This window comes from bacterium (assembly GCA_019695305.1).
Classification (GTDB): Bacteria; UBA10199; UBA10199; order UBA10199; family JAIBAG01; genus JAIBAG01.
In genome coordinates this window covers 1-115,343 of record JAIBAG010000007.1, presented here as the reverse complement: position 1 = coordinate 115,343, position 115,343 = coordinate 1, and the positions used below count along the sequence as shown (strand labels likewise).

The 115,343-nt window shown below is 40.7% G+C and carries 106 protein-coding genes and 1 tRNA gene (1 of these 107 running past the window's edge); 29 read left to right on the top strand and 78 right to left on the bottom strand.

Annotation, left to right across the window (positions count from 1 at the left end):
- The 9 genes from K1X76_05415 to K1X76_05375 all read left to right on the top strand — a co-directional run.
- Window positions 1-2,075, top strand: partial view of a bacteriohemerythrin gene (locus K1X76_05415; protein MBX7148504.1) — the 3' portion only. 97 nt of this gene lie to the left of the window's left edge; the window shows 2,075 of its 2,172 coding nt (coding positions 98-2,172); the start codon falls outside the window, past its left edge; its stop codon occupies window positions 2,073-2,075.
- Between the two features lie 26 nt (window positions 2,076-2,101).
- Window positions 2,102-3,865, top strand: coding sequence for a HAMP domain-containing protein (locus K1X76_05410; protein ID MBX7148503.1), 1,764 nt, complete (start codon window positions 2,102-2,104; stop codon window positions 3,863-3,865).
- Window positions 3,866-3,897: 32 nt separating this feature from the next.
- Window positions 3,898-4,290 carry a response regulator gene (locus K1X76_05405; GenBank protein MBX7148502.1) on the top strand — a complete coding sequence of 131 codons (393 nt, stop codon included), beginning with the start codon at window positions 3,898-3,900 and terminating at the stop codon, window positions 4,288-4,290.
- A gap of 14 nt (window positions 4,291-4,304) precedes the next feature.
- Window positions 4,305-5,441: a chemotaxis response regulator protein-glutamate methylesterase gene (locus K1X76_05400; GenBank protein ID MBX7148501.1), complete on the top strand. Its 1,137-nt coding sequence runs from the start codon at window positions 4,305-4,307 to the stop codon at window positions 5,439-5,441.
- A complete protein-coding gene (locus K1X76_05395; GenBank protein ID MBX7148500.1) occupies window positions 5,422-6,243 on the top strand; it encodes a protein-glutamate O-methyltransferase CheR in 822 nt (273 codons plus the stop codon). Before K1X76_05400 ends, K1X76_05395 begins: the two co-directional genes overlap by 20 nt.
- A gap of 97 nt (window positions 6,244-6,340) precedes the next feature.
- Window positions 6,341-6,703, top strand: a complete 363-nt coding sequence (locus K1X76_05390) for a response regulator (GenBank protein MBX7148499.1) — start codon at window positions 6,341-6,343, stop codon at window positions 6,701-6,703.
- Complete coding sequence (locus K1X76_05385) at window positions 6,700-7,170, top strand: chemotaxis protein CheX (protein ID MBX7148498.1); 471 nt, start codon at window positions 6,700-6,702, stop codon at window positions 7,168-7,170. Before K1X76_05390 ends, K1X76_05385 begins: the two co-directional genes overlap by 4 nt.
- A 10-nt stretch (window positions 7,171-7,180) precedes the next feature.
- A complete protein-coding gene (locus tag K1X76_05380; protein MBX7148497.1) occupies window positions 7,181-7,675 on the top strand; it encodes a hypothetical protein in 495 nt (164 codons plus the stop codon).
- A 48-nt stretch (window positions 7,676-7,723) separates the two neighbouring features.
- Entirely contained in the window at window positions 7,724-8,320 is a 597-nt protein-coding gene (locus K1X76_05375; protein MBX7148496.1) for a NifU family protein, read from the top strand.
- Here K1X76_05375 and K1X76_05370 read toward each other — a convergent pair.
- Entirely contained in the window at window positions 8,298-8,669 is a 372-nt protein-coding gene (locus K1X76_05370; protein ID MBX7148495.1) for a DUF309 domain-containing protein, read from the bottom strand. The genes K1X76_05375 and K1X76_05370 overlap by 23 nt on opposite strands.
- Before the next feature lie 13 nt (window positions 8,670-8,682).
- On the opposite strand from K1X76_05370, the gene queF reads away from it, so the two are divergent.
- Genes queF through K1X76_05350 form a run of 4 tightly spaced genes read left to right on the top strand, consistent with a single transcriptional unit; the run spans window position 8,683 to window position 10,535 of the window.
- Window positions 8,683-9,042, top strand: coding sequence for a preQ(1) synthase (gene queF, locus K1X76_05365; protein MBX7148494.1), 360 nt, complete (start codon window positions 8,683-8,685; stop codon window positions 9,040-9,042).
- Window positions 9,026-9,529 (top strand): hypothetical protein, encoded by a 504-nt coding sequence (locus K1X76_05360; protein MBX7148493.1) that lies wholly within the window; start codon window positions 9,026-9,028, stop codon window positions 9,527-9,529. The genes queF and K1X76_05360 overlap by 17 nt, the downstream gene beginning before the upstream one ends.
- On the top strand, window positions 9,519-9,689 hold the full coding sequence (locus K1X76_05355; protein MBX7148492.1) for a hypothetical protein: 171 nt from the start codon (window positions 9,519-9,521) through the stop codon (window positions 9,687-9,689). The genes K1X76_05360 and K1X76_05355 overlap by 11 nt, the downstream gene beginning before the upstream one ends.
- A gap of 6 nt (window positions 9,690-9,695) precedes the next feature.
- Window positions 9,696-10,535 carry a 2-oxo acid dehydrogenase subunit E2 gene (locus K1X76_05350; GenBank protein MBX7148491.1) on the top strand — a complete coding sequence of 280 codons (840 nt, stop codon included), beginning with the start codon at window positions 9,696-9,698 and terminating at the stop codon, window positions 10,533-10,535.
- 67 nt (window positions 10,536-10,602) lie between these two features.
- Here the strand turns inward: K1X76_05350 and cobA are convergent, their stop codons facing one another.
- The 4 genes from cobA to K1X76_05330 all read right to left on the bottom strand — a co-directional run bounded on the left by cobA (window position 10,603) and on the right by K1X76_05330 (window position 14,823).
- On the bottom strand, window positions 10,603-12,048 hold the full coding sequence (gene cobA, locus K1X76_05345) for a uroporphyrinogen-III C-methyltransferase (GenBank protein MBX7148490.1): 1,446 nt from the start codon (window positions 12,046-12,048) through the stop codon (window positions 10,603-10,605).
- Entirely contained in the window at window positions 12,045-13,124 is a 1,080-nt protein-coding gene (gene dprA / locus K1X76_05340) for a DNA-processing protein DprA (protein MBX7148489.1), read from the bottom strand. The genes cobA and dprA overlap by 4 nt, the downstream gene beginning before the upstream one ends.
- Before the next feature lie 17 nt (window positions 13,125-13,141).
- The gene (locus K1X76_05335; protein MBX7148488.1) at window positions 13,142-13,444 is read right to left on the bottom strand and encodes an integration host factor subunit beta; all 303 of its coding nucleotides are present in this window, start codon (window positions 13,442-13,444) and stop codon (window positions 13,142-13,144) included.
- A gap of 116 nt (window positions 13,445-13,560) precedes the next feature.
- Window positions 13,561-14,823 (bottom strand): patatin-like phospholipase family protein, encoded by a 1,263-nt coding sequence (locus K1X76_05330; GenBank protein ID MBX7148487.1) that lies wholly within the window; start codon window positions 14,821-14,823, stop codon window positions 13,561-13,563.
- Between the two features lie 125 nt (window positions 14,824-14,948).
- Here K1X76_05330 and K1X76_05325 point away from each other — a divergent pair, with 125 nt between their 5' ends.
- Both K1X76_05325 and K1X76_05320 read left to right on the top strand, forming a co-directional pair.
- Window positions 14,949-15,362, top strand: a complete 414-nt coding sequence (locus tag K1X76_05325) for a hypothetical protein (protein MBX7148486.1) — start codon at window positions 14,949-14,951, stop codon at window positions 15,360-15,362.
- Entirely contained in the window at window positions 15,359-16,207 is an 849-nt protein-coding gene (locus K1X76_05320; protein ID MBX7148485.1) for an HDOD domain-containing protein, read from the top strand. Before K1X76_05325 ends, K1X76_05320 begins: the two co-directional genes overlap by 4 nt.
- On the opposite strand, the gene K1X76_05315 is transcribed toward K1X76_05320, so the two are convergent.
- From K1X76_05315 to pseF, 36 genes are all read right to left on the bottom strand, one after another.
- Window positions 16,167-17,330 carry a hybrid sensor histidine kinase/response regulator gene (locus K1X76_05315; protein ID MBX7148484.1) on the bottom strand — a complete coding sequence of 388 codons (1,164 nt, stop codon included), beginning with the start codon at window positions 17,328-17,330 and terminating at the stop codon, window positions 16,167-16,169. The genes K1X76_05320 and K1X76_05315 overlap by 41 nt on opposite strands.
- Window positions 17,327-17,755 carry a response regulator gene (locus tag K1X76_05310; GenBank protein MBX7148483.1) on the bottom strand — a complete coding sequence of 143 codons (429 nt, stop codon included), beginning with the start codon at window positions 17,753-17,755 and terminating at the stop codon, window positions 17,327-17,329. The genes K1X76_05315 and K1X76_05310 overlap by 4 nt, the downstream gene beginning before the upstream one ends.
- Window positions 17,756-19,360, bottom strand: a complete 1,605-nt coding sequence (locus K1X76_05305; protein MBX7148482.1) for a PAS domain S-box protein — start codon at window positions 19,358-19,360, stop codon at window positions 17,756-17,758.
- 93 nt (window positions 19,361-19,453) lie between these two features.
- Window positions 19,454-20,332 carry an HDOD domain-containing protein gene (locus K1X76_05300; protein ID MBX7148481.1) on the bottom strand — a complete coding sequence of 293 codons (879 nt, stop codon included), beginning with the start codon at window positions 20,330-20,332 and terminating at the stop codon, window positions 19,454-19,456.
- A 32-nt stretch (window positions 20,333-20,364) separates the two neighbouring features.
- On the bottom strand, window positions 20,365-20,541 hold the full coding sequence (locus K1X76_05295; protein MBX7148480.1) for a hypothetical protein: 177 nt from the start codon (window positions 20,539-20,541) through the stop codon (window positions 20,365-20,367).
- Window positions 20,538-21,893, bottom strand: coding sequence for a glycosyltransferase family 4 protein (locus K1X76_05290; GenBank protein MBX7148479.1), 1,356 nt, complete (start codon window positions 21,891-21,893; stop codon window positions 20,538-20,540). The genes K1X76_05295 and K1X76_05290 overlap by 4 nt, the downstream gene beginning before the upstream one ends.
- Entirely contained in the window at window positions 21,890-23,824 is a 1,935-nt protein-coding gene (locus K1X76_05285) for a DUF115 domain-containing protein (protein MBX7148478.1), read from the bottom strand. Before K1X76_05285 ends, K1X76_05290 begins: the two co-directional genes overlap by 4 nt.
- A gap of 17 nt (window positions 23,825-23,841) precedes the next feature.
- Complete coding sequence (locus K1X76_05280; GenBank protein ID MBX7148477.1) at window positions 23,842-24,684, bottom strand: hypothetical protein; 843 nt, start codon at window positions 24,682-24,684, stop codon at window positions 23,842-23,844.
- 14 nt (window positions 24,685-24,698) lie between these two features.
- Window positions 24,699-26,147: a tetratricopeptide repeat protein gene (locus K1X76_05275; protein ID MBX7148476.1), complete on the bottom strand. Its 1,449-nt coding sequence runs from the start codon at window positions 26,145-26,147 to the stop codon at window positions 24,699-24,701.
- Window positions 26,140-27,570: a glycosyltransferase gene (locus tag K1X76_05270; GenBank protein MBX7148475.1), complete on the bottom strand. Its 1,431-nt coding sequence runs from the start codon at window positions 27,568-27,570 to the stop codon at window positions 26,140-26,142. Before K1X76_05270 ends, K1X76_05275 begins: the two co-directional genes overlap by 8 nt.
- 1 nt (window position 27,571) lies before the next feature.
- Window positions 27,572-28,465, bottom strand: coding sequence for a FliA/WhiG family RNA polymerase sigma factor (locus K1X76_05265; protein MBX7148474.1), 894 nt, complete (start codon window positions 28,463-28,465; stop codon window positions 27,572-27,574).
- Between the two features lie 7 nt (window positions 28,466-28,472).
- Window positions 28,473-29,375 carry a P-loop NTPase gene (locus K1X76_05260; protein MBX7148473.1) on the bottom strand — a complete coding sequence of 301 codons (903 nt, stop codon included), beginning with the start codon at window positions 29,373-29,375 and terminating at the stop codon, window positions 28,473-28,475.
- Window positions 29,372-30,676 (bottom strand): flagellar biosynthesis protein FlhF, encoded by a 1,305-nt coding sequence (gene flhF, locus K1X76_05255; GenBank protein ID MBX7148472.1) that lies wholly within the window; start codon window positions 30,674-30,676, stop codon window positions 29,372-29,374. The genes K1X76_05260 and flhF overlap by 4 nt, the downstream gene beginning before the upstream one ends.
- A 2-nt stretch (window positions 30,677-30,678) precedes the next feature.
- Window positions 30,679-32,784, bottom strand: a complete 2,106-nt coding sequence (gene flhA / locus K1X76_05250) for a flagellar biosynthesis protein FlhA (protein MBX7148471.1) — start codon at window positions 32,782-32,784, stop codon at window positions 30,679-30,681.
- Window positions 32,785-32,790: 6 nt separating this feature from the next.
- The gene (gene flhB / locus K1X76_05245) at window positions 32,791-33,873 is read right to left on the bottom strand and encodes a flagellar biosynthesis protein FlhB (protein ID MBX7148470.1); all 1,083 of its coding nucleotides are present in this window, start codon (window positions 33,871-33,873) and stop codon (window positions 32,791-32,793) included.
- Between the two features lie 11 nt (window positions 33,874-33,884).
- Complete coding sequence (locus tag K1X76_05240) at window positions 33,885-34,649, bottom strand: flagellar biosynthetic protein FliR (protein ID MBX7148469.1); 765 nt, start codon at window positions 34,647-34,649, stop codon at window positions 33,885-33,887.
- A gap of 1 nt (window position 34,650) precedes the next feature.
- On the bottom strand, window positions 34,651-34,923 hold the full coding sequence (gene fliQ, locus K1X76_05235; protein MBX7148468.1) for a flagellar biosynthesis protein FliQ: 273 nt from the start codon (window positions 34,921-34,923) through the stop codon (window positions 34,651-34,653).
- Window positions 34,920-35,690: a flagellar type III secretion system pore protein FliP gene (fliP, locus tag K1X76_05230; GenBank protein ID MBX7148467.1), complete on the bottom strand. Its 771-nt coding sequence runs from the start codon at window positions 35,688-35,690 to the stop codon at window positions 34,920-34,922. The genes fliQ and fliP overlap by 4 nt, the downstream gene beginning before the upstream one ends.
- A gap of 1 nt (window position 35,691) precedes the next feature.
- The gene (locus K1X76_05225) at window positions 35,692-36,546 is read right to left on the bottom strand and encodes a flagellar biosynthetic protein FliO (protein MBX7148466.1); all 855 of its coding nucleotides are present in this window, start codon (window positions 36,544-36,546) and stop codon (window positions 35,692-35,694) included.
- 16 nt (window positions 36,547-36,562) lie between these two features.
- Window positions 36,563-36,850 carry a FliM/FliN family flagellar motor switch protein gene (locus tag K1X76_05220; GenBank protein MBX7148465.1) on the bottom strand — a complete coding sequence of 96 codons (288 nt, stop codon included), beginning with the start codon at window positions 36,848-36,850 and terminating at the stop codon, window positions 36,563-36,565.
- Window positions 36,843-37,769 carry a FliM/FliN family flagellar motor switch protein gene (locus K1X76_05215; protein ID MBX7148464.1) on the bottom strand — a complete coding sequence of 309 codons (927 nt, stop codon included), beginning with the start codon at window positions 37,767-37,769 and terminating at the stop codon, window positions 36,843-36,845. The genes K1X76_05220 and K1X76_05215 overlap by 8 nt, the downstream gene beginning before the upstream one ends.
- Before the next feature lie 149 nt (window positions 37,770-37,918).
- Entirely contained in the window at window positions 37,919-38,605 is a 687-nt protein-coding gene (locus K1X76_05210; GenBank protein MBX7148463.1) for a flagellar basal body-associated FliL family protein, read from the bottom strand.
- Window positions 38,606-38,784: 179 nt separating this feature from the next.
- On the bottom strand, window positions 38,785-40,050 hold the full coding sequence (locus K1X76_05205) for a flagellar hook protein FlgE (protein ID MBX7148462.1): 1,266 nt from the start codon (window positions 40,048-40,050) through the stop codon (window positions 38,785-38,787).
- A gap of 13 nt (window positions 40,051-40,063) precedes the next feature.
- Window positions 40,064-40,735 carry a hypothetical protein gene (locus tag K1X76_05200; GenBank protein ID MBX7148461.1) on the bottom strand — a complete coding sequence of 224 codons (672 nt, stop codon included), beginning with the start codon at window positions 40,733-40,735 and terminating at the stop codon, window positions 40,064-40,066.
- Window positions 40,736-40,747: 12 nt separating this feature from the next.
- Window positions 40,748-42,271 carry a flagellar hook-length control protein FliK gene (locus K1X76_05195; protein MBX7148460.1) on the bottom strand — a complete coding sequence of 508 codons (1,524 nt, stop codon included), beginning with the start codon at window positions 42,269-42,271 and terminating at the stop codon, window positions 40,748-40,750.
- The gene (locus K1X76_05190; GenBank protein ID MBX7148459.1) at window positions 42,268-42,897 is read right to left on the bottom strand and encodes a hypothetical protein; all 630 of its coding nucleotides are present in this window, start codon (window positions 42,895-42,897) and stop codon (window positions 42,268-42,270) included. Before K1X76_05190 ends, K1X76_05195 begins: the two co-directional genes overlap by 4 nt.
- Window positions 42,878-43,351, bottom strand: coding sequence for a flagellar export protein FliJ (gene fliJ, locus K1X76_05185; GenBank protein ID MBX7148458.1), 474 nt, complete (start codon window positions 43,349-43,351; stop codon window positions 42,878-42,880). The genes K1X76_05190 and fliJ overlap by 20 nt, the downstream gene beginning before the upstream one ends.
- Entirely contained in the window at window positions 43,348-44,676 is a 1,329-nt protein-coding gene (locus tag K1X76_05180) for a FliI/YscN family ATPase (protein MBX7148457.1), read from the bottom strand. Before K1X76_05180 ends, fliJ begins: the two co-directional genes overlap by 4 nt.
- A 1-nt stretch (window position 44,677) precedes the next feature.
- The gene (locus K1X76_05175; GenBank protein ID MBX7148456.1) at window positions 44,678-45,313 is read right to left on the bottom strand and encodes a flagellar assembly protein FliH; all 636 of its coding nucleotides are present in this window, start codon (window positions 45,311-45,313) and stop codon (window positions 44,678-44,680) included.
- Window positions 45,314-45,319: 6 nt separating this feature from the next.
- Window positions 45,320-46,396, bottom strand: a complete 1,077-nt coding sequence (locus K1X76_05170; GenBank protein ID MBX7148455.1) for a hypothetical protein — start codon at window positions 46,394-46,396, stop codon at window positions 45,320-45,322.
- Window positions 46,397-46,402: 6 nt separating this feature from the next.
- Window positions 46,403-47,920, bottom strand: coding sequence for a flagellar M-ring protein FliF (gene fliF / locus K1X76_05165; GenBank protein MBX7148454.1), 1,518 nt, complete (start codon window positions 47,918-47,920; stop codon window positions 46,403-46,405).
- Between the two features lie 11 nt (window positions 47,921-47,931).
- A complete protein-coding gene (gene fliE / locus K1X76_05160) occupies window positions 47,932-48,234 on the bottom strand; it encodes a flagellar hook-basal body complex protein FliE (protein MBX7148453.1) in 303 nt (100 codons plus the stop codon).
- Between the two features lie 4 nt (window positions 48,235-48,238).
- The gene (gene flgC, locus K1X76_05155; GenBank protein MBX7148452.1) at window positions 48,239-48,673 is read right to left on the bottom strand and encodes a flagellar basal body rod protein FlgC; all 435 of its coding nucleotides are present in this window, start codon (window positions 48,671-48,673) and stop codon (window positions 48,239-48,241) included.
- A 15-nt stretch (window positions 48,674-48,688) separates the two neighbouring features.
- On the bottom strand, window positions 48,689-49,036 hold the full coding sequence (locus tag K1X76_05150) for a flagellar basal body protein (protein MBX7148451.1): 348 nt from the start codon (window positions 49,034-49,036) through the stop codon (window positions 48,689-48,691).
- Between the two features lie 160 nt (window positions 49,037-49,196).
- Window positions 49,197-49,409, bottom strand: a complete 213-nt coding sequence (locus K1X76_05145; GenBank protein MBX7148450.1) for a hypothetical protein — start codon at window positions 49,407-49,409, stop codon at window positions 49,197-49,199.
- A gap of 85 nt (window positions 49,410-49,494) precedes the next feature.
- A complete protein-coding gene (gene pseF, locus K1X76_05140) occupies window positions 49,495-50,193 on the bottom strand; it encodes a pseudaminic acid cytidylyltransferase (GenBank protein MBX7148449.1) in 699 nt (232 codons plus the stop codon).
- 109 nt (window positions 50,194-50,302) lie between these two features.
- Between pseF and pseB the strand changes: the two genes are divergently transcribed.
- From pseB to K1X76_05095, 9 genes are read left to right on the top strand one after another with little or no spacing between them, the layout of a single operon-like run.
- On the top strand, window positions 50,303-51,331 hold the full coding sequence (gene pseB / locus K1X76_05135; protein MBX7148448.1) for a UDP-N-acetylglucosamine 4,6-dehydratase (inverting): 1,029 nt from the start codon (window positions 50,303-50,305) through the stop codon (window positions 51,329-51,331).
- Window positions 51,318-52,496 (top strand): UDP-4-amino-4,6-dideoxy-N-acetyl-beta-L-altrosamine transaminase, encoded by a 1,179-nt coding sequence (gene pseC / locus K1X76_05130; GenBank protein MBX7148447.1) that lies wholly within the window; start codon window positions 51,318-51,320, stop codon window positions 52,494-52,496. Before pseB ends, pseC begins: the two co-directional genes overlap by 14 nt.
- Window positions 52,489-53,178: a hypothetical protein gene (locus tag K1X76_05125; protein ID MBX7148446.1), complete on the top strand. Its 690-nt coding sequence runs from the start codon at window positions 52,489-52,491 to the stop codon at window positions 53,176-53,178. Before pseC ends, K1X76_05125 begins: the two co-directional genes overlap by 8 nt.
- The gene (gene pseG / locus K1X76_05120) at window positions 53,175-54,167 is read left to right on the top strand and encodes a UDP-2,4-diacetamido-2,4,6-trideoxy-beta-L-altropyranose hydrolase (GenBank protein ID MBX7148445.1); all 993 of its coding nucleotides are present in this window, start codon (window positions 53,175-53,177) and stop codon (window positions 54,165-54,167) included. Before K1X76_05125 ends, pseG begins: the two co-directional genes overlap by 4 nt.
- Before the next feature lie 43 nt (window positions 54,168-54,210).
- Complete coding sequence (locus K1X76_05115; GenBank protein ID MBX7148444.1) at window positions 54,211-55,266, top strand: N-acetylneuraminate synthase family protein; 1,056 nt, start codon at window positions 54,211-54,213, stop codon at window positions 55,264-55,266.
- Window positions 55,263-56,273 (top strand): DegT/DnrJ/EryC1/StrS family aminotransferase, encoded by a 1,011-nt coding sequence (locus tag K1X76_05110; GenBank protein ID MBX7148443.1) that lies wholly within the window; start codon window positions 55,263-55,265, stop codon window positions 56,271-56,273. The genes K1X76_05115 and K1X76_05110 overlap by 4 nt, the downstream gene beginning before the upstream one ends.
- On the top strand, window positions 56,270-56,989 hold the full coding sequence (locus K1X76_05105; GenBank protein ID MBX7148442.1) for a WbqC family protein: 720 nt from the start codon (window positions 56,270-56,272) through the stop codon (window positions 56,987-56,989). Before K1X76_05110 ends, K1X76_05105 begins: the two co-directional genes overlap by 4 nt.
- 40 nt (window positions 56,990-57,029) lie before the next feature.
- A complete protein-coding gene (locus K1X76_05100; GenBank protein MBX7148441.1) occupies window positions 57,030-57,782 on the top strand; it encodes a TylF/MycF family methyltransferase in 753 nt (250 codons plus the stop codon).
- 14 nt (window positions 57,783-57,796) lie between these two features.
- Window positions 57,797-58,459, top strand: a complete 663-nt coding sequence (locus K1X76_05095; GenBank protein MBX7148440.1) for a class I SAM-dependent methyltransferase — start codon at window positions 57,797-57,799, stop codon at window positions 58,457-58,459.
- On the opposite strand, the gene K1X76_05090 is transcribed toward K1X76_05095, so the two are convergent.
- The 4 genes from K1X76_05090 to polA all read right to left on the bottom strand — a co-directional run bounded on the left by K1X76_05090 (window position 58,456) and on the right by polA (window position 64,810).
- Window positions 58,456-59,208 (bottom strand): phytanoyl-CoA dioxygenase family protein, encoded by a 753-nt coding sequence (locus K1X76_05090; protein ID MBX7148439.1) that lies wholly within the window; start codon window positions 59,206-59,208, stop codon window positions 58,456-58,458. The genes K1X76_05095 and K1X76_05090 overlap by 4 nt on opposite strands.
- A 3-nt stretch (window positions 59,209-59,211) precedes the next feature.
- Window positions 59,212-59,994, bottom strand: coding sequence for a TylF/MycF family methyltransferase (locus K1X76_05085; GenBank protein MBX7148438.1), 783 nt, complete (start codon window positions 59,992-59,994; stop codon window positions 59,212-59,214).
- Between the two features lie 17 nt (window positions 59,995-60,011).
- A complete protein-coding gene (locus K1X76_05080) occupies window positions 60,012-61,823 on the bottom strand; it encodes a B12-binding domain-containing radical SAM protein (protein MBX7148437.1) in 1,812 nt (603 codons plus the stop codon).
- Window positions 61,824-62,131: 308 nt separating this feature from the next.
- Window positions 62,132-64,810, bottom strand: coding sequence for a DNA polymerase I (gene polA / locus K1X76_05075; GenBank protein ID MBX7148436.1), 2,679 nt, complete (start codon window positions 64,808-64,810; stop codon window positions 62,132-62,134).
- A gap of 58 nt (window positions 64,811-64,868) precedes the next feature.
- Here polA and K1X76_05070 point away from each other — a divergent pair, with 58 nt between their 5' ends.
- A complete protein-coding gene (locus tag K1X76_05070) occupies window positions 64,869-65,465 on the top strand; it encodes a CDP-alcohol phosphatidyltransferase family protein (GenBank protein MBX7148435.1) in 597 nt (198 codons plus the stop codon).
- Here the strand turns inward: K1X76_05070 and era are convergent.
- The 23 genes from era to K1X76_04955 form a co-directional block, all read right to left on the bottom strand.
- Window positions 65,441-66,337: a GTPase Era gene (era, locus tag K1X76_05065; GenBank protein ID MBX7148434.1), complete on the bottom strand. Its 897-nt coding sequence runs from the start codon at window positions 66,335-66,337 to the stop codon at window positions 65,441-65,443. The genes K1X76_05070 and era overlap by 25 nt on opposite strands.
- The gene (gene rnc / locus K1X76_05060) at window positions 66,334-67,095 is read right to left on the bottom strand and encodes a ribonuclease III (protein ID MBX7148433.1); all 762 of its coding nucleotides are present in this window, start codon (window positions 67,093-67,095) and stop codon (window positions 66,334-66,336) included. The genes era and rnc overlap by 4 nt, the downstream gene beginning before the upstream one ends.
- Before the next feature lie 199 nt (window positions 67,096-67,294).
- Window positions 67,295-68,605, bottom strand: coding sequence for a tRNA (N(6)-L-threonylcarbamoyladenosine(37)-C(2))-methylthiotransferase MtaB (gene mtaB / locus K1X76_05055; protein ID MBX7148432.1), 1,311 nt, complete (start codon window positions 68,603-68,605; stop codon window positions 67,295-67,297).
- Window positions 68,602-69,696, bottom strand: a complete 1,095-nt coding sequence (gene mnmA / locus K1X76_05050) for a tRNA 2-thiouridine(34) synthase MnmA (GenBank protein ID MBX7148431.1) — start codon at window positions 69,694-69,696, stop codon at window positions 68,602-68,604. Before mnmA ends, mtaB begins: the two co-directional genes overlap by 4 nt.
- A gap of 109 nt (window positions 69,697-69,805) precedes the next feature.
- On the bottom strand, window positions 69,806-70,927 hold the full coding sequence (locus K1X76_05045; protein ID MBX7148430.1) for a cysteine desulfurase: 1,122 nt from the start codon (window positions 70,925-70,927) through the stop codon (window positions 69,806-69,808).
- A gap of 101 nt (window positions 70,928-71,028) precedes the next feature.
- The gene (locus K1X76_05040) at window positions 71,029-72,417 is read right to left on the bottom strand and encodes an OmpA family protein (protein MBX7148429.1); all 1,389 of its coding nucleotides are present in this window, start codon (window positions 72,415-72,417) and stop codon (window positions 71,029-71,031) included.
- A 119-nt stretch (window positions 72,418-72,536) separates the two neighbouring features.
- A complete protein-coding gene (gene cimA / locus K1X76_05035; GenBank protein MBX7148428.1) occupies window positions 72,537-74,117 on the bottom strand; it encodes a citramalate synthase in 1,581 nt (526 codons plus the stop codon).
- Between the two features lie 60 nt (window positions 74,118-74,177).
- Window positions 74,178-75,389 (bottom strand): aspartate kinase, encoded by a 1,212-nt coding sequence (locus K1X76_05030; GenBank protein MBX7148427.1) that lies wholly within the window; start codon window positions 75,387-75,389, stop codon window positions 74,178-74,180.
- 103 nt (window positions 75,390-75,492) lie between these two features.
- A complete protein-coding gene (gene rlmB / locus K1X76_05025; protein ID MBX7148426.1) occupies window positions 75,493-76,251 on the bottom strand; it encodes a 23S rRNA (guanosine(2251)-2'-O)-methyltransferase RlmB in 759 nt (252 codons plus the stop codon).
- A gap of 43 nt (window positions 76,252-76,294) precedes the next feature.
- Window positions 76,295-81,205: a S8/S53 family peptidase gene (locus K1X76_05020; protein ID MBX7148425.1), complete on the bottom strand. Its 4,911-nt coding sequence runs from the start codon at window positions 81,203-81,205 to the stop codon at window positions 76,295-76,297.
- A gap of 225 nt (window positions 81,206-81,430) precedes the next feature.
- Window positions 81,431-81,814, bottom strand: coding sequence for a hypothetical protein (locus K1X76_05015; protein MBX7148424.1), 384 nt, complete (start codon window positions 81,812-81,814; stop codon window positions 81,431-81,433).
- A gap of 42 nt (window positions 81,815-81,856) precedes the next feature.
- Window positions 81,857-82,345 (bottom strand): hypothetical protein, encoded by a 489-nt coding sequence (locus tag K1X76_05010; GenBank protein ID MBX7148423.1) that lies wholly within the window; start codon window positions 82,343-82,345, stop codon window positions 81,857-81,859.
- Window positions 82,346-82,556: 211 nt separating this feature from the next.
- Window positions 82,557-84,554: a biosynthetic arginine decarboxylase gene (gene speA, locus K1X76_05005; GenBank protein ID MBX7148422.1), complete on the bottom strand. Its 1,998-nt coding sequence runs from the start codon at window positions 84,552-84,554 to the stop codon at window positions 82,557-82,559.
- Window positions 84,555-84,610: 56 nt separating this feature from the next.
- Window positions 84,611-84,684: transfer RNA gene (locus K1X76_05000), tRNA-Arg, on the bottom strand.
- A 56-nt stretch (window positions 84,685-84,740) separates the two neighbouring features.
- On the bottom strand, window positions 84,741-85,754 hold the full coding sequence (locus K1X76_04995) for a transporter (protein MBX7148421.1): 1,014 nt from the start codon (window positions 85,752-85,754) through the stop codon (window positions 84,741-84,743).
- A 116-nt stretch (window positions 85,755-85,870) separates the two neighbouring features.
- Window positions 85,871-86,386, bottom strand: coding sequence for an adenine phosphoribosyltransferase (locus K1X76_04990; GenBank protein ID MBX7148420.1), 516 nt, complete (start codon window positions 86,384-86,386; stop codon window positions 85,871-85,873).
- A 94-nt stretch (window positions 86,387-86,480) separates the two neighbouring features.
- Window positions 86,481-87,206: a LysM peptidoglycan-binding domain-containing M23 family metallopeptidase gene (locus K1X76_04985; protein MBX7148419.1), complete on the bottom strand. Its 726-nt coding sequence runs from the start codon at window positions 87,204-87,206 to the stop codon at window positions 86,481-86,483.
- A complete protein-coding gene (locus tag K1X76_04980; protein ID MBX7148418.1) occupies window positions 87,203-87,919 on the bottom strand; it encodes a protein-L-isoaspartate(D-aspartate) O-methyltransferase in 717 nt (238 codons plus the stop codon). The genes K1X76_04985 and K1X76_04980 overlap by 4 nt, the downstream gene beginning before the upstream one ends.
- Complete coding sequence (gene surE / locus K1X76_04975) at window positions 87,907-88,653, bottom strand: 5'/3'-nucleotidase SurE (protein MBX7148417.1); 747 nt, start codon at window positions 88,651-88,653, stop codon at window positions 87,907-87,909. Before surE ends, K1X76_04980 begins: the two co-directional genes overlap by 13 nt.
- A gap of 200 nt (window positions 88,654-88,853) precedes the next feature.
- The gene (locus K1X76_04970) at window positions 88,854-90,029 is read right to left on the bottom strand and encodes an endonuclease/exonuclease/phosphatase family protein (protein ID MBX7148416.1); all 1,176 of its coding nucleotides are present in this window, start codon (window positions 90,027-90,029) and stop codon (window positions 88,854-88,856) included.
- A gap of 2 nt (window positions 90,030-90,031) precedes the next feature.
- Window positions 90,032-90,502 (bottom strand): hypothetical protein, encoded by a 471-nt coding sequence (locus tag K1X76_04965; protein ID MBX7148415.1) that lies wholly within the window; start codon window positions 90,500-90,502, stop codon window positions 90,032-90,034.
- Between the two features lie 66 nt (window positions 90,503-90,568).
- Window positions 90,569-90,916: a hypothetical protein gene (locus K1X76_04960; GenBank protein MBX7148414.1), complete on the bottom strand. Its 348-nt coding sequence runs from the start codon at window positions 90,914-90,916 to the stop codon at window positions 90,569-90,571.
- Between the two features lie 42 nt (window positions 90,917-90,958).
- Window positions 90,959-91,702, bottom strand: coding sequence for a uracil-DNA glycosylase (locus tag K1X76_04955; GenBank protein ID MBX7148413.1), 744 nt, complete (start codon window positions 91,700-91,702; stop codon window positions 90,959-90,961).
- 110 nt (window positions 91,703-91,812) lie between these two features.
- Between K1X76_04955 and K1X76_04950 the strand changes: the two genes are divergently transcribed.
- From K1X76_04950 to K1X76_04935, 4 genes are all read left to right on the top strand, one after another.
- Window positions 91,813-92,727 (top strand): zinc dependent phospholipase C family protein, encoded by a 915-nt coding sequence (locus K1X76_04950; protein MBX7148412.1) that lies wholly within the window; start codon window positions 91,813-91,815, stop codon window positions 92,725-92,727.
- Window positions 92,728-92,778: 51 nt separating this feature from the next.
- The gene (locus tag K1X76_04945) at window positions 92,779-94,737 is read left to right on the top strand and encodes a transglycosylase domain-containing protein (protein ID MBX7148411.1); all 1,959 of its coding nucleotides are present in this window, start codon (window positions 92,779-92,781) and stop codon (window positions 94,735-94,737) included.
- 12 nt (window positions 94,738-94,749) lie between these two features.
- Complete coding sequence (locus K1X76_04940) at window positions 94,750-100,797, top strand: Ig-like domain-containing protein (protein ID MBX7148410.1); 6,048 nt, start codon at window positions 94,750-94,752, stop codon at window positions 100,795-100,797.
- 86 nt (window positions 100,798-100,883) lie between these two features.
- Entirely contained in the window at window positions 100,884-101,657 is a 774-nt protein-coding gene (locus K1X76_04935) for a hypothetical protein (GenBank protein MBX7148409.1), read from the top strand.
- A gap of 2 nt (window positions 101,658-101,659) precedes the next feature.
- Here the strand turns inward: K1X76_04935 and K1X76_04930 are convergent, their stop codons facing one another.
- The 10 genes from K1X76_04930 to K1X76_04885 all read right to left on the bottom strand — a co-directional run.
- The gene (locus K1X76_04930; GenBank protein MBX7148408.1) at window positions 101,660-102,931 is read right to left on the bottom strand and encodes a hypothetical protein; all 1,272 of its coding nucleotides are present in this window, start codon (window positions 102,929-102,931) and stop codon (window positions 101,660-101,662) included.
- A gap of 17 nt (window positions 102,932-102,948) precedes the next feature.
- Window positions 102,949-104,607, bottom strand: a complete 1,659-nt coding sequence (locus tag K1X76_04925; GenBank protein ID MBX7148407.1) for a hypothetical protein — start codon at window positions 104,605-104,607, stop codon at window positions 102,949-102,951.
- Between the two features lie 95 nt (window positions 104,608-104,702).
- Window positions 104,703-107,432, bottom strand: coding sequence for a hypothetical protein (locus K1X76_04920; protein MBX7148406.1), 2,730 nt, complete (start codon window positions 107,430-107,432; stop codon window positions 104,703-104,705).
- 239 nt (window positions 107,433-107,671) lie between these two features.
- Entirely contained in the window at window positions 107,672-109,279 is a 1,608-nt protein-coding gene (locus K1X76_04915) for a peptide chain release factor 3 (protein ID MBX7148405.1), read from the bottom strand.
- Between the two features lie 5 nt (window positions 109,280-109,284).
- Window positions 109,285-109,785, bottom strand: coding sequence for a hypothetical protein (locus tag K1X76_04910; GenBank protein ID MBX7148404.1), 501 nt, complete (start codon window positions 109,783-109,785; stop codon window positions 109,285-109,287).
- Between the two features lie 3 nt (window positions 109,786-109,788).
- Window positions 109,789-110,163, bottom strand: a complete 375-nt coding sequence (locus K1X76_04905) for a biotin/lipoyl-binding protein (protein MBX7148403.1) — start codon at window positions 110,161-110,163, stop codon at window positions 109,789-109,791.
- A gap of 145 nt (window positions 110,164-110,308) precedes the next feature.
- Window positions 110,309-111,829 carry an acetyl-CoA carboxylase biotin carboxylase subunit gene (locus tag K1X76_04900; protein ID MBX7148402.1) on the bottom strand — a complete coding sequence of 507 codons (1,521 nt, stop codon included), beginning with the start codon at window positions 111,827-111,829 and terminating at the stop codon, window positions 110,309-110,311.
- Between the two features lie 86 nt (window positions 111,830-111,915).
- On the bottom strand, window positions 111,916-113,460 hold the full coding sequence (locus K1X76_04895) for an acyl-CoA carboxylase subunit beta (GenBank protein ID MBX7148401.1): 1,545 nt from the start codon (window positions 113,458-113,460) through the stop codon (window positions 111,916-111,918).
- Between the two features lie 171 nt (window positions 113,461-113,631).
- Window positions 113,632-114,819 carry a VWA domain-containing protein gene (locus tag K1X76_04890; GenBank protein ID MBX7148400.1) on the bottom strand — a complete coding sequence of 396 codons (1,188 nt, stop codon included), beginning with the start codon at window positions 114,817-114,819 and terminating at the stop codon, window positions 113,632-113,634.
- 54 nt (window positions 114,820-114,873) lie between these two features.
- Window positions 114,874-115,343: hypothetical protein (locus K1X76_04885; GenBank protein ID MBX7148399.1), on the bottom strand; the 470-nt coding region annotated here is incomplete at its 5' end.

Genomic DNA, 115,343 nt, shown 5'->3' with positions numbered 1-115,343 from the left:
ATTATTCAACAGCCACTGTTGAAAAAAGCCTGGAAAATGTTGCCGAAGTGCAAATGAAGGCACTTCAAAACATGACATTGGCCGACATGATGCATGATGGTTTAAGAGCCGTTGTTTACAGAACGATGGTGGCAGCCGATACCCATGATGCCGAAGGGCAAAAGGAAGCAGTACAGGAAAACAAGGAATTTGCTGAAAACTTTCAAAAATATTTGAATGAAACGGATGCTCTTCCACTTGCTCAAAACATTAAAGACGCTATTAATAATGTACGTCCCGACTTGGAAAATTATATTAAATCGGCAGAGCACATTGTTAATACTGCTGTTAATAGCGGCTACGAAGCAGCACAACCAGAATTACCGGCATTTAATAAATCCTTTTCTGCGCTTGAAGAAAGTATGGGTGCATTGGGTGAACTTATAGAAACACAAGCCTTAAAATCGGTTGATGAAGCTAAAAGCGAAGGGAAAAGCCTCGATTGGCTTGTTGGTGGTCTCGTATTAATTTGCTCTCTTTTAGGCTTTGGAATCGCATCGAAAATTGCCTCCTCCATTACAAAACCCGTAAAAGAAAGCTTACTTGTTATGGAAAAGCTGGCCGAAGGCGATTTTAACCAAAAAGTAATGGTTCACTCCTCCGATGAAATTGGTCTCATGGGCAACGCTATCAACAAAACAATCGAAGCTCTTCATACAAAAGTAGAAGCTATTCGTAACGTTGTGAAAATAGCTGCTAATGGTGATTTAACCGATAATGTAGCTATTACCGGTGAAGATCCCATGGGTCAAATTGCCGACTCTGTAAATGCCCTACTCCAGAATTTTAGAATAAGTTTAAGCAATGTGGGACAAAACGTAGCCACATTAGGTATCACGTCACAGGGCTTACTATCTGAAAATGACAGAATGACAAACTCGTTTAGTGAAGCTTCTGTTCAATCGAACTCGGTGGCTACCGCTGCCGAACAAATTGACGGCAATATCCAGGTAATTGCCTCTTCTATGGAAGAAATGGGCGCTACTGTAAAAGAGATTGCCAAAAACACATCCGAAGCCGCCAAATTAACAGGTTCGGCTGTGACCACCTTACAAAATGCCGACACCACTATTACACAACTGGGTCAGGCCAGCAGTGAAATTGGAGAAGTGGTAAAAGTAATTACCTCCATTGCCGAACAAACCAATCTCCTAGCTTTAAATGCCACCATCGAAGCCGCCCGTGCGGGTGAAGCCGGAAAGGGTTTTGCCGTGGTTGCTAACGAAGTAAAAGAACTAGCCAAGCAAACAGCTAATGCTACCGAAGAAATTGGTCAAAAAATATCGATGATCAAATCTTCGAGTGAAGCCGCCGTTAGTTCGGTTCAAGAAATTAGAGCTGTTATTGGTAAAGTAAATGACATTACCAGCATCATTGCCAGTGCCGTAGAAGAGCAAACCGTAACCACAAACGAAATTAGCCGTAACATGAGTGGTGCAGCTAGTGGCAGTACCGAAATTGTAAAAAACATCAAGGGTATTGCCGAAACAAACAATATGGCTACTACCGGTGCTGTTAATGGGAAAAGAACAGCCGGCGAATTGAATGAGATTTCTCAGTATCTGAAAGGTTTACTTGCAAAATTCAGAGTAGATAAAGACACCAGCAATACAAATCGTATTGTATGGACAAGAGGGTTAGCCACTAACGATGCTGAAATTGATCGTCAGCACAAAGAACTCTTTGATCGTATTGATGGTTTGTATCAAGCGTTAAATAATGGCGCAAGTACACAAGAAACAGAAAAAGCCTTTGATCATGTTGAAAGTTACTGTGTGGAACATTTGGGCTACGAACAACGCCAGATGGAATCTGAAGGTTATCCAGATTATCCTGCCCACAAAGCACAGCATGATATTTTTATGAAAAAATGGGCAGAATTGCGCCAGGAGTTTAAAGCTCAGGGAGCAAACTTAACTTTTACTATCCGTGTACGCCGTCATGTGGTGGATTGGTTTATCAATCACATTAAAACAGTGGATGTAAAACTAGGCACATGGCTTGCCGAAAGAGGAATTAAAGAACACCATGCTTAATTGGCATAATAAATAGGAGAAACTCTATGAACACGTTAATCAATAACATGAAAATTAAAGCCAAGCTTTTCAGCCTGGCTGGAATCTTCGTTGCCGCACTGATTGGGTATGGAGTTTTTGCCTACTCAACCATGCAAACCGTTCAGGTAAACGGACCTTTGTACAAACAAATTGTACAGGGCAAAGATCTCATTGCCGATATTTTACCTCCTCCGGAATATATTATTGAGTCGTACATGACGGCTCTTGAAATGACTTATGCCACAAGCAATGAAGAAAAAACGGCCCTCATCGACAAAATGGCTACTCTCAAAAAGGATTTCGATACGCGTCACGAGTATTGGAAAGGCGATTTGGATGAAGGGAAAATGAAAGATACTCTTCTTAACGATTCATTTACACCGGCTATTGCATTCTTTGATTTAGTCGACGCTGAACTCATCCCTGCTGTTAAGGCCGGCGATAATGCCAAAGCATCATCTATTGTACTTGAAAAAATGAAACCTTTGTACCTTCAGCACCGTGAAGCCATCAATAATGTTGTAACCATGAGCACCGAGCGTAATACTCAGGTTGAGACTCATGCCAACAGCCTTATTGCCTCACGCACTGTTATTATGATTGGTGCCGTGTTTTGTATTTTGGGTTTAATCGCTTTTGCTTCTTCTCTTATTACCAAACAAATTGGACATGGCATTAGCCTTATGCTGGGTGCCTTAGATAAACTTTCTAAAGGTGATTTTAATCAGAAAATTGACCTTCATACCCAAGACGAAATGGGCCAAATGGCTACTGCTTTTAACACTACTCTTAAAGGTTTAAATGAAAAAGTAACCTTAATCCGCAACGCGGTTAAAAAAGCCGAACAAGGAAATTTGTGTGTTAAAATTAATTTAGAAGGTGAAGACCCCATGGCTCAAATTGCTCAGTCGATCAATAATTTACTGGGTAGCATGAAAGCAAGCCTGGGTTATGTAGGGCAAAATATTGCTACTTTAGGTAATACTTCACACGAATTATTATCGGGCAGCGACACAATGAAAAATACGTTTAACGAAGCCTCTATCCAATCCAACTCGGTGGCCGGTGCTGCCGAACAGATTGATGGTAATATTCAGGTGATTGCTTCTTCCATGGAAGAAATGGGTGCCACTGTTAAAGAAATTGCCAAAAACACAAGTGAAGCGGCTAAACTTACCAGTTCGGCTGTAAACACTTTAAGTGGTGCCGATACAACCATTGGTCAGTTAGGACAAGCCAGCCTTGAAATTGGTGAAGTGGTAAAAGTAATTACCTCTATTGCCGAACAAACTAATTTGTTAGCCTTAAATGCTACCATCGAAGCGGCCCGTGCCGGTGAAGCCGGTAAGGGTTTTGCCGTAGTTGCTAACGAGGTAAAGGAATTGGCTAAACAAACAGCCAGTGCAACCGAAGAAATTGGACAAAAAATTTCCCTTATTAAGTCTACCAGTGAAGCGGCCGTAAGCGCTGTACAGGAAATTAAGGATGTAATTTCCAAAGTAAACGACATCACAAGCGTGATTGCCAGTGCTGTTGAAGAACAAACGGTGACAACTAATGAGATTAGCCGTAACATGAGTGGAGCAGCAAGCGGCAGTACCGAGATTGTTAAAAACATCAAAGGCATTGCCGAAACAAATATTCATGCCACCAAAGGTGCCGAACACAACGAACAAATGGCCAATCGTTTAAATGGCCTGTCCTCGGAACTTAAAGCTCTCATAGGTAAATTTACCTTTGAAGATCGTGGTGACGCAACATTGCAGTAAATTTGGGCTATCAAAAAGCCTAAGGGGGATTTATGCGAGCAATTGTTATTGACGATTCACGCACCATGCGTGTGATGCTTTCCAGGATTTTAAAAGAATTTAATTTTGAAATTTTGGAAGCTGGTCATGGTCAGGAAGCCCTAGACTGCTTGGCTAAAAATGGTCCGGTAGATTTAGCTCTTGTAGACTGGAACATGCCAGTAATGAATGGGCTTGAGTTCATTAAATCTGTTCGCCAAATTCCAGAACACGAAAAAATGTGGATTATGATGGTAACCACCGAAACTGAAATGGACAACATGGTAAAAGCCATGGTGGCCGGTGCTAACGAGTACGTGATGAAACCATTTACACGCGATATTATTGTAGGCAAACTGGAGTTGATGGGTTTAATACCTCCCCCACCTGCTCCTGCTCAGGCTTAAATAATAAAAAATACATGCAAGCCACAACCGATAAAATACGCGTGCTCATAGTTGATGATTCGGCCATCGTCCGAAAACTCTTATCCGAAATTTTAGGCGCCGATCCCAAAATTGAAATTGTGGGACTTGCTGCAAACGGCAAAATTGGTGTTCAGATGTTTGAAAATTTAAAGCCCGATTTAGTAACCATGGACATTGAAATGCCCGAAATGACAGGCCTTGAAGCTTTATCTAAAATTCGTGAAACAGATAAAAGAACACCTGTTCTCATGTTTAGCTCGCTCACACAGCGCGGTGCTGCCGATACTTTAGATGCCCTGGGTCGTGGCGCTACCGATTATGTTACTAAACCCACCAACGAAGCCGGTGGTTTAAATGCCGCCAAAGAATGGATTAGAGATCAAGTGTTAGCTAAAATTCACGCTTTGGGTGCACGCACAAAACTTTTTAATATGGCTTCCAAGGCCCCTACTACACCGAGCGTCACAACTTTAGCTTCTTCAGCCTCAAAGCCTAATGCTTTATTTAAAGTAACTAATCGTGTTGAAATTGTAACTATTGGTATTTCAACGGGTGGACCAAATGCTTTAATGGAACTTATTCCCAAAATTCCAGCCGGCTTTCCCGTTCCCATTGTGATTGTACAACATATGCCTGCCTCGTTTACAAAATTTTTAGCAGATCGCTTAAACACTACATCTCCTCTTAATGTTCGCGAAGCTGGAAATGACAAACCTGTTTTAAAAGCTGGTGATGTTTGGATTGCACCAGGTGGATTTCATATGGTTTTAGAAAAGGATGGTGCACTTGTACGACTTGCCCTCAATGATGAAGCTCCAGAAAATTCATGCCGCCCTGCTGTGGATGTTTTATTTCGTTCGGTATCACAAATCTACGGTAAAGGAACTTTGGGCTTAGTCATGACAGGAATGGGCTACGACGGGCTTAAAGGAAGTGAAGTGATTGTTAAAAATGGCGGCCAGGTATTTACGCAAGATGAAGCCAGTAGCGTAGTATGGGGAATGCCTGGAGCTGTAACCAATGCCGGACTATCAAGCCGGGTATTACCATTAAAAGATATTGCAAAAGCAATTATTGAGACCGTTGGCGAACAACGCATCGGTTTTACCTATGAACAGCGACAGCTTTGAGTATATTAAAAAATTTGTGGGTGAAACGGCCGCCATTATGGTGGAACCCGGCAAGGAGTATTTTGTTGAAAACCGTCTCATGCCAGTAGTACGTGCCGAAGGGATGCAAACCATTGAGCAGCTGGTTAATCTCATGCAAAACCGCCCATTTGGAACGATACACCATAAAGTGGTAGATGCCATGACTACAAACGAAACCCTCTTTTTTAGAGACATCTACCCGTTTGAGTCACTCAAAAAAATTATTATTCCAGAGCTCATTCAAAAAAGAGCCAATGAAAAAGCACTTAACATCTGGTGTGGAGCATCATCCAGCGGACAAGAACCCTACTCACTGGCTCTTCTCCTACGTGAAACATTTCCTCAATTAAAAGACTGGCGCATCACATTTATTGCGAGCGACATTTCGGACAGCATGCTTGAACGTTGCAAAGCCGGCGTCTACACACAACTTGAAGTTAACCGCGGCTTGCCTGCCATATATTTGGCAAAGTATTTTGAAAAAAGTGGCCCCGACTGGAAATTAAAGGACGATATAAAAAAGATGGTGGATTTTAAAAAAATCAACCTGGTGGGCAACTGGCCACTTATGCCCAAAATGGATATTGTCTTAGTAAGAAATGTTCTCATTTATTTTGATGTGGATGTTAAAAAGGCCATACTAAAAAAAGTACGTGAGCTCATGAAACCGGATGGCTATTTCTTTTTGGGTGGTGGAGAAACCACGCTTATGTTAGATGATAACTTTGATCGTTTAAATTTAGACAGGGTTAGTTGTTATACTATCAAGTCGTCCGTTTAACTGACACACTTGACTTGTTAGTACTACAGGACCGCAGGCTAGCCCTGGTGGGCTATCTGTTAAATAACGGTCCTGTTAGTAAAATAAAGGGGGCAGTATGAACATACTTGTTGTAGATGATAGTAAAGCCATGCGCATGATAGTGTTGCGCAACTTAAAACAAGCCGGCTTTGAAAATCATAATTTTATAGAAGCCGAAAATGGCAAAGATGCATTAGCCAAAATTAACGCCTCCCCTCCCGACCTCATCTTATCGGACTGGAACATGCCTGAGATGAAAGGCATTGAACTGTTGCAAGAGCTTAAAAAAGCCGGCAAAGCCATTAAATTTGGTTTTGTTACCTCAGAATCTACCGACGAAATTAAAAATTTGGCCAAAGAAAATGGGGCATTATTTGTGATTACAAAACCTTTTACGGCCGAAACTTTTAAAATGACCTTAGAAGGGATTGTAAAATGAGTACACAAATTGTAACCGCCGATTGGCTTAAAGCGTTAATGGAAGGTACTAACGAACTGGCTACCAGTACCATGGGGCTTGAAGCTTATAACGATCCTAAACTCCATAACACAGTTCCTGATGGTGTATCCGGTTCATGCTTATCGTTAGCTGTTGATACCACCTCGGTAATGCTGGCTGTAATGGCCACTAAAGATGGATGCACCCAGATGGCAAAAGCTCTTTTAGGCATGGGTCCGGATGATGCGTTAAGCGATTCTGAAGTGGCCGATGCCGTGGGTGAAGTTATCAATATTGTGGCTGGTGGTGTTAAACGCATCATGAGCAGCAGTGCTCAATCCATTCAGCTGGGATTACCCATTTTTATGAGCGGTAAAATTGAATGCGGCGAAAATCAGGAAGCCGCCGTTGCCGATTTTAAAATTGGAACTATTCCCATTAAATTATTAATTATTGCTCGTAAATAGGGAGAAATTTATGCCAGGAAATTATCATTTACCAACCGATAAAGAAGTATCCGCCATGTTAGCCGATTTAATTGGTAAAGACGCCCCAACCAAAACTTCGGCCGCCTGGACACCTCCTGCTGGTGGCCCTTTAACGGTAGCTACTTATACCAATAATGCTGGCGAATTGGGCGCTGTTTGCATTTGTGACTTATCAGTTGGTGGCAGCATTGGGGCCATTTTAACACGCATTCCGGCTTCTCTTGTTAACGAAGGCATTAAAGCAGGTAAACTGGCCGATAATTTAATGGAAAACTTAAAAGAAGTTCTTAATATTTTTTCGAGTATCATTAATAAATCGCCTCATCCGCATTTAGCACTTAAAGAAGTATTATCGGTACCTCCTGCTCTTCCCGATGCGGTTAATGCAATTGTATCAAAACCGGTTACCCGTCTCGATTTAGAAGTATCGGTTCCTGGCTACAATAAAGGCCTTATTTCCTTCTTTGCTGGTTCCTACAAATAGCTTCCAAAACACTTGTCAATTCTCCAGTCTGTTGATAGGTGGAGAGCCATGAGTGATCAAGACATTAAAATAATGGCCGAACCCCAGATGGACCCCGAAAAATGTTTATTCAATCTGGAAAAACCCCTTTATCCTAACGGAGGTTCTTTTACCTTCTCCAGTAAAGAAGAAGCCAAAGGCTCAGCCCTGGCTGAAGCTATTTTGAATGTGGAACAAGTGGTTTCGGTATTCATCTCCCCTACTTCTCTCATGGTGCAAAAGCAAGGTTACGATAACTGGCGCACGGTTGGGCCACAAATTGGTAAAGCCATCCGCGAAACCGTTAAAAGTGGAAAAGATATTATTTCTCCCGAAAAATTTAAAAGCCTGCCCGATGTAGAAACCTTAAAAGTTCAGGTTATTAAAGTGATTGAAGAACGTGTGAACCCCGCTGTTGCCTCGCATGGCGGCTTTATTGAGCTGGTGGATGTAAAAGCCAACGACATTTATATTAAAATGGGTGGTGGTTGCCAGGGTTGTGCATCTTCTACCGCTACTTTAAAGCAAGGTGTTGAACGTACGCTCCGCACCGAGATTCCGTCTTTGGGCCAGATTATTGATGCTACCGATCATGCTTCGGGAGCTAATCCTTATTTTCAGCATTAATTATTTGAGGAAAAGACGGCATTTCTCTCACCTTTTTTAAATAAGTCATCCATTCTTGGGCATTTTTACGAATCAGAGTAAGATCAATTCCAAAATAAGGCGTAGGGTATCTCTTAAGTTTTAGGACAACTTTTTGAAAAGCTTTAGCCGCCGGAGCATGCCGTTTCTTTTGAATATGACAAAAAGCACCGGCAAAAATAATGAGCGCTTGTAAAAAGAGTTTAGAGTCTGTTTTATTTTTAAGCCAAATATGTTCAATTTCTTCGTGGGCTTCGTAGTATTTTCCCCGGTTAAAAAGAGAAATCCCCTCTAAAAAATGGCGCTTGTCATCGGGCGATAAATCCATCATATTTGTTCATCATATGACAACTAAACCTCAGAAAACACTAGAAACTTTTGATAATCCCAATAGCAAAAGACCGTATCAAATCGACTTTACCTGCCCAGAATTTACCTGCGTGTGCCCTAAAACCGGCCAGCCCGATTTTGCGACGATTAAGATCAGCTATATCCCCAATAAAAAATGCATCGAGCTTAAATCGCTAAAGCTGTATTTATGGAGTTACCGAAATGAAGGCGCTTTTCACGAGGCCGTCACTAATAAAATTTTGGATGATTTAGTAGGAGCCTGCAAACCCCGTTTTATGGAAGTGGTAGGCGATTTTTATGTACGTGGCGGTATTCATACCGTGGTGACGGTAAGATATGGAAAAAACACTTAAAGTCATCAATCAACTACAGCAAAAGGGTATCATTGATCAATACGCTCTTGGAGGAGCCATGGCTTTGCTTTTTTATGCCGAGCCTACCCTTACCTTCGATTTAGATATTTTTATTTTTTTACCAGACCAAAAAAATAAAGCCCTTCTTGATATGAGCAGCCTCTATGCGGAACTCAAACAAAAAGGCTATCCCCCTAAAAATGAACATGTTTACATCGAAGGAATACCTGTTCAATTTATACCCGCATACAACCCGCTTGTTGAAGAAGCCTTAAAAAACGCAGATACCAAAAAGTACAAGTTGGTTAAAACAAAGGTTTTGAAAATAGAATATCTTTTGGCTATTATGATAGATACAAACCGCCCGAAAGATAGAGAGCGCATAAAAACACTTTTGGAAACAGTTAAATTTGACAATAAACTTTTAAAAAAAATACTCGATAAGTTTAATTTAAAAACTAGATGGAATAAAGAAATTGAAAAATAAAATAAAAATAGCTCAGGTATTTAAGGCTAAAAGAAAAAGAAGAAAAAACTTGGCCCGCCTATCCATTGAAGAGAAACTAAAAATTTTAGTTCAACTTCAAAAAATGGCTTTCCCATTACTTTCTGCCCGTGGCCTTAAATTAAAGCCTTGGGTTTTTTAAAAAATAATGTTTTCAAAAAAATTTAAAAAACTAAAAAATCCTTCCAGCTGGCGCCGTCTTTCTATTGCCAATTGGGATGCTGCAAACGACCCCACGGTGTACGGCGTATTAGAATATGATTTTACCAAAGGTTTAGAGTTCATTAAAAAAGTAAACGAAACCCAAAATATTAAAATTTCCCCTACACATTTTGTGGCTAAAGCCATGGCGTTAACGCTAGCGCGCTATCCCGATATCAATGGCATTATCCGCTTTGGCCAAATTTATCTGCGCGATACGGTAGATATGTTTTTACAAGTGGCTGTTCCAGGCCAAGATTCTACCGAAAAACCCGATTTATCCGGGGCGTTAATTCGCGAATGCGATAAAAAATCATTCAAACAAATCAGTGAAGAATTAAAAACAAAAAGCGAGCTTATCCGTAGTAAAAACGATCCTGAATTTAAAGACACAATTAAGCTCATGGATTTAGTGCCCCCCATTTTTCTAAAACCCTTGCTCAAACTGCTTACTTTTATTTTGTATGATATAGGGATGCCCATCCCCGCCATCGGCTTAAAAGAAGACCCGTTTGGTTCGGCCATGGTCACCAGTGTGGGCATGTGGAATGTACCACCGGGTTTTCCACCCATTGTTCCTATCTCACGCGTACCTCTGCTTGCTTGTGTAGGCGCTGTGGCTAAAAAACCCTGGGTGGTAGATGATAAAATCGAAATCCGCCCTATTCTGCAGATTAATGTAACGTTCGATCACCGCTTTATTGATGGTTTTACGGGATCACGCATGATTCATTTTATTAATGAAATTTTTGAAAAACCGGAGGAGTATTTAGAGTCTGACAAATAAATTAATACATGTTTTGTATTAATTTATTTGATCAGAATCTTATCCCGCTAGCGGGGCTCGGGAAATTCTAGAAAAGCGCTTTTATCAACGAATCCGTCACACTATCTTTCGCCACCACATCCACTTTAAGACCATAAGACCGCGCCGTTTTGGCGGTAACGGGGCCTAAACAAGCGATAGGTCCATTATAACAAGAAACCATTTTATAAAAAGCATGTACACTGGAAGAGCTTAAAAATAGTGTCCAATCGGGATTTTTATTCAAAGCCTCGAGAAGAGCCTCTTTATTTTTTGTTTCCGGGAGAGTCTTGTATAAGGTAACAGTATCGACTTTATTTTTAAGTGCCTTTAAGCCTTCTACCAACTCTTCACGTCCATCTTGAGCGCGTGGAATAAGAATTTTCTTGCGATTAATCCTTTTCTTTTTAAAAGCATCAATCAACCCTTCAGCTACAAATTTTTTAGGCATGAGGTCAGCTTTTAAGCCATAAGTTTTGAGTGTTTCTGCAGTAGCACTACCAATCACGGCAATCTTGACGTGAGCCAAGTCACGTGCATCGTGAACATGCTTAAAAAAGTGTTCTACCGCATTGGCACTGGTTAAAACCAGCCAATCATAGCGATCAATATTTTTAATCTTACTTTTTTGAGGAACCACTTTAATAAGAGGCACGTCTAAAACTTGAGCACCTAATGCGGATAATTTATATGCAAGCTGAGAGTTTTGATGCCCAGCACGGGTAATCAAAACTTTTTTACCAAAAAGAGGCTTTTCTTCAAACCATTTAAGCTTGTCTCGTAAACTTACAACCTCGCCTACCACCACCACGGCAGGAGGTTTTATCTGTGCGGCATCACGAGCTAAATGTTGAAGTGTAGACACTACCGTTTTTTGATGCGGGTATGAACCCCATGAAATGAGCGCGGCCGGTGTTGCGGGAGATTTGCCAGCATTCATAAGATGAGAAAGATTCTCATTCAGATGCGCCGTGGCCATCAAAATAACAACCGTATCAAACGAGGCTACATGGGGCCACGGGATTTGCTTTTGATTATTATCGGCACAATGCCCGGTCAGCACACAAAAGTTAGAGGCAAAATCACGATGCGTAAGCGGAATACCCGCATAGGCCGGAACAGAACTGATAGACGAAACTCCCGGAATAATTTCAAAAGGAATTTTATTTTGCTTTAAAAACTCTGCTTCTTCCCCACCACGGCCAAAAATAAACGAGTCACCACCTTTTAAACGTACAACCGTTTTATATTTTTTAGCACAGGCTAATAGCTCATCCTGAATACTTTCTTGCAAGCCGGGATTCTTGTCGCTTCCTTTTTTACCCACATATATTTTTTTACATTTTTCCGAGGTAAAATTAAGAAGTGCGGGATTAGCCAAATAATCATACAACACCACATCTGCCTTTTTTAAAAGCTCACAACCTCTTAGAGTAAGCAAACTTGTATCACCAGGCCCAGCGCCTACCAAATACACTGTTCCGGTTTTTTTCATGATACCGCATGAAAGCGCCGGCCGGGCATGGCCCTTATCCGTCCTTCCATTTCCATTTTTGTGAGTAAACGCGATACCGTGTGCGCCGGCATGGTAGTTTTTACAATAATATCGTCCATATCTAAAATATGCTCGCCCAACAGCTTAAAAATAACTTCTTCTTCCGGGTTTTCAAAATGATGCCGCGGCGCCAGGGTACGTACTTCGTACTTCCATTCATCTAAAATATCTTGAGCTTTTGTTACAAGTTTGGCCCCTTTTTGAATAAGCTGATTACATCCGGCAGAACGCGCCGAAAAAATGGGACCGGGAACGGCAAACACATCACGCCCTTCTTCTAAAGCATAATCGGCCGTAATAAGAGAACCACTTTTGGCATTGGCTTCTACCACCAATACTCCGCGCGATAATCCGCTAATAATCCGATTCCGTCGCGGAAAAAAGCCGGGATGAATTTCACTACCAATGGGAAATTCGCTAAGCAACGCGCCTCCATTATCTAAAAGAGGCCCCACGTATTTTTTGTGATCGGAAGGAAACATAACATCAAGCCCATGTCCCAGTACCCCCACCGTTTTTCCTTTTTGGTACAAACAGGTAAGATGCGCTTCTATATCAACACCGGCAGCAAAACCAGATGCAATGCGCACACCTTGCAGCACTAAATCGCGCACCAGTTCGCGACATACCTTAACCCCATAATCGGTAATTTCACGCGAGCCCACCACACCCAACCAATCGCCCTCGTTTAAAAATGTGAGGTCCCCTTTAAAATACAACACTGGGGGAGCTTGCGCGATATGCTGCAGAGCCTTTGGATATTGTTCATCGTTAAACGTAACAATGTGAATACCCAAAGTCCGAGTTTGTTCAATAAGGCGTTTTATAGGATCAAAAGCAAAGTTTTTAATGGACGTTAAAAGTTCGGCAGGAAGAGTTTTATCGAGAAGCTCATCGCGCTTTTCAAACACGGCTTTTGGCGAACCATAAAGCTCGATAAGCCTAAAAAAACGCGCTGGCCCTACACCCTTTACCTGGGTGAGGGCCAGCCAATACATAAGATCTAAATCATTCACGGAAAGCTTTTATCACATTAAGCTTCAGGAGTGGAACCATCTTCTTCAATATCCACACGATCACGCAGTTCTTTGCCCACTTTAAAGAAAGGCAAACGCTTAGGGCGCACTTCTATAGATTCACCGGTACGAGGATTACGGCCTGTATAGGCCCCATATTCGCGGGGAACAAAACTACCAAAACCACGGATTTCTATACGTCCACCACCCGCTAAAGTATCAGTCATTTGATCAAAAATGAGGTTCACCACGTCTTCGGCCTTCTTACGCGGTTGCTTTGTTTTTTCCGAAATAATATCAACTAGTTGCGACTTATTCATCCTAGCCTCCCTCTTCCCATTGTTTGAAAAAACTTGAACTTAATTAGTTTAAGCCCTTAGAATTATTCATAAATTAAACACTTTTTTAACGGTCTCGTCAACCCCCAAATAGCGCGTTAATCGGCCAAAAATTCAATCAATTCCTCCTTGTGAACTTTGGCATCCTGATAACCAAGTTCAAGTAGTAGTTTAATATATCCCGGTACAAACGCTAAATAACTAAGGATATCTACGCCTGCTATGGGATCAATATCCAAAGCCCGAAGAAGAATTTTTTCAAAAAAGGTGAAGCTTTTATCCTGTTCAGAACGGTGCTGAAACCATTCGGAGAAAATTTCACTGATATCGTGGGACGGTGAAAGTTCAAACACTTTTAATTTCTTAAGGCCTCGGTTTGCCACATCACCCTTAATACCCTCCCGCAACAACATACTGTTGATTTTGTCGATATAGTTTTTGCCATAAACTTTTTCACTCCATTCTACAATACGGTTAATACGGGTAAGCTGTTCAATATCGTACTGAATACGATCAACAAACAAAGCATTCATCACCTGCCCTACCAATTGCCCCAAAGACGGATATTGATTAGGTGGAACTAGGGTAGGAATGGTTTCACCTGCCTGATACCGGTGATGCAAACCCACTATTAAAATTTTATTGGCCCCCAGCTGAATAGCCGGCGACATAGGAGTATTAAGCTTCAATCCTCCATCGGTATAATAAGTGCCCCTTACCTGCACCGGTGGAAAAATGATGGGAATAGCCGCTGAAGCCAAGGCATGCTCTGCAGCAAGCTCGGTAAGTTGGTGTGGGTATTCACCCGTATAACGCAAGTTACTTCTTTTTTGGATAAAAAGCTCCATACGCCCGGTAGAAACATTGGTGGCCGTTAAACTAATAGCCGATAGATGGCCATTTTTAATGTTTTTACCAATACTCCTAAAATCAACCAATTTATTGATATAGGGCTTTAGGGGTGATGTGTCTAAAATACCTTTAAAATGACTTAAACTCCCCAGTTTATGCTCTAACTTATTTTGAGTTACCCCCAACAAATTGTGTGTGATGTTTTTTACCGTTTTGCCCACCAGTGTACCCATAGCCTTTAAATTGCGGCAGTACACATTTTCCTGCTTTAAATCCTTCCATAACTGGTGCAGCATCTTACCTTGAAAAGCCGGGTTTTCAGCTGTTGCGGCCATATATATTGAATTGATAGCGCCTACAGATGAACCACAAAGAACATCAAAATTGACAGGTTTAGGCAGCTGTTTATCGAGCTGCGTGCGGATGTAATACAAAACCCCGGCCTCATAGGCGCCCCGAGCTCCTCCGCCCGAAAGCACAAGACCCAGCGATGATGACGGTTTAGGCATTTCACTATTGTAACCAAGCATCAGACATTTAAAAAGCTAAAAATACACCCTAAGCTTCTGTAACAATTAAAAATTAAGACGATATTCGGGTTTTACAGATTTTGAATTTCTGCTAAATTAGACAGATGGCAACTAAAACCGCAGCCTCTAAAACTACCGAAATAGGACTCGATACGGGAACGTATAAAGTTATTACCGAAAAAAGTTTACCCATAGTGGCCCATACAGGTATTGGCGTTGTCTTAGTTGCCCTATCGTCAAAAGGTACAAGCGGTATTTTAAGCTGTTTTAAACCCTCTCTCATCTTCTTAACAGGACCTTTCTTAGCCGAGCTTACCAAAGAAGGTCTTTCTCCAGAAGAATTTCAATTTTATGTTTTTGGTGGCACAGGAGAAAGCAACTGGATAAAAGAAATGCTAAGCCCTTTAAAACTGTCTATTCGCTATGAAGATTGTGGCGGTTTTTTTTCACGCCGCATCACCCTTCATAAAAACGCAATTGAATTTAATAAAAACCATATCACCACAACACTCCCATGATCACACTGGCCCAAATTGTTTCCGATGTTAAAACACTCCCCACATTGCCCGAATCGGTAGCGCGCATTTCAAAAGCCATACGCAATGCAAGTTCTGAAATAAAAGATTTTGAAAAAATTATCATGCCCGACCCTTCACTTACCACCAACTTGCTTAGATTATGCAATTCGGCTTATTTTGGCTTTACGCGAGAAATTACCTCGGTAAAACAGGCTATTTCTCTAATGGGCATTAACCGTGTTTATGAACTGGCTTTAAGTGGCGCTTTTTCGGCAGTTATTCCCCCTTATTTATTAGGTTATAATATTCCTTCTCATATTTTTTGGGAACATTCTGTTGCGGTAGCTATTATTGCCGAAGTATTAGGCAAAAAAATTGGCTTTCCAACCAAAGATCAAATTTTTACGGCCGGCCTCCTTCACGATATTGGTAAAATTATTTTAGGGCCTCATCTGCATTTAAAAGCAAGCAACAAAATCTCTTATCCACTTCTTCTCACCGATTGGGAATTGCAGTTAGCCGGAACCGACCACACTGAAGTAGGTTCTCTCTTATCTCAAATATGGAATTTACCAGAATCGTGCGAAGAAGTGATCCGGTGGCACCACAAACCTACTCATGCCACAGAATCGCGTTACGAAGCTTTAGTTCAGCTAGTCAGTGTAGCTGATTCTTTGGCGCATTTATACGGTTACGGGCATGACGGCTTTGATATTTACCGTGGTGTACCGCAAGAATTATTTGAAAAATTTAAATTAGATACAAATGCTATTGATATGATTGCCGAAGAAACTCGGGATCCCATCAATCAGATGAAGCAGTATTTTGCGAACAAGGCAGGATAACGTTAAACCGCATAAATTGGCCAGCCACGCTTTCGGCCCACACTAAACCATTGTGCAACTCAACAATTTCTTTACAAATAGCAAGCCCTAGGCCTGTGCCGTGATAGCCCTTACCTCCCGCAGGACGGTTAACTTGCTCAAATTTATTAAACAAACGAGGAATAGAACCAACATCCATACCTTTTCCGTCATCTTCTATACTTAAATATAAAAAATCATTCCCTACAAGATTAGCCCCTGCTCTTTTAAATAATTCACCTAAATCGGAATTCTTGGCTTTACCTACTGTAACCTTCACGTTTTTACGTGCAAAACGGATCGCATTATCAGATAAATTCATGAGTATTTGAATCATCATATCCTGATCGGCCTCAAATACAATACTTGCACTTTGAGGTTCAAAATGAAACTCGATACCCTTTTCATGTGCCTCACTCTTTAAACTTAACAGCGTTTCGTAGATAACGGGCACAATATCAAAACTAGAAAAATTAACATGAATACGACCCGATTCAAGACGCGACAAATCTAATAGATTGGTAATAAGGCGGTTTAAGCGCTCAATATTTTTACTAGTAGTTGCTACTACTTTAACCTGCTTTTCGTTGAGCTCACCCAAAATACCATCCTTTAAATTGGAAATGGCGCTTTTTACAATCGCAAGCGGAGTACGGAGTTCGTGAGAGACCGTGCTAATAAAGCTGTCCTTCATGATATCCACGCGTCTTTTTTCTTCTTCAATATTTTTTCTTTCTTGAGCGTAACGTAGCGATCGTTTGAGTCCTGAGACGTCAAATTGCCCTTTTACCAAATAATCCTGAGCCCCCAAACGGAGCGTGTTAACAGCCATATTTTGATCATCAAGGCCGGTAAGCACAATAATGGGGATTGAAAAATTAGCTCTTATTTTTTGAATTAAATCGAGTCCATTGCCATCAGGCAACGACAAATCTAAAAACACGCATTCAAAAGGCTTTTCTTCCAAAAGTTGCATCCCAGCCGATAAACGATCGGCACAGGTTACCAATCGGCCGTCTCCCATATCACGCACCAATTCCTCAAACAAACGGGCGTCACCCGGATTATCTTCAATAAGGAGCAGATTTTGAGTACTTTTTTTCATTCTTTGGCCCTTGGAGATTCTACAATATCAAACCAGAAGTTTTCTATACTTTTTATTGTATCGGCATATTGCACAAAATCGAGTGGTTTTTTAATAAAACAGTTCGCATAGGCCTCATAACACCTTCTAATATCAACCTCTGCATCGGATGAGGTAAAAACTATAATAGGAATAGATTTTAAAGCCTCATTTTTTTTCACAAACTCTAATATTTCCCAACCATTATGCTTGGGCAGATTTAAGTCTAAAATTACTAAATGGGGCCTATCACGTGTTTTTTCCTCAATTTCCTTAAAAGCACAAAGAGCCTGTTCTCCATCTGAACAAACATCAAGAATAACAGTACGTTCACTAGCCTTAAACGCTTCACGAGTAAGCCTTACATCGCCAGGATTATCTTCTATAAGTAGAATATGAAATTCCATTTAACCTTTCATAGGGAAAAAGAGATAAAATGTAGAACCTTTTTGGGGTTCAGATTCTACCGTAATTTTCCCATGGTGTCGTTCCATAATTTTCTTACAAACGGCTAGTCCAATTCCTGTACCCGAATATTCGGCTCGCGTATGTAGACGCTGAAAAATAGTAAAAATTTTCTCATAATATTGTGAATCAATACCAATACCATTATCCTTTACATAAACAGCCACCGTATTAGGCCCTTTTTCTGATCCAATTTCCACAACACACGGCTCTCCCTTTTTGGCAAACTTAACAGCATTAGCAATTAAATTTTGAAAAAGCTGAACAAGTTGAACAGAATCTCCCTCTACAACAGGTAATTCCTCATCTATTTTTATAGTGGCCTTGGCATCCTGAATAGCCAGTTTTAAATTTTGTACTGCAATATCTACTGTATCTTTAAGCGATACATTTTGTAACTGTATGTCTTTGCGCCCAACTCTTGAGTACTCCAGCAAATCCTTAATTAATTGTTGCATTCGCGTTACACCATCTATTGCAAAATCGATAAACTCAATAGCCTCTTTATCCAACTTTTCGGCATAGCGCTTTTTAATAAGCTGCGTATAACTGGCAACCATTCTCAATGGTTCCTGTAAATCGTGCGAAGCCACATAGGCAAATTGCTCCAATTCGGCATTTGAGCGGGCAAGCTTTTCAGCACGTTCTTTAATTTCTTCGGCAGCTTTTTTACGTTCGGTAATATCACGCACAAAGGCATTAAACGAATAAGTGTTGCCATAGCGTAATACAGATATCGACATTTCGGCCGGAAACAAATAACCACTGCGGTGAATAGCCGTCACCTCAATTTGGCGTTTTAAAATAGGATCTTTTCCATCACTAAAAAGTGCCTTAATATCACTTTCAAGCTGTTTTCTAAACTCGGGAGGAATCACAATGGACGAAAGCTTGTGCCCCAAAGCTTCCTCTTTTTTCCAACCAAATATTTTTTCAGCTTGACGGTTCCATTCCCTTACCAAGCCATTGGGATCAATTGCAATAAAGGCATCGTGAGCCGTTTCAATAATAAGAGAAGTTTTTTCGTTGGCTTCTAACAACTCACGATTAGTATGTTCTAATTCAATTTTTCGTTCTCCCAATAAACCCTGGGTTTCTGTAAGCAGCAACAGTGCTTTTTGTTCTTCGCGAGAACGACTAATGGTATCGATAATGATAGCGATAAATGGTATCAAAAAAGAGATGAGTAAATACAGATGAGCTAACTCCAATGCCCTGGAAGAAGCTTGGGGATAGAAAACAAACAATATCCGACAGAGAGACTGCGCAACTAAAAAAACAAGAAAGGCTCCAACCGTTAAACCGCGAGCCTTATGATAAACACCAAAAATAAGGGGAACTAATATGATAGCCGGTATCACCGGATAAAAAACATTCAACGAAAAGGTGTCGTAAAGGGCAAAACTCATTAGTAATGAAGATAAAATGAAATAAAACAATACATCGCGGGTAAAATAATAGATAACACCTAAAAGACATGTAAAGGCCGCCAGACCAAGGTTAATTTCTACATAAGGCAAATTACCGCCCATAAAAGAAAAAGGCATTATATCATGATTTAAATAGATAAAAGAAAAGGCTAACAGAATAGATTCGAGGGTAATAAAAACAAAAAAAAATTTGTGTTTATGAAAAGCCATCTAGCTGATGAGAGTGCTAACCGCTGCATCGTATTCGGTAATTATTTTTGAAACGATGGTATCCATTTCGTTAAAGGGAACTAAATGAAGGCGTTTTAAAGCCTCTAAATCAACGGGAGTCACAAAGGGATCACCTGCCCAACCAATACGTAAACCTCTTATAAGAGATTCGGCTACATGAACTACGGCAATTGTATCTAAATTAGTAGAATCTTTTGCACGAACAGGATGATGATGATGGGCCGTTGCCTCAATAAGAGAGGAAGGAAATTTCCAGGTTTCTGTTAAAATATGCCCCACTTCCGAATGAGTAAAACCCAGCGACTCTACCTCCGCCTCAAGAAAAAATTTATTTTCCTTTTTTGCCTTGATACAAATCTCATCAAATTTTTTACCTAAAATCATTTTTTCAATCATGATACCAATATCGTGAATGAGCCCGGCCACAAAAAGTTCTTCGGGATAAGGATGCCCCATCATAGTTCCCAGGGTTTTAGAGGCAATAGCAACACCCAAAGAATGCTTCCAAAACTCCTTAGCTGGAAAGACCGATGTTTTATCGTCTTCCTTAACCGGAAATAAACCCATCACCGAAATAGATAAAACCAAGCTATATACTTCGCGTAAACCAATAAGCATAATAGCCTGGCTTATAGAACTAATTTTATGTCTAAACCCAAAAAGAGGTGAATTTGCCAAACGGAGAATAGATATGGTAAGTGATTGATCGTATCGGATGGCATCCGCCAAATAATCTACCGATAATGACGGATCTTCAAATGCCTTTTTAACCCTTAAATATACATCTGGCAATGTAGGAATCTGTTTTACGTCTGATAAAAATGCTCCTACTTTTTCGCGTACCTTTTCGTCCACCATTCCCCCTTTTAAGAATAGCTTAAGTGCGTTACTTACTGCTTTTTCTCATCGCTTTTTTCGGAAATTTTCTTGGTGATACTCTCAGCCACATATGGCTTTAGTAGCTTAGTCCACAAATTCTGCCCCGCATGGGTAAATAAAAGCTCTACATAGGCTTCAACATCTTCCGTTTTTTTAGGGTCAGACCACCATTTAAAAGAGTCACTCATAATTGAATTTCCTTATGATAAATCAAGCTGTTCAAAGAGTTTACACTCATTTTTAAAAATTGGCTAGCTGAATATGGAAAGCCATAAAACTTCATTTTATGAGCCACAGACTGGGCCATAAAGCCAACCTTAAGGTCTACCGTTTTGGGATACCCCCCCACTAAAATTTCGTAACGCTTGGCGGATAAGGGAAAGGCAGGATTGGAAATAATAGTTTGTGGCATAAGCTCTTTAAAAAGGCGATCCCATTCTACAGCCAACTTGTCATAATGAAAACTTTGGGCCTTTAGAAGGGCTTCACAACTCATTCGCTCCCACAAATCGTCTTGGGTTAGAAGATCTACTGTTTTTTGGATAAAACTGGAACGATATGTTTCACTTGAGGGATGTCCTTCAATCAGGAAACCGTCATTATTGGAACTTACTCTCTCCTTAAGACCGGCTAATTGCGTAGTGACTACCGGTAGCCCCATAGCCTGGGCCTCTAAAACAGCCATACAAAATGTTTCGGTGTAAGTATTGGGATAAACAAGTACACGGGATTTCAGCAAATACTCGGCAAGCCTGGGCTTAGACACTGGCCCTACCATGTTCATGCCGGCACGAGTGCATTTATCATAGAGATTTTTAAACTCACTGCTATCGGCCTCATTTGAAAAACCATAAATTTGCATTCCGCTCAAAACGGTACAGGTAACATCAGGTACTTTTTCTTTAATAGCAGGGAAATAATCGGCCAAAAAATCAAGTCCTCTATATGGCGTAGAACAATAAACCAAATGATGACCACGTTTTTGAAGTGAATCGCCCTTGGGGATAGAAAAAAAAGAAGGATCAACACCATTATGCACCACATAAATTTTTTGGGGTGGAATATTGTATTTTTGCACAAAGGTTTGTTTTTGCCATTCACCCACACAAAAAATGGCGTCTACATAGGGGTGTGCATCGGCCAATGAATAAGCCCCAACTGTGGCTTGCCCTTCTTTTAAAGTAAGCTTAACGTCAATGACACAGTTTAAAAACATTTGATCGGTAGCATCGGGAGAAAAATAAATTTGCAATTTACCCCAACGACGAATCATTAATGGCAAGAGATGACGGATACAAATAAAAACATCGGGCGTATGAGATAAACCGTAAGATTCAAATGTGGCGGCATCACAATATTGAACACCTTTATACTCACCTATACGCGTCACATTACAAAAAATACGAACATCGTGCCCCATAGCGGCCAAGGCTTCGGCCATAGCAATCATGGCCGACTCAGTACCACCTAAGGGAGTTTGCAACGGAGAATCACCAAAACAGGGCGTTCCCCGATGATAAAAAACAATAGAAAGGCTCATACATTTGCCCGGGCATCTTGCAGTACTTTTTTACGGGCTTTTTCCAATTGTTGGAGATTGCGTTCCATAAAATGAAGCATACGTCCCGACCATTTGTGAATATTATAAAACCAATCCTGCGCCATCGTAATACGGGCATTTATAAGAGCATCAGGGGATAACTTTTGAGAGGCTGTTATTTCTTGCGAATAAGAGCTTAGTAAATTACGTTTAGTAGTAAAAACTCCGTCAAAAAATAAAGTATAAAAACTATCTTTGTCCGAAAACAAATCGTTAGACACTTTTTCTATCTTTTTAAACAAATCGTTAAACCATTTTAAGTCATCGAAGGTACGTGAAATATATACCATATTAGCATACGACAAAGTGTCTAAAATATCTAAGCTGACGTTGTTGTACACTTTTAAATGTTGAATGGCTTGTTCAGCACGATCGTAAAATAATTTAATATGCTTTGCTATTTCGACCGGTGTTTTAACCCGCAGCTTAGAATGTATGGAATTTGCAATGCCTTGATCATCTCCAAAATATATTGCTGCATCATTAGGATTAATACGCTTGGTATTGCTGATTTTGGAACCAAAATCCTCGCTGATAACATTGTAAGTTTCTTTACCATGTTTTACAATTTCGTATTCCAGTTCTTTACGAAATAATGTATAATGTTTTTCTGTTCTAATATCTTTTCCATCATTACCCTCTACAATAGAGTTAGCACTATTATCTTGTAAGCTGTTTTCGCGCTGTTCGACACAATACGAATTAATTTTTTCGGGCATATTTACACCATGTGTGGAATCAGAATAACGGTCGTAGGCAAAATCTTGTCCTGCAAGATATATTTTTGAGACACCTAAGTTAGCCAAAAAAACATATAACTGATTGGTAACGGAATGACCTGTACTATGAAGTGAATAGCCTTTTGCAAAATACCAAGGATTTTGGCAAATACCACGGACCATATTAAGAATAGGACCTGGATAAATATCATAAAGCTCCGAGCTTACAATTGGGTCAACCACCAGCCATGTATGAGGTAAAGGTGGAAGGTCTTCATAAAAATACCGCGTATTATAGGTACGCTCCAAAGTACTTACAAAATGTGGTGTAATACCGTTATTAACCAAACCTCTTAAGGCGGCATCGCACGTGGCAATAATAGCTTTGTCCTGAATTTGTCTCAGCCATTCATAAGAATGCTTAAGTGATGGCCCTGCTCCCACCAATACCGCCGGAACACCTTCAAACTTACCGGTGAGTTCATCCATAAAATTACTTTTCGCAGCATTTGGCAAATTTTTAAAAAGCTGCATAAAACCAAAATACCCATCTTCTTCGTTTCCTATAACTTTAGTACTTCTAACATTAATCGCTAGACGTAAACTTTCGGCACATTCCTTATAATATTCGCCCTCTTCCTTGGAAAAGGATGGTTCAATATAAAGAGAATTAGCTCTAAAAAGTTGAATACGTGTTAAATCTTTTGACATGTATTCCATAAATGCAAGTTCTAGATCTCTTTCATCTTCTATACCGGCTACTAAATGAACACGCTCATCACTTAATACAGGAGCCCAATCAAAGAGTTCAAATGAAATACGAAGATAGGATAATGATTTTTCGATGAGAAGAATATGACTAGTAAGAAGCGAAGGATTTTTAAAATAATCGAGAACACCGTAGCCTAAACCAAGTCCGTAAAAAATAATAAATTTGGGATAAGAAGCATTACGCAGGGCCTGAAGAGATTTTTCCACCTCGGCATGGGGATTACCTTTGTATTTTAAGTTTTTAGAAGGATAAACAATATCAAAAAGGCCCGAATCAAGCTTTGTGACAAGCGAGTCATCATAAACAGAATTCCGCAATTTTTGCGCCAATTGGGCGTCTTTCTTTTCAAGTAATAAAAGATTACTTTCCAAATAACTCATACACTCTTCCCCTCTTATTAAACACAAAAAGTGGTTTTAAGCTCTAAAGCTTCAGTATCCACGGGATTTTTTTCTAGAATTGTATTTACAATACCCAAGGCTTTGTCCCGTTCGCCAAGCTTAAAATGGCAAATAGCGCGGTGATGATCAAACTCAATGGGAGTTTCATCACAAGCTACATGGTCAATAATGGTAAGAATGGCTTTATATTCGCACAATTCATAACCAGCATCAAAAAAGTTCATTTGAGCGGTTTGAGAATAAGGATTTTTAATCAAGGCTTCGCAAAAAAGAAGAAAAGCTTCACGTTGCTTGCCAGCTTTCCATAACAAAGCCCCTAAATTGCTATAGGGTTCCGAAAAATTGCGTTCCATTTCTACTGCTTCTCTAAAGCATTCACCAGCTTTGGAAATTTCTCCTCTAAAAGCAAGTAACTTGCCCCATAAATTGGTAACAAATGGATTGCCTTTGGCAATTTCCGAAAAATCGCAAGCACTTGTATTAAGAGATTGAGGATTTTTTTGTGTATCGGTCAAACTTTCCATTTCACCAAAAATAAGTGATACAACACTGGGTAATTCTAAAATATAGTGATCATCCAAAATAAGAGCAGCAATTTTACCTTTAACAAAATAATCAAACACATCATGGATGGTTTTAATAAAAGTGGTGTAACCCAATACTTCTTTAATATTATCATCGGTAATAATAGAGTTTTCATAAAAAAACTCGAGATTCTCGTTTTTCCAGACCCCCACAATTTTCCCGGTTTTAACAATATCCACAATGCCCTGGTTAATATCACCGTGCATTTCTTTTAATTTAAGGCCGTATTGAGCCGCAATTTTATTGTAATTCATAGTTCTTTCCTCCTTTAGGCCCCTAAATGATGACAGGGCTTGTCCTTATCATCCCGGGTTAAACCTTTCATATCGTCCATCATGGCCGATAATGTGTGTCTTTCTTTTTCGGTAAGATCATTTACGTTATTAAAATTTTTAAATTGTTCCTGGCATTCTATAGGACGTCCGGTATTAAAATATAAATGAATGAGTTGATAACGTAGAACAGAATCATTGGGAAATAAATGTAGCCCCGCCATCAAACACTCTTCACACTGTTTAAATTGCGCATTTTCAAACAAGGAGTGTGCTAACAAACGATAGGCGTTTTGTTTTAACGAATCTTCCTTTATAGCTGCATTAAAACAGGTAATTGCTTGGGAATGATCACCTAGCTTTTGATAAGCAACCCCCAAATTAAAGGCAGCCGTTATATTGTGAGGCGCCAAACGACAAGCTAAAATAAAACAGTCCCGTGCCCTTTTATAATTACCAACTTTTAAATAAACCGTACCTTTATTACTTTCGTAAAGGGAGTGATTTTTTACAATGTTATCTCCTAAATCAATAATGTGAAAAGCCAATTCAAATTGCGCCTGATCGGCCAAAATGTTAGGTAAAAATAAATACGGACTAATGTCTTGTGGGGCTATTTCCATTACTTTAAGATAGGTATTGATGCTTTCTTTCCACTGTTTATTTTCTTGATAATGTAACGCCATGGCCAAATGAGCTTTTAAATGACGAGGGTTAATACTTAAGGCTTTAGCCAAACATGTTTTTGATTCTTCTTTTTTGCCAAAAATCCAATACTGGGCACCTAATTCATACCACGAATGAGCATTGTAGGGATAATCGCGACATTTTTGAATTCCCAAATCGAGATATAGCTTCTTTTTTGCCTCTGTCACCTGACTTGAAACCATTTGACCATAATGATGAATACGAATATCGCTAACTAAAACTTTCTTTCCCTCAACTTGTGCACGTAAATGTTCATGAATAACACCATCAAACTTTAAAAGAGGATCATTTTTAAAAAGTCTTACTAACGATGATTCTGTATAACCAGTATAGCCTTGAGCTTCACTAGCCTCCAAATTATTAGGAATCCACCCTATAGAATCAGGTTTATCCGAATAGGTGGTTTGTACAAGATAGTATGCATCGGCTTTTTGAGACTGAATAAGCTGACGGATTACTTCGTGATCGCTTTTAGACAACCGCTCATCTGCATCAAGTACAAGTACCCATGGGGTTTGCACATACGATAATGATAAATTACGAGCTTTGGAAAAATCATTTTCCCAATTATGCTCATATACGCGCGCACCATGGTTACGGGCAATATTTATGGTATTATCAGTAGAACCCGTATCCACAATTACAATATCGTTCACCAGCCCTTGAACACTTAGTAAACAATCATTTAGCCAACGGGCTTCATTTTTCACAATCATGGCGAGAGTAATATCATTCATACATACCTCCTAGCCGAGATTGAATAACCGATAAAAACTGTCGGCAATGCTGGCGAGCACCTTCTGAAAGACGCTTATCATCAGCGCATTGTAATAAATAATGATGTGCGCCCTTGGCATTGCCCGACTCAAAATAAGCTAAACCCAAAAAATAGCAAAGCTCAGGGTCTTGTGCGTCTAATAAGAAGGCCTGATTTAGCGCATTTATACCTAAATCTACCTTCCCAAAGGTTAAATGGCAAATAGCCGACACTTTTAATTTTTCTTTCTTAAAAACATCGGAGGTAACACGTGCTAAAGACTGAAGAGCCTCTTGATAATGACCTAGCTTGAGGTGACACATACCCGATTGTAAATAAACTTCTTCAACACGGTACTTTTTATAAAGAGCGCTTTGGTAATGATGAAGAGCATCCTCAAAATTTCCTACATTTTGCAATAGAACCGCTCGGTTAAAATGATAAATGGGATTTCCTTTTAAAATTTCCTGCCCCTGCCCACAAATATTGAGCGCCTCTTGGGTAAAACCAGCAGTAAAAAGGATGGTAGGAAATGTGGTAAAAATATGGGAGTTAGTTGGTTCCAGCTTCACAATATCTAAAAATAACGAAATGGATTTTTTATAATCGAGGTTTTGATAATACAAGGAAGCCAGCGATAGCATGACATCCACGCTGTTTTTATTAAGCGAGTAAGCCTGTTCGTATGCCTGAAGGGCTTTTTCCTTATTACCCAAACCCCACCACTGATTTCCCAATTCGTAATGATGATGCCAGTTTGAGGGTTCTTGTTCACATTTCTCTAGAGCCAAAGTCAGATATAGATCATTCTTTTGAGAAATCCCTGTTTTTTTATAAAATCCGTAATGATGAATTCGAATAGACGTATCTGCTAAACCCGCCATGTTTTTATAAACAGGAATCTGTTCGTGAATAATCCCTTCGTAACGAATATCAGCTGAATTTTTAAAAAGACGAACAATAGGTACTTCTATATAGCCTATATAACCAGCCGCTTCTTCCTCGGCCAAGCTATTAAATTGGAAATGTATGTGAGAGGTATCAGTAATATAATTAGTTTGAATAAGCTTGAAATAACGATTAGGTGTAGTATCTAAAAGCTCCCGAATTAAAGAATGACTTGAAACCGACAAGGCTTCATCGGCATCCAATACTAAAATCCACTCCCCTTCAGCCTTAGAAAGAGAATAATTACGGGCATTAGAAAAATTATTATCCCAAACGTAATCATAAACACGAGCGCCATAACTTAAAGCTATATCTTTAGTATTATCGGTAGAACCTGTATCTACAATAATCATTTCATCAACCAAACCCTTTACACTTTCCAGCGCGCGAGACAAAACCTCTTCCTCATTTTTAACAATCATACACAGCGATATTTTTTTCTTATTCTGTGTCATGTTAGATTCCCTCCGGAATTGATCCATCGAGATTGAAAGATTTTTTAAGTCTTACCATCAATCGAGCCAAAGCCTGCGAATGAATTTGTGACACGCGTGACTCTGTAATTGTAAGAATGGCGCCAATTTCCTTTAAAGTCATTTCTTCCAAGTAATACAAGCTGATCACCTGCTTCTCACGCACTGATAAATTTTCAATTTCAGTTGTTAAAAGTGCTTTTACTTCCTTCACATGCACAAGACCTTCAGGAGTATGTAGATTAACCATCTCTAAGGCTCGTCTTAAAATGCCTTCCAGCGCATCCACATTAGATTCAAATTGATTAATAGATATTTGCATTCCGCCAACCGCTTCGGCCTTAAGCCGATGACAAGTATCCAAATCAATCGATAAAAAATCGCAAATTTGACGATCATTAGGTTCGGCATTAATTTTTTTACGCAAATCATCCATGGCTCTTTTGAAGGAATTAACCTTTTCACGTGTCGAACGAGGCAGAATATCCTGTTGGCGCAATTCATCCATAATTTGCCCACGAATCCTACACTCGGCATACGCTTTAAACTCACTCTTCTCGTTTTCACGACCCCATTGAAAACGTTGTACGGCATCAATCAATCCCAAAATTCCGCTATGAGATAGATCCTCAGACTGAATGTGTTTGGGAAGACGATCCATAATTCGATTTACCACCCATTTTACAAGGTTTAAGTATTCAGTTACCTTTTGCTGCTGAAAAGCGTTAAGCGGTTGGTTCTTTTTTGGCTGATACGCTTGTGGACCATAAGGATTCATGGCTGCGGTTCTGCCATAGGCTTCTAAAGCGTCGGTGCTCTTTTTTACTTCAGCCTCTGATTCCTCTTTTTCCTTTAAATTGTCATGTTCGGTATTCATGGCCTTTTTAAACACTCTCTCTTATGGGTTTAAAAAAAGACGAGGATTTATATAATCCCGCCCAAAATTCGCTCCATCCCTTTTTTAAATTAACTTTTAAATTATCATCTAATGATGCTGCTATGTTTTTAAGATTTGTTGACAAAGCAGAATCGGGATAAAGTTGTAAAATTGTTTTTTGAGCAATAATACATTCCATTATTTTTTTATCCTGAGGTAAAAATCCGGCATAATTTAAACCATAACCTAAAAAAGATTGTGTAATTTTTTGAAGTTTTAAAAACACGTCACGTGCTTCCGCATCGTTTTTAACCCTGTTTACCACAACATATATTGCCTTTTTAGAATCATTTTTACGCGCTAACTTTATTGATTCATAAGCTTCAGCCATTGCCACCGGTTCTGGTGTTGTAATCACCAAAACTTTTTCAGACATAGAAAGCGCTTGTAACGTTGCCTCGTTAAGATTTGAGCGCGTATCAATAATAAAATGATCAAACCCACGCGCACATTTTTCAGCTTCTATTAAAAAACCTTCTAGGGCTACAGGATGAAGATAGGCAAATTGGGGCTCACCAAACCCCGACGGAATGAGAAACAAATTTTTATCTATTTTATTCATGGCATCCATAACCTGCATGCCTTTTGTCATTACCGAAGCAAGGGTTATAGGATGATCCAGTCCCATCATCATTTCTAAATGGCCCATGCCAAAATTGGCATCCATCAAAAGTATTTTTTTCCCCTCTTGCTTTAAAGTCCAAGCCACATTAAGAGCCAAAGTGCTTTTACCCACACCACCTTTACTCCCAGCAATAGCAGTAATAACAGGCTTTTTAGCCAATTCATTTCGGTCAAAAATCTTTCTTAGCCCCTTGGCCTGATCGATTGTGTGATTATGACTTATCATCTAATTGTTGCACCTTCTGTTTGTATTGACACTTTATCAACCTTCGAATCTTCATAGGTTTGATCAATGTCCATTTGACCACTAATATTTAAAATACAGTCTAGTATTCTTTCCTTACTTGCTTCTTCAATATCCTCTGGAACTTCCTGCCCCAAGGCAAAGTAGGCCAAAGGCAATTTTGTAGACAACGTGGCATTAAGCATACTGCCAAAAGAAATAGACTCATCCAGTTTAGTAATAATAATGTTAGAAGGATTTAGTGTTGAATAAGAAGCCGTCACATTAGACAGATCTGGCTCTTGCAAGCTAACCGGCAACACTAAAGTTCTAGTAATAGACTTTCCAGAATCATTCAACATACCATTTAAAGTTTTAATCGATTCCTGATCGCGGGAAGATACACCACTTGTATCAAGCAATATGTAATCACAATCTTGCAAATGGGTGATAGCACCTTTTAATTCATCGGTACTTGTCACCTTAAGAGCGTCCATACGCATAATTTTGGCGTACTTTTCAAGCTGTTCATGGCCACCAATTCGGAAATAATCCATAGAAATAATTCCTACTTTTTTAGAATGGCTCATGAGTAATGCCGCAATTTTAGCAAGTGATGTGGTTTTACCAGCGCCAGTAGGCCCCACAAAACACAATATTTTTTGATCGCCTTCTAAATTTAAATAATTAAGAGTGTCTGGAATTTGTTCAAATAGATAATCGAGCGCCTCATCACGCAGTGTTTCATTTGTAATATCAATTTTTTTATCAATTAAATGATCGGCCAAGGCTTGAACAAATTGTGGATTAACGCGATGCTTTAAAAGTTGAGAACAAAGTTTTACAATTTCACTTTCCACACCGTCATTATTACCTTGCGTCACATTCACCTGAGACAATTTATCTTCAGTTTTAATGGCAGTGGTAGCTAAAACGGCTTTAGGCTCAGATTTTACCTGCTCCATGGGAGCCGGCGATGTAAGTTGTGAATTTTGATAAATCATGCGGATTGAAGCCTTGATTTCATCAAGTTCATTTTTTAAGGCAGTCAATTTATCATCATTAATCTGGCTGGCATTACGCACGGCCTGATTAACAGACGAAGCGATAGTGGGCTGTAAATAAGCCGGGTGATTGACATCAACATCAAGAGCCGCCGTAACTTCCAACCGTGGCTTCCCAAAATGCATAAAGCTTGATCTTAAATCAGCTTTTTTGGTTGATAAAATAACCGCCTTAGGACCCAGATCCTTTTTGATCTTTTCCACAGCTTCGGTCAGATTAGACACTATATATGTTTTCATTCTCATACGGCTTCTCCTATCATTCCAACCGGCTTCACGCTGGCGTGCCCTGCTACTTCGCCATGGGCCAACACCGCAAGGTTGGGAATAAAACGTTGGATCAATTTATACAAATGGGGACGGACCTGCTGGTTGGTTAAAATAACCGGCGGTCTATTGTTAGCAAGAGACTTCTTAGTTTCGGTACCAATTTGTTCAATTAAATTTTTTGCTGTAGCCGGATCTATTGATAATTCTGGATTCATGGATTTTGGATTAAGCGATTTAACAATTTTCTCTTCCAAACTACGGGCCAGGGTAATTACATAAAGATTTTGATCAGATGCTAAATATTGCTGAGAAATACTGCGTCCTAAAGCCATTCTTACGTGCTCGGTTAGCTCATCAGCCTCTTTTACACGCGAAGCATGCTCAGATAAGGCTTCAAGTATAGTAAGCATATCTCTAACACTTACTTTTTCTTTCAAAAGATTTTGTACAACTTTAAGAACTGTGCCTAAAGGCAAAATTTCGGGGATAAGATCATTGACTACTTTTGGGTGAGTGAGTTTTATTTGATCTAAAATAGTAGCCAATTCCTGACGGCCAAATATTTCACTTAAATTACCACGAACAACCTCAATAAGATGTGTAGCAATTACACTGGGTAAATCCACCACTGTATAGCCGGCCACAATAGCAGATTCTTTCTGCTCATCCGGTATCCAAATTGCCTCTAAGCCAAAAGTAGGATCTTTGGTGGGAATTCCAGCAATTTTTCTAATTGTTGTTCCCGGATCAAGACCTAAAGAATGGTATGGCATAAGCTCACCCTTACCTACAACAGCACCTTTCATAAAAATGCGATATTCATTGGGACGCAATTTTAAATTATCACGAATGTGAACAGGAGGCAGTAGAACCCCCATTTCATTTGCAAACTGGCGACGAATTCCCACAATACGAGTTGGAAATTCTCCCCCAGAACGTTGATCTACAATAGGAATTAAATCATAGCCCACTTCAACTTCAAGAACATCCAATAATGGAACAGATTCTATTTTTTCACTGGCTTTAGTAGCCTCGGCCAAAGCTTTTGTATCACCGCCAGACTCTGCAATTTTAGCTTCCTTATCTTTCGCTTTTTTCCAAATCTTGTAGGCAGTAAAACCAAAACCAGAAAATAAGATAAAAAATGGCAGACCTGGTATCCCGGGCATAATCGACATCAACAATAAGATGATAGCGCAAATCAAAAGAGGACGGAAATTGGAGAGTGTTTGAGTATTAATTTCTTCCGACATCTTTTTAGTTTTGGAAACTTTGGTTACAATAAGACCGGCAGACGTAGATACCAGAAGAGCTGGCAACTGAGCAACTAAGCCGTCACCTACGCTTAAAAGAGTATATACTTTAAGAGCATCCAAAAGAGGCATGCCTTCTTGAACCATACCAATAATGAGACCACCAATTACGTTAACGGCAGTAATTAAAATACCGGCTACGGCATCTCCACGCACAAACTTAGAAGCACCGTCCATAGCACCATAAAAATCAGATTCACGCTCTAACTTTTCACGACGAGCCTTGGCTTCAACATCGCTAATATTACCAGCATTAAGATCGGCATCAATAGCAAGCTGTTTGCCAGGCATAGAATCTAATGTAAATCGAGCAGCCACTTCAGCAATACGGCCAGCACCCTTAGTAATAACTACAAAGTTGATAATAACAAGAATGATAAAAACCACAAAACCTACCACATAATTGCCACCCACCACAAAATTACCAAACGACTTAATAACTTCGCCGGCGGCGGCTTCACCTTTAGAACCGTGAAGTAAAATTAGGCGTGTACTCGCAATATTTAAAGTAAGGCGTAATAATGTAGAAAATAAAAGCATGGTTGGAAAAACAGAAAAATCGAGAGGTTTTTCTACATAAAATGACAAAAGCAAAATAAAAATAGAAAGCGCAATTGAACTCACCAAAAAAATATCCAGCATAAAAGCCGGGATTGGTAGCACCATTAGCAACACCAAACCTGTTACTCCCAAAATTAAAGGAAGCTCTCCTCCTTCACGAAGGATTTTTTGAAAACGAGTTAATTGTTCCGTTTCGTTTGTCATAAATAATTAAGCTCTTGCCTCCGAACGCTTTTTATAAACACGGTACACGTAGGCTAGAACCTTAGCCACACCTTCATAAAGGTCTTCTGGTATAGGCGAACCCACCTTTACCTTGCTGTATAAAGCTCTGGCCAATTCGGGATATTCATATAAAGGAATATTGTTCTCATCACCAATTTCGCGAATAGTTTTTGCCAAATAATTTTTACCTTTTGCAACAACAGTCGGGGCTCGATCGATAAATCGTCGGTAGCGAATAGCAATAGCATAATGCGTAGGGTTAGTGATGATAACATCCGCTTTGGGTACATCCTCTTTAAGCGCACGCTTTGCACGCTCATTAGCAACCTGTCTTACCTTACCTCTAACACTTTCAGGCAGTTGATTTTGCTTCATTTCATCTTTTAATTCTTGGCGAGTCATTTTCATCTTCTCGTGTAACTTGTACCAGTTATACAAATAATCAAGACCTGCTAAACCAGCCATAAAAATTGAAATTTTAAGAACAATACCCGCAACCATTTTAAGACACCAATCGGCTGACTCCTGAATCGGCATATTAGCCAACATTAATAATTCTTTTAAATGCCCCTTTACTTGCATGTAAACAATCCAGCCAATAACACTTACTTTCGCTAAACTTTTAAGAAGTTGAATGAGCGAATTCGGAGAGAACAAGCGCTTAATACCTTCAAATGGATTTACCGAATCAAATTTTGGAGCAAGACTTTTAGTAGAAAAGAGAAATCCTGTTTGAAAAAAGCTGGCAGCAACTGTTAATAATAAAATACTAATCATAAAAATTGCCACTAAATGCATGATGGGTAAAACCGTTAATTGAATCCAGTATAAGATATGAGATCCCCAGCTGACTGAAGCATCGTAGGCAAAAGCTGTAGTTATACTTTTGTGAAATAAATGCCCCATGCTTTTACTTTGCATAGACAAAATAAGAAAAGATGCAGTAATACCTATTAAAGCTCCAACTTCCTGGCTTTTGGCAACCTGCCCTTCTTCACGGAACTCTTCCAACCTTTTATCGGTTGGCTCTTCCGTTTTCTCTTGTCCGCCTTCTTCCATTTCAGCCATCGTAATATTACCTACCAAATACCGTAACCATGACTAATAAGCATGTCATTGTAACGATTCAGGTAAGGAATTATTTTGTCGAGCGACAAAACCACAATAAACAAACCAGCAACAATATTTAAAATAAACGTGATATTAAAAAACAAATTCATTTGCGGAGCTGTTCTAGCTATTACACCTAAAATAAATTGAATAAAAAACATTCCAGCCATCACAGGCATGGCAATTTTTAATGCATATACAAAACAAGTTTGAACCATTTGCATCATCAAATCCATCATACCTGATAATTTCCAGTCTGGAAGTCCCATTGGCATCACCTGATAACTTCTCTTAATAGCCATCAAAAGGTCGTAATGAAAATTAGATCCAAAAAAGAGTAAAATACCTAATATTAATCCAATATACGACAATACCGATACTTGAGAGTTATTTTGAGGATCAAAAATATTAGCCATAGTAAAACCCATCTGCATACCGGCAAATTCAAGCCCCATATTCACAACCAAAAAAAGTAAGCGAACTGTAAATCCCATCCATAAACCAATCGCAATTTCACGTCCTAATGTCATCAGTAACACATAATTATTTGTCCATATTTCACTTGGAAAGCTTAAAGCTTGACCAAAAAAAATATAGGCAATGGAAATACTTAAAATAAAGCGTAAAAAGGGAGTTACGTTTGTTGTGCCTATAACAGGCATTGCATATAAAACGGCGCCTATTCTGAAAGCAGACATCGAAAGAGCCATAAAATTGTTGATCATCGTGTTCATATTAAAAACTAATAAAATTCTGAAACCCACCCAACAACTTGATGGTGTAATCCATCAGTAATTTTAGCATCCAAGATCCAAATAAAATTATAGAGGCACCAATAGCTAAAAGTTTTGGCACAAAGGCCACAGTCATTTCCTGAATTTGTGTTATAGCCTGTAAAAAGCTAACCGCTAAACCCACAATAAACCCTACTGCCAAAATAGGTGCCGCCACCAAAATACAGGTGATAATAGTTTCACGTCCCAGTTCTACAACAGCTTGAGCGGTCATTTAAAACTCGAAACTAAGGAGCCCACAATTAAATTCCAGCCGTCAACAAGTACAAACAGCATTAATTTAAATGGCAAGGAAATCACCACGGGAGGGAGCACCATCATACCCATGGTTAGTAAAACCATTGACACCACCATATCGATAAGCACAAAGGGAAGATAAATTAAAAATCCAATTTCAAATGCGGTTTTCATTTCGCTTAGAATAAAAGAGGGTACCAGTATTGAAAGAGGCATAGTTTCAAGCGTGGTAGGCATTTCCTCTGGTTTGGCTACCTTTAGCATCATTTGCAAATCGTTTTTGTGCGTTTGTTTTAGCATAAATGCTTTTAACGGCATGGATGCTTTTGCAAACGCATCATCTTGAGAAATTTGATCGGCAAAAAAAGGCTTAATGGCATTTTCGTTAATATCTTTAAAAACAGGACCCATAATAAAAAATGAAAGAAATAGTGATAAGCCAATAATCACCTGATTAGGAGGCGTTTGATGAACACCTATAGCCTGACGAATAAAGGAAAGCACAATGACTACTCGGGTAAAGCAGGTCATGGTTAAAATGAGTGCCGGCGCAACTGTTAAAAGAGTCATGAAAATGAAAATTTTCATGGCAGTTGCCGTTTCTGTTCCACCCTTGGTACCACTTCCAATTGAAAGATTAATTGAAGGCATCATCGATTGAGCATGGGCCTGAGCCGCAAACAAAACACCTGTTAAGGCTAATGCCGCAATTATCATTAAGGTTGTAAAGCTTTTTCTTTTCATTTTACATTAAGGTATTTAAGTTATGCCCTCTGGCAATTTCAGCGGCATCCTGTGTAAAAGTTTCGTCACCAGAAAACTTTTTTAAATTTTTTTCAAACAAGTCTTCCTTAAATGAGATAGCTCCTTTATTATGCAAGGGTTTTAAATTTACCATTTTATCGCGGATTCGCGGGCGCTGCATGGTCAACTCTTCTTTAGCAGTTTCTAGAACAGGCTGTTCTTTTTTAAGACTGTTGGAATTTCCATCTACTTTTTGAGCAACAAACTGGCTGGGCTCTGATACTGTTGTTTCCAGATTTTGTATGGCCATTTGCAGGGCTTCCGCTTTCCCCGATAGCACACGAATATCGGTTGCTGTGCTAGCAAGCAAAAGTCTTTGGCCGTCAAATTCAACAACATGCAAACTTCTTTTTAAACCTAACGATACGTTTTGAATAATTTTTAAAGAGTTGCTCTTAGATAAATTAAATGGCGATGATCCACCTTTTTTCTGGTAGAGAAAAGCCAGAATAAGAATAGTAGAAGCCACAAAAGCAAACGATAATCCAGTTTTTAGCCAAGGAAGTTGACCGTCTTGAGCTTCTTCAATTAATGGATTTGTATTTTGAGTTACCGATACTACAGGCACAGCAGCTTCTTCGGCCGTTTTCACCTCTTCTTTGGCCGGTTCGGCCGTAGCCTGTACTTGTTTGTCATCTGGAACTTTATCTTCATTTTTAGCGCTATTTTTCTCAAGCAACTCAAGCAAGCTTTGCGAATCGGTTTTTATCTCGTTATTTTTAACACCCTCTTCCGCGTGTACTGGGAAAGACATTAAACAAGTTGCTATGAAAATCCAGATGAGTTTATTTTTCATAAAATTCTCCTTTATTTTAGTTTTCAGCACCATCTTTATAAACTTTAGTTACCTTAATACCCAAACTTTCACCGGCTTCCACAATTTCACCTTCGGCCAATAGTCGACTTTCGAGAAAAATTTTAAATGGATCGCCCGCTTTTTGATTAAGAGGTATTACCGAACCTTTTCCACACTTTAAAACATCGCCAATAGTCATCACGGCTTCTCCCAATTGTACTTGGAGTACCAGGGGAACATCTTGTACCAAACTTAAACCACTAGGGGCTGTACTTTGGGGTTCTTGTTGTGTTTCTTCAGCCATTGTTTTCTCCTTGTAACGTATCGATAATTTGGACGGCCCTCATGCCGCCGGCTGTACCGATGCTAGACAAAAATGAAGCCTCACCGTTTAAAAAGACGGTATGGCCTCCCTCGGTTATTGTAACCGGGTAAGTTTCATTTTCTTGTAAATTTAAAACTGTTTTAAGAGGAAGTGCCATATGCCCAAGTCTCACGTTTACGGCAATTTCTTTTGGGGCAATGGCATTAGTAACTCCACGAATCCAATCGGCATCGGAATCACCACTTTGCTCTTCGTCTGCGCTACCTGCTGGCGTTAAAACGATCGATTTCAAGATATCCAGTGGGAGTACCAGGGTAATTTTTCCAATTTCATTTTCCTGTTTTACATCAAAGGTTAAATGATAAGCATCAAAACTCCATTTAACTTTTTGATATTCGGTAACATCATCAAAACATTTACCCAGTTTAAAAAGAGCTTTCATTTTATCACGAAAAGGTACAAAGGCCGCATCAGCAATAGTCTTGTTTAATTTTTCGCAAAATATTTTTTCTAAATCGGTTAATTGCCCGCCTTTTTCAAAAGGTCTATTTCCCCCAAGCATAAGGTTATAAACAAAATTAAATAGATTTCTGCTGTAGCCAAAAAGTCCTTCTAAATTAAATTTGTCTTCTTTGATAAGAGAGAGAATATTTTCTTCGGGGTTTAATTCTTTTATGATATTTGACCCAGGCGATTCTTGAAATAAGGTCATTTCTACTAACACGTCCAAACCGGTCAGCTCGTTAAAGGCCTTTACAAAGGCTGGCAATAGGTTAGCGCAGGTGTCTTTTAATACTTTTTCCTGTTCGTCCTTGTTTTTAAGGGCATTAAACAGATTAAAAGCATTTGTTTCCCCTGTCCAATAACCTGTTGGTTTTTTATGGCTTTCTTGCGTCATCCCCCTCGTTATTGCAAGCAACATACCAGGAGACTAAATCTAAAAAAGCATAAAAAATCTATATTTTTCAATTACTTACTGTATTTACTTAAAAAGAGAGGTATGGGCGTAGGAAAATATTTCCGCCACCCATACCCTTAAGGCTTTTTTTACTGGATAGTAAAGTCGGTAAAATAGATGTACTCAACCTTGCCTTTTTTAAGGATTTTATTAAAGGCATGCTGGATATCTTCTTTAAGAAGAGTTTTACCCCCGGTAGAGAGAACTTCACGTAGTGTTGTATCACTAATAATAAACAATAGTTTATCGCGTAACATGGCTTTTTTGGTATTAACCTCAGCCACCGATTCCTCGTTGCTCATTTTAAACTGTAATTGCAACTTTAAATAGTGAATCGAGTTCTTTTCAAAAATATTCACCACAACAGGGTCAAATTTAATAAGAAGCGCTTCGTTAATTTCACCCTCGGGTGGCTCGGCCCCGCCACCGGTATCACCTGGTTCATCTTCGGCTGGTAATTCTTCTACGGGAGGAGGTGTTTCGCTTTTAGCCTCACCCTCTTTAGGCTTTTCTCCCTCACCATGCTTGGCCTCTCCTTCACCCTGCTTAGCTTCACCTTCTTTACCTTTTGCTCCTTCACCTTCAGCAGCTGGAGGCGGCTCATTTTTTTTGCCTAAAATTAAACCCACACCTGCACCGGCACCAATACCCACAACCAGCACAAGCGGAATTAAAATCTTGGGATTTAAAAGTTTCTTAATAAGAGACGGTTTAGCACCCTCGGCACCCGCATCCCCTTCGGGAGGTGCCTCTTCCTTTTTTTCTTCATCAGCCATAGTTTTTTATGAGAGTAACTGCTTTTTAAATATCTGACAAGCAATTCTCTAAAGTTCATTTTCTTTTTAAATAAAGCTCCCCCCTCTAAAACCAGCATCAAAGATACAGGCCTTATATAAAGTAACAGGGGAAACCAAACATCCAGCCCAGCCGGTATATTAAGGTAATATGTACCCTACTATTGACCTAATGTCACAAGCTGCGCCAACAAATCGTTCACCGTAGAAATAGTACGGGAATTTGCTTGGAAACCGCGCTGAATGATCACCATGCGGATCAGCTCACTGGCCAAATCCACGTTAGACTGTTCAAGTGTACTCGACACGATAGATCCCTTACCTGATGTACCAGGAGACGAAATGAGGGGAACACCGGAGTCGAGAGTTTCAATATAGTTGTTTGAACCTACACGGGTAAGTTCGTTTGGGTTATTAAACGAGGCCAAAATAACCTGCGCAATGGTTTGCGTCACACCGTTTGAATAGTTACCGGTAATTGTACCATCGGCACTTATTTCAAATGTTTTTAACGAACCTGAAGCATAACCATCTTGGTTAATATTAGACACAGATGAATTACTACCAAACTGTGTTACGCCATCCAAGCCACTGCCGCCACTATCTGTTGAGCTACCAAAATCAAAGGTTATAGCCTGAGATTGGGTTGCACCCAAAAAGTCAAAATCACTGCTTGAGGTGGTAGCCGATACAAGGGTCCCGTCTGTATCAAACGTTAATGTACCAGCAGCTTCAATTTCATTCTCGCCTGCCGTACCACCTGTGATTTCGCCTCCGTCCACAAGTGCTTTCCATTCCCAACTATTGGCTGTACTGGTTTTTCTAAAGTAAATAGTTACCAAGTGGGAGTTACCCAATGAATCGTACACTGTAATACCAGCCGAAAAGTTGGATGTTCCGGTAGGATCATCCTCATCAAATGCTGCTGGATCTATTTCGTTAGAATCGAGATTAGCCACAACACTGATTGTAGTTGTATCCTGAGGAGCTACAGGCACCTTAGAAATTACAATATCTCCAATACTGGATGTAATATTATTACTACTATCAACCTGATAACCTTGTACGCGGTAGTTGTCGGCGTTCACAAGATATCCATCTTTATCCACAATAAACTGACCAGCGCGTGAGTAAAACGTGGAACCGTCTGTTGGGTTTTCTAAGATAAAGAAACCGTCACCATCGATTGCCATGTCAGTTACCGAACCTGTTGATTCGAAACCGCCCTGACTGAATTCGGGATTTACAACGCTCACACGAGAACCTAGCCCGGTATCGTTACCGGCCAAGATATCTTCAAACTGAGCCTTGTTGCCCTTAAAACCAATTGTGTTCACGTTAGCGATATTATCACCGATAACCGAAATAACGTTACCGTTTGAGTTAATACCGTTAACTCCCGAGAATAATGCTGTAAAAATACCCATAAGTTCCTCCTCCTTATTGTTCTACAGAGATAATATCTCCATACGCAATTTTATTGCCTCCCACGTTTAAAATAGGTCCACTTTGAGTAAACTCAAGTGAACTCACTGTGCCAATAGCCAAAGGTAAGGCTGTTACCAGCGTACCATCGGCATTTTTACCTGTAACTTTTATACGATAATTTCCATCCGGTAAAACTTGTCCCTTATCATTCAGCCCATCAAATTCATGGCTCGAAACGCCTCCAGGCTGATTTTCAAAACTTATCGTTCTAACCTTTTGTCCAGCTGCATTATACACTTCAGCAACCACCTCATCGGCAGCTCTTGCCAAATCGTAGGCAATTTTGCCGTGCTCGGTACCTTTTATGCCAATAGTGTTACCATAGGCCGAAACATTTTTTCCTATAAAATTAACGGCCTGAGTACTTTGCATGGATTGATTCAATCCATTAAGTGACGAGAATGAAGTGTTTAAGTTCATAAGTTGTTCTAACTGACCAAACTGAGTCATCTGCTGCATCATCTGATTTGGATCTTGGGCATTCATCGGATCTTGATGCTGCAATTGAGCCAGAAACAGTTTTAAAAAATCATCTTTATTAGCTCCAAAGATACTAGACTTAGAGTCTGTAGCCGAAGCCGATGGGCTTTGAAACGAACTTGCTGCTTTTGTTATTCCATCCATAAAAAGTCCTTTCTAAACAACATGGTCTACTACCGATGATGTTTTTAAACGTTGACGGGCCTGAATACCCCCATTTTCCTCAGTTGATAATTCGACATCTTCAAAATTAGCTTGATTTTGAGCGTCATCACCCTGTTCTCTGCCTTGAGCGGCATGCTCTTGTACACCTACATTAAGACTCGAAAAATTAAGTCCATCTTGATTGAGCATATTTCTCAAATCTTGCATGTGCTTTTCCAGTGCTTCACGAACCAGAGGGTTGTCACTAAAAAAGGATACCTTCATCCCGGATTCCTGAGTTTCAATTTTTACATGAATCTTTCCCCATTCAGGTGGATCGAGACGAATTTCAATTTTATCTTTCTGAAGCTTTAACTCAGAACCTAATGTTTCACGGATTTGATTTTGTAATGATTCGGCATTAATAGTTAATAACTTAAGCGTAGGCACAGTAGAGCGGATATTGGCCAAAGCTCCCATTGGCTTTGGAGCCAAGGTAGTCAAACCACTCAGTTGGGGGATTTTAATCTCTTGTGTTTGAGGTGCTATTTTTTGCTCAAGTATTGCGCCCAAATTCCGTCTCGTATCTTGGGGGAGTGCAGCTTCCCACTGAATCATGGTGTTAAAATTAATATCAAAAGAGTTTTGTGTGCCAGCTACCTCCAATTGAGGCTTTAATTTCAACTTAGCCGTATCTACAGACTGAGTAATATTGACATCGTCAGAAACTTCATTATTTAAATTGTCAATTTCTGGCTCGGCATTTTCTAGAACAGGAGCTTCTTCTTGTTGTTCGTATGGAACAATAACTCCTTCTTGGGCTACATAGAGATTCTCATCTTCAAGCAAATCAGAAGAAGGAACCGCTTGAGGACTTTCTACTAATAGCGCTTGAGCTGGAAGAGAAATATGACTCTGTGAAATCTCCTCTTTTACCGCAACTAAAGCCGAAATATTTTCATAAACAGCTTCGGGCATAGTTTCAGTTTCAAGCTCAGTAGTTTTTATATTTTCTGATCCCTCTACTACCATCTCCTCAACTACTGGAGTGGCAACTAGTGTAGTTTGCTGAGGCAATATATTTTGTAAAGTCATATAGGCATAAAGTGAATCAGCCGACATGGCATCATTATTTTCATCCTTAGTATTTAACTCACAAGAAACCGGCTTCTCATCCTTTTGGCCTTCTTCTTTAACTTTTTCTTCAGTCTTTTCTTCTTTTTGAGCCGAGCTTACCGCCTGAGAACTTTGTGTATTTTTATCTTCTACATTCTCTTCACAATCGTTAGAATTTAATTTTTCCGACTTAACAGTTTCAACTTCTTCGTCTTTATTTTTAGATGGGGCCGATTGTGTATAATCGGTTGAGCTCTCGCCTTTGCAAGAAACAGAAGGCGCTGCCTCCTGACTGATTTCATTTGAAACAATATCGTCAAACTTTTTATCGGTAGCACTACTGGTCTTGCCTAATTCACCCAACAAAAATGGTAAAGAACCTGATGAACGAGCCTGGCGTTGCGATTGAATTAAACTCATTGAACACCTCCTGTTGTAGTTGTTGGAGCATTGGAAGCTACAGGACCTTTAATAAGACGTTTACTAATTTCGGTTGCAAAACGGGCATCCATGGCGGCCATAATTTTTGCCGATTTTTTTGGATCCATCATACGAATCATTGTAGACGATACAGTTAAGGGCATTTGCTTTAAAAGTTGAGCTGCTTGATCGGCAGAAATAGTTTGATATAAATTTACCAGCAATTTCAAATTCTCATTATTTTCAACTTTATTATCAATTTGCTTGTTTAATTCCTCTTTTAACCCCACCAATTCCTTTAAGCGTTTATCTAGCTCTTCTTCCATCATGCTATAAGACATCTCGTGACGTTTATCTCTCTCCTTCTCATTAAATTCTATTTCCTTAGCCAAATTCATATAAAGGGCATTATCAGCATTAATTTCGGAATCTACAGTCTTAGTTTCGCTTCCATCAAACAATAATTCTCTTTTTGGTGTTTCAGATTTAACTTCTTCTGCGTTATCCGATTTTTTTTCCTGAGCTGCAGCAGGAGCTGTGGTAGCCGCATCCTCGGCATGCACAACGGGATAGATACCTAAAACTAATATTCCAGCCATAGCCATCTTAAGATAAAAATTCTTCATAACCCTCCCCGTTTCTTACTTTGTTAATAAACTGTACCGTAGACATTTCCGACATAGCCAATTGTTCCTTACGAGCCATTTCTGTTTTAAACTCTTCGTATTGTTTGTCTTTTAGGTACTCAACTTGCTTTCTAGCCTTATAGGTGGCTTGCACTTTAATTAAGGCCACATCTATTCTTTTTTGAACATCAGCTAAAAATTTAAGATTTCTTTTTTTAACTTCATCCAAATTTTTAAAATAGTGTTCAATCATCATAATATAATTGCCTGCATTTTCTTTTTTGGCCTCGGCAGTATAAATATCCATCCATTTCTGTTGTTCAGCAGCTACCGATTCTAAAACCTGCATTATCCCGTATTCCTCTTGGCGCAAACGACCCAACTCATACTGAGCCTCACGCTCTTCTTCTTTTCGCAATTTGTAAATGCCTTCTAGGCGAAATGTAAATTTCATAACTGAATATCCGCAATCATCTTGCCCATACGAGCAATGGTTTCTTCATAGCTTGTTTTCTCTTCAATAGGCTGAATCAAAAAACGCTTCAGCTCTTCATATTTTGCTACTGCCACATCTAATTCTGGATTTTTTCCAGGTACATACACACCAATTTTAATATAATCTTCCATCTCGATGTAGAGCGCTAAAAGACGGCGTAAAATAAGTGAATATTTTTTATGTTCCTTACCCACCACCATGCTCATTACACGCGAGATACTGCCTAAAACATCAATAGGCGGATAATGACCCATAGAAGCTAATTTGCGTGACAACACAATATGTCCGTCCACAATGGCACGTACAGCATCGGCAATAGGATCCTGAATATCATCTCCCTCTGTTAAAATAGTATAAAGTCCGGTGATACTTCCTTCACCTTCACAGCGACCAGCGCGCTCAAGCAAGCGTGGCAATGTGGCAAAAAGAGATGGTGTATAACCCTTCATGGTTGGAGGTTCACCAACAGAAAGACCTACTTCACGTGAAGCCATGGCAAAGCGGGTCAGTGAGTCCATCATCAAAAGAACATTTAAGCCCTTGTCTCTAAAATACTCAGCCACAGTGGTAGCTAAAAATGCGGCACGCATACGAACAAGAGCCGGTGTATCTGATGTAGCCACTACTACAACCGAACGAGCCAAACCCGCTTCACCTAAATCGTGAGTTAAAAATTCTTTTACTTCTCTTCCACGTTCTCCAATTAAGGCAATCACATTGATATCAGCCTTGGTATTTCGGGCCATCATACCTAAAAGAGTAGATTTACCCACACCAGAACCGGCCATAATGGATAAACGTTGCCCTTTGGCGCATGTTAAAAAACCATCAATGGCACGAATACCCAAGCTTAACGGGGAATCAATAAGCCGGCGACTTACCGCTGCTACAGGAGGTGCATAAAGTGGTTTTTCATCTATAAACTCTATCGATCCCAAACCGTCTAATACTTCACCCTCACCATTGATTACGCGACCCAACAAGGCATCACTTAACGAAACCGTTGCCGACAAACGAACAATTTCAATAGGATCACCCGATTTAATACCGTTCATAGAACCAAATGGCATCAAAATGCAGGTATCGTTTTTAAGACCAATAACTTCAGCAGAAATTTTGTGACCTTCTTGCGTTCTCATACGGCATATAGCACCCACAGGAACATGCGGTAAAAATGCTTCCACCACAAGACCCACCACACGGCTAACATGACCCACTCTAAATACTGGAGGGATCTGCTCAACCAAGCGTTCAACCGACTGAATGTTTAAAACATGCTCCATATTATTCTTTTACGTATCCTTTACCCAAAAGCTCTTGCCATAAATGATCAATCTTTTTAACAGCACCGGTTTCCAGCACCTGATTTTCCATCACTAAGCGCACAACCCCCGATGGAATTGTATCAAGAGTTCTAATTTCCAAAGCTTCAACACTTTTTAAGGCCGTTACCACATCCGGCTTTGCTTCTGATAAAAATGCCCAATCAGCGGAATTTATTTCTAATGCCTTTTTCTGAGAAGCACTCACCTCATCCAACAAAGCATTAATACTCCCTTCCACTAAGGCAGGGTTTGTTTTTAATTCTTCACCAATAAGTTTACGGGCCACTTCAATGGCCATAGTAGTAGCTTCTTTCTTAACTTTATTAAAATATTCTAGGCTCTCAGTATTAAAGCTAGAAAGAGCCATACTTAGTTGACTTGCAAGTGCTGTCATCTTTTCTGCATCAGCGGCCATTTTTTGTTTTTCAGTCTTTAATTTTTCATTTACCAGTTCATCAACAGTAGGCTTCTTTTCTTCTTTAGTTACCACGAGACCTGATAAATTTAAGCCTTGGTAATCAGTACTTGCTAATAATCGCGAACCCTTTTTGGAGGATGTTGCAAAGCTTGTATTTTCAAACTTTTGTAAACTCATATTTTATTAATCCTCTTCAACCACTTCGGTTAAAATTAATTTACCTTCCTTAATTAAGTCTTTAGCCACTTTTAAAATTTTAACCTGAGCCAGTTCAATATCTTCAACCTTTAAGGGGGGTAACACTTCCATATCTTCCTTCAAAATTAGAGCGGCACGTTCAGACATATTAGAAAACACTTTATTTTTTATAGTATCGGGAGCATTTTTAAGCGCCACTTTAAGATCTTCGTTTGTAACACCTCTTAAGAGTTCACGGATACCCACATCGTTAGAACGTTCTAAATCTTCCACAGTAAATATCTTTTTTGCAATTTCACCACCAATAGCAGCATCCAACTTTTCAACTTCACCCAAAATTTTATCGGTAAATTCTCCTTTTAACCCTTTAAGGAGTTTAACCGTGCTATCCAAACCCTCCATTGCCAAATCACCCAACTCCTCTTCACTACCTGTTTTTTGCTGTGTTTGAGCTAACGACATTTTTTGCATGACGTATTTTTGTAAATCTTTCATCGCTTTGCCTGAAATGGTTTTTAATGCCGCCATACGGCTAATTACTTCTACTTGGCTTGCTTCGGGCAACTGTGCCAATGCTTCACGGGCCGGCTTCTTTTTGCAGTTAGCTAAAATAATACTAACTACCTGTGGATGTTCATTACGAATAAGATCAATAATTTTTTCATCGGGATACTGTTGAATAATTTCAGAAAACTTAATGTGCTTGTCGGCGGCAGGAAGTCCAGGTTTAGATAAATTTTCCATGATAAACCGGCCACGATCAGGATCGAGCGATTTTTCAATAAGATTAGCTGCCGCCGTACGGCCATCAATTTTTAAATCAAATTTACCTGGTTTTTCCTTTTGTGTTTCTAACCCTTTATAAAATTCTTCAATTACACCCTGCACATGGCTTGTAGGAATATTATTTAAATTAAGAAGGGCCGATGCAATCTTCTTAATTTCGCTATCCTCCATGTTGCTAAACATTTCGGAAGTAGTTCCCTCATCCATGCACAAAAGTAGCACGGCTGCTTTTTCAGACTTGCTTAAGGGACGTATATTTTCTTGTGCTTCTGCCATAATATTTTATTTAAGCCATTCTCTAATGGCGTTTGCCGCTGCCATAGGGTCCGACTTTACTAGTTGAGCCAAATTGGCATTTACTTCACCTTCAAGCAAAGGAGTGCCGTTGGCATCTAAAGCGCCTGCCCGTCCACCATTCCAATTTTTGATTAAAGGACGAATTACGAAGAAGAATACCAGAGCTACAACTATTAAAATCATTACATTGCCAATAACCGAAATAAGGAAACCATAGGTCGTTTTCTTTTCGTACCATTTGGCATCATCGCCTGTGGGCATTTCGGGAGCCTGGAAGGCTAATGTTTCCACTTTAATTTGATCGCCGCGGTCTTGACTAAATCCAATTGCTTTTTTCACCAAGTCTTCATATTTCGCAAGTTCATCTGCAGCACGTGGTGTGAATGTTTTTTCACCATTAGCGCCATCTTTGTAAGTACCATCTACTAAAATGGCCACCGACAGTTTTTTAACTGCACCTATAGGGCTTATAGTTTTTTTGATAGTTTTGCTCACCTGGTAGGCAATTTGTTCTGAACCTTCATCTGAATTACCACTACCACCACCACCGCTAGTTGTAGCTCCGGGAGCATTGCCCGAAGCACCGGCAACACCACCTGTAGACGAAGAACTTTCGGTTCTTTTAGCCGTAGTACGCGATTCTGAAACAACAGCACTTTTGTTAGGATCTAATATTTCATCGGTACTTTCCGATTGAGTAAAATCTATTTCGGACGAAACACGAGCAATTACTTTTCCTAAACCAACAACGGGCGACAGTAATTCTACAATGCGTTTCTCGTAAGAACGTTCAATCGATGTTTTTTGATCAAATAATTTTTCACCCGATGAAGCTATGCCATCGCCGCCACCTTCAGTTAATAAATGGCCGGCGCTATCCACTACAGTTACCTGTTCGGGATCTAAACTTTCTACAGCACTTGCTACCAAGTGAGTGATGGAATTTACTTTATCGCGCGATAGAGCTTCTCCACTTCCCATTTTTAAAATAACTGATGCGGTGGCCGATTGCTGGCTATCTGCAAAGAGAGATTTTTCGGGTAGTACTAAATGCACACGAGCCGATTCCACTTCGCGAATACGGGCAATAGTGCGGGAAAGTTCACCTTCTAACGCACGTTGGTAGTAAATTTTTTGTTCAAAATCGGAAGCACCAAATTCCATTTTATCAAATAATTCAAAACCCACACCACCAAAGCGTGGCATCCCTTCACTCGCTAATTTTAAGCGGATATCCAGCACTTCGGTGGCGGGCACCATAACGGTGCGATGTTCTTGGTCTACCTGATACTTAACCCCTGATTTATCAAGTTCGGTTAAGATGGTTCCCATGTCCTCGGAATTTAAATTGGTGAATAGAGGCTCCATTGACGATTGGTTGGATAGCTTTACAAGGTAGATAATTACCCCAACCGCTAATACCATCACCAATACCATGGAAACCTTTCGTACCATCGAAAGGTTTGCCAAAACATTTTTTATCTGTTCGATAAACTGATCCATTTAGCCCCCTATCATACCTGGATTCTCATGATTTCCTGGTATGCATCCAAAACCTTGTTTCTTACCTGATTCATATAACGAAATGACATGTCGGCTTTTTCAAGCTCAATAAGCACTTCATGCAAATCGTGTTTCCCTTCTGTTACAAACTCTTGCGACATTTTGTTGGCATGATTCATCTCGGCATTAACCTGTTTCATGCTATCGGAAATAACACTGGAAAAACCTGTGCCAGATTCTGCTTTTTGAGAACCACTCACTTTAGTGAGTTCCGGCAAAGCCGATGTAATGCTGGTAATTCCATTAATAGCCATTTAATTATCCTCCAATTTCCAGAGTACGCATCACCATGCTTTTGGCTGCGTTATAAACTGTAATATTGGCTTCATAGGCTTTAGAAGCCGTCATCATGTCGATCATTTCTTCAATAGAATTAATAGATGGGTAAGCCACGTTACCATTGGCATCAGCATCAGGATGCGACGGATCGTGCACAATACGAGGAGCTTCGTCGCTGCGTTGATAACCAGTTACTTCGGCTGCTTGCACATCATCTTTTTTAAGAAAGGTTTGGAGACTAGCATCAAAACTGGTGGGCACCGATGATACAATCACTTCTTTTTTACGGTAAGGACCACCATCTGGGGTACGTGTGGAATTAATGTTCGCTAAATTTTCGGCAGTAACATCAATGCGGGCCTTTTGAACCGCCAAGCCCCCTGCCGATAAATTAAATGCTGCCATAAGTCCCATAAAAACCTCTTACTGTTAGTTACCGTTGATGGCGTATTTTACTAACGCCATATGTTTGTTTAAAATATTGAGAGTTGACATGTATTGAAGACTGTTTTGAGTCATGTCCGACATTTCTTGTTCCATACTCACATTGTTACCATCAGCTCTGCCGGGACGATTGGAATCTTCTACCCGCATTTCCACTTTCCATTTATCGTCACCTTCCATGGTATGAGCTAGCTTTGCCTCAAAAGAAGTTTCCTTGGCTTTGTAACCAGGGGTATCTAAGTTAGCAATGTTGGCAGCATGCACCTTGTGCTCAGCAATACGCACATCCAGCGCCTGTTTCATTAAATCGAGTGTTGTTGGTAATGAATTCATACTCCCCTTACTCCTTTGGGGGGCATAAATTGCAATCGATATGCCAGTGGGGATATATTATTAAAAAATATAATAATATTGAATAGATAGATAATTATAAGCAAACTAATAGGCAAATATAAAGTAGGTAAAACTTTCCGTCCGGGATAGACTTTAGGGGCTAAACGGTTTTAAACAGAGCCTCGGCCAGGCCATCTTTTTTAAAGCGCTCCATCAGGGCCTTCATCCTCTTTTCAGATGTATAAGCCGTTGAATTATAAGGGCCTTCTTCTCTTACATAAGCATTTCCAGCATAGCCATCGGTTTTCCACTGGGTAACCAGATCTTTTTCAATAGTTAAGGGTTCGGCTGGCTTAGGTGCTTTTAGATTCATAGCTCTAAAAGCTAAGAGCGGCATTTTAAGCTTAAAACTTTAATATATAATAAAATATTATTAAATATTATATATTTAAATAGTATTACTTAATGTTTTTATTTAATTTAAAAAGCTGTTCAGCAAACTCCCAATCGGCGGGGGTATCAATGTCCTGAACAGTATGGCGGGGTAAAATAAGGGGCGCTGAGCGCATTGGCCAGGCCTGTTTTTCGGTTAAAAAGGCCTGGGTTTTATACCAGTAAAACTGCCCGGCATCATGATAGGTTGATGGTAAATCGTTGGAGCGTTTGTTAACAAATTCGGGCCAAATAGGCTTCAGAGTGCCATCGCTATTCTTTTGAAGCGCCCTAAATATGGACGCCCCAAATTCCCCCACCGAAAAAACACCGTCTACCTGTAGGCGCACCAAGGTTTCAAAACCCTCTTTCAAAAAATCAGGACATACAAAAGGTGCAGTGGCATATAAACAACAAAAATAAGTAGGTAAGGTCTCGGTTTTTCCCAATTCTTCTAAAACATGCATCAACACTTCTGCATGTCCGGCAAAGTCATCAGCCAGAGCTGCCGGCCGCATAAAAGGGACTTCTGCCCCCAGCTTTTGGGCAATTTCAGCAATTTGCGGGGAATCGGTAGACACCACTACTTTTTTGAACAAACCACTCTGAAGAGCTGCTTCTATAGAGTAGGCAATCATTGGCTTTCCACAAAAAGAACGGATATTTTTATGAGGTATACGCTTACTTCCTCCTCGCGCTGGAATAATGGCTAATAAATCGGACATACGCCCATTATTCACAACAAGTCTTTAAAAGTAAAAAACTTTTTCGAATTATTTCCTTTGTGAGCCTTGCAAAATGAATTAAAATAGCTTTTCACGAAAAGGGGATTTTATGTCTTTGTTTACTAATAAAACTATTTTGATTACCGGCGGAACAGGTTCCTTTGGGCAAAAATGCGTAGAAACATTGCTTACCGAACACAATCCCAAAAAAATTATTGTCTTTAGCCGCGACGAGCTCAAACAATATGAAATGCAGGTGAAATTTAATAATCACCCCGTCTTACGTTTCTTTATTGGTGATGTACGCGACAAAGAACGCTTATATCGCGCGCTAGAAGGTGTTAACTATGTTATCCATGCTGCCGCTCTCAAACAAGTACCCGCTATCGAATACAATCCCTTTGAAGCAGTGCGTACCAACGTCATTGGTGGTTATAATGTACTTACCGCCTCTATCGATAAAAAAGTAGAAAAAGTAATTGCACTTTCTACCGATAAAGCAGCTAACCCCGCTAATTTATACGGCGCCACCAAATTATGTTCCGACAAAATTTTTATTTCGGGCAACAGCCTGGTTGGCTCTCAAAACACACGCTTTTCGGTTGTTCGTTATGGCAATGTGGTTGGCTCGCGCGGCAGTGTAATCCCTCACTTTTTAAAACAAAAACCAAGCGGAGAGTTAACTATTACTGATGAACGCATGACGCGCTTTGTAATCACTCTCGACCAAGGGGTACACTTTGTTTTAAAAAGTATCGAGAACATGGCCGGCGGGGAACTATTTGTACCAAAAATTCCCAGTGTAAAAGTAACGGATATTGCTAAAGTCATTGCCCCAGAATGTAAAGTTAAAATTATTGGAATTAGACCTGGTGAAAAATTGCACGAAGCCATGATTACCACCGACGACGCACGCAACACTCTCGAATACGACGATCATTTTGTCATTCAACCCCAGTTTCCTTGGTGGAATTATAATCGCCTCAATACAAAAAGCATGAATGAAAAGCCCCCCAAACAATGTCAGGAGGGATTTTCCTACACGAGCGACAACAATACCTGGTGGTTAAAAGAAGCTGAAATTAAAAAAATGATTCAAGAAACCTCTTATTACCAAGAAACTAATGCCAAAAAATAACATGGCCTCTCCTCCAATTCCTTATAGTCGACAATTTATTGATGACGAAGACATTGCGGCCGTTACACAGGTTTTAAAATCCGATCTTTTAACGCAAGGGCCTCTTGTAGGTCAATTTGAAGAAACAGTAGCCCGTTACTGTGGTAGCCAGTACGCAGTCAGTTTTTCTAACGGGACCACAGCCCTACACGCCGCCTGTCTGGCTTTAGGCCTTAAAGAAGGAGATCAAGGTATTGCTCCTCCTATTACATTTGCCGCTACCACAAACAGTTTACTCTACGTAAAAGCTACTCCTGTTTTTGCTGATGTCACTCAGGGCTTACCTTTATTAAATCCACAAGAATTTAGAAAACAGATTAATTCCAAAACAAAAGTAGTAATGCCTGTTCATTTTGCAGGCAGCGTCTGCGACATGGAAACCATTTATGAAATAGCTCAAAAACATTCCCTTGGCATCATTGAAGATGCATGCCACGCCTTGGGTGCCACCTACACCGACAAATCGGGCAAACAGCACAAGGTAGGTAATTGCGCCTTTGGAGATATGACCATTTTTAGCTTTCATCCTGTTAAAAGCATCGCTACCGGCGAAGGCGGAATGGTAACAACTAATAGTAAATCGCTATATAACCATTTAGTAATATTAAGACAGCACGGGGTCTGGAAACCTGACCCCGCCACAAGCAGTCACCCTGGTTGGTATTATGAGATGAGGGAATTAGGGTATAATTACCGGCTAACCGAGTTTCAAGCCGCATTAGGAATAAGTCAGATGCAAAAATTGGATTTCTTTATAAAAGAACGCAAAACAAAATTTTTAGCCTATCAAGAACAGCTAAAAGGTATTAAAGGAATAGAATTGTTAACACCCCCCTCTTATTGCGACTCGGCTTTTCATTTAGCAGTTATCCACCTAGAATCATCAATTAAGCGGAACGGGCTATATCAATTTTTAAAAGAAAACGGGATTGGAAGCCAGGTTCACTACATTCCAGTTTACGACCATCCCTATTACCGGGATACTCTTAAAATTAAAGCCGAATGTCCCCAAACGAAGCGGTATTTTGAAGCTTGCTTATCTCTCCCCCTATATCCTGGACTAAGTTCTAACAATTTAAACCGGGTTGTAGATACCGTAAAAAAATGGAGCCAAGCCAATGCCTAAACCCTCACTTCTTTTTATAGTGAACACAAAGGCCTCTTTTCAACATGCAGACCTCATTAAACGCTATTTAAAGGGGTATTTAGTTAAAACCGCCACAACCCTTCCCGCTAATACCAAAACCCATGCGCTGGTTATTTTGTGGAGCTATAAAAAAATAGTCCCTAACATTGAAAAGCATTCAAATGTTATACTATTTCATACTAGCGATTTACCACAAGGCAAAGGCTGGGCACCACTCTATCATCTTCTGGCTGATTCCAAAAAAAGCTATGTGATTAGCGGTATTAAAGCAGCTAATGAGGTAGATGCAGGTGATATTATTGTAAAAGCCAGCTTTCCTATTCTTCCACATTATACAGCTCAGGCTTTACGACGTTTTGATGTAGAATTATCCTTCCGTCTTATACGCGATATTTTAAAAAAATTTAAAAACAAGCCTTTAACAGGACTAAAACAGGACAAAACTCAAGAAAGTTTTTATCAGCGCCGTTACCCGGAAAATAATAAAGTAGATCCAGCATTACCGTTAAGTCAACTTATTCCCCATTTGAAAGCCTGTGAAGATACCCATCCGGCCTATATAGAATGGGAGGGAGAAGTATTTAAATTAAAACTGGAATCTGTAAAACCGGCCACTTACCCCAAAAACATCACTATTCGCTTTTTTGACGAGGACTCATGAAAATTATCTTTAGATGCGACGGCGGTTTTAAAAATGGCATGGGGCATGTTGTACGCTGTAGTGTTTTGGCCAAAGAATTAATTAAAAGAAAACACGAAGTATTGTTTGTGACCAAGAAAGATAAGACTATTAAACGTTACCTACACACACAAAAAATAAAAGCTCATTTTATTCATTCTACGGCCCCAAAATCTCTTTTAAAAGCTGACTTGGTAGTATTAGATACATATTCCTTTTCGGAATCTACTCTAAAAAAAATACCTTCTAAAATTTTACTTATGCTCGATTCCATTCCTAATTTTCGGTTAGAAGCGGATGCCATTTTATTACCACATACTTTGAAACCGCATCTTAAATTAAAACAGGGTGCATACAAGCTATACGGCCCTCGCTACGTTTTATTAAAACCAGAATTTAAAAAAGCGCCTGCCAAAAAAAAGCACGGTCCCACCATTCACAATGTTCTTATTAATTTTGGTGGTTCCGACAAGGAAAATGTAACAACTAGAATGGCCCTGTATTTAAATCAGTATAAGCGGAAATTAAATCTTACTTTTTTGCTTGGGGCTTCATTTTCTTCGCTACACTTTAAAAAACTAAAGGCCGCTTTAAAAAAATCACATCATCACATTCATTTTTTAAAAAATATTACCAATGTGGCTCCAGTAATGAGAAAAAATGATATAGCCATAGCATCACCCAGCACCGTAGCGTATGAGCTATGTCGCGTTGGCATTCCAACACTCACTGTCTTAACCGCAGACAATCAAAAAATTGTACAAGAAAATATTAAGGGAACCGTGATTGCATTGGGAAATTATCAAAACTTGACGGCCAAACAACTCTTAAGTGGAATAGGCACTCTGGAAAAACAAGGCGTACGTCAATCTCTTTCAAAAAAAGCATCTCGCCTTTTTGACGGCCATGGCCCAAGTCGGGTGGCTAATGCTATTGAAACTCTTATTAAAAAACCAAAGAAGCATTTGTAGTTTAACACTGAATACTTTATATTAGATACCTTGGAGATAAAACGTGACCGTTATTCTGGATAAAAAAATACTTAAAAATTATTCTACACCTTTTATTGCTGCCGAAGTTGGAATTAATCACAATGGAAGCCTTGAAAAAGCATTTAAAATGATTGATGTAGCCAAAGCCGCTGGCGTAGATGCCGTTAAATTTCAAACTTTTAAAGCCCGCGAATTTGTTACAGATAAAAAACAAACTTATACTTATTATTCTCAAGGAAAAAAAGTAACCGAATCGATGCTGGCTATGTTTGAGCGTTACGAATTTAACGAAACTCAATGGGTTAAAATTAAGAAAAAATGTGACAAAGAAAGAATTTATTTTTTATCTACACCTCAAAACGAGTCTGATCTGCAGGTATTGTTAAAATTAGGCATTGGTGCCATTAAAGTGGGCTCGGATGATTTAACCAACACGCCCCTGCTTAAAGCATATGCTAAAACAAAACTCCCTCTCATCTTATCTAGCGGGATGGCTACATTTGAAGAAGTAAAAGCAGCCCTTCAGGCAGTAGGCGCCTTTAAGGGATATCCAACTATTATGCTGGCATGTACCTCGGAATATCCTACCCCTCCTTCCAGTGCTAATTTAAATCGTATTGAAACGTTAATGAATTCCTTTAAAAATATTCCTATTGGTTATTCCGATCATACCGAAGGTCCTATTGCATCATCGGTAGCCGTGGCCTTAGGAGCCTGCTTTTTTGAAAAACATTTTACACTAAACCATAACCTCCCTGGTCCCGATCATTGGTTTTCGGAAGATCCTAAAGGCTTAAAAGAATGGGTAACTGCCATTAGAACTGCCCATTGTATGTTAGGGTCGGGGCAAATAGTGCCCACCAAGGCAGAAACAAAAATGCGCAAAATGGCCCGGCGAAGTATTGTGGCCATTACTCCAATTGCTAAAGGAGAAAAATTTTCATTACTTAATATTGCATTGAAACGCCCTGGCGACGGATTACCACCTGCAATATTGCCGCACTTAATAGGAAAGAAGGCACTTAAAAATATTAAAATTGGTGCCCAATTAAAACGTGGAGATATTTCTTTAAGATGATCAAACACAATTCCCCTACACTTGGAAAAGAAGAACAGCAGGCGGCAGCTCGCGTAATAAAATCTCAATATTTAGCACAGGGTGAGGAAGTTCGCTTATTTGAAAACGAAATATGTTCTTATTTAGGACTTCCGCCGGGCCATGCCGTGGCTGTCTCTAGCGGAACAGCAGCTCTTTACATGGCGTTATGGGCACTTAAAGCCAAAAATAAAAAAGTGGCAATTCCAGCTTACTCCTGCTCGTCTTTACGCCATGCTGTTAGCATGGCTCAGGGCAAAGAAGTTTTGGTAGATAGTAACCGTCATAATCCCAATATTTGCCAAACCAGTCTTTCAAAAAAGAAAGCGCATATTGCTATTATCCCCCATTACTATGGAATCCCCTATTCTCCCATTGTACAAATTACAAAAAAAATGCCGGTTATTGAAGATTGTGCCCAAGCCTTGGGAGCTAGCATCAAGGGTAAAAAAGTAGGACTTTTTGGAACTCTCGGCGTCTTTTCATTTTATGCCACAAAGCTTATTACCAGCGGCGGTCAAGGAGGAATGGTTGTATCCAAAAATAAAAAACTTATTGAGTCTATCCGCGATTATCTCCAATTTGACTGCCGACACGACTATAACAAACGCTTTAATTTTCAAATGACCGATTTAGCAGCTGCTATTGGGCGGGCACAACTTAAAAAGCTACCTTCCTTTCTTAAAAAGAGAGAGTCTCTGTTTAAAGCTTATCAAAAAGAAAAACTTCCTTTGGTAGATACACAAACAAATGCTCTTAAGCCAGTACGTTACCGTGCCCTTTATTACACCACTTCACCTCAAAGCATTTTAAAAAAGCTCAAACAAAAAAATATTACTGGTATTATCCCGCTTGAAGAATGGGAATTACTGGGGCCGGCTAGCCATTTTCAGCAAGCCTATTATTGGACACAGCATTTAGTATCACTCCCTCTTTATCCCTCACTTTCATTACGGGATATAAAACGTATTGCAGGTGCTTTAAAATGATTTTAACCGCTCATCAACCTGTTTACCTTCCCTGGCTAGGTCTTTTTCATAAAATCGCCCTAGCCGACCAATTTTGTTTTTTTGATAATGTACAATTTCAAAAACGGGACTGGAATAGTCGTAACAAGATCAAGTTTACTAACGGCAAAGCCGACTGGCTAACTGTTCCTGTATTAAACAAAGATTATTTAAACCGTTCTTTTTTGGATATTGAAATCAACAATGCTCTTCCCTGGCAACGCAAGCATTGGAAATCGATTGAACTCAATTATAAAAAAGCCCCTTACTTCAAAGAATATGCTCCACGCCTTCAAGAATTTTACGAAAAAACCTGGCAAACTCTGGCTGAACTTAATTACCAAATGCTACTCTACTTTTTAAAGGAACTTGGTATCACCGTTCCTGTTGTTCGGATGAAAGATTATGACTTTAAGGGAGCTAAATCCAATCTAGTACTCGACATGTGTATTCAATTAAAATCCAATCTCTATATTTTTGGACAAGAGGGAGAAAACTACGCCGAGCAAAACGCCTTTAAAGATGCCGGCGTTCGTGTTTTTTTTCAAAACTATCAACATCCTACTTATTCGCAAATTAATGGTCCCTTCATTTCTCACTTGTCCATTATTGATTTGCTTTTTAACTGTGGACCCAAAAGCTTAGAAATTCTTATGCAGGGCAATATCTCTAAACAAGAGCTTATTCACTTCTCATAAGAGCTTTATTTTGCTAAAACTCTTAGCGAAAGGACAAATCATGAACAAAAATATCACCCGTACCGATACCGAACAAACCTATCAAAAAGAAATGGAATCTTTTTTTATGGAAGCTAGCGGCACTATAAATGATAAGCTGGCTAATTTTTCTCGATTTGTAAGCCGCCAAACATTGGCCATTTTTTTATATAAATATGAGCTCTTTAAACAAATTATTCCGGTTCATGGCTCCATTATTGAATTAGGAGTTTTTAGAGGTGGCGGCAGCTTTAGTTTTGCGCAACTCAGCGCTATTTTAGAACCTTATAACTACCAACGTAAAATTGTAGGCTTTGATACTTTTGAAGGTTTCCCTTCTGTTGCCAGCCAAGATTCTTTAGGGAAGCAAGGTACAAGTCCAAAAAAGGGTGATTTTTACACCTCTAAAAATTTTAAGGAAGAACTCGAAAAAAATGTCAGTTTGTACGACTCTAATCGTTTTATTAATAATGTAGAAAAACTTTCTTTTGTTAAGGGTGATATCAACCAAACCCTTCCTCAGTATATTAAAGAAAACCCACACACAGTTATCTCTCTGGCTTATTTTGATATGGATATTTACGAACCCACAAAAAAAGCGCTGGAAACAATTTTACCACGCATACCCAAGGGCGGCATTGTAGCCTTTGATGAAGTAAATAACGCCAGCTGGCCCGGTGAAACTTTGGCGCTTTTAGAAACTGTAGGGCTTAAAAACGTTCGTCTGCAAAAATTTGTGTTTGAACCATGCCGCTCTTATTTTGTAGTGGAATAGTAAAGGAAGCCTGCATGTCTTTTTCAAATGAATGGGACGATGTTTATAAAAACAACCTGCAGCTCAGTATTTTTCCATGGTCTGATCTGGTGAGTTTTGTGATGAGACATGTAAAACCTGCTACCGGACTTAAAGTTCTCGAGTTAGGCTGTGGAGCCGGCGCCAACATCTCACTTTTTCAGCATTTAAAATCCGATTATTTTGCCATAGAGGGTGGCTCTTCTATTGTAAGTATTTTACATAAACAATTTCCGGAATTAAAAGATAAAATCATTTGTGGTGACTTTACACATAATATTCCATTTCAAGAAACTTTTGACTTAATTGTTGATCGTAGCTCTCTAATCCATAACAATGTAACTTCCATTCAAAAAACTTTAAAAATGGTATACGATCGCTTAAAACAAGGGGGGCATTACATTGGTATAGACTGGTTTTCCACTCTCCATTCCGCCTTTAATAAAGGTGAAACTTGCGATGACTCTTATACAAAACATAATTTTAAAGAAGGTCAATTTAGAGATATAGGCAAGGTTCATTTTTCTGACGAACCCCATTTAAGAGAGTTGTTGAAAGATTATAAAATAAAAGTAATTGAACTAAAAACAATCTTACAAAAAGAACCGGCAACAGGGCACCAATTTAGCTCGTGGAACTTTGTTGCGCAAAAAACTTAAGCACCAAATCGAGCATCGTCAACTGCATCAACAATTTTAAAGTTTTTAGGCCAACCTTTTTTCTTATATTCTTTATCCCTAATATCATCGTATCGAAATTGAAGGGACAAACGCATTCCAGGAGCCTCTTTAATTATTCCGCTTCTATGTACAATGTAACTATTAAAAACTACAAAATCACCAAATTGAAGATCTAGACTTACCTCTTTAAAGTCATGAATACGTGTATCAATAATATCAAATTTATTTTTACCACATTCATATACACCATTTTTATGACTACCCTCTTTTATTAATAAACTACTATTTTTAGTATGTGGCCCTACAGCATGTAGAGGTGCCCATACTACAATGCTGTTGCCTGCAAAACATTCATGATAACTATCTTGATGCCACGGAAACCATCGACTGGGTGGATTATTAGATAAATCCAAACGCCAAGTGGGGTAACTGGAAGCAATAGGAGAAGCTACACCAATTTTTTTTAACGCCTCTAAAATTTGAGGATGGGAACAAGCCATAAACATCTCAAAAGTACGGTCGAGCAAATCATAAATTTTAAGAACTTCCTCGCGATCTTCAGCGTATTTTTGGGTTAAAAAAGAACCTACAGCTTCGGTTTGATCAATAGGGGGAAAACTGGGATAAAGCTCTTTGAATAAAAACTCAAGTTTTTGCTTTACCGGCATAAAAACATTTTGAAAGCCGGAAAATACTTTATAGCCTTTTTTATCAAACTCTTGATCCATACACTATTCCTTCACAAAATAGCTGCGCAGCGGTTCAAACGAGCATTTTTTAAGTTTACCGCTTTTACCTTTAAAAAATTCCAAAAAGGCCTTGGTTTCACCAGGCCAGGCCGGATTATTAAGCTCGTCAAAAGCAATAATACCACCGGGAACAACACGGTCGTAAAGTTGCTCCAAGGCAAATTTAGTGGGTTCATAAAGATCCAAATCGAGATAGATGAGAGAAAGTAACAAATGAGAATTTTTTTCTATGTAATCAGGCACGGTATTGAAAATATCGCCTTTTACAAATTCCAATTTTTCAATATGGCCAATGGGACGGTTCAAATCAAAAATTTCTGCACCTTCACGCAATTCGTCGCACATTGAATCGGACACATAAAAACCACCTTTTTGCAGTAAGGCCGAATGGTTTTTAGTAGCACGGTCGCTATCGGAAATTGCATTAAAACCTTCGTAGGTATCAAAACCAATAATTTTGCGCTGATAGTTAAAGGGTTCTAAAATGGCCGAAAAAGAAGCAAATGAAAACATACCCGAGCCCATAAATACTCCAAATTCTGCAATAGAACCTTGTACGTTTAAAATTTCTTTAAAAAGTTCCCATTTAAAAAGATAAATTGCTTGTTGTTGGCGCGATACAAAGCGTGGAAAACTTTGCATTTTTTGAGCAAAGCTACCTGAGGATTTTTTATAATGCTCTTCTATCTTTTGCGTGTATTCCTTATCACTGGAATTACGTAATTTTTCATCCACCACCGGCACATCGTTATATTTTGGTTTCATAGCATTTCCCATTTAAATTAAAAGCGAACCATACCCCAACCGCCGGGTAAAAATTCGCCTTGAGTTTCTATATTTTTGTTAGGCTCAAAGCCAGGCAGCATATGCCCGTATTTGGCGTACATATTTTTGGATTTAGAATCGTTTTCAATGAGATCTAAAATTTTATCTCTCACTTCAAGAGCTTTTTCAGTATTTCCCATACCAGCAAATGAGACCATTCTACCCCACCATCCAAAAATATGGAAAGGGTATTCACGAGTAATTCCTTCAAAAAGACGTTCAGCTTGAACAAAATTGCCTTCTTTCAGGTTTACATTGTTTAAAAAGTTCACTTCCAAATTGGCTTTATAGTGAATTTCGCACAATTCAACGGCGCTTACCTCTTTGGTATCAAATTGGCGAGCAATCATGGTGGAAATTTCGCGGTCGCGCTTTAATTTATCAAAATCCTTATCCCACATCACTTCATCGGGAGGAAGGACATCCATGCTTTGAAACTGGTCATACATTTCAGATCCTACCAGAGGAGCCGCAATATTGATATTAGACCAATCGGCATTCACTTCGTGGATATACTCAATGGTTTCCTTCATCATTTCTTTGGTTTCACCCGGAAAACCGATGATGAAACCGGTACGGGTGATGATGCCTATGCTTCTTAAGTAGGCAATCATTTTTTTTGCCTTACCCAAGTTAACACCCTTTTTTACAATATGCTGCTGCACATAAGGTGATCCTGATTCGATGGCAATATTAACCATCTTCATACCCGCAGCCTTCATAAGATCAATAATTTCGTGTGTGGTGGCATTCACGTTTAAGGCGTTGGGAAAAATAATTTCAAAACCTTCCACTTCTTCCTTAAACTTAATAAATTCTTGCAATAATTCTTCGGCCTGTTTGCGGCTACAAACAAACATATCGTCTTCAAAAGCAAATACGTTTACACCAAACTTTTTATGGATAAGTCGCATTTCTTCCATTACATTTTCTACCGAGCGGTAACGCATGGCTCTACCATGTACTGTATGGGAAGCACAAAAGGTACATTTAAACGGACAACCACGCGAGGTCATCATGATGGCCGCGCGTTTTTCATACAGTACATCTTCATCATATTCAAAACGACGCATCCGTGTAGCCTGACGAATATATGATTCCATATCTAAAAGATCCCAATCGGGCAAAGGTACTTTATCTAAATCGGCAATATAATCGGTAATGGGTTTAAACCCCGAAACAGCTATCGCTTCTCTATTATAAATTCCTTTGATAGAATTTCTTTTTTTGAGATCGTGAAAATTATCTACAAAAGCAGTAAAAGCTTCTTCACCCTCGCCTTTGCACACATAATCTACATCGTCACTTTTTAAAATGCGTTCTACAGCATTGGAAGAATGCATCCCTCCAAAGATAATAACGGCATTGGGCCATTTCTTTTTAAGATGAGCACTGGCTTTTAAAGCAAAATAATGGGCGGTAGAAAACATAACCGAAAAGGCAATCACATCCGGTTCAAAATCGAGGCAATGTTCGGCTACTTGTTCAATATAAGAATCACAATCGTCATACTGATATGATTCACGCATGTGTGTTTGATAATCGATGCACCCTACTTTACCCAGTGAATTGTTGTTGTATTTTTTAACGTAAGAAGAGAGATATAAAATACCTAAAGGAAGGCCAAAGGGAATGTCTAAGAGTTTACTTTCTTTTGTAATGTATTCCGATTTATCAATCCAGCGAGCCGGCATGTTCACAAAGGCCACATTCACCGGATTTTTAGTTACCGCATTGTCTTGAGTTTTTTCAATTACCGAAGTTTCCATACATTCTCCTTTTAAAGACGGATGCACAATAGTATGCCGATAACTAAAGCAAAGTTTATGCCAGTTGAAAAAATTGAGTTTTTTTAAAAAAGCTATATTTTATAAGTATTTATCACACATAGGGATACCCCCTACTAAATAGGGCTGCAAATTTTGCAGCTATGATTAGCTTTAAAAGTCAGTAGGCGTCATGTCTTTTAAATGAAGGTTTTTGATATATTGCAAACCTTTTGAAAATAATTACTGCTGTTTGGGAAAAAAGAAGTTTGCTGGACTCCTACGTCAAAAATGAAAGAACATTTTTATGATTAATGCGCATCATTCCAATTACTGCCTACGCCTACTTCCACTTTTAAGGGAACTGTGGTTTTAAAAGCACCTTCCATCTCGCCTTTCACAAATTCTTTTACTTTTTCCACATCCGCAACAGGTACTTCAAACACCAATTCGTCATGTACCTGCATGATCATTTTAGAGCCAGAGCTAATGGCCGCAAGCTTTTGATCAATGGCAATCATGGCCTTTTTAATAAGATCGGCCGCCGAACCCTGAAAGATGGTGTTAAACGCCATTCTTTCTGCATTTTGACGCTTAAGCTTATTGTCACTACGTAAATCGCTTACCAAACGGTGCCTACCCAACATGGTGCGTACCACACCTATTTCTTTGGCCTCGGCCAATACCTTTTCTTTATAAGCCATTACGCTGGGATACTGCTCATAAAAAGCCTCAATGTAACTTTTAGCCTCAGCTTGTGGAATTTCGAGCAAATCGGAAAGACCAAAAGCCGATTGGCCATAAAGAATCCCAAAGTTAACAGTTTTAGCGCGCGCACGTTCATCGGGAGTGATCTCTTCTAATTTTTTATTAAAAAGCTTAGCTGCCGTAATACGATGGATGTCTTCATTATTTTGAAAAGCTTTGACTAAAATTGGGTCAAGAGTCAATTCGGCCAGCAAACGTAATTCAATTTGTGAATAATCGGCGGAAATAATTTTAAATCCGGGAGGCGCCACAAAAGCTTTGCGAATTCGGCGTCCCTCATCGCTACGGATGGGAATATTTTGTAAATTAGGATCAGACGAACTTAAGCGCCCTGTAGCCGCCACCGTTTGATTATACGAGGTATGAATACGCCCGGTTTCAGGGTTTAAAAGTTCTTTGAGTTGAATGACATAAGTTGAAAGCAATTTAGAGAGCATCCTGTGCTCGAGCAAAATTTTAGGCAAGGGATGAAGATCCTGAAGCGCCATGAGCACATCAACATCGGTAGAAAAACCCGTTTTGGTTTTCTTTTGAACCGGTAACTGCAATTTAACAAATAAAATTTCGGAAAGCTGCTTGGGAGATGATAAATTAAATTCAAAACCAGCTAATTCATGTGCTTTTTTCTCGGCTTCTTTTAAACGGGATGAAAATTCTTTTTCAAGCTCACCCAAGTAAACCTGATCGACATACACGCCCTGCTTTTCCATCCTAAAAAGAACATCCACCAAAGGCAACTCAAGCTGAGTATAGCAGTCCCAAAGACCCGTTTCTTTTAACTTTTGATGGAGAACCGTAATAAGTCTGCCGGTGATATCAGCATCTTCGGCTGCATAAAAACTTACTTTTTCTACTTCTACGGCATCAATGGTTTGCCCCTTGGGCACAAGATCATCATAGGTTTGAGTTTTGTATTGCAGATATTCAGATGCCAAATAATCCATGTTGTGCGAGCTTTCGGGGCTAATGAGATAAGAGGCCAGCATCGAATCACCCATGAGCCCTTTTACCTCCACACCACACTGAAATAAAACCTTCATGTCAAACTTGGCATTTTGGGCAAATTTAGAAATTTTTTCTTTAGCAAAAAAAGGTTTTAACGCCTCTAAAACCATCTTACTTTCAAGTTGCTGTGGGCAACCCAAATAATGATGCCGAAGCGGGATATAAAAAGCTTCGCCAGCCACAAAAGAAAAACTCAGACCCACCAAGTGGCAGGTAAAGGGATTTAAACCTGTAGTTTCGGTATCAAAGGTAAAGGAACTAGCAGCTTCCATTTGTTTAAGAAAACTTTTAAAAGAAGCTTCATCTAAAATTGTAATGTAGTTTTGCTTGCTGATAGCTAGTGGGGCAACAGACACAGGAGCTGGAATATCCGCAAAAAAAAGACGCTTTAATTCTAGCTTAGCAAAAAAGGAGTTCAACTTCGCCTTATCGGGAGGCTGAAGTTCTAACTTATCCCAATTAAGTTCTATGGGGACTTCTTCATGGAGACTGGCCAATTTTTTTGACAAAAAAGCATTGTCTTTAGAAAAAATGAGTTTTTCCCGCAATTTTTCAGAAATATCCGAGCCCATGGTGGCATATAAATTTTCGATAGAGCCGTATTGTTGAATAAGCTTGGTGGCGGTTTTCTCCCCTACTCCTTTCACACCCGGGATATTATCGGATGAATCGCCCGCTAAACTTAAAATTTCTAATACCTGATGCGGTGGAACTCCAAAACGCTCAATCACTTCGGGAATATCAATTTCTTTATCCTTCATGGAATCGTAAATAATGACGCCATCCCCTACAAGTTGCATCAAATCTTTATCGGCAGATACAATTACTATTTCCAAAGGATCATCTTTTAAACCCTTTAATTTTCTTTCTCGGTATTGCTTTACAAAAGTGGCAATCAAATCATCGGCCTCAAAACCATCTTTTTGCAAAACAGGAATGGGATAGGTTTCTACAAATTCACGCACCTGAAAAAACTGTGGTTTTAAATCTTCGGGTGGAGCATCGCGGTTCGCTTTATACTCGTCATAAATTTCTTTACGAAAAGACGGCGTTGGTGAATCAAACACAATGGCCAAATGATCGGGCCTCTGCTCACGGATGAGCTTTAAAAGCATATTAGCCACGCCATAAGTCGCGTTTGTAGGAATACCCGAAGAGGTATTGAGGCTTTTAATGGCATAATAAGCTCTAAAAATGTAACCTGAGATATCAACCAAGTAGATTTTTTTTACTTCTTTAGGCATTAAAAAGTGGTATAGCTGTCTTTTGGCCCCGATGAAAGAAAAAATAACACTGCCCACCTACATTACCTTAACCCGCTTTTTACTGGTTCCGGTATTTATTTATCTTTTTCTACAGGAAAAATACTGGCCTTCGGTAATTGTTCTTGGAATTGCCAGTATTACCGATTTTTTAGATGGCCTTATTGCGCGTAAATTTAACATGCGTTCTAAACTAGGATCCATGCTTGATCCTTTAGCCGACAAATTTCTGATGTTATTAAGTTTTATTGCACTCTCAAAACTGGGAAGAATCCCCTGGGAACTGACTATTTTAATTGTGTTTAGAGATTTTGGAATTGTTTTTACAATTTTTATTTTTCTAAAGTTTATCAAAATAAAGCTGTATTACAAACCCACGCGTCTTTCAAAATGGGCCACTTTTTCGCAAATTATGGTGCTGGTACTCTCTTTTTTAGATGTGTTGTTTGAGAAAAGGCCCATTATTTTAAGCCCACAACACGAAACCTATTTTATGCTGTCTAAGATGCTTTTTACTTATGGTGCCATTATCTTTACAGTGATCACTTATTTTCAATACATTTATATGGGCTATAAATTTTATCGCTATGGGGAGCGTGAGGTTTCATAACCATATTTTTTCAACTTTTTAGCATCCTTGGTCCAGTTGTGGTCCACCTTCACGCGTAAATCTAAAAACACTTTTTCACCTGTAAGCTTAGAAATTTCAAGTCGAGCCTCAGTCCCAATTTTTTTAATAAGCGCAGCCCCCTTGCCAATCACCATTCCTTTTTGAGACTCACGTTCAACAACCAAAACTGCTGTAATACTGATCTTTTCTCTTTCTTCCTTATAGCTTTCAATCACAACGGCTAAGGCATACGGAATTTCTTCAAAAGTGTGCTGGGTAGCTTTTTCACGGATAATCTCGGCAGCCAAATCACGATAAGAAGCCGTAGTTAAACTTTCGGTATCATACAATGCAGGACCATCCGGCAATTTCTCTTTCATTATTTTAATAAGCTGATCCATCCCCTCTTCTTTTAAAGCTGATACAGTCACAACAGGAATATTGGGGAATTCGGTTTTAATTTTTTTATCCAAATACGTTGGCAAATCCATTTTATTCACAATCATCACCCACTTTTTATCCTTTAATTTTTGATGCTGCTCATGGGCATACGCAATAAGCGGCTCTTGCGGATTTTGATCGGGAGAAAATACAACACCTATAAGATCGGCATCTTTGACAGCTTCATCCAACTCACTTAATAAAAACTGGTTTAATTTTTTGGCAGAATTGTGAAAACCCGGCGTATCAATAAAAATAATTTGTGAATCGTTGTCGTTATAAATACCTAATAAACGTTTACGCGTAGTTTGAGGTTTATCTGTAACGGCCGCTATTTTTTCTTTAAGGATGGAATTTAATAGAGTAGATTTGCCGGCATTAGGATAGCCCAAAAAAGCCACGTAACCACATGTAAACTTTTTTGCGGTCATTCTTTCCCGTTCATTTTTTCAAGCGCTGCCAAGGCTTCAAGAGCTGCCTGCTGCTCGGCTTGTTTTTTACTTTTTCCCTGACCGCGGCCATAAATTTCATTTTTAATATAAAGATTTACTTCAAAAGTTTTATCATGATCAGGTCCACTTTCACCTACCAAATGATAGCGTGGAATAGCCTTAAAACGATTTTGTGATTCTTCCTGAAGCTTGGTTTTATAATCGCGGGTAATATCTTTCTTTTTGGCTGTTTTTAAAATTTCCAAAAACTGCCCCTTAATCACTTTATGCGCTTTGGTAAAATTAGAATCGAGATAAATAGCACCCAATACGGCCTCATAAGCATCAGATAACAGTGAGTCTTTATTACGCCCCTGGCATTGGTCTTCACCGCGTCCCAAAAATAAATAATGGCCCAAATCAATTTTACGGGCTAATTCAGCTAAACTTGTTTCATTAACCACCGCTGCACGCAGTTTAGACAAGTCGCCTTCACTTTCCTCGGTAAATAACTTAACCAGTTCGTGACTTACAGCAAGTTCCAGCACCGCATCGCCCAAAAATTCATAGCGCTCGTTTTGCTCCAGCGGAGATAAGCGGTGCTCATTAGCAAACGATTTATGAGTAAGGGCCCGTTTAAGCAAACTTTTATCGGTAAATGAATAGCCGAGCTTGGACTCGAGAGTTTTCAGTTTTTTAATGTCGGTCTTGGATATTCTTTTCTTTTTTCCCGAAAAAAGGGAAATAAACCATTCCATAGAAATAAAGCAGCGGGATAAAGGCTTAAAAAGAGATTTTTTAAAATAAGATCCGTTCCTTAAACCAAAAGCCCGGTTTCCGGGCCTTTAACCTAAGGCACGTGTCCCTTCTTTTACAGGGCAGATCATTAATTATTATCTAATAATCTGCCCAGTATTAATCAGGCACCAAATTACTATCGTAATTTTTTTAAACTGATTAATAAAATGCACTTTTGTCAATTTCACCACGCATACCGGTTGCAGTAAAACGGGTCAGTTTTACCGGCACTGTTTTGCCAAATTCATGCCAGAGTGGGCCCATTAATTCAACCGAAATATAATTATCGGTTAATGCTTTGGCCGAAAACTTATGTTTTTCCAATATAGCCGGCCTTACCTCCCCTACAAAATTTTGGGTAAAAGCGGCTTTTTTAGCCTCCGACAACAAACGAATCACTTTAGCTCGCTTTTTACGGGTTTTAAGGTCGATTTGATCGGGGAAAGAAGCAGCCTTCGTCCCCTGACGCACAGAATACGGAAATGTATGCACATACGTAACCGGAGTTTCGTTGATAAGATTATAGGTATTTTGAAACGCTTCTTCAGTTTCACCAGGAAATCCAACAATAACATCAGTCCCAATACAAATATGAGGGATGCGCTCTTTGAGTTTATGGGTGAGATCACGAAAAACTTGTGCCGTATACCGACGCTTCATACTTTTTAAAACTCCATCATCCCCACTTTGCAGCGGCAGATGCACATGCGGACAAAAAACTTGAGAAGAAGCAAAAAAATCAATCATCTCATCGGTAAATTCTTCAGGATCAACCGAACTAAGACGCACACGCTTTACGGGTTTTTCCCGTTCAATACGATAGAGTAAATCCATCAAGGTTGTTTTAGTATCGAGATCTTTTCCATAAGTACCTAAATGGATACCGGTGAGCACTACTTCTTCAACCTTCTGCTCATTTAATTTGTGAAGGGACTCCATCACCGTATCGGGCAAGACAGAACGATTGAGTCCGCGAGAATAAGGAACAATACAAAAGCTGCAAAACTGGCTACAACCATCCTGAATTTTTAGAAAGGAACGCGAATGATTATCGAGCGTTAAACCGCCACCAAAAAAAAGAGAAGAGTCTTTTAAGCCTTCCGATTTTAAAATCACCGGCGCTTGAGGCTTTTCGTTTTGATTAAGTACCGTAAGAACATTTTCCTTGGTGAGATTCCCCACAATATAATGAAGCCCTTCTACATCTTTAAACTTGTCGGTACTCGCTTCGGCGGAACAGCCCGTAAGTAAAGTGATTGCGTTTGGATTGTTTCTTTTAGCTTTATGAATATGCTGGCGAGCTTCGATATCGGCTTCGCCGGTAATAGAACACGAATTAATCACATACACATCGGCTTCTTCGTTAAATCCCACTACTTCACACTGCTCATCACGAAACATTTTAGCCAAAAAAGCCCCATCATATTGATTAGCGCGGCATCCAAATGTGGTGAGAGCTATTTTCTTCATGAATGAATCGCTTTCTCAATAATACCGCCACCAATAACTTCATTCCCTCTATAAAATACAGCCGATTGGCCAGGCGTTACCGCCGGATACTTTTCACTAAATTTAATCAACACATCACTCCCATCAATTTTTTCAATCACAGCAGGAATCTCCTTTTTTTGATAACGCACTTTTACACCACATTCCTTATTATTGCCCAAAGCTTGAATCCAATTAACGCCCGAAGCCTTTAGCCCGGACGACAACAAATCTTCTTTCCCACCTAAAATCACCGTTTTCCTTTCGGCATCCAATCCCGTCACATAGGTGCGTTCGCCAAAGCCAATCCCCAAGCCACGGCGCTGGCCAATTGTGTAATGATGAATCCCGTTATGCTCTCCCAAGATATTGCCCTCACCATCCATAAAAAAACCCTTTTCGGGAGCTTTGGAGGGATAATTTTTATCAATAAACTCGGCATGCTTGTGATTAGGCACAAAACAAATATCCTGGCTCTCAACTTTATCGGCCGTTACCACACCCGCACGGCGCGCCACCTCACGCACTTCTTTTTTGGTTAGATGACCAATGGGAAAAAGAGTTTTTCTTAACTCTTCCTGCGTAAGCCCATAAAGTACATACGATTGATCTTTGTCGGGATCCACGCCCTTTACAAGATGGACCTGCCCATCGGCATCGCGTGTTAGTTGAGCATGATGCCCGGTAGCAAGATAATCCGCCCCCAGTTTTTGTGCTTCTTTATACAGCTCACCAAATTTTACATGCTTATTACACTGGATACACGGGTTTGGCGTATGGCCCAACGCATATTCATCCACAAAGTTCTGGATCACATGCTTTTCAAAAGTTGCTTTAAAGTTAAAGGCGTAAAACGGAACGCCAATAAGATTACACACATCACGTGCATCGGTAATATCCTCAACAGAGCAACAGGTTTTACCATTTTCTTTGGCACCACGGCCGTAGTCCCACACCTTGAGAGAGATACCGATTACGTCGTAACCTTGTTCTTTTAAAAGAACAGCAGCCACAGACGAGTCGACACCTCCGCTCATGGCAACAACGACTCTTTTTTTCTTTGATTCAACCATAACTACAGTAACCCACCCCTAAAAGAGTAACCCCTCCCGACCTCCCCTTAGCCTAAGGGGAGGGGCTTTCTTCGCTCTCCCCCTTAAGCTAAGGGGGAGTTGGAGGGGGTTACTCTTCCAATGTTTTTTTTAAAACCCCCAAAATAAAATCAATCTCATCAATCGTCGTCATCCGTCCAAACGAGAACCGAATAGTGGACGATGCTTCTTCTTCCGAAATACCCATATTCAAAAGCACCCGAGATGGTTCAAAGGTACCTGAATGGCAAGCAGAACCAAAGGATACCGCCACTCCTTCCAAATCCAAACGAGCCAACATGGTTTCGGCATGAAAACCTCTAAAAGCAATATTTACTGTTGAAGCCAACTGCGCTGTAGAAGACTCATGAATTTTCATTTCTCTTTTAAAAGTCTTAAGACCAGTCACAAAACGAGACCTTAACATTTCCATTCTTTGTAACTCCAAACCTAAATCTTGAAGCCCATATTTTAATCCCGCATTGAGCGACATGATGCCAATCAAATTTTCGGTACCGGCACGGTTACCTCGCTCGTGCAAACCACCTAAAATTTGCGGTTTAAAGGCTGTTACATCCTTAACCAGCAATCCCCCTACCCCTTTTAATCCATAACACTTGTGTGCAGAAAAACTTAAATAATCAACATCTAACTCATTAAATAATAATGGTATTTTACCAAGTGCACAAGTTGCATCCGTGTGCACTACAGATCCAGCTTCATGAGCTATGGCAGCAATATCTACAATAGGCAAAACCATACCTGTTTCATTATTGGCCAACATCACACTCACTAATGCAGGAGATTCCTGGAGAGCAAAATCAAGTAAGGTCACATCCAATTTACCTTCTTCATCAACAGGGATTGTAACCACCTGATAACCTAAGGCACCCAAAGCCTGGGCTTTTTTGTAAACTGAATCGTGCTCAATACCCGATAAAATAATCTTTCCGTCTGGATACATATCCACAAACGACTGTAAAACAGCATTATTAGCCTCGGTAGCTCCACTGGTATAAATAACCTGATCAGCTTCAGCACCCAAATAACCAGCGGTTATAGTCCGTTCTCTATCTAAAAACTCACGAGCAGCACGACCTTCGGCATGAATGCTGGATGGATTTTTATAACCCTCCCCTAAAAAAGAGCGAAGATATCCCTCAAAGCCCGGGGCTAAGGGGGTCGTTGCATTATAATCGGCATAAACACGCATGATGAAAGTGTATAGTATTAATGATAGGCCAGAAGCAAGAGGGAGAAATAAAAAAGGGCGTCGTTTGAGACGCCCTTTTTAAAAGCAATATTAACCAACACTTACATGGTAGAACCCGGGGCTGGAGCCTCGGTTGAAGGGTCGGTACCTACCTCAACCCCACCGTCTTGCTGCAGAATCACAAATTCTGTTCTACGGTTTTGGCTCATACCTTCCTTGGTGGTGTTATCAGCAATGGGCTGCGATTCACCATAACCTTTAGCCACTAAGCGTGACGGCTCAATACCTTTACTAATAAGATATTCCATGGCCGAGTGAGCACGAGCATCCGAAAGTTTTCTATTATACTCGTCGCTAGCACGCGCATCGGTATGTCCTTGTACTTCCACCAAACGAAGCTGGGGATTTTTCATCATAACATCAACCACATCATCTAACACAGGATAGGAGATGGGTTTGATGGTGGCTTTATCAGTATCGTAAAAGATTTTACCCCACAGCACAATTTTGCCACCACGAATACGAGGATCGGGCGGTGGAGGTGGAGCCGGCTGAGGACATTCTGGACACTTGGGTTGACCACCGGTGTATTTTACACCCAAATAAGCTCTAAAACGGGGAGCACCTACACCATCAATAAGACCGGCCGTACCACCCACGTCTAAACCAAAACCAGAATTGGGAATAAGAAAGCGAACCGCGCCGCCCGCTTCAAGAGGCGATTCGGATCCTTCGGCAAACATGTTTTTAAGATTTGTAGAACCGGTAACTTCGGCAATACCATGAACGCCTTTAGAAAACTTTACATTAGCAGCCAAACCGTAGGTTAAACGATCATCAATATTAACGGCGTGACGTGTTACGTCGTCACGCAACAAAGCCCCTACGTTTAACGCCATGCTGAAGCGTTCATGAAAAATAAAATCGGTAATTAAGGATGCGCCCCCTGTCACGTGTCCGTTACCCGAATAGCGGCTAAAATCGCCGGAGGGTAAGGTCACATAAGGCATAAACGAAAAACCTACACGACTATTATCGGTGTTCACAATTCGAAACTTAAAATAGGCTGTAATGTCACCAAGCCCAGCAGCATGATCAGAGTCGGCGGCGGCATCATCGGTAAAAAACCAGCTATAACCCACCACAGGAATATTTAAACCAACAGTAAACCAGTCGGTAAAACCATAAGCACCATAAACATCGGCCACAAACATGTGATCAATAACCGATTGACGGCCCGTAGCAGCGCCGGTAGCCACAAATTGCAGGGGGCGATTGGCATAATCAAAATACACACCCAACGCACCTTGTCTTTGTCCTAAATTTTGTGATCCATACACGGTCACATAATCACCACTATCTACCGCGGGAGTAAAATTTATGGCAGAAAAATTGGAAATGTACCGGGCTTCAACCGGTGAAGTAAAAATTAAAAGTGCCAAAAAAAGAAATATGTAACACTTAAAGTTTTTAAACGGGAGTAAGTTCATGAAATGACTCCTTAATTAATTGTTGGGCTGACCTTGCGGTAAAATATGAAGGAAATCCCGATAAGTGTCAACAATTAGTTGATAAGTTTGAAGTTTTTTACGTTAAAGTCACAAAAAAATTAGAGGTGATCTTTAAGCAGTTTGTAATCAATAGCATCTACCAAGGCCTGATAACTTGCTTGTAATATATTTTCGGATACCCCTACCGTATTCCATTTAGAGTTACCGTCGCCGCATTCAATAATAACTCGCACATATGAAGCAGTTCCTTCACCGGCTGGCAACACGCGTACACGGTAATCTAATAATTTCATCCCGTTAATCACCGGATAAAAACGTTCAAGAGCCTTGCGCAAAGCCTGATCTAAGGCATGCACCGGACCAACACCTTCACCGGTAGTTTTTTCGGAATGGCCATTCACTTCCAAATGAATATCAGCTCGCGAATAAACTTTTGCCTCGTCTTCCGAAATATTATCGGTAACTGTAAAAGAATGCAGATTAAAATGCGGCTTATAGGCGCCTAAAGTTTTTTTAACCAGCACTTCAAACGAAGCCTCGGCACCTTCATATTCGTAACCTTTATTTTCTAAATTTTTAAGCGCACCTAATAATTGTTTCACCTTAGGATCGTTAGCTTCCAGCTTCACACCCACTTCAGCCATTTTTTTAGAAATGGTAGAAGCGCCCGAATAATCCGACACTAAAATACGTTGGGCATTCCCCACCAGTTCTGGATTGATGTGTTCGTAGGTGCGTGAATCTTTTAAAATAGCATTCACATGCATACCACCCTTGTGAGCAAAAGCGGATTTTCCAACGAAGGGCTGATAAGGTGTGCCCACACGATTAGCCATTTCATCCACAAAGCGCGAGATGGTGGTTAAATTTTTTAAACCTTTAGCACCAACAGCATCATAACCCATTTTGAGCTCGAGATTGGCAATGACGGTCAGCAAATTTACATTCCCGCAACGTTCACCCACGCCGTTGATAGTGCCTTGCACCTGAATAGCCCCGGCTTTAACAGCGGCCAGCGAATTAGCCACAGCTAAGCCGCCATCGTTATGCACATGGATGCCTAAGGGATGACGTACTTTGGATTTTACTTTTTTGATGATGGAGCTTACTTCATCGGGCAAAGTGCCACCGTTGGTATCACATAAAACCAAAACATCCGCCCCACCCTTTTTAGCAGCAAGCAGAGTTTTAATGGCGTAGTGAGGATTTGCTTTATACCCATCAAAAAAATGTTCGGCATCGTAGAATACCTGGCGTTTATTTTTTTTGAGATAAGCAAGACTGGAACGGATAAGCTCTAAATTTTCGTCCAAAGAAATCCCCAAGGCTGTCTTTACATGAAAATCCCAAGTTTTTCCAAAAATGCAAATCACCTTCGCTTTAGAAGCCAGTAAATCATTTAAGATGCGATCTTCTTCGGCACTATTAGAGGCTTTGCGCGTTGATCCAAACGCCACAAGCTTAGCATGCTTTAATTTGAGTTCCGTCTGGGCACGATTAAAAAACTCGGTGTCACGCGGGCTAGCCCCGGGCCATCCGCCTTCAATAAAATCCACACCCAATTGATCTAATTTTTCGGCAATAGATAATTTATTCTCTACGCTAAAATTAATATCTTCGGCCTGAGTGCCGTCACGCAATAAGGTATCGTAAATTTGAATGTGTTTTTTCTTAGCCATACATTCTCATTCTTAAAACTCTTCTCTTCCCCACCCGCAAACAAAACCTAAAGGCCGGCTCTACTTCCCAAGTCCAAACGCATCATGCAATTTCTTCACAGCATCTTTACCCTGTGATTTCTTCACCACCACCGAAATACGAATTTCGGAAGTGGAAATCATTTCAATGTTAATACCAGCACCCGAAAGCACTTCAAAAACTTTAGCGGCAACCCCAGCATGCGAACGCATCCCCACACCAATAACAGAAACCTTTGCTACGTCTTGATCGGCTTCCACTTTTTTAAATCCCACTTCACCGATGATTTGATCAATCACTTTTTTAGCTTTGGGCAAATCGCCACCGGGCACAGTAAAGGTCAAATCGGTAAGACCTTCGGCCGATATATTTTGAACAATCATGTCTACGTTAATATTGGCTTTGGCAATAGGTCCAAACACGTGAGAGGCTACACCCGGTTTATCGGGCAGGCCGCGTAAGGCAAGCTTTGCTTCGCTTTCATCAATTGTAATTCCTGATACAACTACATCTTCCATGGATTCCTCCGTTGTGATTAAAGTTCCCTCATTGTTATTAAAAGACGATTTTACAACCAGAGGTACTTTATATTTGGCAGCAAATTCAACCGAACGCACTTGCAAAACCTTAGCCCCACTACTAGCCATCTCAAGCATTTCATCATAAGTAACTTTTGGTAATTTTTGGGCATTGGGACAAATACGAGGATCGGTGGTATAAACCCCATCCACATCGGTATAAATTTCACACAAATCGGCCTTTAAGGCAGCCGCTAAGGCTACAGCCGTTGTATCCGACCCTCCACGTCCTAAAGTAGTAATATTGCCACCTTCATCCATACCCTGAAAACCAGCCACTACTACTATCTTACCTTCTTTAAGTGCGCTAAAAATAATATCGGCATCAATACGTTGGATACGGGCTTTGGAATAAGCCGAATCGGTAATAATTTTTACTTGGGTTCCCAAAAAGGATCGCGCCGGTTGGCCCATTTCCTGTAGCGCTAAGGCCAGTAATGCAATGGTTACCTGCTCACCAGTAGACACCAACTGATCTAACTCACGTTCATCGGGTTCAGTGGTAATAGACTTAGCCAAAGCTAAAAGACGATTGGTTTCCCCGGCCATGGCCGAGACAACCACCACAACATCGTGCCCTGCCTTTTTAGCTTCGATAGCTCTTTTAGCAACATTTTTAATCCGGTCAGCATCCTGCACCGAGGTACCGCCATACTTTTGTACAATTAAAGCCATAGGACACGTGGGTTTATAAGGAATTACAGGGAATGTCAATGTGAAGAAGAAAGGGATCCGGGGTTCGGGACACGGGATCCGTAAAGATAAAAAGAGCTCTTTTTTACGATTCCCGGTTCCCGTGCCCCGTGCTCCGAGAAAAGCGTTCGTAAAAAATCACAGAAGCCGCCTGCGCTACGTTAAGCGAATCAAAACCCTGGGCCATGGGGATTTTAAAAAGCTCATCACAGTTTTCGGCGGTGAGGCGACGCATCCCCTCGCCTTCACTGCCCAGAACCAAGGCCGTTTTTTGGGGGAATTCGATCTGAGAAAGAGTTTTTTTACCTTTAATATCGGCCCCATAACACCAATATCCGGCGTCTTTTAAATCTTTCATGAAGTTAATGAGGTTGGTGATGCGGCAAACGGCCAAATGTTCCAAGGCTCCGGCAGAGGCTTTAACAGCCGCGGGTGTTACTTCTACAGCACGGTCTTTGGGGCACACCAGCGCATCTACACCAAAGCACAAAGCACTGCGGGATATAGCGCCTAAATTTTGAGGATCTTGGAGTGAATCACATAACACTAGCGTAGACGGTTTATCACCACGCTCAATGATATCGCCTTCATCGGCATAAGGATAAGTTCCTACAGAAAATACAATTCCTTGATGCAAAGCGCCCTGCGTTAACGAATCGAGCTTGGTTTTATTGACACTATGAAACGCTTTAAACGATGGCGAAAGAAAAGGAATAAGTTCGGATTGCAGTGATTTAAAAAGTGTATCTTGAAGGTAGATTTCAAAAACAGGACGGCGAGAAGCCTTGAGACATTCGAGGGCCGGATTTTTACCGTAGAGTATCTGATTTTTACCGGTTTTCATGATTAAAGCCTGTTAACCTAAAACAAGTTTAATGAAAACCAATTTATTCCCCATAACTTTGTCGATGCGCATTGCCAAACCATACCTGCTGGCGTATCCGGTTTGCAAGCCAAATTAGGTCTTCGGCTTTATCCTGCTTGTAGCCAAATTCTTCGGCTATTTGAAGACGTTTTTTGTGCGTCATAAACGGATTTATAATAGAGGCCACATAAAGCGCATCACGCGTATTCACCTCACCTGCCCCCTCGGATAAAGGGGTATCTTGTTTTAAATCGGTGGCCGTCATTTTAAGAATGGCCTGCAGCATCTCAACAGTGGCCATAGGAGCTAAGTGTTTCATGGTGGCTAGTACCGCCGCCACATTAGGAGTGGAAAAACTGGTACCATCCACTTTTTCAAAAAGGGCTCCGGTAAAAACATCAATGCCTTCTCCCACACTCACCACATCCACACGGGCCGATGGATTGCCTGTGGACGAAAAACGACTCACGCGACGCGGTTCTTCATCAGGCAACTTTCCTGAAATAAAAGAATATGTTGCCCCTTCTTTTTTGTGCAACCCACTGTTAGAACCCACCACAATAAAATGGGGGCTTATTTTAGCCAAATCATTTAATTGCACTGCATTACTCTCCATGATTTCTACACTGCCTTCATTGCCCGCCGCAATAACTACCGGTATTCTGTGTAAACTTAAAGCCGCAAGTTTGGCTTTTATAGAATGCACTATCGACGAATTGAGCAAATCTTGAGTATTAAGACTGGTGGGAATAAAGTATGAAGCCAGCGAAATACTCACCACATCCGTTTTTTTACCCCTTCTCACATCTGCCAACACCTGTCCCAAAATAGCATCCACTCCTTCAAAAATATGTCCTTTTTCCGACACCACATAAGAACGCACCGTTCCATGATAATCACCGTTAATACTAGTACCCCCCAAAACTACTTGGGCAGTAAACGTAGAATGAGAAGCTGTAGCCGCCTGTTGGGCATGGCGTGATAATTGGATATGAGGAGCCATTGCTTTGATTGCCGTATCGGGCTTGCCCATTTCCACCGTGGCCACCACATTACGGTTGGCATTAGCCTGTGGCGTATGAATCCCAAAAAAACGCGCGGGATTATGGTGTTTTAAAAATTCATCCCCGTAAAAAAGCAGATTACCCACTTGATCGCCCAAAAAACGGATATCCGAGGCAAGTGTTTTTTCCCCATCGTGGAATTGCCATAAGGTATTAATAGCATTCTCATCACCCAAAATGGCCTGCACCAAACTAAACAAATAACCCAACACCGAATCACCCGGGATTGTCTCTTTTATTTTCCGTAACATTTCCGGGGTTTCACTTTCTATGGCATACCCATTGGCTCCTAAATAAAGAGCGTCTGCTATATCTTGCAACACAAGGTCCATATTGTTTTTCAAGGCTTCCAGCAAGGCCTCCAGTTCATCACTCTCCAAATTATAAATATCGCGCTCATAAGGCCCTTGCGGCATTTTTAAAGCGGCCAAACTCGCCAAACGCTCCAGAAAAACCAGCACATCATCGAGAGGGTAAAGTTTTTCATTGTACTTGGTACTGTCTAAAGGATCTGCATAATCAGGAGTTAGAACAAAAGTATCCAGGTTTTTTTTGTATGCGCTCATTACCCTGGCATGAAAAGGATTTTTCCAATCGATGAGATCATATGGGATGCTATGTACCTCACCCCACTGGCCACGAGAGGCCATAAAAAGCTGATAAGCGGGAAGGCAGTCTTGCTTTTTCCAGCCTTCAATAGCTATCGATGTGGGGACCTCCGTTTTTAAAAAAAAGGGACCATGTTTTTGCCAAAGGTGTTCGTACATGGCCAGCAAGCCCTCTTGGGGATTAAAACTACTGGAATCGAAAAAATAGAGCCAGTAATCAAAGGGCTCTTTTACCGTAAGCGGGGTTATCCCTTTTTCTGCAGCTCCCGCCGTGAATATTGCGTCTGCATAGTTGGATTGCCCCAAATAGAATAACATCATTTGATACGTGGGAGGCACCGTTATCTTATCCGGAACAGGAACTTCTTTTATAAATGCCTCAAATTTTTTGGCGATCTCGTCCAACTCCACATGACGTCCAGCGGAATAAAGATTTGGTTTTTCAGCCTCCAAGGCCTTATCCAGCGCCTCAAAAACAAAAGTCCATAACTCTTGTTCATGTCGCAGTTCCGGATAGTGGCTCAAATACATTGAAATCACCGAAAGCACATCCTCATACCCCATTTCTAAATCACCATAACCCGCCTTATATTCATCCAGAGTTTTTTGGATAAAAGTGAGGGTGTTCATCAAACTTTCAAAAGAATCAGCGGATTCACATTCAAAATACAAACATTTTAAAGAGATAGTTAATTCTGTGCCAAACAAAGCTTGAAAGCCTGACTCCATCTCCTCGTGCCAGGTTAATGGGCCACCATAAATAATCATCATCCCTTCCAATTTGCGGCACAGAGCATAAAATAAAACCGTTTTATAAACATCGCTTCCTTTTTGATCCTGATATTTTTTGTAATCCTGTTCCAGATCAAAACAAAGGGCCTTAAAATAATCGGCATCAAACGGGCATTTGAGTTTATCATCAATGAGTTTGAGAGTTTTTGCTGCCAGCTTAAGATCGCTTAGAGACCGCGCCATGGTTAACACGGCACAAGCCTTGGGGTGCAGCGATGCCACCAAAAGTTTAATGGCATTATCCCAAAAACCTTCTGGATGATAAGGCACAAAACCAAGAGCATATTCAAGAGTATCAATAGCCCTTTTTTCATCATTCATAAACAGCCATTCCAGAGCTTTTGAGGCTACTTTGGGATACTTCAACACCACTTTGGCCAGGGCCTTGGGAGGCAATAACTCGTATTTCAAATTTTTATCATCCCTTCCGGTAAGTCTATCCAGTGCATCCGGCCTGCTCCGCAGAACAACTGCCGCCGCAATATGTACAAACCCATCTTCGTCATCACGCGCATAGCGTTCCAAGGCACGGCGTATATCCTCGCGTTGGACATTATCCCAATCCAGAGTGAGCACATCGATTAGCATTAACTCACTCTTTTCTGCCCGTAATAACCCCAGTTTCTCGCGTGTGGAATCTCGTTTTATAAAATGAGATAAAAGGTCAAAATTGAGAATATCCTCTTTAGGAGCGGATGGTGTGATTTTGGGCAAGTCTATAGTCAACGGATGACGGGTGAGGGTAAAATTATTGTCAATAGCTTTTAGACCTGTTGCAAAATAATCAAAATCGAGGAGTGCAATATGTCCTTTTAATTGCTCTGGGGTTATAAGCTCCAAACGGGACGCCATCTCATAAAATTGCTGCGGGTGCCAGGTGTACCAGGCATTTCCCAAACCTTCGTTTTGAGTCTCAACTGTTACTTCACCCTTCTTTTTTTCCCGAGCCTCTTTTGGAATAAAATAATCTATTTGAGATAAAACCGAAGGCAAAACCTGGCGCAATTCATCTGCTGCCTTCCCTTGGCCCATAGCCATGTGCAACAAAGCCGCCAAGGCAATACGGGGGGTACTTGTTTTTTGCAAAGCCGCCAAAATAGCACTGGCCTGATCCATGGCCTCCATCCCACCTGTTCTAAAAGCAATACAGGGCTCGGTAAACAAGGCCTGATACAAATTCCAATCATCCATAAACAGGCATAAATCATTTTTTATTTGTTCTTCATTAAAATTGCCCACTAATCCACTCAGCCATGGGGTATTTCTTAACTCCGTCGCCCAATTCATGCGGGCATACCCTCCATAATACGGCAATAAAAACGTCAACCTCCCAGGGAGATCCTTATCATCCATTTTTTTAAAAAAACCTTTAAAATCACCCTCGGAAAACCTAAGAGGAAATTTACTGAGTGCCACCAGCCTTTCGGCACCGGTGGCTTTATTGATAAGCCAGGCCACGGTATCGGTTTTTTGAATATAATACGTAACCCTACCCGAGATATCTTCATATTTTTCCAGAGTGTAACCATGTTTCAGCAACAATTGCCTCAACGCCCATGTAACAGTACCTTCTGCATTTGTAATGGTAATGGTATCGGCCTCCAAACCCACTTCAACAGAAGTGTCATCCGTTAAATACCCCATAAGAATTTTTGCTATCTCATTTTCTGTATAACTATAGTCTCGGACATAATTAATACCATCGATGAATCTGTCTATTTTTTCCAAATCTCCAGAAGAAATAGTGATATTTTCAAATTCGGAAAAAAGAATAGGTGCAGAAGAAGATGCTGCTGTGTTTACATCAAAAACGGCGGGCCAATCTGAGTTTTTTTCAATGTCGGCAAGAAATAAAGTAGGCAACAAGGACATGCTATTGGTGGGGTCAATCATTTCCCAAAATAAGGGATCACCCATGGGTTTAATGTTCCATTTTGTAAAAAATTGAGGATCATTCTCATTTTTTATGGAACAAGTAAGTTCTACAACACCCAAATCAATATAAACATGATAGATGGTTCCCGTCTCGTTTCCCAGTACGTCTTTTTGCTCCTCTTTTTGGCACCGATACAAAGGGCGTCCAGCAACTTGGGTATTTCTTAAAAAATCTGAGGGTTGATCCACTGCAGACAAAACAGTAAATTCGTTTTTCACCCGCTCCACAAATTGAAAATACAGCTTTAAATTTTCGGTGGGGTCATCTGTAAGAGTGGCATTTTTCGGTATCGGAAATCCCTCTAGCCCGCACAAGTCCTGAAAATAATCCTGGGCCAGATGATCCCGCACATAATCGGCCAAAAGGCTGTAAGTATCGTCAAAACCCGGAATGGCCATGGTATGCAAACTACCGAACTGAAGGGCATGCTTAAAAATTGGATTATTATTTAGTATGGCTGCTAGTTCGGTTTTATCGAAAACAATACCACCTAAATCTTCATTATCGGTAAGCAAGGGGTTATCCCGATCCACAGAATTGGATTTAGTCGTATCATAAGTCTGTAGGACTTGACGCTCCTCCTCTGTGAGCTGGGGGTTCTCTTTAAAAAAACCATTTAAGATGATGAAATCGAGCTTCACCCTCTAGTTATCGGTAAAAAATGATCTAAAGTTACGATGAAATAACGAAATTGGGACGAAAGTGGAAACAAGTTGTTATCAGAAGGATCAAGATAGATTTAACCTGGGTAAGACAGATTAAGCTAATGAATCGGATTGCTCGTCTACATCGCTTTCATCTTCTTCAAACTGTTCTGCCGAAGCAAAATACGAAACCACGTCTTTTAATCCAAAGACGGCAAAAAGCAAATGAAGATATTTGGAATCGTTGGCAGGGTTGGTGTGATCGAGTAATTCCTGAGGAAAAATAACGTTATCGGTAAACAAACCGGCCGCTCCACTCATGAACGGCTTTTTAAGATTGCCCCTTAATTTTTTATACTCGCTAAAAGCCTTAGCCACCGCTTCGGGGTTAACCTGAGGCTGGGTGGCAACAACCGGACCTTTGGCAGAAGCTGTTGTTGATACTGTAGTTGAAGTAACTACATTGGGAGTAATGCTCTGTGGAGGCTTAATGGTCATAATGTGCGCTTATAGATTAATTTAGCCTAAACTCCAATAAAATTATACCAAGGGAGCGTCAGCTGCGGGTTCATTAAACAAGCCATCAAAATCAATATCGTTGGTGTGCCCTAATTGCTGAAACAACGTTTTTGAAATTTTGCCCGCACTAAATTGAATGGCAGCCAGTAAACGATAATATTTGGGATCATTATCGGGATTATGAATATCCATATCGGCAAAATCGGCACCATCATCAGAAATTTTAAACTCGCTAGTTGCTACTTCGCTAGGAGAGTAACCGTGTAATTTAGAAACATAACCACCAATATGAGGGCTGCCTAAAGCAATTTTGAGGAGATAATTAAATCCTTGTAAGGAATCATCGGAAGTAACACCCGCTTCGGTTACAGCACGTAACTGTTCGGTAGCACTTTCAATTTCGGCCGCCCCTTTGGCATTACCGGCTTCGGCCTGGCCATAATAAAGGCTTTCACCTAATGTTAAACCCGCCTGGGCACTTTCACCTGATGTTTTATTTTCTATTGCCATAATCAATCCCTCCTTACTTAGGCTTATTAAAGCAAACCCCCTGCCAAAACTGCGATTTTTCGCAACTTTTATAAGTAATTGATATTATTATATATTTATTGTAACCGGATTAGAAAATGACTGGAAAGGGCATTATGAATGGGGTCTTGAGTCCGATGGGAGTCCGATTTTGAGACTATAGGCCCCACGGCATGAGACTGGGGCAAAGGGATTAACCGGCCTGCTTAGAACCACTATTTTGCCCGTTGGGCACCAGGTTTTCGGCCGTTGGAAGCGAAACTTTGCTTTTACTAAGGTAGGTATAACTATTCATCATGGCTTCATAAAAATCAACAAGAGCAACACCGTCTTTGGGTTTAATAGCACCTGCACGTACCTTTTCATCTACTTCCTTTTTTACATCCTTCATCATTTCTTTGGGATAATACTGCAAGCGCTCCAACACATCGGCAACTGTATCGCCAGGTATTACCTCTTCCAAATAAAAATCTTCAGGATCCTCATCATCACAAAATACATGCACCTCGTGAACACGACCAAAAAGATTATGCATGTCACCCATGATATCCTGATAAGCACCTAACAAAAACATGCCTATATAATAAGGCTCGTTATCTTTAAGGCTATGTAAAGCCAAATTGGGTTTAGGAGTTCCTGGATCTACGAATTGATCAATCTTGCCGTCACTATCACAGGTGATATCAGCAATAGTGGCTTCTAAATTGGGGGCCTCATCCAAACGATGCAGTGGAACAATTGGGAAAAGTTGATCAAAAGCCCAATGATCGGGAGCTGTTTGAAATAATGAAAAATTTGCAAGGTACTGATCGGACAGCAGGCTTTCCAGATTCACCAAATCTTTGGGAATACGTTTTTTTCCGGCATTCATCACCACAATCTGGCGTAAAAGCTTCCAATACAAGGCTTCTACTTTTGCTCTATCTTCCAAACTTAAAAAACCTAGCTTAAATAACGACAACGCTTCTTCTTTTTTGGCAGCGGCATCATGGAAAGCTTCCTGCATGTTTTTAGCAGTCACCTGCCCCACAATTTCCTTCATTTGGCGCACAATATCGGAATCTTCACTTTCATGAAAAATATCATCATCGTGATCGCCTAAATGAATATTGCCAAAAATGGGCATAATAATACACGAGTGATGCGCCACAACAGCACGCCCCGATTCCGATACAATATTGGGCTGAGTCACATCTTCGTCTTTGCAAACTTCTTGTAGGTTATGAATAATGTCGGCCACGTATTCATCAATTGTATAGTTCATGGATGAAACCGAATTCGTATTACTGCCCTCGTAATCCACACCCAAACCGCCACCCACATCAAAATATTCAACCGGAAATCCCATCTTCACAAGCTTGGCGTAAAAACGCGCCCCTTCACGCACAGCCTCTTTTACCGTACGAATTTCGGTAAGCTGACTCCCCACATGAAAGTGGAATAATTTAAGACAATGCTCCATTTGTTTATGTTTTAAAAATTGGAGTGCTTCAATCATTTCAGGGGCGGTTAAACCAAATTTTGCAAAATCACCGCTGGACGACACCCATTTACCGGCACCTTTGGTACTGAGTTTAGCGCGAATACCAATCATAGGTTCTACTTGCATAGCTTCGGCAATTTCTAGCAACATCGGAAGCTCGGACAACTTTTCGATAACTACAATAACCTTGCGCCCAACCTTGCGCCCCAACATGGCAAGCCTCATGAATTCTTCGTCTTTATATCCATTACAAATTGTCAATGAGTTGGGATTATTGTTACAAGCTAAAACGGTAATAAGCTCACCTTTAGAACCCGCTTCAAGTCCATAATTATACTTATTGCCGGCATCCACAATTTCTTCCACCACTTCGCGCATCTGATTTACTTTAATAGGATACACACCAAAATATTTACCGGAGTAGTTTGCTTCTTGAAGAGCTTTTGAAAATGATTGATTTAAAAACTCAACACGCGAACGCAAAATATCTTGAAAGCGGACAATGCAGGGCAAATTTAAATTTTTATCGTGGATTTCATCGATCACATCCATAATGTCGATGACAGGACCTGTTTTTCCGTAAGGATGAATGCAGAGATGACCTTTGTCGTTAGCTCCAAAATAACCGGCACCCCAGCCATCAATATTGTAGTACTCACTAGCTTTAGCAATGCTCCAGTCTTTAACGAGCTTTAAGTCTTTGGTCATTCCTCTGGCGTGTAACACCGTAAGGCACGGTTTGTCGATAGTTTTTTAATTAAAAATGACCTCGGGCAGAGTCGAACTGCCGACCTAGGGCTTAGGAGTCCCCCGCTCTATCCGTCTGAGCTACGAGGCCATAAAACGTTTTACTTTTCCTAGAAAGACAAACGAAAGGCAAGATGAAAGTGCAACCTAGGGGGTAGCCGCATTGGCAATAGGCTCGCTTAATGGGCTCCTACCTACCTCTCGCGGATCCTGTGAGTGATCTATTAAATCGCGCTCCTTTACCTTACTTTTGTTTCTAGCCTGTTTAGTTTTAGAAAGACTACCTGTATATGAGATACCCGCAAAAATACGATAAGAAGGAGCTCCAACTGTTTGTACTAATGGCACACCGGCACCCGCATGGGCTGTAATTCCCGATTTTTTAAAAGTGTAACGAACACCCGCACTTAATTCTAGGGTTGTGTTTCTTTGGCTTGTAAAAGGAGAAGACAACGCCGTTGTGGAATTAAGTTCACTTATCACTTCAAAATCGTTTGTAAAACGGTACGATAATCCCGCATTCATCAGCCATTGATCATCACGTACAAAATCCACAAAATTTACCTTTTCATTAAATGAAAAACCAAAGTTAAAGGCGGTATATAGTTTTTCGGTAATATCTATATCGGTGCTTACTAAAAGCCCACCATGCACACTGGTATCGGCTATGAAGTGATTTTCATTACCAATAGGAACCGTAATGGTAGGAATTAAACTAACTCCCACGCGATATTGATCACGCGGCAATAAACGCAAATGGCCGTTTATGGTTAAATCGCCTACTTCGGTTTGATTACTCTGCGCAGTGGGGCTCGCTGGTTGAGTAAATTGATTAAGAAGAACAAGCGGCATACCAATATCAATTTGTAACCAATCTAGCGGCGCATAACCTACCCCCAAACGCTGCACCAAAAGATGATCAACTACACCCTGATAATGACTACCAGAGCTATTGAGCTGTAAGGGTTTGGAAGAATAATCGAAGGATGAATTAAAGGTGATTTCGTTTTGATATAAGGGTTGAGAACCCATGGTAGAGAAAAAACCATCATGTCCCAAAGTGGCCGAATTCTTGGTGAGCGAAAAGCGGTTAGTTGTCGCTAAAACCGGAGAGGCAACAAACACCAATAGAACGAGGGCTAAAACCCGCCAATACCACATCCATTTCTCCCCCCACCCCGTTCAACAATTAATATTGTAGAGGAATTACTGAGGGATACACAGCAAAAAAATGGAACAATTAAAAATATTGGAAATATTAATATAACTATTTGAATTTAATAGTTAATTATTGAAAAAATATTCCAGTCATTAAGCTTTTTTCGGCCTTCCAAAAATCCGAGTTCTACCACAAAAGCTACTGATACCACTTGGGCTTTAAGCTTTTGAACCATGTTGGCAACAGCACCGGCGGTGCCACCAGTGGCTAAGAGGTCATCTATTATTACCACGCGATCGCCCGGCTGCACGGCATCGGCATGTATTTCGAGTTTGTCTTTGCCGTATTCTAAAACATACTCTTCAGAGATTTTTGTCCAGGGAAGTTTGCCTGCTTTACGTACCGGAACAAAACCCACATTCAGATTAAGAGCAACGGGAGCACCAAATATAAACCCTCGCGCATCTATACCCAATACCTTGGTAATCTTTTCGCCAGAAAATTTATCGGTAAAAATTTGAGTAACTTTTTTAAAGGCCTCCGGATTCATGAGTAGCGGCGTGACATCTTTAAACATAATACCCGGTTTAGGAAAGTCGGGTACATCGCGGATTATTTTTTTTAGTTCTTCCATAAAACTACAGTGGATGGTGGATAGTATATAGTGAATGGAAAGAGTTTTCTCTTTTTTACCATTCACCATCCACTATTCACTATTCACTTCTTCATCATTTCTTAGGCAAATACAACAAAGGGTTCGTTGATTGTGTTTTGTAACGTATTTCAAAATGCAAATGAGGTGTTTTAGCACGGCCTGTATGCCCTACATTACCAATTAAATCTCCCTGCTTTACTTTTTGATCTTTCTTAACTTTAATAACACTCAAGTGAGCATAGGCTGTAAAATAATTTCCGGAGTGTTTTACTATAATGAGGTTACCATAACCAGACAATTTACCCTGAAATAAAACCGAGCCATCACGTGACGCTTTTACAGGAGTTCCAGTAGGCGCCGGAATATCAACTCCGTCGTGATTACGCCCACGCCGTGGGCCAAACCCTGAACTCACGTTAAAATCAATAGGCCACATGAACTTGGGCTTTTCTTCTTCTGCTGCAACACCGCCGGCCTCTTCAATATTTTTAGCCAATTGTTTTTTGGTAGGAATATAAATGCGTTGCCCCTCATACAAAACTTCATCTTCGGCCATATTATTTTTTTCGGCCAAAACTGCCGGCGTCATGTTGTATTTTTGGGCAATCGTTTGCATGGTTTCGTCTTTTTCTACAACATACACCATTCCTTTTTTACGATCGCCTGCTGTTTTACGCACATGCGCCGGTTTTTCCTTGGCCGCTGTATTAGGATTAGCACCCCAAATATCGGCAAATTCGGCACAGGCATTTAGAAGAAAAAGGCTTAACACTAAAAAGGTCGTAATGATTTTTTTCATTCCACCCTCGATTTCTTTTGAAACTGGTCACCCGCTCTTTTAACACGATGCCACCCATGACGCCCTACCAGTTTTACAAAACGACAATCACCTAAATTATAAGTTTTAAAGCGATCACCGTCGCGCACAATTTTTACTAAGATTTGATTTTCTTCGCTTCCCACGGGTAAAATCATTCTTCCACCATCGGTCAATTGATTAAGAAGTGGCTTGGGAATTTCAGGAGAACCGGCTGCAATAATAATGGCATCATAAGGTGCTTTTTCAATCCAACCTTTAGAACCATCACCAATACGCAGCACAATATTTTTAAGATTAAGATTAATGAGATGCCGACGGGCTTTTAAGGCCAAATTTTTAATACGTTCTATGGTGCATACCTGACGGGTTAAAAGTGCCAACACAGCTGTTTGATAGCCACAGCCTGTACCAATTTCCAACACTCTTTCTTGCCCGGTTAAATGCAGCTCCTGAGTCATTTTAGCCACAATATAGGGTTGTGAGATAGTTTGTCCCTCACCAATAGCAAGAGGCGCATCGCTATAAGCTTGTTCGGCCAACGCCTCATCCACAAACAGATGACGAGGCAATAAACTCATGACTTTTAAAACATGGCTATCGGTAATATCACGGGATTTAAGTTGCATATCCACCATGCGTGTACGCGCTTTTACAAAATGATCGGAATAATCGTTGTTAATTATAATTCCCATGAGTTTAGTTCATCCATTAAATCGTAATACGTCATATCTACCGACAGCGGCGTTACCGAAATTTTACCATCGTCAAACGCTTCACAATCGGACTGTTTAATTTTTTCAAACTTAAACGGGTTACCACCAATCCAATAATATGGTTTCCCGCGCGGATCCACGTTTTTTACAATCACATCACCATAACTATGTTTTCCAAGGCGTGTAATCTTATACCCTTTTATTTTGGACGCAGCAAGGTTGGGAACATTCACATTTAAAACAGTTCCTTTGGGGAGCCCCTTTTTAAGAACCTGCTGAGTTAATTTTTTAGCAAATGTTGCCGCCGGGCCAAAATTAAAATTTTCAATCCCAACAAGTGAAACGGCAATAGCCGGAACTCCCATAATAGCACCTTCAACAGCTGCCGCTACGGTGCCGGAATAATGAACATCTTCTCCCAAATTAGCCCCTCGGTTAATACCACTCACTACTACATCCGGTTTTTTCTTTAAAATTTTATGTACACCCAACATCACAGCATCGGTTGGAGTTCCTGTAACTGCATATTCATCTTTACCATGTTGCTCAATACGTAAAGGGCGATGAAGTGTAAGTGAATGGGAGGTAGCCGATTGCTCTTTACTGGGCGCAACAACAACAACACGAGCTTTTTTAATTTTTTTAAGCTCACTGGCCAGCTTTTTAAGCCCAGGAGAATCGATACCGTCATCGTTGGAAACTAAAATTAACAAAATATTCCTCCACCAAAAAATTATAATAACCGTAAAAAAGCAAAAACTTGGTATTTTAAATTTTATTAAAACGTACCGACCGCCTTAAAAGTCCTCTCTTTACAAGCAACCAAGCCCTGAGTCTGAACTTGAGAGGACGTCATCTACAATAGATGGAGCTTACGTTTTAATAAAATTTAAAATACCAAGTTTTTGTTTTTTTACAACCTTATATCCACAACAATAGGATCATGATCCGATAAAAATTCACCCCCCGCTTTAAGTCCTCCAATCACCATGGGAGGCTCGGCCCCTTCCACTCCCACAGGAGCAATTTTCAAACCCTTTGCCGCAAACCAATCAAGCTTAAGAGACACCTTACCTCCATTACGACGTAATGTCTCCTCCATAATACGCCGGCACCATCCTGGCACCACTTCCTGAATGAGCTTGTTTTTATCGATATGATCTACAGTATAATGAAGCGTCCCTACTCCCAAGGCATTAAAATTTTTATAGTCGTAACCCAATCCAGTAAACACATCAAAGAGGGGCTTTTCGTAAAAGCGATCAGGATAAGGATAGTGATCTTCAATAATATAACGAACACCCCGAAACACTTTATCCCAAAAACCGCAAAAGGCATAAAATGCATGGCTCGAATCGTAAGTACTGGTATTTAGATCTCCCCCTACCAAAACAGGATAGGGATTATTTTCCAAAGTTTTAAGAATAAGTTCCATCTGTCCGGCGCGCTGTTTTTGAGATGAATGAGCATCCAAATGAGCTACGGCAACGGTAACAGTTTGCTGAGGAAACTCAATATCGGCTACCAAACCCTTTTGACAGCCCAAACGTTTTTCTTTTCCCCGCATTTTATCTTTACAGTTAAAAAGAGGCACAATGCGCATATTGGAAATGGGATAACGAGACAACAGAGCATTGCCATGCAAACCCAATTCGTTATCTCCTTCTGCATCTTCAATTGAATTGCCTTTGCACAAATTGAGATACGAAGTTGCAAAAAAATAGTTCATCCCCAACGCTTGAGCCATGTCGCGGGCTACATTACGATTATGCGTACGAGCCATACCAATATCGGTTTCCGTTAAAAACAACACATCCGAGTTTTTTAAAATGGGATGATTTTTAAGAACGTCTATCTGCTCATCCATCATAATACCACGTTCCAGGTTCCAGGCGGTCATCCTGTAAAAATTTTTTGGGGCATTTACAGGTGCATAAAAACCATATTCTATACCATTGGTCATGGCTTTAATTTCGGTTTCATGCGCCACATATTCGGGCGAAGCTAATATGGAAGAGGTAGAATGATGCAAGGCCAATTGGGGAAAAATTGGATTAAGATGATGCCTTAATAAAGATTCGTGAGCCACTGTTATCTGGATTGTTTAAGCGCTTCTTCTTTGTATGTTTCGTAGCGGTTTTTATAACTATCAATTTCATCCTGAGTCATGGGCGCTTTTTTAGTTTGAAAATCTTTAATACTCACACTCATCTCATCGGCCAACATGGTTTGACGATCTTTGGTTTCAAAAAAAGCGTTTAAAGTATTTTGACTTGGATCAAACCAATAAATCCATACACCTTTTTCGTTAGCTACCGCACCACGTAAATCACTCAATTGAATATTCCAAGCCTGACCATTTCCCAATGGAATAAACTGATAACCCTGGTTATCTTTAATGATGTGAACTTTTGTGTCTTTAGCAAATGGAGCATTCCCCTGTTTATAGGTAGCACTGTATTCTAATGAAGTTGCCGAAGCTTCGGTAGCCTTGGCCATTGCTTGAGAGGATGAAAAAACCATCCCACTCACAAGTAAAACGATGAGTGATATTGTTTTCATGCTTTTTTGGTATACTAAAAGACAGCTTGAAGCAACCCCAAAAAATATCAAAATAAAATTATAGACTTAAGCCAGCATACTGAGGATGTTGTCTTCCAATTCACCAGCGCGTTTATAAACTAAAAGACTTGCTCTTATGGAAGTATCGGCAATGGTTTGATTAAGAGATTCTTCGGCGTAATCAATATTAGTACTGCTAGAAAGATAATCGGTAGAATCCGATTTTTCGGCATCAGAAAGTTCTACTTTATCAACATACGAAGTAACTCCCCCCTGAGCTTGGGTTTCTTGTATAAGACGATTTTTTTCGGAATTGGGGACATTGCGGCGAGCCACATTATCGGCCGAAACGGCTAAACGCTTTGCCCCCGTATTAAGAGCCGAGATTGTAATGGATCCTATAGTTAGTGACACCAAGTTATTATAGTCAAAAAATTGACCAATATCTAGTCTCTTTTAAGCCTCACACTTAGAGGGTTTAAGACCCAGTAAAATCATCACTTTTTTAAGATCTTCCCACACAAATTTCTTCATGTCGGGATTACGCAAGAGAAAGGCTGGATGATAGGTGGGCATAAACTGAATACCCATAAAATCACGAAAATCCCCCCGCAATTTAGTGATAGGAATCTCGGTTTGGAGCAAGGTTTGAGCTGCAAATTTCCCTAAACAAACTATAACCTTAGGCTTAATAATTTCAATTTGTTGTTTAAGAAAAGGGCTGCACTGCACTATTTCATCGGGTTCGGGGTTACGATTACCGGGGGGACGGCATTTGACGATATTGGCGATATACACATCTTCTCTTTTAATACCCATCGCCTCAATCATCTTGGTTAAAAGCTGCCCTGCTTTCCCCACAAACGGAAGCCCCTGTTCATCCTCATCCGCCCCGGGCCCCTCGCCTACAAACATCAATTCAGCCTCCGGATTACCGCTTCCAAAAACGATATGGGTCCGTTTTTCGCAAAGTTTACAGCGCTTACAATCGCCAATTGTATCCCGTACACCTTGAAGAGCTTCTTGCTTATCACCAGACACAATCACGGGCTGAGCCGCTAAAACTGGCGATGTCTTTAATTTTTCTGCTGTTTTTAAACCTATAGGCACCACATCCACCCCCCACTCGCCAAGTTGACTTAGCACCCGGCTTGCCGATTCTAGTATTTTCTTATTTTCTGGGTTGATTTGCACCGTCATGTTGGATGACAATAACAAAAGAGGTGGATAGTGGATAGTAGATAGTGAATGGTCAGACTTTTATTTCTATCCACCATCAACCATTCACTATTCACTTGCGGTAACAAGCAATGTTTTTAATTTTTACCTTCATTTTACTTGTAACATCTCTTTTACTACCGTCACTCGCTTACGCCTGGGGCCCGGCCTGCCACTTGGAATATGCCTCCAAAGCATTAGAATTAAGCGCAGCTTTTACTCCTTTGCTGCGTCATCTAATTGAAAAATACAAAGACCATTTTTTATATGGCTCGGTAGCTGCCGATATAACCTTGGGCAAAAATGCGCGCGGATATTTGTATAACTGCCACAACTGGCAAGTACCCATGCAAATTTTTGAAAAAGCTCCGCTCGATAGCCAAAAAGCATTCATGCTTGGCTTTATGGGGCACTTAGCAGCCGATACCGTAGCTCATAATTTATTTGTACCCTTTAAACTCATCCGTTCTTACAACTCTAAAATGATGGGCCATGTATACTGGGAAGTTAAAATGGATCTCTCCGTGCCCGATATTTACTGGAAAATGTTTCGCACGTTTGCCGAAGGCGATTTTTCGCAAGACGATGCTCTTTTAGAAGGCCATTTAAAACGCACCCTCTTTTCATTTAAAACAAATAAAAAAATCTTTAATGGGCTGCTCATGCTTCAGCAAATGACTCAATACAAAAGCACCATTACTACTTTGGCCCACAATTCTGGCTGGCAAATTAAAAGTACCGATATTGAACAATATAAAACACTGGCTATTAATACGATGATCAATTTTTTTAAACATTTTGAAAAGTCTTACGCCTTACAAGCCGACCCTACTGGCAAAGCCCGCATGGTGTATGCACGCGACATCATCGATAACTTGCGCGATCATACCAAAAACGGAGTTTTAACAGAGCCTCAAAAAGAAACTTTACTGGATCACATCAAAATTAACATGCAGCAAGGCCTATACACCCCCATCGAATTACCTGTGGTCCAAAATTATCTCTAAATCTTAACGGACTTCTTGCTTCTTACCCAGTGTTTTGTATACTGCCCCCGCATGAAAAAAGCCTGCGGTGCATTCTTTCTAATCACTCTTATTGTTGTTTCTATTGTATGCGCCAAAAAATTTGATCACCCCTTAAAAAACCAAACTTATCTTGATAAAAACGGGCTCTTGATTGGCACTCTTAACACGCTTAATGGAGGGTACGGTCAATGGACTCCATACAAAGATTTACCGCAAAATTTTACCCGCGCCACCCTCCAAAAAGAAGATCGTTATTTTTATTATCATCCGGGCATCAATCCTTTTGCCATTATACGGGCATTTTTTACTAATATACGTTCTTCTAAAACTTACGGGGGTTCTACCATTACTCAGCAGTTGGCTAAAAATTTAATTCAAATTCATCAAGGCTCTTTTTTAAAACGGACACTTTTTAATAAAATTTATGAAGCTTTTACAGCGCTGGGCTTAGAAATACTACATTCCAAAGAATGGATTTTGGAATATTATGTTAATACTGCTTATTATGGTAACCGCGCTTACGGGCCTAGTGCCGCAAGCCTTATTTATTTTGGCAAGCCACTGGAGCAATTAAATAAAACCGAATTTACAAGTTTGGTTAATTTTCCACAAAATCCATCAAAAACGCCAAAGCCTGTTTACACACCAGCCCTCTTGTCTCACACGCGTCATTTTTTGGAATGGGCATCACGCTTTAAACAAAATGAACAATCTATTAAAACAACACTCGATTTAAACTTAGAGAATAAAATTGAGGAGAGCCTTAAAAAAATAAGTGCCGCAAAAGCCCAAGAAGATCCCTTTCTTAATTACGCCGCTATTGTTATTGAGGTTAAAACTGGCAACCTTATTGCCATGATTGGTTCACGCGACTACTGGAACGAAACTATTAACGGCCAGTACAATACCGCACTGGCCCTGCGCCAACCCGGCAGTGCCTTAAAACCGTTTACCTACTTTGCAGCTTTTGCCAAAGGATATTCACCAGACACCTTAATAGATGACTCTCCTGTTTCGTACGGCACGCCCAATGAAAATGATGTTTATGAAGGCTACATGCCTCAAAACTTTGACAAACGCTACCATGGCACACTTACCTTGGGCGAAGCATTGGGCAATTCACTCAATGTACCGGCCGTTAAATTATTAAATACCATCGGCCTTTCCTATTATTACGAACTGCTCCAAAAATTTGGATTTACCACTTTTGATAAAAACCCCGCTCATTACGGTTTATCGCTTACCTTAGGATCGGGAGAAGTAAGCTTACTGGAGCTTACCAATGCCTATGCCACATTGGCACGCGGTGGAGTTTTTAAACCTGTAAAATTTTTAGCCAGTCAAACAGATGAAAAAGGAGTACCAGTAATAGATGATGCACATCTTTATGCGAGTCAGGTTACTCAAGTTTTAGAAGATGAAAAATTACGTTTAAAATCGTTTGGCTTTAATGAAGATTTATTTTTTGATGGTGCAAATGTAGCTGTTAAAACGGGAACCAGCACTAACCAAAAAGACAATTGGACTCTTGGTTATAACAAAGAGTATGCCGTAGGTGTATGGATGGGACACTCCGATAACACACCACTCACAACCGTTGCCAGCCGCGGCACCGGGCCTTTATGGCATGGTATTATGGAAATGCTGGTTGAGAGGAAAAAGCAAAATTATACGGTAGCCACTAAAGAAAATGCACCTCCTGTTGTGAACCATATTCAAGAAGACGCTCCTTTTAAAATTACCAGTCCTCTTCCTCACTCTATTTATAGAAAAACAAGTTATTTGCCTGATGAACCACAAAAAATTTTGGCTCGTATTCAAACCAGTGATATTGTGCCACTACGCATTTATGTAGACGGTGAAGAAAGAGTGTTTTCACAAACTGAAAAACAGGCCTCTTTATGGATTAATCCAGAAGTGGGCGTTCATACTCTTACTGTGGCCACAGCCAATTATAGCCAATTGATTAAATTTAAAGTTATTGAGTAGCCAGGAGCTTTTATGAAACTAAAATTATATATCACCTTTTTAATCATTATATTGTTTATACCTGCTTGCAAAAAGAAAGTAGATGACAAAGCTCCCGACCTGCATATCACTTTTAAAGCTCCTTCCGATAAAGAAGTACCACTCAATGTTGATGGTATTACGGTTATGTTTGATCGTGCCATGATTCCGCTCACAACACTTGATAAAGGACGCGATCAGGCTATTGATATCAAAATTTCACCCGCCATTGAGGGGAAATATTATTGGCTAGGCACTCATGGTTTTATTTACCGCCCCACTACTCTTTTAACCCCCGGCACCACTTATAAAATGACCATTCCGGCTGGACTTACTGCTATTGATGGCGGTGTTTTAAAACAGGATATGAACTGGGAATTTACTACGCTTACGCCAAAAATTATCAACTCTACACCTTATAATAACGACACAATCCACCCACATAAGTCGGTTATTGAACTTACTTTTAACCTGGCTATGGATACGCAAAACGTAGAAAGCAAAATTGTATTTTTAGACAAATCAACTCGTGAAAAATTTTCACCCGACACCAAACTAACGTGGTTGGATGGCGACCATATTTTACAAATAAGATTTAACCGCGATTTACCATGGGGAAAAGATTTCGAAATCAATCTTCCGGCTGGTATATTGGCCAAAAATTCATCTGCTGGAATGACTACACCGTATACCGTTGCTTACAGTACTCCGCCACAAACATTTACCATTGAAAAAGTTTACGATACCTATACGCAAAAACAACTTTCGCCAGGAACCAATAACCCGGTCGAAACCTATAGCCAGATTTGTTACAAATTCACTCAAGCCGTAGAAGGAATAGATACCAAAAACATCTTAAAAATTGAGGCGACAGACAAATCGGAAATAAAAAACCGTGATTACTTTTCGGGAAGTGATTCATTTTGGGTGATTAATGAAAAGAATGAAAAAGATACAATAAAAGGTTTTACAACTTACTGCGCCGATTTTTTAGATCTTTATAACAAAAAATATACTTTTACGCTTAACACTCATAAATTAAAGGCTATCAGCGGCGCTACCTTTGAAGGCAATGAAGCTTCATATACTGTAAGCACACTTCACGCGCCATCAACCCTAGAATCGGGCTTAACAAAAAGTATTCTATCCCTTCGTGGCCCAAAGCAAATTCCCTACCGCGCAACCAATATCACCAATATTAAAGCTCGCATCTATCAACTCCAATCAAATTTTTATTCCGAATACATTCACAGCTATCACCCTCGCAAAGAATATGACCCTAACAACTATCAAGATTACATTTACCCGTATGTGGATAATAATATTGCAAATTATTTGAACATTCCCCTTACCGACAACAACACAATCGACCAAGACCGATTGCCGGCCATGATAAGCGCGTCGATTACTCCCGATAACTCATCGCCCGATCTGGAATTTAATTTTAAATTAGATTTAAATTCTCCCGAATTTTCAAATTTACCCAGTGGCTACTATCTTATTGAAGTAAACGGCGATCCTACTCTTGGCCAAACCCATGCGGGCTCGGTACTCTCTATTGTACAAATTACGCCTGTAGCCATTGCTTTAAAACGCGATATCGATCATGCCCTGGCATGGGTAACCGATATTGAAACGGGAAAACCTGTAGAAAACTTACCTGTGTCTCTCAATCTGATTCCGGATGGACTAGCCAACATCACAAAAGTTGTTACTACCAATAAAGACGGGATGGGAATTGCTGAAGGGCAATGGGCTACTACCGATACCTATGGCACCCAATTTTGTGCCGAAATTTTTACAGAAGATACTAAAGCCTATTCGTGTCTGACTATGCACGAGCTTGATTACAATTACCCCTTAACCTCATCAAAAAATTACTTCACCTATGTTTATACCGACCGTCCCATCTATCGTCCTGGCCAAGAAGTAAATTTTTCTGCCATGGTACGACAAGTATATGAGGGTTACTATTTAACACCTTCGGCCGGAGAAACATTTTCGGTAAGTGTTACCGACTCCAGTGGCAGTGAAATTTATAAGCAGGATGACGTCTCTCTTGCTGTTGGCGGTTTTTTATCGGGATCCTTTACGCTGGATGATAAGGATGATACCCCCCGTGGAAATTACAATATTAGTATTTTATCTACCAACCAAACTTTTTCACGCCAGTTTGTGGTAGCGAGTTACAAAAAGCCCGGTTACAAGGTAGATATCACGCCCGAAAAAGAGGAAATTGTAAGTCTTCATCCTCTTAAGGCGACAGTGACCGGCGAATATTTTTTTGGTGCCGCACTCAAAGGCGCTAAAACCCGCTGGTCTATCATGACAACCACCTACAATTTTAGACCCGAGGGTTACGAGCGATTTAATTTTGTGGATCCCGATTTATTATACGCAAATAATAGCACGGGCAACATGTATGATTATGAAGGCGAGTATTATGGTGAATACGATTACTCCTATATGACCAAAAGTGAAGCCGGCTCCTTTTACGACGACCCAAAAGGCGCACTAGCCAGCCGCAAAAGTTCCACTTTTTTTAATGATGCTAACGATAAAAAAATAAAAAATAATAAAGTAAGTTTAGATGATGAGGGACATTTAACAATCAATTACACACCCGATCTTAAAAAATATGCCACTAGCCAAGTGCTTACCTTAGAAGCAAATGTAACCGACCCTTCAAACCAAGAAGTATCTACTGCTACCGATGTTGTGGTGCACAAAGCCGACTATTATTTGGGTTTAGCGCCTCAAAAATATGTTTATGGTGAAAATGAAAAAGCGTCCTTTGACATTGTATCGATAAATACACAGGGCAAACCTACTGCCGATAAATCGTACAAATTTGAATTATATGAACGTGACTATCAGTTTATAGAGCGCAAAAACGGGAGTGGTTTTTGGGAATACATTTATGAACCCAAAGATACGCTAATTGATTCCGACTCGGGCTCTACCGATGGTAATGGAAATGGAGAAGCCACTGTTAAAATTTCTAAGCCCGGTTATTACTGGGCTGTTGTAAAATCGACCGATAAAAAAGGAAATACTATCCGGAGTGCAACCGATGTGTATGCGTATGGTGACGGTTATGTGCCCTGGAAAATGAATGATCGTCAAAAGCTGGAACTTGTGCCCGATAAAGCTGTCTACAAAATTGGAGATACAGCAAAAATTTTAGTAAAATCACTTGTTCCTGTGAGTAATGCATTGGTAACACTGGAACGTGGACGCTTGTTAAAAGCTGAAATGCGTAAAATTGGCAACGAAGGCAATGCGGGTGTTATTGAAGTACCCATCACCGAGGGAATGATTCCCAACTTATTTATTAATGTGGTGGCACATGCGGGTCGTGACAAAACGCAAACACCTATGCTGTTTAATGGATCTACCGAAATTAAAGTGGAACCGGAGCAGAAAAAGCTTTTAGTCTCTCTTATACCGGACAAGTCTGACGCGTCTGACAAAACAAAAAAGCCGGTTTATCGACCTGGCGACAAAGTTACCATTAAAGTAAAAACCACCGACCCTGCCGGAAAGCCCCAAGCCTCAAGCCTGGCTGTAGCTGTTGTAGACGAAGCCGTTTACAAACTACTCGATTATCAACTGCCTAATTTGGTGGAAAAATTTTACTATAACCGGCCTAACGGCGTTAATTCTGCCTCCTCTATGATCTCGCTTAAAGCAGGTGATGGAAATGCTACCGGTGTAGATAAAAAACGACGCATTTTTAAAGACACCGCTCATTATGTGGCTCTGCTACAAACCGATCAAAATGGAGAAGGGTCTTTTTCGTTTACACTTCCCGATAACACAACAACGTGGGTGGTAGAAGCCTTAGGAATTAGCCATTCTAAAACCTGGGAAGATTTTTCTAAGCAAAATGTGTTGTTAAGTCTGGACGATAACAACCGTTCTTCTACCAATAATTTATCACTTTCGGACAATACTTTTGTAGGGGGCAATCGCGTGAGCATTTTATCTACACTCCCTATTGTATTACAAACCGCCCTGCCTCGTTTTGCAGCTTGGGGTGACATGATTAAAACTAAAGTATTACTTAATAATCGCAACCCTCAAGATACAAGCGGCAAACTGCTGATTAAACTCAGCGGTGATGCCGTATTTGATGGAGAATCTAAGGTAAAAGAATTTCCCTTTACGGTTAAAGCCGAAAACCAAACTACCATACCTTTTGAAATGAGCATTCATCACAGCTCAGAATTTTTTACAATAGATGTGGAGGCTCAAGACTCCAAGGGTAATATTTTAGATTCCATGAGTTCTACAATCCCGGTAATTGATCGGTACCAACCCGAAATGGTTGCCACGATGGGACTTGTGACCGACAAGGAAGCAAAAGAACAAATTGATTTACCTAAAGAAGGGGTTTCTCAAGAAAAGGGTTTTGTAGACATCAGCTTAAAATCTTCCATGGGGCTTGCCATTAGCGAACCTATGCGTTCGCTTGTAAGTTTCCCCTATTATTGTTCTGAGCAACTATCGGCAAGCCTTATTGCTATGCTTTTATCTAAAAACTACACCGAGCGTTTTGGCGAGAAATATTTTGATAGCTTGGCACCTCTTACTCCATTTGAAACAAGAAACGCCAAAACAACGGCCGATAAAATGGCCATACTCGATAATAAAATTAGGGATACTTTGGATCGTCTTCCCCTTTATCAAGATAGCGCATCAGGCGGTATGAAATATTGGCCCAGTTCTCCTTACCCCAGTGATTACCCCAGTACACAGGTGTATTTAGCTTATCTTATGGCCAAGAATATGAACTATGAGGTGAAAGGTGATGTTGAGCGTTTAAAAACTTATTTATGGCCTGTGATTAACGATAAAAAAATTGGAACAGCATTTAGAGCCTTTACCCTTTGGGTTTTAGTGCGTGATGGTTTAAGCGATTGGACGGTGAGTAGTTTAAAAGATGAACCTGTTGAAAAAATGGACATCCCCACTCTCTCCTATTTAACCTTGGCCTATGCCGATATTGAATCAAAAAATCCATCACCGGAACTGTCTCATAAGCTAGAAATGCTGACTAACCGTTTAGGAACATTAGCCGAACACCATCCACGCCATGTGGTATGGGAAAAGGCATCGGAATATTGGAGTGATCCTGTCACCAATACAGCACTTGCGGCCAACGCTCTTATTCATAACAATAAGGAAGATCCGCTTATTGCTAAAGCCTTGTCGTATCTATTTAATAGAAAACAAAATCATGGTTACATCACCACCAGCGCTTTAAATTTAATTTTGTTGGGTGAAAGTTTTATTAATACCTATCGCGAAGACGAAACCAATTATTTAAGCAAAGTAATTTTTGGCGGCGATACCAAAATGGAACAAAAATTCACAACGCAAAATATCACCGAGGTGGCTCAGTCTAAAATTCCACTCACCGATATTACTAAAAAAACCATGCCTGTTGATGTGAGCTTTAATAAAGAAGGAACAGGAACTCTTTATTACGATATGCTTATGAAATATTATCTTCCTCCCGAAATTACCCCTACGCGTGAAGAAGGCCTGGTCATTAACCGCGAGTACTATGCGTTAGATGATGTGAAGGAAGAGCATCCCTTAAGCGAGTTTAAAGCCGGTGAAAATTACAAAGGCCACATCACGGTAATTGTGCCTAATAATTTAAATCAGGTCCTCATTGAAGACCCATTACCTGCTGGTTTTGAACCTATTGATATGCAGCTTGCCACCAGTTCACGCTCGGCCCAAATGGAAGCCGAGGATGTAAGCGACACATCGAGTGTAGGATATTCGCCCTATGATGACGTAGAGTTTACCGACGATTACGGCATGAGTTACGGCTTTGTGCATCAAGAAATTAGGGATGATGCTTTAATATGGAGTGACGAATATCTTCCTGCCGGAGCCTATCATATTCGTTACCCGGTGCGCGCCACCACAGCCGGCAAATATTTAATGAGTGGCGCTTTGGCCTTTGAGTTTTACGAACCCGAAATTTTTGGACGGAGTAAGATGAAAATGGTCGAAATTAAGTAAAGCTTTTTTAAAACTTATATAGACTTATAAACGATAAAAAAATAATGGCACCTTATAACACGGTGCGTAAAAATAGAAAGATAAACATGAAAACCACTAAAGTTATCGTTTTTACTACACTTATTATCACCATAGCTATTGGTATACTTTATCGTTTCCAGGTTGTTTCAATTAACCTCCCTTCTTTAAAAAATGGTGTTGGCGCCATCCAGGGCAACTTTAAAACCAAAGCCACAACCCGCAATAATGAAGTACGCCCTGTTTTCTACGATGAATACGAACAGTTTTTAGAAGACAACCCTGAAGCCGAAGGCATTACATACGAACAATGGCTTCAGTATATCAAAAATAAACACCAAAACCCCTCCGCTCAAGATATCAATACCCCTGTTAATATTACACCCGATCAAGAATTTATGGACTTGGGATTCAAAAATGGCACGGCCTGGGTTGATGCTTCTGGAAATCTCAGCGCCGTTGACATTTCTTTTGATGATGGGGCCTCTCTTTCTGCAATGATGTCTGCAAATGGTTCTTCGTTATTAATTACATACACACATGCCAACACTACTTATGCTAAATTTGATGTGATTGCTGGAGAAAATGGCTTTACATCCCACATTGTTGTAAATGGAATTGATATTGGCACAGTGAGTGGAAGCACCTGGAGTGAGTTTGCAGCCAATTTGACAAGCAAGCTCAAAACATTTGGTTTTTCGGATAAGGAAATAAAACGCATGCTTAAAACCATTAAAAAGATGCTTAAAGCGAATACCACCTTAGTAGATCCTAATAGTCCTGACAGCGACGATAACTCTGATAGGGGCAATGATATTCGTGATGATATAATTATGTGGTAATTTTATTTAAAATTAAAATCTACACGCCCAGCCACGCCACCACCGGCTATGGTGCGTTTTCCAAAACGGCTGTCCCAGTTTAACTGGAGTTCGGGAGTGACCCTAAAAGTGACATTGCCATCACCCATGGGCACCTTAGCCTGTACTTCGCCACCAAACGTTAAGGTACTGCCACTTTTACCGGGCACTTCAACCTGACCAGGCTCTTCACCATCAGCCAAAATATCATCACTATTTACAACAGCAGTATCGTTACTATTTGTAAAGACTACCGATCCTTGATCAAAAGCATAACCATTAGGGTTACGCACATCATTAAAGGTGAGATACGGCCTGCCCGATAGCCAGCTTAACTTATCTTTTCCTTTAAAATCTTGCGTGGTTAATTCTAGACGATTTCCAAAAGTAAGTGCTGGAAAAGCAGGACTTGAATCGGATAAAATACTTAAATCATAAGTAGCAATAAACTTTCCCCATCGGGCCCCTAAATTAACACGTGGATTGACCAAATTACGCTCGGCGCTTGGATTATCTTCGGGTGCCGCCGGATCATGCCCGGCATTTACCGATACCGCCCCCATAAACATGAGTTCAAAAGGATCGGTATGAAAATGAATATAAGCCGCCGGTGTAAATTGAATGCGTTTAGACAGAAAAGGATTAGGGCCATTAGGCGTATGCCAAGTAGTAACACGTCCATCATCTCCGGGAGCAGCACTAAAACCTAAAAACATTTTGCTATCTAAGCGCCCGTTCATCAACAACGCAAAGGCACCATAATCCAGGTTATCAAGCGAGCGATTATAGGTAATATATCCACCCAGCTCACCACGTCCTTCTACGTTTACAGGCCTGTCTATATATGCACCACTACGCGGCATGAGCTTTTCCATACCGGGAAATCTTCCGTATAGCGTCACAACAGGATCGTACGCACCAAAAGAAAAAGCAAACGACGCTTGCTTCTTTTTACCTAACAAGGGAGTTCCAAAACGAAATTCAAAATCACGCACTAAACGCCAATCACCTTCTTTACTTTTATAACGAGGTTTACTGGTAAACGAACCACCATTAATTTCATCACCGTTATTGGCTGTAAATACAGGCTGAGGAAAACCGTAGCGCCCTTCTCCATTTAAAATAAATTTAAATTTGCCACTCTTATCACCACTCCCTAAATCGGCATCACAACTCATGCCGTAGGTTCCTCTAAAACCAGGAGCTATTGAATAGCCTTCAAGCCTTAAGCCCATATTTCCATCACATGTACCCATAAAAAACTCTCTTTCCCTTATTTTTTCAAAGTAGCCCCATTAAAGTTCAAGTTTATCTTGTTGAATGTTATGGAATTAAGCATGCCCTGCCAGTTGACTATATCTAACATGTACAACTTGCTGTCTTTGGTAAGCATCCAAACGCTATTACCTTTAAACCACATCTGGCCAATACCGCTTTCAATACCATCCAAATAAAAACTAGTGTCCTTTGCTATTTTTAAACCGCGATAGTCACCATACAGCTCACTAGCACCGTCTAAAGCAAAACCCGTTATGGAATAGTGTCCGCTTGAAACAACACTCCATTCATTAGCATCCTCTGTTTGATAAACCGTGGTAGCACTTCCGGCATAAAGACCATCTCCCTTAGCTTCAAGCCAGGTAATGCCCGAGTTGCCGGTAAAGTTTGATTTTTCCCAAGTAAGCGTATCGTCACTTTGGTAAACCGAACCTCCTGAAACAACGAAAACTTTTTTGCCATTCTTAATACCTTGCGTAACAGGCTTTTTATCAAACAGGCTCACCTTGCTAATATTTTCGGTAACACCTCCGGTGGCTGTGCAATCTTTTAAACGCCACAAACCTTCTTCATGGCCAATTAAAAGCTCTTTGGGGTGTTTGGGATTTTTGAGCAAAAATGAAATTTTGGAATAATCTTTGGCATCGTGGCTGCCCGATTTGGTAATTGCCAACATATAATTGGGGCCGCCTGTTAAGCCCGATGCATGTGCACCATCATCATAACTGCGGTAGAGATGCCCGTTTTGCGTGGCAATAAAAATAGCGCCATTGCAAACATCGCCACCCGAAGCCACCGCCACAATAGGCGACTCGCCTTTTTTGGATTCATTCTTTTCTAAAATACCACTGGCGGTTGTAATATAATTCCAGGTTTTTCCTAAATCGGTGCTGCGATAAACTTTTCCATCGGTAGTACCCACCCACGTTTTACTATCGGTTCCACTAAGAGATGCCACCGGGGGTAAATTAAAAGGAATGGCCGCCTTAGCAGTAATACTCAATGTTTTTTCTGCCGTCACACCACACACCGAAGTTTGAATTTTAGCCGTACCGTTTTGAGTAACAACTACTGTTTCTGTTCCCGAAGCTTCGCTCAAGTTTGTACCGTCTGGCAACGTTACTACAGTATCACTATCGCTCATCGCATTATTCCACGTTAACGTTACCGATTCGCCGGCATACACACCCGTGCGGGAGGCCGTGAAGGTTAATTCGTTTTTTAATGTTGTTGGGTTTGGCGCTGTTGCACACGGATCATTATTTTCACCTTCATCAGTATCGTCATCATCTATGGGATTAACGGTAATGGTAATACTTTGACTATCAACAGCTTCTCCATCTTCAGAAGCAGGAGCATCGGGAGAATAAACAGATAAAGTATACGTGGTGGAAGTTTCGGGAGTAAGTGTGGCGCTTCCAACAGGATCGGTTTGAGGACCAACGGGGTCTAAAATAATATCGCCCGCAGCTTCGGTTTCCCAACTTAAAGTAACGTTCTCGCCTTGAGTAATAGTAGTTTTATCGGCTGTAAAAGATATGATGGCCGGAGCAATAACATCGGCCGGTTTGTCATCGCCCATGCCTGGTAAGGGTCCGTTACTACAAGCTGCAAATGCAAAAAGAAACACTAAGGGAAATATTTTTTTGATCATAAAAATGCCTCATTAATCTCCCCCTCTTTTCGGCATCCTTACAATAAAGTTGTCTTCATTACGGTGATGTTTTTGTGACTTTTTTGTGTCAATTTTTAATAGGCGGAAGCAGTGGAATAATCAGCATTACTGGCTAAATAATCATCTTCTATAGTGGAACATGTGGCGTACTCTTCATCATAATCAAAGCTTTGCAGGTATTCGTCTTCCATGGGATAAACAGGACTTTCGGGAGGATTAACGCTTACTTGTGCAACAGGTTCATCTTCGCACACCGGCTCTTCATCCATTTCACATACGGGCGCTTCTTCATAATCAGACACTACCAGAACGGGTTCTTCTTGGTACACGCCCATTTCAAAAACAGCTTTGTAGGCCGCTTCAAAATAAGCAAGATGAGCCGGCATGTTTTCGGTCCAGACAAAAGTCTCGCAAATATTTTGATAATAAGCTTCGCGTTGGTCGGGATCGTCAATCAAAGATAAATCGCCAATCAGCATATCAATCATATTTTTCCAGAAATGACCTTTGTTGACTACACCATCCAGGGTACTTTCGGAAACTAGCGGCATCGAACCCAACAAGGCTCTACCCCGCAAAATACGTGATTCATAATCTTCGGCATTAATACCACTGAAAGCCGCCATATCACGCCCATAACTATCGAGGGCCAGACCGGCTTTCATTTCTACTTTTTTGGGATTATAAAAGTAATCGTAAATCCAGGGAGAAGCTATGGTTACACCGGCCGCAACAGGGGGGACATAAGCCAAAGCGCCTGCCAGAGAAAATCCTCCAGTGGCCGCCGCCGTTCCTTCAGCAGCCACAACTCCTGTACCGGCAGCAGTGGTGGTTGTGCCAGTAGCCGCTGCAGTCGTTGTTGTTGTAGCGGTAGCACCCGCCATTCCTTCAGAAGCAATAAATGTTCTAACAGAAGTTCCCAGAGCCCCTATAGCTCCCCTACCCGCGCCATAAACATATTCAAATCCCGATCCTATAGTACGTGTAACAACGTTATCAAATACAGGACGAACAAAACCTACTCCTCTGGCCAAAACACCATCTATCGCTTCCCAGGCAGGATAGGTAGATTGAACGAGCTGTTGTCCACCGGCCGGCAATAAATTGTAAGCCCCACGCAGTAATTGCCCACCCCACTGTGCATATTTGGAACCAATACCAATACCAAGTAAACCCTTTGCCAACATGCGTCTAAACCATTCTTGCTCACCTTCTTCAGCTACTGGGGCCGTGCCTAAAAGCGTATCCACCGTCCAGTCAATAGGTTCTGCTATAGCACGAGGAAAATTTTCGGTCATATTGGCATGATATTCAACAATACCATCAATTAAAGCGTCGCTCGTGAGAAATCCTGCAAAATAAAAGGGAGCTTTTCCTACGGCTCTCAAGGTTTGCAAGGCTCGAGGATCTGCCAATTGCAAAGTATTACCGGCTACTACAGAAGCGGTCATCCCCGACACATGGGCTTGTTTTTCGCTAGCTCCAGCTTTACCGGCTAATGATTTGATACCATAATAAGTAGCCACATCGGCCAAAGCCGCAGCAAAAGCGCTTCTTTCAGCAAGCATGGCAACCTTGCGCAAAAGTTCATCGTCTGCCAAACTATAAGCACCGGTAGATTTTAAATAATCAACAGCTGCATCTATACTTACATTTCGAGCCAGGTTACGAACCTCATAAAAATGAGGTAATTCCATCATAAATTTAATTGCGCGACCGGTTCCGTTTACGGCAGACTCTTCTCCCTTAAGCGAAAATTCAACAAGAGGCGTACGTATTCGGGTTGAGAAATCGGCCCCTACTTTTACTCCGGCTTTAACTAAAGTACCATCAACCGCGGTATAAGGAGCAAAAAAACCACCTTGTACTAAAGCTCTTCCTTCAGTGGTACCTATTTCACCAATCACACCACCGCTTAACGAAGTTCCCAATTTTGTCTCAAGACTTTCAGTTAAAACATCTCCAGCCAAGGTTCTGGTTGTTCTACTTTCTAATCCACCAAACCATCGGTTACTCACTCCTGTTGTTGTTTGCCTTAAAACTTCCGTAGCTCTGGGCATCAATACATCATAAACAACATTGTTTTTAAATCGGGCCCCATGTGCAAATTCATTAACAGCAGCACCGTAGAAAGGCATGGGGGCAAAGGCAGATACAGTCCTATCCACATCAGGAGAAGCTACATCATAGTGTGGTACTGCATAGTCTTCCAAACGAACAACAGGAGGCAAATAAACAATTTCGGGCTGTATCCACGGAGGAGTTACTTCTGCTTCTTTTTCTTTTTGCGTTTCTTTTTGCTCTTGGACGCTTTCTTGTCCGGCTTTTTCTCTTTTGTTGTTTCGAACAATTTCTCCTTCAAAACGAGGGTAGCCTTCTCTTCCTTCTGGTGTGTTGGGTACTGAATTGTTAGTTCCCACAGCATCTTGGGAAACAGCTTCATTTGCATCTTGAGTAATAATTCCATTATTTTCTTCCTCGGGAACAGTCCACAATAAATACCCGCCTTCAATAATAAGATCGGCATTTTTTACGAAATTGTTATGTTGATTTTGACGGTACAACTCACGTCCGTAGATATCACCCAAACCAAACTTACGGGCTAGAGTTGATAAACAATCGTTGTGGTTTATTTTAATAAGATAGGTGCCAGACTCGTGGGGCAATACGGAAGACGCCCTTTGCCCTTCAAGAGCACAGGCCACAGCTTCTTTTCCGTTTGTATTAGAGCGAACAGTATCCAGAAGGCCGATGATAGCGGCACTTTGTGCGGGATCAATTCGGTATATTTCACGTGTTGTCATCAGTATCCTAACAACAGGATCGCCATCTATAGATAGCCCACTTGGGCTAACATGCGGTCCTGTAGTACTAACAAGTCGATTTTGTCGGCAAATCTGCCGACGACTTGTTAGTAAAACTACCTGCCCTCTTCCTCTTTAAAACTGAAAAGGAGAGTAGATTTTAATTGTGACGCTTTAATGACAAAAATGTTAAGTGTTCGTTAGGATTGGGTGAAGGTAAATGCAGGTTATTTCACAGACTAGGCGCGGACTTCCTGTTCGTAAGTAATCAAACTATCAAAAAAACGCATGTCCGGATATTTTTCCTGCACGTAGTTTTCTTCCCAATCATTCTTAAATAAAATCATGGGATAATCGCGCACATCAAAAACAATCTGGTCGCGGTAATAGCTTTCAAACTCTTCTAGTACTTTTTTATTTGTAGAATGGTACCAGCGTGACGAGGAAAAACTCAAGGGAATAAATTCGGCATCGGCCCCATATTCGTTAAGTAGGCGGAATTTCACAACTTCAAACTGCAAACGGCCCACCACTCCTATAATAATGTCTGAATTAAACTTGCGTTTAAAGAGCTGGCTGGTACCTTCTTCGGCCAATTGCTCCACACCCTTGTGAAGTTGTTTAATTTTAATGGGATTTTTGAGTTCAACGCGGCAAAACATGTCGGGCGAAAACTGTGGAACACCGGTAAATTTAAGTTTTTCGCCCAAGGTTAAGGTATCGCCAATCATCAAGGTGCCTCGGTCATGAAGTCCAATGATATCGCCGGCATAGGCCTTTTCCACGTTTTTGCGCTCCTGACTCATGAAGGTAAGCGCATTGTTGATGCGAACGACGCGGTCTAAACGCACATGGTAGACATCAATTCCCGGATAGAATTCACCCGAGCAAATACGAAAAAAGGCCATACGGTCGCGGTGTTTGGGGTCCATGTTGGCCTGAATCTTAAAAACCACACCGGTAAGCTTTTCTTCGGTAGGTTCTACCAAGCGCTCTTCGGCCGGACGTGCTAAAGGACCTGGAGCAAATTTAAGAAAAGCCTCGAGGAGTTCTTGGATACCAAAATTATTAACGGCCGAACCAAAAAATACCGGGCTTAAATGACCGGCCAAATACGACTCGGTATCAAAATCCCCACCGGCTTCGAGCAAGCTTAGATCTTCTTTAAGTTTATCTAAAAGCTCATCCCCTACTCTTTCTTTTAAGACAGGATCATCCAAATTTTGCACCAGCGTAGTTTCAAAGTTTTTAGTTTTTTGATTGGGATCAAACAAAAGAATTTGTTTAGACAAGCGATTGTACACGCCCTTAAATCGTTTCCCCTGTCCAATAGGCCAGGTAGCAGCAAACGTGGGCAGGCTTAAAACTTTTTCCACTTCATCAATCAGCTCAAACGGATCGCGCCCTTCCAAATCCACCTTGTTCATAAAGGTCATGATAGGAATATGGCGATCGTGACAGACTTTAAATAGTTTTTTAGTTTGTGTTTCGATCCCTTTAGACGAATCGATAATCATCAACGCCGAATCTACAGCGGTGAGCACACGGTAAGTATCTTCGCTAAAATCTTCGTGACCGGGGGTATCCAATAAATTCACCACGTGCCCACCATATTCAAACTGCATCACGGATGACGAAACCGAAATCCCGCGTTGCTTTTCAATTTCCATCCAGTCGGAACGAGCGAATTGCTTGGCACGCTTGGCTTTGACGACCCCGGCCATGTGGATGGCATTGCCGAATAACAAAAGTTTTTCGGTAACGGTTGTTTTACCTGCATCGGGGTGCGAAATAATTGCAAATGTTTTACGGCGATTAATTTCGGCTAATTGATGAGGTTCAAGCATAACTGCTATTGGCCAGAACGCATAGAGCCGTAAATAGGACCAAAGATAAATTGAAGTGTTAAAGCAACAAAAGAAAAAGGAAGCATTAATAAAGGTGCCTGGTTAAGAAAAGCAGCTACAAACCCAAATAAAGCCACCGACTCACAACCCGCCATGCGAATAATGGTTTTAGCTAAAATATCCTGGGTAGGATTTTTGAAATCATAAAACATTCTATCAAACGGACTTTTTTCACGTTCCTGATAATAAACTTTGGCTTCATCCATAGTAGAGGGAGGATGAAGGGTAAAAAATGGCCAGGTTACAATAAGCAGCACACTTACAGAGGCCGCCATCAGCATGGCATAAAAGAAAAAACTTTTATCGGGCTGAATAATAAACTCCATCACCCAACCATTTTGTGTTCCCATAAAAAAGCAAACACCGGTAATCATGAGCAAACTAAAATGCAGAGCGAGCGAAATTATCTTAAGCGTTTGGATATTAGGAATTTTGTTGGATGACATAAATTATTCAACCACAACCAAAAGAGCACCACTTTCAACCGATTGCCCTACCGTAACGGCTACTTTGGTAACCTTGCCGGCTTTAGGAGCGGTAATTTCATTTTCCATTTTCATGGCTTCAAGCACCACTAAACCTTGGCCCAGCGCCACTTCATCACCTTCTTTAACTTTTACACCCACCACTTTACCGGGCATTTGGGCGGTCATTTCGGCTTTGCCATGGATTACATCATTACCACCACCAGCACCGGCCGATTTTTTGCGCATGTGTGTTTGATAATCGTCTACAGAAACAATGCGCTCATCGCCGCGCAGGAAAACATGGGATTCTTTTTTGGTGTGGTACAAGCGCAGATCGTACGATTTACCTTCCCACATGACCGAGTAATGACCATCGGCAATTTTAACACAATCCAGCTCGATGTTTTTACCTTCGGATTTATATACAAGCTTGCCGTCTTTCTTATCGATTTCAAAACCAAGCTCGTTACCGTCAATTGTTGTAAAGTATTTTTGACCCATATTAAAATCTCATCGAAAGTGTTTCTCTTAATCCCTGATTTTTCCAAGGCGACTGGTCACTACCCGTGGCAGAACCAGTTGTTTGAGCACTCTTCGCCTGACCCTGTTTATCCAGTGCCGCAACCGCTAACGCCAATTCCAAAGGAATTTGCGATTCGGGCTTCGTCATCAGTTCCGGACGATCATCTAAAAAGCGCGTATAGGTTGTGCCTTCTTTAAAATCTTTGTTGTTGATGATGTTGCGCAAGAACCAGATATTATTTTTAAAACCACCCACTTCATACTCACCCAACGCGCGTTGCATGCGTTGAATAGCCTGCTCGCGGGTATCACCCCATACAATCAGCTTGGCAATCATCGGATCATAAAAAATAGGAATGGTAGCTCCAGGATAAACAGCGGTATCGTGACGCACACCTGGGCCTTCGGGAATGGTCATCCATTCAATGGTGCCCGGAGACGGGAAGAAATTATTTTCGGGATCTTCAGCATACAAGCGCACTTCTAAAGCGGCACCGCGTGCCTTGATATCTTCCTGTTTTAATCTAAAAGGTTTTCCTTCACCAATTTCAATCTGTAATTGAACCAGATCTAAACCGGTGATCATTTCGGTTACAGGATGCTCCACCTGCAAACGGGTGTTCATTTCGAGGAAATAAAAATTCTGATCTTCGTCCATTAAAAATTCAAGTGTACCCACACCGGAGTAATTCACTTTTTTGCACAAACGCAGAGCCGCTTCGGTAATTTTAGCGCGGGTTTCCGGTTTCATAAAACAAAACGGTGCTTCTTCAACAACCTTTTGATGACGACGCTGAATAGAACATTCACGTTCATACAAATGCAAACCATTGCCATGCTTATCGCAAGCTACTTGCACTTCGATGTGACGTGATGTTTTGAGATATTTTTCTACAAACAAGGTTCCATCGTTAAAAGCTTTTTTAGCTTCCGAGGTAGCGCGTTCAAAAGCCGATTCAATATCGGCTTCTTTTTCTACAATACGCATCCCCTTACCACCACCACCGGCAGCCGCTTTAAGGAGAATGGGAAACCCCATTTCCTTAGCCAGTTTTTTAACTTCGGCCACATCGGCTACAGCATCTTTAGTACCGGGTATCATGGGCACTTTAGCTTCAAGGGCTGCATGACGAGCCTGAATTTTATCACCCATGCGTTCAATAGGCATGGGATCGGGTCCTAAAAAGATAATATTGTTATCCTGGCAGGCTTTCGAGAAAGGCGCTTTTTCAGACAGGAAACCATAACCGGGATGGATAGCATCGGCTTTTGTTTTTTTAGCGACATCGATGAGCTTATCGATAACGAGGTAACTTTCAACCGAAGCGGCAGGTCCAATGCAGTAGGCTTCGTCGGCCATTTGCACATGAAAGGCATTACGATCGGCCTCTGAAAAAACAGCTACAGTTTTAATTCCCATGGCACGGCATGTGCGCATGATACGCACGGCAATTTCTCCTCTGTTTGCGATTAGAACTTTATTAATTTTGACTGTTTTCATTTAACCTGCAGTGCGTTCGTACGATCGTGCGTTCGTGCGTTCGAAAAACTACGAACGTACGATCGTACGAAGTCACGATCGCACGATTACAATGGAATATTCCCGTGTTTTTTACGGGGATTGGTATCCACTTTGTTTTTTAACATTTCGAGCGACTCGATAATCTTTTTACGTGTATCCGAGGGATGAATCACTTCATCGATATACCCCAGCTCGGCAGCCTTGTAGGGGCTGGCAAACTTTTCGCGATAATCGGCAACAAGAGCTGCCTTTTCGGCTACCACATCGGTGGCCTTATCAATTTCTTTACGGAAAATAATATTAACCGCGCCATCCGGGCCCATCACCGCAATTTCGGCTGTGGGATAAGCCAGGTTGATATCACCACGGATGTGCTTGGAGCTCATCACGTCGTACGCACCACCATAGGCTTTGCGGGTAATCACGGTAATTTTAGGAACAGTGGCTTCGGCAAAAGCATACAAAAGTTTAGCACCGTGTAAAATAATACCGCGGAATTCCTGATCGGTACCGGGCAAAAATCCGGGCACGTCTACAAAAGTGACGATAGGAATATTAAATGCATCACAAAAGCGCACAAAACGGGCACCTTTAATAGACGCTTCAATATCCAAACAACCGGCCAAATGCGCAGGCTGATTAGCCACAATACCTACGGGTTTACCACCCATGCGGGCAAAACCAATCACCATGTTGCGCGCATATTTTTCGTGAATTTCAACAAAATGCCCTTCGTCCACCACATCCTTAATGAGCACTTTCATGTCATAAGGTTTGTTGGCATTATCAGGAATAAAACTATCAAGCTTATCGCACTGACGATCGCTGGGATCGTTGGTAGCTTTAACAGGAGGTTCTTCACGGTTGTTAGACGGCATGAAGGACAAAATTTCGCGGGCAAATTGGATGCAATCTTCTTCAGATTCGGCGGCATAATGCGCCACACCACTTTTAGAAGCGTGCGAGAGAGCCCCACCCAGTTCTTCTTTAGTAACTTCTTCGTGAGTCACGGTTTTGATGACGTCCGGACCAGTGATAAACATGTGACCGGTGTTTTTAACCATGAGAATAAAGTCGGTCATCGCCGGTGAGTAAACCGCACCACCCGCACAAGGGCCCATGATGAGTGAAATTTGAGGAACAACACCACTGCTCATCACATTGCGTAAAAAGATATCAGCATAACCGGCAAGGCTGATCACACCTTCCTGGATACGAGCGCCGCCGGAATCATTAAGACCAATAACGGGTGCGCCGGTCTTAGCAGCCAAATCCATTATTTTGCAGATTTTTTTAGCGTAAGCTTCGCCCAGAGATCCACCAAAAGAGGTAAAGTCTTGAGCAAACACAAAAGTTTGGCGGCCATCAATTTTGCCATATCCGGTAACAACGCCATCGCCCAAAATTTTGTTTTTCTCCATCCCAAAATCGGCACAGCGGTGGGTAACAAAACGATCCATTTCCACAAAAGTGCCGGGGTCGAGTAAAAGCTCAATGCGTTCGCGCGCGGTTTTGCGTCCGCCCGCATGCTGTTTTTCAATACGATCAAGTCCTCCGCCAAGGAGGGCCTGTTCTTCTTTTTCTTTTAAAAGCGCTAATTTATCTTTCACTTTGGTACTCTCTGTAAGGGGTTTAAAGGGTTGTTAAGTAACGAGAATGACACGATTAGTCAAGTGAAGAGTAACCCCCTCCCGTCCTCCCCCTTAACCTAAGGTGGAGGGGCGTAGAAAATCTCCCTCCCTTAGATTAAGGGAGGGGAAAGGGGTGGGTTACTCTTACAGTTAACCCGCCACAGCCTCCGGCCGTATCTGATCCCCTCGTAAATCGTCCACCGCATCGGTAAGGCCCTTCAGGGTTAAAGGATACATTTTAAAAATATTCTTGATAGCTTTAATGGTTATATGCCCCCAGTAGTCTTCGGGCTCGGGGTTAAGCCACACGGCCGAGGGATAATGGTCTTTAATCCGCTTCAACCATTCCATCCCCGAGGTGGGATTTTGCTCCCAATAATCGATGGCTCCGCCGGGGCTAAAGAGTTCGTAGGGATTCATGCAGGCATCTCCAACGATGACCACACGGAATGATTTACGAAACTTTTTAAACACATCGTCGATAGGCACCGATTCGTTGCGGTTCATATCGGTAAATAATTTGGAATAGATGCAGTTATGGAAATAATAATGATGGAAAGCTTTAAAATGCGTGGATGCGTGAGCCGCAGAAAAAAGCGACTCCATAAGTTCGATATAAGGATCCATACTCCCCCCCACATCCATGAGCAGGAGGAGTTCAGTTTGGTTTTTCTTTTCAGGTTCAAACACCAGTTCGATATCGCCCGCATTCTTGCAGGTTTTATCAATCGTCTTGTCCATGACGAGTTCAAGATTATGTCCGGTGCGATCTAATTTTCGGAGGCGTTTAAGCGCCACTTTAAAATCGCGCGTATCAATGATGCGATCGCTGCGGTAATTGGCAAATCGGCGTTCTTCGGCCACTTTGACGGCACTGCGCCCTCCTCCCGGCCCGCCAATGCGGATACCGCTAGGGTGAGAACCGGAATGACCAAAGGGCGATGTACCCCCGGTACCAATCCAATGATTACCTCCATGATGCTCTTCCATCTGTTCTTTAAGACGCTCCATAAATTTTTTCATGAGTTCGTCGAGCTCCAGCTTGGGCACATCGGGCATGGCAGGGCGTTCGCCTTCCACAACTTTATTAAGCCAATCCATCAGCTCTTTCTTAATATCTATTTCCCCTTCCCGCCCTTTAAAACAGGCAAGAAAAGCTTGATCGTAACTATCGTAGAGATCTTCGGATTTAACAAGAATAGCGCGCGCTAAGTAATAGAAACGCTCAAGGGACGAATCGTGGATATCTTTAGTAAGAGCGTCCATGAGTGCCATCCACTCATTAGGCCCAACGGGAATTTTAAGCGCACGGAGGCTGTAGAAAAATGGGAGAAGCATTACCTGGATAGATAATGATTATGGATGGGGGATGCAATGAGAAAAATAGTTTATCTATTCAGCCTCTAATGCTCCGTCATTCTCACTCCAACTTTGAAAGTAAGATACCAGAGGATCGGTTACCATAGGACAGGAAACATCAAATAGCACAGAAGAATCTTCTCCTACATTCTCATGAAGTATTCCCAATCTTACACTGCAAGTTGTTTCCTCATCAGAATCATTAACCACACTTCCTGCTGCACCAATAGCCAGCGCATTAATCGCTCCATCTCGAGTATAATTACCAAAAATCACGCCCACCGCAAACCCTCCTATATTACCCTGTTCCGATATGTTCGCACCAAGTGTCAATGAAGCGCCTCTCATATCCTCAACAGTTTCATTACTCACAATAGCCAAGCTGACACCTGTTTGGCTCCTGTTATAATTAGTAAGCCCTGCACTTGCTCCATAAAAGTTATTACCTGTGTAGCCAGTGGGTAACATAGGAGGAGTCATTCCACCTACTTGAAACCCGTAGG

What these genes read in the sequence shown, in the direction of transcription:
- K1X76_05410 (MBX7148503.1), top strand. Translation starts at nt 2,102, where the DNA reads ATGAACACGTTAATCAATAACATGAAAATTAAAGCCAAGCTTTTCAGC.
- K1X76_05405 (MBX7148502.1), top strand. Translation starts at nt 3,898, where the DNA reads ATGCGAGCAATTGTTATTGACGATTCACGCACCATGCGTGTGATGCTT.
- K1X76_05400 (MBX7148501.1), top strand. Translation starts at nt 4,305, where the DNA reads ATGCAAGCCACAACCGATAAAATACGCGTGCTCATAGTTGATGATTCG.
- K1X76_05395 (MBX7148500.1), top strand. Translation starts at nt 5,422, where the DNA reads ATGAACAGCGACAGCTTTGAGTATATTAAAAAATTTGTGGGTGAAACG.
- K1X76_05390 (MBX7148499.1), top strand. Translation starts at nt 6,341, where the DNA reads ATGAACATACTTGTTGTAGATGATAGTAAAGCCATGCGCATGATAGTG.
- K1X76_05385 (MBX7148498.1), top strand. Translation starts at nt 6,700, where the DNA reads ATGAGTACACAAATTGTAACCGCCGATTGGCTTAAAGCGTTAATGGAA.
- K1X76_05380 (MBX7148497.1), top strand. Translation starts at nt 7,181, where the DNA reads ATGCCAGGAAATTATCATTTACCAACCGATAAAGAAGTATCCGCCATG.
- K1X76_05375 (MBX7148496.1), top strand. Translation starts at nt 7,724, where the DNA reads ATGAGTGATCAAGACATTAAAATAATGGCCGAACCCCAGATGGACCCC.
- K1X76_05370 (MBX7148495.1), bottom strand. Translation starts at nt 8,669, where the DNA reads ATGATGGATTTATCGCCCGATGACAAGCGCCATTTTTTAGAGGGGATT.
- queF (MBX7148494.1), top strand. Translation starts at nt 8,683, where the DNA reads ATGACAACTAAACCTCAGAAAACACTAGAAACTTTTGATAATCCCAAT.
- K1X76_05360 (MBX7148493.1), top strand. Translation starts at nt 9,026, where the DNA reads ATGGAAAAAACACTTAAAGTCATCAATCAACTACAGCAAAAGGGTATC.
- K1X76_05350 (MBX7148491.1), top strand. Translation starts at nt 9,696, where the DNA reads ATGTTTTCAAAAAAATTTAAAAAACTAAAAAATCCTTCCAGCTGGCGC.
- cobA (MBX7148490.1), bottom strand. Translation starts at nt 12,048, where the DNA reads ATGAAAAAAACCGGAACAGTGTATTTGGTAGGCGCTGGGCCTGGTGAT.
- K1X76_05335 (MBX7148488.1), bottom strand. Translation starts at nt 13,444, where the DNA reads ATGAATAAGTCGCAACTAGTTGATATTATTTCGGAAAAAACAAAGCAA.
- K1X76_05330 (MBX7148487.1), bottom strand. Translation starts at nt 14,823, where the DNA reads ATGCCTAAACCGTCATCATCGCTGGGTCTTGTGCTTTCGGGCGGAGGA.
- K1X76_05325 (MBX7148486.1), top strand. Translation starts at nt 14,949, where the DNA reads ATGGCAACTAAAACCGCAGCCTCTAAAACTACCGAAATAGGACTCGAT.
- K1X76_05320 (MBX7148485.1), top strand. Translation starts at nt 15,359, where the DNA reads ATGATCACACTGGCCCAAATTGTTTCCGATGTTAAAACACTCCCCACA.
- K1X76_05315 (MBX7148484.1), bottom strand. Translation starts at nt 17,330, where the DNA reads ATGAAAAAAAGTACTCAAAATCTGCTCCTTATTGAAGATAATCCGGGT.
- K1X76_05310 (MBX7148483.1), bottom strand. Translation starts at nt 17,755, where the DNA reads ATGGAATTTCATATTCTACTTATAGAAGATAATCCTGGCGATGTAAGG.
- K1X76_05305 (MBX7148482.1), bottom strand. Translation starts at nt 19,360, where the DNA reads ATGCCTTTTTCTTTTATGGGCGGTAATTTGCCTTATGTAGAAATTAAC.
- K1X76_05300 (MBX7148481.1), bottom strand. Translation starts at nt 20,332, where the DNA reads ATGGTGGACGAAAAGGTACGCGAAAAAGTAGGAGCATTTTTATCAGAC.
- K1X76_05295 (MBX7148480.1), bottom strand. Translation starts at nt 20,541, where the DNA reads ATGAGTGACTCTTTTAAATGGTGGTCTGACCCTAAAAAAACGGAAGAT.
- K1X76_05290 (MBX7148479.1), bottom strand. Translation starts at nt 21,893, where the DNA reads ATGAGCCTTTCTATTGTTTTTTATCATCGGGGAACGCCCTGTTTTGGT.
- K1X76_05285 (MBX7148478.1), bottom strand. Translation starts at nt 23,824, where the DNA reads ATGAGTTATTTGGAAAGTAATCTTTTATTACTTGAAAAGAAAGACGCC.
- K1X76_05280 (MBX7148477.1), bottom strand. Translation starts at nt 24,684, where the DNA reads ATGAATTACAATAAAATTGCGGCTCAATACGGCCTTAAATTAAAAGAA.
- K1X76_05275 (MBX7148476.1), bottom strand. Translation starts at nt 26,147, where the DNA reads ATGAATGATATTACTCTCGCCATGATTGTGAAAAATGAAGCCCGTTGG.
- K1X76_05270 (MBX7148475.1), bottom strand. Translation starts at nt 27,570, where the DNA reads ATGACACAGAATAAGAAAAAAATATCGCTGTGTATGATTGTTAAAAAT.
- K1X76_05265 (MBX7148474.1), bottom strand. Translation starts at nt 28,465, where the DNA reads ATGAATACCGAACATGACAATTTAAAGGAAAAAGAGGAATCAGAGGCT.
- K1X76_05260 (MBX7148473.1), bottom strand. Translation starts at nt 29,375, where the DNA reads ATGATAAGTCATAATCACACAATCGATCAGGCCAAGGGGCTAAGAAAG.
- flhF (MBX7148472.1), bottom strand. Translation starts at nt 30,676, where the DNA reads ATGAAAACATATATAGTGTCTAATCTGACCGAAGCTGTGGAAAAGATC.
- flhA (MBX7148471.1), bottom strand. Translation starts at nt 32,784, where the DNA reads ATGACAAACGAAACGGAACAATTAACTCGTTTTCAAAAAATCCTTCGT.
- flhB (MBX7148470.1), bottom strand. Translation starts at nt 33,873, where the DNA reads ATGGCTGAAATGGAAGAAGGCGGACAAGAGAAAACGGAAGAGCCAACC.
- K1X76_05240 (MBX7148469.1), bottom strand. Translation starts at nt 34,649, where the DNA reads ATGAACACGATGATCAACAATTTTATGGCTCTTTCGATGTCTGCTTTC.
- fliQ (MBX7148468.1), bottom strand. Translation starts at nt 34,923, where the DNA reads ATGACCGCTCAAGCTGTTGTAGAACTGGGACGTGAAACTATTATCACC.
- fliP (MBX7148467.1), bottom strand. Translation starts at nt 35,690, where the DNA reads ATGAAAAGAAAAAGCTTTACAACCTTAATGATAATTGCGGCATTAGCC.
- K1X76_05225 (MBX7148466.1), bottom strand. Translation starts at nt 36,546, where the DNA reads ATGAAAAATAAACTCATCTGGATTTTCATAGCAACTTGTTTAATGTCT.
- K1X76_05220 (MBX7148465.1), bottom strand. Translation starts at nt 36,850, where the DNA reads ATGGCTGAAGAAACACAACAAGAACCCCAAAGTACAGCCCCTAGTGGT.
- K1X76_05215 (MBX7148464.1), bottom strand. Translation starts at nt 37,769, where the DNA reads ATGACGCAAGAAAGCCATAAAAAACCAACAGGTTATTGGACAGGGGAA.
- K1X76_05210 (MBX7148463.1), bottom strand. Translation starts at nt 38,605, where the DNA reads ATGGCTGATGAAGAAAAAAAGGAAGAGGCACCTCCCGAAGGGGATGCG.
- K1X76_05205 (MBX7148462.1), bottom strand. Translation starts at nt 40,050, where the DNA reads ATGGGTATTTTTACAGCATTATTCTCGGGAGTTAACGGTATTAACTCA.
- K1X76_05200 (MBX7148461.1), bottom strand. Translation starts at nt 40,735, where the DNA reads ATGGATGGAATAACAAAAGCAGCAAGTTCGTTTCAAAGCCCATCGGCT.
- K1X76_05195 (MBX7148460.1), bottom strand. Translation starts at nt 42,271, where the DNA reads ATGAGTTTAATTCAATCGCAACGCCAGGCTCGTTCATCAGGTTCTTTA.
- K1X76_05190 (MBX7148459.1), bottom strand. Translation starts at nt 42,897, where the DNA reads ATGAAGAATTTTTATCTTAAGATGGCTATGGCTGGAATATTAGTTTTA.
- fliJ (MBX7148458.1), bottom strand. Translation starts at nt 43,351, where the DNA reads ATGAAATTTACATTTCGCCTAGAAGGCATTTACAAATTGCGAAAAGAA.
- K1X76_05180 (MBX7148457.1), bottom strand. Translation starts at nt 44,676, where the DNA reads ATGGAGCATGTTTTAAACATTCAGTCGGTTGAACGCTTGGTTGAGCAG.
- K1X76_05175 (MBX7148456.1), bottom strand. Translation starts at nt 45,313, where the DNA reads ATGAGTTTACAAAAGTTTGAAAATACAAGCTTTGCAACATCCTCCAAA.
- K1X76_05170 (MBX7148455.1), bottom strand. Translation starts at nt 46,396, where the DNA reads ATGGCAGAAGCACAAGAAAATATACGTCCCTTAAGCAAGTCTGAAAAA.
- fliF (MBX7148454.1), bottom strand. Translation starts at nt 47,920, where the DNA reads ATGGATCAGTTTATCGAACAGATAAAAAATGTTTTGGCAAACCTTTCG.
- fliE (MBX7148453.1), bottom strand. Translation starts at nt 48,234, where the DNA reads ATGGCTATTAATGGAATTACCAGCATTACATCGGCTTTGCCGGAACTC.
- flgC (MBX7148452.1), bottom strand. Translation starts at nt 48,673, where the DNA reads ATGGGACTTATGGCAGCATTTAATTTATCGGCAGGGGGCTTGGCGGTT.
- K1X76_05150 (MBX7148451.1), bottom strand. Translation starts at nt 49,036, where the DNA reads ATGAATTCATTACCAACAACACTCGATTTAATGAAACAGGCGCTGGAT.
- K1X76_05145 (MBX7148450.1), bottom strand. Translation starts at nt 49,409, where the DNA reads ATGAATCTAAAAGCACCTAAGCCAGCCGAACCCTTAACTATTGAAAAA.
- pseF (MBX7148449.1), bottom strand. Translation starts at nt 50,193, where the DNA reads ATGTCCGATTTATTAGCCATTATTCCAGCGCGAGGAGGAAGTAAGCGT.
- pseB (MBX7148448.1), top strand. Translation starts at nt 50,303, where the DNA reads ATGTCTTTGTTTACTAATAAAACTATTTTGATTACCGGCGGAACAGGT.
- pseC (MBX7148447.1), top strand. Translation starts at nt 51,318, where the DNA reads ATGCCAAAAAATAACATGGCCTCTCCTCCAATTCCTTATAGTCGACAA.
- K1X76_05125 (MBX7148446.1), top strand. Translation starts at nt 52,489, where the DNA reads ATGCCTAAACCCTCACTTCTTTTTATAGTGAACACAAAGGCCTCTTTT.
- pseG (MBX7148445.1), top strand. Translation starts at nt 53,175, where the DNA reads ATGAAAATTATCTTTAGATGCGACGGCGGTTTTAAAAATGGCATGGGG.
- K1X76_05110 (MBX7148443.1), top strand. Translation starts at nt 55,263, where the DNA reads ATGATCAAACACAATTCCCCTACACTTGGAAAAGAAGAACAGCAGGCG.
- K1X76_05105 (MBX7148442.1), top strand. Translation starts at nt 56,270, where the DNA reads ATGATTTTAACCGCTCATCAACCTGTTTACCTTCCCTGGCTAGGTCTT.
- K1X76_05100 (MBX7148441.1), top strand. Translation starts at nt 57,030, where the DNA reads ATGAACAAAAATATCACCCGTACCGATACCGAACAAACCTATCAAAAA.
- K1X76_05095 (MBX7148440.1), top strand. Translation starts at nt 57,797, where the DNA reads ATGTCTTTTTCAAATGAATGGGACGATGTTTATAAAAACAACCTGCAG.
- K1X76_05090 (MBX7148439.1), bottom strand. Translation starts at nt 59,208, where the DNA reads ATGGATCAAGAGTTTGATAAAAAAGGCTATAAAGTATTTTCCGGCTTT.
- K1X76_05085 (MBX7148438.1), bottom strand. Translation starts at nt 59,994, where the DNA reads ATGAAACCAAAATATAACGATGTGCCGGTGGTGGATGAAAAATTACGT.
- K1X76_05080 (MBX7148437.1), bottom strand. Translation starts at nt 61,823, where the DNA reads ATGGAAACTTCGGTAATTGAAAAAACTCAAGACAATGCGGTAACTAAA.
- K1X76_05070 (MBX7148435.1), top strand. Translation starts at nt 64,869, where the DNA reads ATGAAAGAAAAAATAACACTGCCCACCTACATTACCTTAACCCGCTTT.
- era (MBX7148434.1), bottom strand. Translation starts at nt 66,337, where the DNA reads ATGACCGCAAAAAAGTTTACATGTGGTTACGTGGCTTTTTTGGGCTAT.
- rnc (MBX7148433.1), bottom strand. Translation starts at nt 67,095, where the DNA reads ATGGAATGGTTTATTTCCCTTTTTTCGGGAAAAAAGAAAAGAATATCC.
- mtaB (MBX7148432.1), bottom strand. Translation starts at nt 68,605, where the DNA reads ATGAAGAAAATAGCTCTCACCACATTTGGATGCCGCGCTAATCAATAT.
- mnmA (MBX7148431.1), bottom strand. Translation starts at nt 69,696, where the DNA reads ATGGTTGAATCAAAGAAAAAAAGAGTCGTTGTTGCCATGAGCGGAGGT.
- K1X76_05045 (MBX7148430.1), bottom strand. Translation starts at nt 70,927, where the DNA reads ATGCGTGTTTATGCCGATTATAATGCAACGACCCCCTTAGCCCCGGGC.
- K1X76_05040 (MBX7148429.1), bottom strand. Translation starts at nt 72,417, where the DNA reads ATGAACTTACTCCCGTTTAAAAACTTTAAGTGTTACATATTTCTTTTT.
- cimA (MBX7148428.1), bottom strand. Translation starts at nt 74,117, where the DNA reads ATGGCTAAGAAAAAACACATTCAAATTTACGATACCTTATTGCGTGAC.
- K1X76_05030 (MBX7148427.1), bottom strand. Translation starts at nt 75,389, where the DNA reads ATGGCTTTAATTGTACAAAAGTATGGCGGTACCTCGGTGCAGGATGCT.
- rlmB (MBX7148426.1), bottom strand. Translation starts at nt 76,251, where the DNA reads ATGAAAACCGGTAAAAATCAGATACTCTACGGTAAAAATCCGGCCCTC.
- K1X76_05015 (MBX7148424.1), bottom strand. Translation starts at nt 81,814, where the DNA reads ATGACCATTAAGCCTCCACAGAGCATTACTCCCAATGTAGTTACTTCA.
- K1X76_05010 (MBX7148423.1), bottom strand. Translation starts at nt 82,345, where the DNA reads ATGGCAATAGAAAATAAAACATCAGGTGAAAGTGCCCAGGCGGGTTTA.
- speA (MBX7148422.1), bottom strand. Translation starts at nt 84,554, where the DNA reads ATGACCAAAGACTTAAAGCTCGTTAAAGACTGGAGCATTGCTAAAGCT.
- K1X76_04995 (MBX7148421.1), bottom strand. Translation starts at nt 85,754, where the DNA reads ATGTGGTATTGGCGGGTTTTAGCCCTCGTTCTATTGGTGTTTGTTGCC.
- K1X76_04990 (MBX7148420.1), bottom strand. Translation starts at nt 86,386, where the DNA reads ATGGAAGAACTAAAAAAAATAATCCGCGATGTACCCGACTTTCCTAAA.
- K1X76_04985 (MBX7148419.1), bottom strand. Translation starts at nt 87,206, where the DNA reads ATGAAAAAAATCATTACGACCTTTTTAGTGTTAAGCCTTTTTCTTCTA.
- K1X76_04980 (MBX7148418.1), bottom strand. Translation starts at nt 87,919, where the DNA reads ATGGGAATTATAATTAACAACGATTATTCCGATCATTTTGTAAAAGCG.
- K1X76_04965 (MBX7148415.1), bottom strand. Translation starts at nt 90,502, where the DNA reads ATGAAAACAATATCACTCATCGTTTTACTTGTGAGTGGGATGGTTTTT.
- K1X76_04955 (MBX7148413.1), bottom strand. Translation starts at nt 91,702, where the DNA reads ATGACGGTGCAAATCAACCCAGAAAATAAGAAAATACTAGAATCGGCA.
- K1X76_04950 (MBX7148412.1), top strand. Translation starts at nt 91,813, where the DNA reads ATGTTTTTAATTTTTACCTTCATTTTACTTGTAACATCTCTTTTACTA.
- K1X76_04945 (MBX7148411.1), top strand. Translation starts at nt 92,779, where the DNA reads ATGAAAAAAGCCTGCGGTGCATTCTTTCTAATCACTCTTATTGTTGTT.
- K1X76_04940 (MBX7148410.1), top strand. Translation starts at nt 94,750, where the DNA reads ATGAAACTAAAATTATATATCACCTTTTTAATCATTATATTGTTTATA.
- K1X76_04935 (MBX7148409.1), top strand. Translation starts at nt 100,884, where the DNA reads ATGAAAACCACTAAAGTTATCGTTTTTACTACACTTATTATCACCATA.
- K1X76_04930 (MBX7148408.1), bottom strand. Translation starts at nt 102,931, where the DNA reads ATGGGTACATGTGATGGAAATATGGGCTTAAGGCTTGAAGGCTATTCA.
- K1X76_04925 (MBX7148407.1), bottom strand. Translation starts at nt 104,607, where the DNA reads ATGATCAAAAAAATATTTCCCTTAGTGTTTCTTTTTGCATTTGCAGCT.
- K1X76_04920 (MBX7148406.1), bottom strand. Translation starts at nt 107,432, where the DNA reads ATGACAACACGTGAAATATACCGAATTGATCCCGCACAAAGTGCCGCT.
- K1X76_04915 (MBX7148405.1), bottom strand. Translation starts at nt 109,279, where the DNA reads ATGCTTGAACCTCATCAATTAGCCGAAATTAATCGCCGTAAAACATTT.
- K1X76_04910 (MBX7148404.1), bottom strand. Translation starts at nt 109,785, where the DNA reads ATGTCATCCAACAAAATTCCTAATATCCAAACGCTTAAGATAATTTCG.
- K1X76_04905 (MBX7148403.1), bottom strand. Translation starts at nt 110,163, where the DNA reads ATGTGGGAAGGTAAATCGTACGATCTGCGCTTGTACCACACCAAAAAA.
- K1X76_04900 (MBX7148402.1), bottom strand. Translation starts at nt 111,829, where the DNA reads ATGAAAACAGTCAAAATTAATAAAGTTCTAATCGCAAACAGAGGAGAA.
- K1X76_04890 (MBX7148400.1), bottom strand. Translation starts at nt 114,819, where the DNA reads ATGCTTCTCCCATTTTTCTACAGCCTCCGTGCGCTTAAAATTCCCGTT.